Here is a 115,343-nt window from a genome sequence, read left to right on the forward strand (position 1 = left end):
TAGAAGTGTCCGCAGTAACGGGGTAGAACCCGAAGCCTACTAATCATCGATGTGGCTGCATAACCAGTAGCGCAAGCGGATCGGTTTTCCGGCGCTGTTAGCCCAGTAAACGGGGGCACAGTAAACGGGGCCAGCTCTTTCCCCGTGCGTCAACACAACGTCTAAACGCCTTCTGAAGTCTCAGACTTGAGGTCGTGCCTTCGGCCAACATCGGCTCTCCCCGACACCAGAAAGACCCCTCTCTGTGGTAGAGTCTCCCCTACATTCCCCAACCCGGACCCCAACATGCAGCTCTATGTGCTCGTCGCCTGTGATGGCCTTGATGAAAAGCAGGAAAAGGCCCTGAAACGCCATCTGCCGGATCTGCGCGCCGCTCTCCAGGCCTATGTGGACGATAACGCCGCCAACGGGGTCGCGCTGATTGATGAGTGCGACAGCGACGAGTGCGAGGACTGGCGGCTGGGCATTTGCCAGCCGGTGAAGAAGACCGTGCATCTCACCTTTCCGGTGAACCTGTTCAACGACCTTGCCCGGCAGTACGGCATTGATTGCGAGATCGGCTCCATCGAGGAGGGCGAGTACGACCCGGTGAGTTTCTTTGGCAAGCGCGAAGGGCAGGGGGATGCCTTTCTGATCGGGGCGTATCTGGGGTTGTAGCCTGACACGATTGCCGGCTGATTTTCTGGTTACTTGAGCTTGCCGATCAGTATGAGCCAGGTGCAGTCATGCATGTCTTTGGCGATACGCCTTTCAATACGCGGCACCGTGCCGGTGCTGATGCTCTCATTGTGGGTGCGACAGCCATTGTCGATTTTCTCGCCCTGGCGAAGTTCGTAGTACAAGGGCTCATAGTCTTCCGGGCTTTTGTCATGACGAACGCTGACGGTCGGGCGCGTCAGATAGTCGCCAAAAGCCGCCAGATACGGGCTCTTTCGCAGGACCGTATCGGCAGTGGCCGTGCCGATGAGCAGGGTCGAGACAATAATCCAGCGCCACTTTCCCATCATGTTTCCTCCATGGCCTACTAGCTCGAGAGTAGCAGGATCATGGCGGTTATGGGGCAGCCCCCCCCACGACCAAGCCCCGGAAAGCCGGGGCCATGGTCGTGGGGGCGACCTTTCAGGCTACGCTTTCTTGTGTGGTGGGTGTGTATTGTGCGGCATCGGTGGTGTATTCCGCGTGGCCGTATTCCACCAGCAGTTCCTTGATTCTTCTCACCAGTATTCTGTCTGCCACCTTGTTGGCCACCGGGATGTCCTGCAGGGTGCGGTAGGCGATGAGGCGGGGCATGACGAACAGGTTGCCGACGGTGAACAGGGCGTAGTCGAGCAGGTGAGGTTCGACGCCCATTTCCCGGGCTTTTGATTTGTCCTTGCGGCCCAGGAAGGCTTCGGTGAAGAACACCTTGGAAAAGCTGCGCTCCACGCGGTTGTGCAGCTGGCTGAGCAGTTTACGGTCTTTGGGGCGGTAGACGGACATGGTGGCGCGGGTGAGTTCGCCGCAGGTGTCGTGGTCGTAGCCCTCGCGCAGGGTGCCGGAGTAGGTGAGCATGGTGTCGATGATGTCCGGTGCTTCGGCGGGCAGCAGCTCTTCGGGCAGGCCCAACAGGAAGCACTGGTAGCGGGACAGCTCGACGATGGCGCGTTCGTTGCGGGTGAAGTGCTTGCGGCCCTTGCGCATGGCCTTGAAGGCGGTCAGGTAGGCGGGCATGGTGCCGGCGGGCATCTGGTCCACCTGGGGGATGGGGATGCCGTAGACGGCCGGGTCCCAGGGGCCGCCCTTGTCGGGGGTGCAGCGCTTGATGATGTTAAAGCGCACCATGGAATGCATCAGGCGCACCATGGCGGCGGCCTTGAAGCCGGGGCCGAAGCGCTCCAGAGCACCGGGCAGGGTGGCGGTGGTGAAGAAGCTGGCGGTTTCGTTGATGCGCTGGTTCACCGAGTCGTTGGCCAGGGTGCCGGTGATGGCCATGGGCAGGCCGGAGTACTTGTTCATGAAGGTGGCCACAAAGGCGCCGCGAATCACGTAGGGCGCCAGGTTGACCATCTGGTTACGACTCAGGCGGGCGCCTTCGCGCACCAGTGCCATGTCCACCCAGTCGGGGGTGGTTTCCATGGCGAGGATGAAATCGGTGAGCTCTTGGGGGGCATCGGCGACGGCGTGCAGGCCTTCGTCGCAGGCCTGCTTGAGCATGCTGATCAGGCCGCGAAAGCCGTACCGGGGCATCAGGGCCGCATAGGCGTCAGCCACGGTGTCGCCCAGCAGGGTGTAGGCGCGGGCCCGCTCGACCTTCTCACTATCCTTGAGAATACCGGCGCGGTATTTGCTGGCGAATTTTTTCGGCAGGGTGCTGCGCACGGCGATGTCGTCGGTGAACCGTTCCGGGGTCACGTCGAAGTCGATATCGCCGTAGAGCGAGGGAATCAGGGTTTTCTGTGCGCGGACTTTTTCCCAGAGTGCGTCCAGGGACTGTGGCATCGGTAACCTCGGCAGAAACTGTCTTTCGTTGGCCTATACATTGCGTATACGCGCCGGTTGAGACAATTAACGGAAGTTATCTTTGTGTATAGGTAGGCCGGTTTTGGCCCGCAATGACAGGCAGGCAAAACCGCGCCGGGCCGTGGCCCGGCGGCGGGGTCAGGCGTTTTGCGCCATGGCGTCCTTGTAGAGCGATTGCCGGGGCTGGGCGAAGACCCGGCGCAGCATGGGCTCGAAGTGCTCCAGCGGCAGGATCTCGCCGTCCGGGTCGAAGGCCGGCGAGTCATACTTGCTGACGAACTCCAGGGTCTGCCGGTAGTGCGGGTGGGCCTGGAAGTTGTCGCGCATGTGCCGGTCCATGCCCAGATAGTGGAAGAAGTAGTAGCCCTGGAAGATGGCGTGGTGCTTGACCATCCAGTGGTTGGCTTCGCTGACGAAGGGCTCCAGCAGCACGGCGGCCACGTCCGCGTGGTTGAAGGTGCCCAGGGTGTCGCCGATGTCATGGAGCAGGGCGCAGACCACGTATTCCTCGTCCTTGCCGTCCCGGTGGGCGAGGGTGGCGGTTTGCAGGCAGTGCTGGAAGCGGTCGATGCGGAAGCCGCCGAAGTCGCCCTGCAGCAGTTTCAGGTGATCCATGATGCGGTCGGGCAGGCCCTGGCTGAACTGCCCGAAGCTGTCGGCGATGATTTTCCAGTCTTCGCCGCTGCCGTCTTTCATGTGCGTGAAGGTGGCGCGCGGCGCCGTGTTGTCACTCATGGCTGGCCCCTTAGTCCGCGTAGCCGGGGTTGTGGCGGTCGAGCTTGCGCAGCAGGCCGGGCCAGGCCAGGTTGCCGCCCATGCCTTTGGTGACCTGGGCCGCCTGTTGCTTGATGGTGCTGACGATGCCCTCCGGGATGGGGGTGAGCGGCCGGTTGCCGGACAGCGCCTGCAGCTGGATTTCACAGGCCCGTTGCAGGATGAACATGCTCAGGAAAGTGTCGGCGATGGTGCTGCCCACGGTGAGCAGGCCATGGTTGCGCAGGATCATGAAGTTGGCCTCGCCCAGGTCCGCTTGCAGGCGGGCTTTTTCGTCCTCGCGCAGGGCCACGCCTTCGTAGTCGTGGTAGGCCAGGCTGGCGAGCGGAAACAGGCTCTGCTGGGACAACGGCAGCAGGCCTTCCTGCTGGGCAGAGACTGCCACGCCGGCGGTGGTGTGGGTGTGCATCACGCAGACGGCATCTTCGCGCACGGCGTGGATGGCGCTGTGGATGGTGAAGCCGGCCGGGTTGATGTCGAAGTCACTGTCGTCGAGCTTGTTGCCGTGCTGATCCACGCGCACCAGGCTGGAGGCGGTGATTTCCTCGAACATCATGCCGTAGGGGTTGATCAGAAAGTGATGCTCGTCGCCGGGGATACGGGCGGATAGATGGGTAAAGATCAGGTCGTCCCAGCCGTACAGGGCAATCAGCCGGTAGGCGGCGGCCAGGTCCACCCGCAGTTGCCATTCCTGCTCACTGACCTGGCCCTGCCTGGAGGCCGGGTTCTGTTGTGTCATGCTGTTCATGTGTAGCGCTCCCGAATTGTTTTTGGTTAACAGGCTGCTGAAACCCCTTGTGTACTCAGCGTGGCCTGAAGCGTGCCGCTGTTGTGTCTTGCCCCGAGGGTCAGGGTGGCTCCCTTTCCTGGAGGCAAGGCGCAGCAGATGTGCGCTTCCGGCCGCGCGCCCCGGGCCAGCCAGAAAGACTGAGCACGCATGGGGTTTCAGCAGCCTGTTAGGGCAGTTTAGGCAGGGAATCCGCGCAAAGACTGTCAACTGGTTTACACTCTGTGCATGGTCGATATTTCTGCGGTACTCAAGGACTGCCCCCTGTTCGCGGGCTTCCCGGCGGCGGCCCTGCGCGAGGCGGGCCAGCATGCCCGGGTGCGCCGTTTTGCCCGCGGCGAGGTGATTTACGAGGACGGCGCCATGCAGTCGAGCCTGTGCGTGATCGCCGAGGGGACGGTGCGTATCAGCTCGGTGAATGCGGAGGGCCGCGAGGCCACGCTGATCCTGTTTGATCAGGGCACCTGGTTCGGTGATGCGGTGTTTTCCCCCAATACGCCTCGGGTCTATGGCGCCACCGCTCACACGGCGGCGGTGCTGGTGGAGCTGGAGGGTGAGGCGTTTCGCCAGCTGATGGCCCGTTACCCGCAGAGTTACCCGGTGATTCTGGATCTGCTCAGCCAGCGGCTGTGGTCGGCCATTTCCCTGCTGGAGGAGGATGCCCTGCGCGGCCTGGCATCGCGGGTGGGGCGGCGCCTGTTGTTTCTGGCCCAGATGCAGCGCAGCCGCAGCGGCGGTGAGCAGCCGGTGCGGGTGCTGCTGACCCGCGAGCACCTGGCCAACATGATGGGCGTGACCCGCCAGGGCATTCACAAGGTGCTGAAAAATTACCAGGAAGCCGGATTGATTTCGCTCGGGTACGGGGAGATCGTGATTCCCCATCCGCAGGCCCTGGAGGCCCACCTGGATACGCTGGTGTAGGGTATTAATAAGTACCCTCTATTTGCATATAAAAATAATTATTTCATTGCCCGCCTTTATTTTAAAAGAAAATAACGAAGTGACCCGGTTCCGCTTCGCCCGCCGTCTGTTTCACATCACGGGTAAATAATCGTTTTTGCTATGGAATCGCGCTCTGGCGATTTTATAGGATTCAAGCGCATTTTAAGGAACAGTCGTAAATTGCATATTCCATATGGCCCAGTGGCTGACATTCAGCGTTAGTCCCTGGGGCCAGGAAAGGCGGTTTTTTTCCTTAAAACCCATCAATGAAACAACAAATCGTTACTCCTCGGCGCTTTGGCGCCACTCATCATGGAGTAATTGCGGTGTTTGGGATGAACCCGCTCAATGTTTTAAGGGAAAAGCGGGCAAATTCTATGAGTTTTTTCTATCAGATCATTTTACTGGGGACCTGTTTGACACTGGGGGCCTGCGGCGGTGGTGGTGGCAGTGGCGCGGTGAGCGAGGAAACCCCCGCCACCCCGGCGGCGCCATCCAGCTCGACCGCCTCGTCCGGAAACAGCACGGCGGGAGACAAGGCGCCGGGTAGCAGTGCCACCGGTGAGGTCGATAACAAGACGCCCAAGGATATCCGCCGCTTTGACGGGGCGCTGGGCCAGAGTGTGTTGCAGTACACCGTGGGCAGTAACATGAAGACGGTTTACAGCGACGAGCTGCTCACCCACCCGCAGATGAAGGCCTTCTACTTTGCCGACCAGGACATGGTTTTCACCGTTACCCGCGACGGCAAGGAAAAGCAGCGCTCGGAGCTGCGCCAGTACCCGGAATGGTCGGTGGCCGACCGGCACCGTCTGGATGCCACCGTCACACTCACGGGCACGGCGCTGAATGAGTACACCTGGATGCAGTTGCATCGCAAGGCCAGCACCTCGGTGAAACCACCCCTGAGGCTGACCTGGGCCAAGAACCAGGTGATTGACGGGGTGAGCTACCCGGATTATCTGGTGGCGGTGTTCTATCACCCGGACAGCGGTTATCACAAGGTACCGTTGATGCCGCGCCAGGACGGGCCCATGACGGTGAGTCTGGAAGCCTATAACTACCAGGTGTTCATCAGCCTGAACGGCTCACTGGTGCATGTGGAGAATGTGTCGGACTGGGCGGGGCATAACTGCTACTTCAAGCTGGGGGTCTATGCGTCCGGCAGTGAGGCCGCGTATGGGCAGGCGACGGTGCGCTATCAGGAGGCGGCGTTCAGTCATTCGCCGGGACTGTAAGGGCGCACCCCCTCCGGCTCCCCCTCATTGAGGGGGAGGGTATTGAGCGCCTTGCCATCTTCCTGCCCTGCGAGGGGCGTCGGAGAGGGCAGCTTCCGATCCTCTCCCTCAACGAGGGGAGCCAGGGGAGGCTGAGCTTTCAATCCTCCCCCTCAACGAGGGGGAAGCCAGAGGGAGTGAGTTTCCGATCCTCCCCCTCAACGAGGAAGGAGCCAGAGAGGGTGAGCTTCCGATCCTCCCCCTCAACGAGGGGGAGCCAGAGGGGGTGAGTTTCCGGTCCTCCCCCTCAATGAGGGGGAGTTAGAGGGGGTAAGCTGTTAACGCACTTCCATGCCCGGCTCGGCACCACTGTCCGGGCTCAGCACGTAGATGTCCTCACCGCCGGGGCCGGCGGCCAGCACCATGCCTTCGGAGACACCGAACTTCATCTTGCGCGGCGCCAGGTTGGCCACCAGTACCACCAGCTTGCCTTCCAGGTCCTCGGGCTTGTACTTGGCCTTGATGCCGGCAAACACGTTGCGCTCGCCCAGTTCGCCCACATCCAGGGTCAGTTGCAGCAGTTTGTCGGCACCGTCCACGTGGGCTGCCCTGGCCACGCGGGCCACGCGCAGTTTGACCTTGAGGAAGTCATCAATGCTGATGGTGTCATCCTTGGCCGGGCCGTCGTTGCCGCTCGGTTTGGCTGCCGGCTTGCTGTCGCTCTGGGGCGCCGCCGCCGGGGTGCTTTCCTTCGAGGCGCTCAGCATGGATTCGATCTGCGCCATGTCGATGCGGTTGAGCAGCGGTTTGAACTTGGCGATCTCGTGGTTGAGCAGCAGTTGTTCGCTGTCGTTCCAGGTCAGCGGCTCGATCTGCAGGAAGGCCTCGGCGCGCTCGGCCAGGGCCGGCAGTACCGGTTTCAGGTAGATCACCAGCAGGCGGAAGACGTTGATGGCGGTGGTGCAGATCTGCAGCACTTCCTGCTCGCGGCCTTCTTCCTTGGCCAGGCTCCAGGGCGCCTTTTCGGCGATGTAGCCGTTGGCATGGTCGGCCAGCGCCATGATGTCGCGCATGGCCTTGCCGAATTCGCGCTTTTCGTAGCTTTGCGCGATACGCGGGCCGGCTTCCTGCACTTCGCGCACCAGTAGCGGGTTATCCAGCTCTTCACTGAGAGTGCCGCCAAACTTCTTGACGAAGTTGCCGGTGCGGCTGGCGATGTTGACCAGCTTGCCGACCAGGTCGGCGTTGACGCGCTGGGCGAAGTCTTCCAGGTTCAGGTCGAAGTCGTCCACGCGGCTGGAGAGCTTGGCGGCGAAGTAGTAACGCAGGTACTCCGGGCTCAGGTGGTCCAGGTAGGTGCGGGCCTTGATGAAGGTGCCGCGGGATTTGGACATCTTGGCACCGTTGACGGTGACAAAACCGTGGCTGTAGATGGCGGTGGGCTTGCGCAGCCCGGCGCCTTCCAGCATGGCCGGCCAGAACAGGCCGTGGAAGTTGATGATGTCCTTGCCGATGAAGTGGTACAGCTCGGCGCTGGAGTCCTTGGCCCAGTAGTCGTCGAAGCTCAGGTCTTCGCGCTCGCAGTAGTTCTGGAAGCTGGCCATGTAGCCGATGGGCGCATCCAGCCAGACGTAGAAGTACTTGCCCGGGTAGCCGGGGATCTCGAAGCCGAAGTAGGGGGCCTCGCGGGAGATGTCCCAGGGCTGCAGGTCTTCGATCCATTCCTGCAGCTTGTTGGCCACCTGTTCCTGCAGGGCGCCGGAGCGGGTCCATTCGCGCAGCATGGGCTCGAAGCGCGGCAGGTCGAAGAACAGCTGGGTGGTTTCCTTTTCTACCGGGGTGGCACCGCTGACCGAGGAGTAGGGGTCGATCAGCTCCGCCGGGGTATAGGTGGCGCCGCACACTTCACAGTTGTCGCCGTACTGGTCCTCGGACTTGCACTTGGGGCAGGTGCCCTTGACGAAGCGGTCGGCCAGGAACATGCCCTTCTGCGGGTCGTACAGCTGGGTAATGGTCTTTTCGATGATGTAGCCGGCGTCCTTGTTGCGCTGGAACACCATCTCCGACAGCGCGCGGTTTTCCGGGCTGTGGGTGCTGTAGTAGTTGTCAAAGCGGATCTGGAAGTCGGCGAAGTCGCGCTCGTGATCGGCCTTGACCTGGGCAATCTGCTGCTCCGGAGTCACACCGTTCTCTTCCGCCTTGAGCATGATGGCGGTGCCGTGGGCATCGTCGGCGCAGACATAGATGCACTGCTCGCCGCGCAGTTTCTGGAAGCGCACCCAGATATCGGTCTGGATGTATTCCAGCAGGTGGCCCAGGTGAATGGGGCCATTGGCGTAGGGCAGGGCACTGGTGACCAGGATTTTACGGGCGGTGTCACTCATGGAATCGGGTACATCAACAGCGAAAAAGGGCTGCCTATGATACGGGTCGCCGGCGCTTTTTTCACCCGTTGAGCCCGGGTTTGTGCGTTTCGGCGGTTGGCCGGGTACAGCGCGTCTACGGTTATGCTAGGGTTGGCCGGCAATGACGGGGAATAACGATAAATGACACTGAGTCGGCGCCTTCTTTATCTGCTTTATTTTGCAGCCACCAGCTGTGCGCTGCTGGCCACGCTTGCCCTCTATTACGTCAACGACAACCTGGTCGATTCTCTGGCCGAACGCAACGCCGGGCGTGAGCTCGACAAGGTGGAGGCGGCCTTTCTCGATCAGTTGTCCATTTTGCGGGTACGCGCGGCGGACTGGTCCAATCGGCAGCAGGCCCTGCCCCTGAGCCAGGATGGCATTGGCCAGCTGGATTTGCTGGCCGAGATCCGCGATGACCGGGTCAATATCCGCCGTGGCGATGTCAGCGCGGACAACCCGGCGCTGGTCGCGCTGGCCTCGCACTTCGTGGAAGGCTACTGCCTGCCAACCTGGGGCGTGGTGCGGGTGGGCAAACGGTCGCTGCTGTTCAGCACGGCGGTGGAGCAGGGCTGTCATGCCTATCTGGTGGGGGTGTGGATCAATACCCAGTGGCTCAACTACCTGTCTTCGCGGGTGGGCCATGCCCTCTATCTGCAACCGCTCGAGCAGGGCCAGTCCACCGAGCGCGGCCTTTACCGGCAGGATGATGGCCAGTGGCGGGGGCGCTTCCCGCTGCCGGATTATCTGGGCGGCTCGCCCATGGAAATGCTGGTGGACCTGCCCAGCGATGGCAGCAATGCGGTGCTCCATGCGGTGCTGACCATGGCGGTGATCATGCTGCTGTTGTCCTGGGGGGCGGTGCTGTTCATCAACCGGCGTATCAAGTCGATCCTGTTCGGCCGGGTGCAGTACCTGCACCATGCGGTGCGCTCCATTGCCCGGGGGGGCGAGCTGAATCAGCGGGTGCCGGTGGAGGGCCGCGACGAAATTTCGCTGCTGGCGGAGGATTTCAACACCATGGTCGACAACATCGACCATACCCAGAACCAGCTGGCCAGTGCTCGCCGTCAGGCGGAAGTGGCCAGCCAGGCGAAAAGCCAGTTCCTGGCCAATATCAGCCACGAGATCCGCACGCCCATGACCGCCATCCTCGGCTATACCGAGCTGCTGCGTGATGGCGCCCTGTCGTCGCTGGAACAGGCGCGCTACCTCAATATCATCCAGAACAATGGCGATGCGCTGCTGGCACTGATCAATGACGTGCTTGACCTGTCCCGTATCGAGGCCGGCCAGCTGAGCCTGGAACAGCGGGTGTTCACCATCGCCGAGCTGATGGACGAAGTGGTGGCCAGCCACCGTTTGCTGGCCCGCGAGAAACAGGTGGCCCTGTCGCTGACACTGGATGACTCGGTGCCGGTTTCGGTGTCCGGGGATGTGTTCCGGCTGCGGCAGATATTGATGAACCTGATCGGCAACGCGGTCAAATTCACCGAGCAGGGCAGTGTGGAGGTGCAGGTGGGCTGGCAGTCGTCCGCCTCGCAACTGGAGGTGCGGGTGGCGGATACCGGCATCGGCATGAATGAGCGGCAGCTGTCACGGATATTCCAGCCGTTCTCGCAGGTGGATGCCACCCACAGCCGGCGCTACACCGGCACCGGGCTGGGGCTGAGCATCGCCCGGCAGCTGGCCCGTTCCCAGGGCGGCGACATTACCGTGACCAGCCAGGAAGAGGTGGGCAGTTGCTTTGTATTGACCTTGCCGCTGGCGCGGGCCTGCCAGGTGGAGCTGGCGCCGGAGCCGGAGACGGCGGTTGCCCATGAGAAGGGCCCGCGGTTACAAGGGCGAGTCTTGCTGGTGGAGGACAATACCGTCAACCGCCTGTTTGTGCGCAAGGTGCTGGAGCAGGCGGGCATGACGGTGATCGAGGCCGCGGATGGGCGCGATGCCTGCGAGCAACATGGCCGTCACCGGGCGCTGGATCTGGTGGTGCTGGATATGCAGATGCCGGTGATGGATGGCTACCAGACGGTGCAGGCGCTGCGTGACCGGGGCTTTGACGGGCCGGTACTGGCGCTAACCGCCAATGTGCTGGCCGAGGATCGCCAGCGTTGCCTGGAGGCCGGCTGTGACGAGTTTCTCGGCAAGCCGGTGCGGGTGCGCGATCTGCTGGATATCTGCGCGCGCTTGCTGGTTCAGCCCAGGGCTGCGTCCGCGGATTTCTGACCCCGTAGCAGGGCGTCCTGCACCTGCTTCTGGGTGACCGGCTTGGCCAGGTAATCATCCATGCCCGCATCGCGGGCCTTCTGCACATAGTCGCCGGTGGCATGGGCGGACAGGCCGATGATCCAGCAATGGCGGCCGGTTTCCGCTTCCAGTTCGCGTATCGCCCGGGTGGCGTCGTAGCCATCCAGTTGCGGCATCTCGCAGTCCATGAAGATCATGTCCCAGTAGCCCGGTGAACCGCGGAATTTCTCCAGGGCCTGCTGGCCGTTGTCCACCAGGGTGGCATGCACGCCCAGGGATTTGAGAATGCTGTCGACCACCAGCTGGTTGACCGCATTGTCCTCCGCCACGATCACGTTCAGCCGTTGCAGGGCATCGCTGCCCGCCGGGCGCTCTGTCGGGGCCGGGCTTGGTTCCTGACTTTCGTGTTCCTGCAAATGGGTGTGCAGGCTGCGGCGCAGGGCGCGGGTGGACACCGGGGTTTCCACCAGCAACATGTTGTCGGGCAGTTCGTCGCTGAGGGGCTGCCCGGTGGGGTGCAGCAGGCCCATGGCCGGATTGCCGAAACGCTCGCGCAGGGCATTGAGCGTGGCCGTGTCCGCCAGGTGGTGCTGTTCGCAGAGAATGATGTCCACGCGGCCGGGCGGGTGTTGCAGGGCGCTCTCCACGTTGCGGTATTCTAGCGTGTTGACCTGCCAGCGGCTGAGAATCTGCGACAGGCTCAGGCTCAGGGCCGGGCTTTCGGTGAGCAGCATGACGGTGTTGCCGGCCAGCAGCTGGCGCTGGCTGGGCGCTTCGGCTTTCACCGGCAGGGACACCCAGAAGGTGGCACCGCGGCCCAGGGAGCTGGACACGCCGATGCTGCCACCGAGCAATTCCACCAGACGCTTGCTGATCACCAGCCCCAGGCCGGCGCCCTTGTGCTTGTTGCGGACGCTGACATCGGTGAAGGCCTGGAACAGGTTGTTCTGCTGGGTTTCATCCAGGCCGATGCCGGTATCCACCACTTCCAGTTGCAGCACCGCATAGCCCTGCGGATTGGGCGGCTGCTTGAGGCTGATATGCAGGGCAACCTGACCCTTATCGGTGAACTTGAAGGCGTTACTGAGCAGGTTGGTGAGAATCTGTTTGAAACGAATCGGGTCGGTGGTGATGCGCTCGGGCACCCGGCTGTCGATATAGGTGTAGAGCGGCAGGTTCTTGTCCGCCGATGGTACTGCGAACAGGCGCACGCAATCATCGATCACGCTTTCCATGTCCACGTTCTGATAATCGAGCTCCAGCTTGCCGGATTCGATCTTGGAGTAATCGAGGATATCGTTGATCACCGCCAGCAGGGACTGGGTGGACTGGTAGATGGTGCCTACGTACTGCGCCTGTTGCGGATTCATTTCGGTGCGGCGCAGCAGGTCGGTCATGCCCATGATGCCGTTCATGGGCGTGCGGATTTCGTGGCTCATGGTGGCCAGGAATTCACTCTTGGCGTGGTTGCGCGCGCCGGCCTTGAAAGCTTCCATCTCGGCAATGGCACGGTCACGCACGGAATCCGCATGGGCTTCCTTGAGGCGATTGATACGCCGTGCCAGAGCCAGTGACAGCAGCACCACTTCCAGGAACACACCGGTCTGTACCAGATTCTCGGTGAGGGCATTGCGCGGCAGCACGCCGTACTTGTTCAGCGCCATGGTGGCGGCGCCGACGATGAAGCAGGCCCAGGCCAGGGTGAAGATGCGGGCGTCCTGATCGCCATCACGAAAACGAATCAGCCCCACCGCAAAGATGCTGAAATCCATCACCAGAACGGCCATCACCGAAACCGGAATCAATGCTGCGCGGCTGACGAAGGGGGCAAGCAGCAACAGGATGGTGCCGGTGGCCACCAGGATTTTCAGCCAGCCGGCCAGTCTTGGCGCCTTTTCCGGCAGGTTGAGAAAATGCAGGGTGAACAGGGAGGGCAGTAACACGATCAGTGGCAGCAGATAATGCAGAATGTACTGGCTGATCAGGGCGCTTTCCGGCCACAGGTAACGCTGGGCGAAGCCATGCAGTACAGCCATGAACAGGGTGACCACCGCCGACCAGCTGACATAGAGCAGGTAGACTTTTTCGCGGATGGAAAAGAACAGCGACAGGTTGTAGAGAATCATCACCAGCATGCCGCCAAAGAAAATCCCCTGGGTCAGGGTGCGGTTCTGCATGCTGTTGGCGAAGGCGTCGTGGGTCATCAGCGTCAGCGGCAACTGAATGCTGCTGGCGGATACCACCTTGATGAAAACCTGGCTGTCCTGGCCGGCCGGAAGATGTAGCGGGAAGGAGGGTACCGGTGTGTTGTTGGGGCGCACGTCGAAGGGGCGATCCATACCGCCCTGGTAATGTTCGATCAGGTTGCCGCCGGCATCCAGTTGGTAGACATCCAGCTCACCGAGCATGGCATAATCGACCACCAGCTCCCAACGTTCCTGCATGGCATTGAGGTTGCGCACCGTGAAACGGAACCAGCATTCGTTGCTGGTAAAGCCGAAATTCGGCAGCTCGCCTTCGCTATATCGCCATTGCTGTTTTTGCTGGCCGAGCACGGACTGGATGTCCACGGGTTGATCCGCCGGCGAACAGAAATAATAAAGCCCCTGATAGGGATGCAGGGACTGCACGGTGTCCTTGATGAGCACAGTGTCGTTGGCAGCGGCAAACACACTGCCGGGAACGAATGACAGCAAGCTGACAATAAAAACCAGCAAGCCGGCGCGGGCATTCTTGAACAAGATCGTCACAGTCCTTGGCAGGTAGGGAAGGATACCTTTTTATCCGATGCTAGCAGTGCCGGGCGGGTGGCTCAATGGAAGGAGTGGAAGATGACCGAGGGGGTGAAGGCGTTCCATGTGGGGCCTTTGGTGGGGGAGAGTTCCGACGGCCATGCACGGATTTTTGCCGCGCTGCCGGAAAACACCCTGAAAGTGGGTGAAAAAAAGCTCTGGGGCCGGGTGCGCTGGCGCCGCGATGGCGAGAGCCAGTGGCAGGGGCCGCTGCGGTTTCGGCTCAATGGTAATTTTGATGGTTCCGGGGTGGTGGTGCTGAATGGGCTTCAGGGCGCCAGCCGTTACCAGTTTCAGGCCGGCTGGGTCGATAGCGAAGAGCCGGCCCTGGCGCTGGACTGGCAGAATATTCCGCTGGGCTATCTGCAGACCGATGATGATCAGGCTGCCGCCTCATCGTTTGTGTTCGGCTCCTGCTGTTACCGGTTTGTCGGCCTGGATGGTCATATCGAGGATGATCGTGGCGACAAGATTTTCAGCGAAATTCGCCAGCGCGCCAGCGAAAAGCCCATCGATTTCGTGCTGTTCGGGGGGGATCAGGTGTATGCCGATTCCACCTATCGGCTGGGCGCGGCGTCCTCGCTGAAACAGTTTCACGCCCTCTATCGGGAGAGCTTTTCCCAGCCTCGCATGGCGCAGCTGCTGCGCGAATATAATCACTACATGATTCTCGACGACCATGAAATCGAGAATAACTGGCCGGCCCGGGCGGATGCGCACCTGTGGACCAGCAAGTACCCGGCGGCCATCAAGGCCTACCAGATTTACCAGGCCTCCCATTCGCCGGCGGCGCCGCTCAATCAGGCCGGCACCTATCTGGATCGTGACCCGGACCGTTTCTGGTATACCTTCCGCCGCGGGCCGGCGGATTTCTTCGTGCTGGATGCGCGCACCGAGCGGGTACTGAGCCGCTGGCCCTGGCAGCGCCGCATGGTCAGTGATGACCAGGAAGCGGCCTTCGTGGAATGGCTCAACACCGATACCGACCGCATCAAGGTGCTGGTCTCCACGGTGGTGATGTTCCCTGAACAGCGTCAGCCGTTCCGTGGCAAGGACGCCTGGGAAGGCTTCCGTCACCAGCGCCAGCGTTTTCTCAGGGCCATGGCCAACAGTGAGGCGGACAAGCTGGTGGTGCTCAGTGGTGATGTGCATGCCTCGCTCTACGCCCAGCTGAAACTCAACAATGGCAAGCGTATCCATAGCTGGACCTGTTCCGGGCTGTTCTGGCCCACGGCACTGATGGCGTTTCGCTGGTACCGGCCCATGCTCAAACTGCCGGGCCTGCTGCGCGGTGGCTGGGGGCAGCCGCTGGGCAGGGTCACCGTGCCCGGCGAGGTCTACAGTCGCGATGCCTTTTCCCGCGTGACCCTGGACGAGCAGGGCGCCCACTTCGAGCTGTTCGATCGCCGGGGTGAGCCGCTGCCGGACAGTAGCCAGCGCATCCAGTGGTAATAACCTCGTGTTTTTGTCGGCAAAGGCTTACATGAGTTGTCGGCATTGGCAGACTTTGCAAAGGCCGCGTCGGGGGTAAAGTAGCCCCTGCAAGGACGCGAAAGAACACGGATGTTCCTCTTCGGCCTGGTACAGCCCGCCCGCTTGCCCAAGCGGGCGTTTCTTTTTGCCTTTTGCTTCCCCCTGTCTGAATCCGGATAATGGCGCGCCCAGCAACGGAGCCCGCCATGACTGACGATCTGGATATTCTCAAAGCCAAGCTCAACCAGGAAACCGCCAAGGCCGACTGGCGCGAACTGCAGCCGTTCTTTGCCCGTGGCCAGACGGTGGCGGTGGACCCGTCCCTGGATCTGATCGAGGTGGCGGTGAGCTTTTCCCGGGACGATGCCAGCCAGATTGGTCAGTGGAAGGACGCCGGCCTGGTCGACAAGGTATCTGATGCCCAGGCCGCGCAATGGTTCGACAACACCCAGGCTCTGTGGACCCTGGTGGTGATGCCCTGGGTGCTGGTGCAGCCCTGCCCGTAGCCGGCTCTCGACGACCGATCACACCAAGCGGACCTCCCCCTGTCACATGACCGGCGCAGACTTTCCCGGACAACAGTGGCGTCTTCCACAGTACCCGGTATACAGTGTGTAAAGAGGCGTCTTCAGGGAGCCCGAGGGGCCTCGGCCCTGACGCAAGCGCGGGTTGCCGGCGGCCGCCTGCCGGGCTCCATGGCACAGGGATCCGGAGGTGTTCATGCAAGAGGACAGTGCAAAACGTCAGGCATTGTTGCAGGCCCAGCTTGAAAGCCTGATTGCCGCCCACGTCGACGTGGAAGTTCAGCCCCAGTTTCGCAGTTTTCTCGGTTACTACTTTGAAATGGCCAGCCTGGCCGCACTGACCGCCCGCAACCCCGACCAGTTATTCCACCTTGCCTGGCAGCACTGGCAGCTGGCCGCCAGCCGTCAGCCGGATGAGGCGCTGGTGGCCATTTTCCCGCCGGTGGGGCCGGGCCAGATGGCCAGCCTCTATACCGTGACCGATGACATGCCGTTTCTGATGGATTCGGTCTCCATGATGGTCCGTGATGCGGGCACGGCCATCGACTGGAGTATTCACCCGGTGATTCAGATGCGCCGGGACGACAACGGCAACATTCTTCAGGTACTGGGAGTGGGCGACGGGCTGACACCGGCGGAGTCCCTGATCCATGTGCAGTTCGAGCCACTGGCCGACGAGGAGGACTACGCCGCGCTGGAGCAGCAGCTGCGCCTGACGCTGGCGGATCTGCGCGTCGTGGTGGCGGATTTCCCGGCCATGAAGGAGCGGGTGCAGACCGTGCTGGACAACCTGGCGGTGCCGTTTCCCCAGCGTGACCCGGAGGAGCAGGAAGAAGCCTGCGCGTTTCTGCACTGGCTGCTCGATGAGCATTTCACCTTTCTGGGCTATGCCCGCTCCGTGGCCCATACCGAGAAGGACGGCATCAGCCTGGAGCTGCTCGATGACCAGGGGTTGGGGCTGGCCCGGGCGGGCAGCCGCTATGCCAATGCCGATGAATTCATCGCTCCCCATGACGAGATGGCCAAGTACATCGCCTCCGGCCGGCTGGCGGTGGTGACCAAGGCCAACATGCGCTCGCCCATCCATCATCCCAATTACATGGATGTGGTGTCCATCAAGCGGCTGGCGGCGGATGGCAGTGTGGAAGGCACGGATCGTTTCATCGGCCTGTTCTCGCTGGACGCCTACATCAACCGGCCCCGCGATATCCCGCTGATTCGCCGCAAGGTGGAAGAGGTGCTGACTCGCTCGCGGTTGCCGGAGCGCTCCCACTCCGGCAAACACCTGCGCGACATCATCTACCAGCTGCCCCGCGATGAGCTGTTCCAGGGCAGTGAGGACGAACTGTTCCAGACCTGCATGGGCATCCGCGCCCTGCGTGACCGTCATCGCTTGCGCCTGTTCATGCGCCGTGACCGTTACGGGCGTTTCTACTCCTGCATGGTGTACCTGACCCGGGAGCGTTTTTCCCGGGAATTGCGTGACCGGGTCACCGAAGAGCTGTTGTCGATCTGCAACGGGTTGTCGGTGGAGCGTACGGTGGATTTCCTGCGCGAGGGGCTGGCGCGCATTCACTGTATCATCCGGATTCCCCGCGGCACCCGGCTGGCAATGAGCGACGAACAGGTGGAGCAGCGCCTGATCGCCGCCACCCATTCCTGGAGTGACCAGCTGCGTGAGCTGTTGCGCGAAGACGGTGATGAGGGCATGGAACTGGCCCGGCGTTTTGCCGAGGCTTTTCCGCCGGGTTACACCACCACCTGCGACCCCATGGACGCCGCTGCGGATCTGCATTACCTGACGCAGCTGTCAGCCCGGCAGCCGCTGCTGCCCAGACTCAGTGTGGAGAACGAGGGCGGCGCGGTATGTCCCACCCAGTTGCGCCTGTACAGCTGGCACAAACCGGTGGGGTTGTCCGATGTGTTGCCGGCCCTGGAAAATTTCGGTCTGCGTGTCATCCGTCAGGAACCCACCCGTATTACGCCCCGCGATGGCGAGCCCCTTTGGATTCAGCAGTTCGATGTGCAGGTTCACGGCGACTGCGCCCTGGGGCCGGCCCAGCAGAAAGCCTATTTCGAGGAAGCCTTTCTGCAATGCTGGCAGGGCCAGACGGAAAATGATGGCCTCAACCGGCTGGTGCTGCTGGCCGGGCTCGATGCCCGGCAGGTGGTGTGCCTGCGTCTGATCACCAAATACCTGACCCAGACCGGCCTGCCGTACTCCCAGCCTTACATGGAACAGCTGCTGGCCGACCATGCCCGTTTCGCCACCCTGCTGGTGAAACTGTTCGAGGCCCGCTTTGATCCCCAGCGCAGCCCGGAACGCCGGGAAACCGAAGGGCTGGCCCAGGCCCAGGCGCTGGATGAAGCGCTGGACAAGGTCGCCTCGCTGGATGCGGACCGGGTGCTGCGTGCCTACCTGGGCGTGGTGCGCGCCGGCTTGCGTACCAACTACTATCAGTGCGACAGCCAGGGCCACAGCAAGGCCTACGTGAGCCTCAAACTGGACCCGCACAAGGTGCCGGACCTGCCGGAACCGCGCCCCATGTTCGAGACCTTTATCTACTCGCCGCAGATGGAAGGGATCCACCTGCGCGGCGGGCCGGTGGCCCGGGGCGGGCTGCGCTGGTCGGATCGCCGCGAGGATTTCCGCACCGAAGTGCTGGGGCTGGTCAAGGCACAAATGGTCAAGAACGCCATCATCGTGCCGGTGGGTGCCAAGGGCGGCTTCGTGGTCAAGGGCGGCGACCCCGGCGATCGCCAGGCCTGGCAGCAGCGCGGCGTGGCCTGCTACAAGACCTTTATCCGCGGGCTGCTGGACATTACCGATAACCGTGAAGGTGACCAGGTGATTGCCCCGGCCCAGGTGGTGCGTTACGACAAGGACGACCCTTATCTGGTGGTGGCGGCGGACAAGGGCACCGCCACCTTTTCCGATATCGCCAATGGCCTGGCCGAGGAGTACGGCTTCTGGCTGGGTGATGCCTTCGCCTCCGGCGGCAGTGCCGGCTATGACCACAAGCAGATGGGCATCACCGCCCGTGGCGCCTGGGAGAGCGTCAAACGCCACTTCCGCGAAGAGGGCAAGGACACCCAGAGCACGCCCTTTACCGTGGTGGGCATCGGCGACATGGGCGGCGATGTATTCGGCAACGGCATGTTGCTCTCTGACCAGATTCAGCTGGTGGCGGCCTTCAACCACCTGCACATCGTTATCGATCCGACCCCGGACCCGGCCCGTACCTTCGCTGAGCGCCAGCGCCTGTTCGAGACGCCGGGCACCAGCTGGGAGGACTTTGATCGCGACTGTCTTTCCGAGGGCGGTGGTATCTGGCCGCGCTCCGCCAAAAGCATCACCCTCAGTGAACCGGCCATGCAGGCGCTGGGGCTGACGCAGAGCACCTATACGCCGGCGGAGCTGATCACGGCCATTCTCAAGGCGCCGGTGGAGCTGCTCTGGAACGGCGGCATTGGCACCTATGTGAAGGCCAGCCACGAAAGCCATGCCCAGGTGGGTGACCGGGCCAACGATGCCATCCGCATCAATGGCCGTGACCTGCGCTGCAAGGTAGTGGGCGAGGGCGGCAACCTGGGGCTGACCCAGCTGGGCCGCATCGAATATGCCCTCAACGGCGGGCGTATCAATACCGATGCCATCGACAATTCCGGCGGTGTGCACAGCTCCGACCGGGAAGTGAATATCAAGATTCCGCTCAATCAGATGGTGCGTGAGGCGGGCCTGACCCGGGAAACCCGTGACCCCATGCTGGTGCGCATGACCGAGGATGTGGCCCGCTCGGTGCTGCGGGACAACTACGTGCAGAGCCTGGCGCTGAGCCTGCTGGAAAACGACGCCATGGGGCGGCTGGACGAGCATGCCAACCAGATGCGGTTGCTGGAGCGCAACGGCTTCCTGTCGCGCACGGTGGAATTTCTGCCCGATGACGAGGCCCTCAACGAACGCCGCAACCGGGGCAAGGGGCTGACCCGCCCGGAGCTGGCGGTGCTGTTGTCCTACAGCAAGAACGCCCTGAGCGATGCGCTGCTGGCCAGCAAGGTGCCGGATGACGGTTTTTTTGACCGGGATGTACTGGCCTATTTCCCCACGGAAATGCAGCAGGAATATCGCGATGCGTTATTGAAGCATCGCCTGCGCCGGGAACTGATTGCCACGGTGCTGGCCAATGCGGTGGTCAATCGCATGGGCTTCTGTTTTGCCCACCGCTATGCCGATGAACACGGGCTGGCCCTGCACGAGCCAGTGAAAGCCTACGCCATGGCCCATGCCATTTTTGACGGTGATGCCTTCTGGGCACCGCTGGACGCCCTGGACAACCACATCGACAGCCGGGTGCAGTTGCGCCTGTATGGCCGGGTGATCGGGCTGATGAAACATATCACCAGCTGGCTGATCAATTACCGCTGGGCTCAACGGCCGGTGAAGGAGGCCGTGGGCCGTTACCGCGATGCCATTGCCGAACTGTCCAACTCGTTGCCACGGCTGCTGCCGGGCAGCTACCTGGAGGACTGGCAGGACGCGGTGGCCGGCATGGAAGAGGACGGTGTGCCCACCGAGGTGGCTCGCCAGCTGGCCAACACCATGGTGCTGGGCAGTGCGCCGGATATTATCGAGCTGGCCTCCAGTGCCCAGGTCAGTGTGGAAGAGGCCGCCCAGGCCTATTTCCTGGTGGGGGATTCGCTGCACATTCTCTGGCTGCTATCGAGCATCATCGGGCTCACGGTGCAGAGCCGCTGGCAGGCGCTGGCGCGTTCCAGCCTGCGCGAGGACACCTACAAGCTGCATCGCCAGGTCACCGCCAAGGTGCTGGAACAGCCCGGTGACGGAGCCCAGGCGCGTTTTCAGCACTGGCAGGAGCAGGCGCCCACCCAGGTGCGTTTCGGCATTATGCGCCTGCAGGCCTTGCAGTCAGACAGCGTGCACGACTTCATGTCGCTGGCGGTGGGGGTACGGGAGTTGCGCAAGCTGCGCAGCCTTTGATTCAACCGATATACCCGCATTGCTGATCGGTGTGGAAAGCGGTTGCATGACGCTTTGGGGCTACCCATAATGCTGTCCATATGGACAGTGTTGTGGGGAGTGTTATGAGTGCACGTACTGCCAATCGGGGCTCGGTCAGTCGCATGCCCGGCCGTTTTGCCGTGAGTCACAGCGAGCTGGATGCGCCGGATGCGGCCCGGCCCACCCGCTATCACCGGGAACGGGCGAAAAGCATCATCATGCGTAACAGCAGCCCGGACCTGCCCTTTACCCAGAGCATCAACCCCTACCGCGGCTGTGAGCATGGCTGCATCTATTGTTACGCGCGACCCAACCATGCCTACGTGGACCTGTCTCCGGGCCAGGATTTCGAAAGCGAGATCTTCTGCAAGGACAACGCCCCGGAGGTGTTGCGCGACAGCCTGCGCAAGCGCGGCTACCGCTGCCAGCCCATTGTGCTGGGCACCGTGACCGACCCGTACCAGCCTATCGAGCGGGAAAAGCGCCTCACCCGCCAATTAATCCAGGTGCTGGTGGATTGCCAGCATCCCTTCAGTCTGATTACCAAGAGCAGCCTGGTGGAGCGGGATCTGGACCTGCTGGCGCCCATGGCCCGGGCCGGGCGGGCCAGTGTGGCGATATCCGTGACCACCCTGGATAACCGCCTCAAGGGGCAGCTGGAGCCACGGGCCAGCGGCGGTCGGGAACGCCTGCGGGTGATCCGTGAACTGAGCCGCGCCGGGGTGCCGGTCAGCGTGCTGGTGGCCCCGGTGATTCCCTTCATCAATGACCACGAGCTGGAGGATATTGTCGAGCAGGTGGCCCAGGCCGGTGCCAGCTCCGTGGGTTATGTGTTGTTGCGTCTGCCCCATGAAGTGGGGCCGTTATGGCAGCAATGGCTGGCGCAACATTACCCGGACCGGGCCGACAAGGTCATGGGCATCATGCGCGAGCTGCATGGCGGGGCCGTCTATGACAGCCGCTGGCATGTGCGTCAAACCGGGCAGGGCGCCTGGGCGGCTCTGCTGCGCCAGCGTTTCGAGAAGGCGCGCCGGGATGCCGGCCTGGATGTACCACGGCGGGAGGCACTGGATTGCAGCGGCTTTCGACCTCCCGGTGCCCACGGGCAGCTGGCATTGTGGTGAATTGCCATTAAGTGACCGGTGGTTATTTACAGGGCGTATGGCTGCCTCTATATTAGTGACCACTGGTTACTTAAAAGAGGAATACCCATGCAGGCTGTAATGGTGACCGGCGCCAGCGCCGGTATCGGTGAGGAGTTTGCCCGTCAACTGGCCGCCGAGGGCCATAACCTGGTGCTGGTAGCGCGCCGTCTGGAGAAAATGCAGGCGCTGGCGGCTACGCTGAGTCAGACCCACGGGGTCCAGGTGCACTGCCTGGAGGCGGATCTGGCCGACTCCGGTTCCGCGGCCCAGCTGGTTGAGCGTGTGCAGAGCGCCGGCATCCGCATCAGCGGCCTGGTCAATAATGCCGGTTTCGGCGACCGGGGGCATGTGGGTGCACTGAGCCTGGAGCGGCAGTTGAACATGGTGCAGCTTAACGTCACCACCCTGATGGAACTGACCTGGCGTCTGTTGCCCCAGCTGCGTGAGGCCTCGGAGGCCTTCATCATCAATGTGGCCTCCACGGCGGCCTTCCAGGCGGGGCCGAACATGGCGGTCTACTATGCCAGCAAGGCGTTTGTGCTGTCGTTTTCCGAAGCGTTGCACGAGGAAGAGAAGGGCAATGGCGTGGCTGTCAGTGCGCTGTGCCCCGGAGCCACGGCTTCCGAGTTTGCCAGCGAGGCGAACATGACCCATACCCTGTTGTTCAAGGCCGGCACCATGACGCCGCAGGCGGTGGTCCGCAAGGCGTTGGCATCGCGCAAGCGGGCCATCGTGATTCCCGGCCTGAAAAATCGGATTCTGGTCTGGCTTGGCAAAATCTCCCCCCGTATCATCACGCGACGATTGGCAGGATTGTTACAAGCGTGAATTCCCGATGTTTTCAGCGCGCCCGCTCGCCGGAGCAAAAGGCCCAGCGGCGCGCCCAGATTCTTGAGGCCGCGGCGACCTTTTTTTCCGGGCATCGCTTCGAGGCCATCAGCCTGGCAGACATTGCCCGCCAGGCCGGGGTGACCAAGGCGGCGCTCTATCGTTATTTCGATTCCAAGGAATCGTTGTTTCTGGCTCTGTACCTGACGGAACTGGACCAGGTCTGTGAGGCGGACGTGGATGACCGGTTGTCCCTGGCGGATGCCCTGACAGAGCTGCTGTTGGCGCACCCGCTGTTCTGCCGGCTGACTTCCATTCTCTACAGCGTACTGGAGCATGGCCTGGACCGGCAGCAGGCCCGTCAGTTCAAGGTCGATTTGCTGGCCCGCTTTTCCACATTGGCGCAGCGTTTGCAGCAGACGTTTTCGCTGACGCCGGCGCAATCCGTACAGTACCTGCTGCAATTGCAGCAGGCCCTGGTGGGTTGCTGGTCCATGAGTCATCCGCCGCAAGCGGTGCGCGAAGCCATCAGTGAGGCTCCGCTGAGCGTGTTTCAGGTGGATTTTGCCGATGCCATGCGTGCTCATCTGGTGGCGCTGGAACAGGCGTTGAAAGCATGAGTGACCTGTTATGGAATCATGCGGATCGCCCTGTCGCGATTCTGCTGCTGGCCCATGGCGCCGGTGCCCCCATGGACAGTGATTTCATGGTGGCCATGGCCGAGGCACTGGCGGCGCGTGGTATCAGCGTGGCCCGCTTCGAGTTTCCCTACATGCAGCGCTGTCGGCAGGAAAGCCGTCGTATACCGCCGGACCGGGCGCCCAAATTGCTGGCGGCCTTTGCCGGGCAGCTGGCGGCGCTGGCCGATGCTGGCTTGCCGGTGTGGATTGGTGGCAAATCCATGGGCGGTCGCATGGCCACCATGCTGGCGGCGCAGCAGCCGGTGGCCGGGGTGGTGGCGCTGGGCTATCCGTTTCACCCGCCGGGCAAACCGGAGAAAACCCGCATCGAGCATTTGCCGCAAATCGGTTCGCCTTTGCTCATATGCCAGGGGGATCGGGACCCGTTCGGTAAACCGGAGGAGGTCGCCAGTTACAGGCTGCCGGCGTCGGTGCAGGTGCACTGGCTGGCCGATGGTGACCACGATTTCAAACCGCGAAAGCGCAGCGGCACGACCCAGCAGCAGCTGATCGACGCCGCCGCCAGCCGGGTTGCGGATCTGATCCGGCATTGCTGATGCGCTGACAACCTTCTGGCAGCAGTCCCTGGTACCGGGTTATCGGCAGCAGAGACTGTGCCTCTTCATTCGCCGCAGGCTCAGCCTTTAGCGGGCTTCTCACTGATCCACAGGTTGATGGTGCCTTCCACCACCACGGTGCCGTCATCGCGCATGGCCTTGACGGTGACCGGCAGATCGCCGGGTTTCCAGTCTTCCGGACGAGCTTCAGCCACGGCGGTGATGTCGCTGGTGGCCTTGGCGGTGTAGTTCACACTCATCCCCTTGGGAATCCAGCGCAGGTGCTTGGGCACGGAGGACTCCGCCATGGCTCCCATGGCACATTCAAGTGCATTGCAGATGGCAATCACATGAACGGTCTGGATGTGGTTTTCCACGCCCTTGCGCTTTTTGAACTTCACTTCGCAGTAGTTGGGGCGCAACTCGGTAATCACCGGGCTGATGGTGCCGAAGTAGGGGGCCTTTCGGCTGAACACCAGGGAAAACAGCTTGCGACCGGCGGGCAGCTTCAGCGTCTTGTTGTAGAGGTTGAGCAAATAATTGTCACTCACGGGGAGGCTCCTGTGTCATTTTGCGCTATTGTCCACGGTTAACGGATTCTGGCAATTGGCCGTACTGGGTCAGGGGACTGCGGTACTGCTAAAATGCCGTATCAATGCACGGTGGCAAAGGGAGAGACCCGTGAAGGTGTTGGATACCTGGAAGCGTAGCAGCTGGAAGACAAAAACCCTTGTCGTTATCGCGCTGCTGTACCTGATTTACGCTCTGGTGATGTGGCTGGTGGTGCCTGGTATCGTCCGTGATCAGGCCCGGGAGGCGCTGGCCGACCTGACCGGCCGGCAGGTCACCATCAAGGAAGTGAAAATCAATCCGTTGACCCTGTCGGCCACCGTCAACGGCTTTTCCGTGGCCGATGACCAGACCCAGGTGTTGCTGTGCTTCAACCAGCTCTACGTCAATTTCGAACTGTCGTCGCTGTTCCGCTGGAGCTGGCATTTCAAGGAAGTGCTGCTGGACGGCCTGACAGTGCGTGCCCAGCGCAATCCGGACAATGTCTTCAGCTTTGACGATGTGATTGAACACGTGCAGACGCAGCTGGCCGAGGCCGACCCGCCGGCGCCGCAAGAGGAAGAGGCCGACAAGGAGGCACCACTGCCCGCCATTTCCATTGCTCGCCTGGCCCTGACCGGGGGCGATCTGCGTTATACCGAAGCTACCAGTGAGCCCAGTCAGCAGCTGGTACTGCCGGTGGATTTCACGGTGCAGAATTTTGCCACCCGCTCGGAAGAAAACAGCAGCAACCACTATGTGATCAGGATCGAAGGGCCGGATGGTGGCAGTCTGGACTGGGATGGCCGCTTTGATCTGGACCCGCTGGTGGCCGACGGTACCCTCAAGGTCAACAAGGTGGACCTGGTCAAGTTTGCCAGCCTGCTGAAAAACCAGGTGCGCTTCGAGGTGCCTTCCGGCTTGCTGGATGTGGGGCTGGATTACCATTTCGAGAGTGAACCGGAGCCGGTGATCCGGGTCAGTAACGGCCTGATCGATGTCACCCGCCTGGTGCTGAAAAAGCCGGCAGCCGATGAGGACAGCCTGAACCTGCCCGAAACCCGTATCGAGGGGGTCAGCATCGATAGCGGTAGCCGCCATATCGAGATCCCCCGCATCGAGATAACCAACCCCAAAGTGGCGGCGGTACTCGACAAACAGGGGGTGGATCTGGCCACCCTGTTCCTGCCACCGGATGAAGAGAAAGCCGAACAGGTGGCCGAGAAGGTCAAGGAAAAGGCCAAAAAGGCGGCGGAGAATATCCAGAAGGCCGAGACCATCTGGAAGGTGAAACTGGACCACATTGCCATCAATGGCAGCCAGCTGGCCTTCACCGACCAGACCCTGTCGCCGGCGCGAACCCTGATGCTCACCGACGGCCATTTCGCCCTGGAAAACCTGGTGGTGGGGGACGAGAAAGCCCGTTTCCGCTGGCAAGGCAAGGGCACGTTGCTGGGTAGCGGGGAGCTTGCCCACTCCGGCGAAGGCCAGCTATCACCGCTGGATATCGACATGAAAGCGACGCTGGCCGGCTTGCCATTGACCCCGTTGTCGCCCTGGCTGGAAAAGCAGGCGCCCCTGTCCCTGGACAGTGGCACTTTGGCCATGGACGTGGAGAGTAGGGTGAGTGGCGACAACCCGGTGGCCACGCTCAAGGGCAAGGCGTCTGTGCAGAATGTCTCGCTGCAGGAGAGCGGCCAGCCCTGGGTGAAGGTCAAGGCGCTGGATGTGCAGGGGCTGAGCGCGGATACCGGTCAGCAGACCCTGAATATCGAGCAGCTGGCCCTGAATGGCCTGGATGTGCTCAACAAGGTCAACAAGCAGGGCCAGGATGCGGCCTCGCGTATTGCTACCGCCATGCCCGCGGAGGCACCCGCCGCCAAGAAGGACAGCGGCAAGCCCTGGCAGGTGGCGGTCAACCAGGTGAAGATCGGTGACAGTACCCTGCGTTACCAGGACGAATCGCTGGTGCCGCAATTCAAGATCGGCCTTTACAAGCTAAATGGCTCCGTCAAGGGCCTCAATACCCGCCCGGGTCACAAGGCACAGTTGACGCTGGATGCCCAGGTGGATCGTTACGCGCCTTTCAAGGCTTCCGGCACCATCGCCCCGGATCCGCTCTACGTGGACATGGACGTGTCGCTGCACAACTACGAAATGACCGGCTTGACCTCCTACACCGGTATGTTCCTGGGCTATGGCGTGGAAAAAGGCCAGCTGGGTGTCAGCAGCAAGGTGGATATTGACCATGGCCAACTGAAAAGTGGCTCGGATATCGCCGCCAACCAGTTTTATCTGGGTGACAAGGTGGAAAGCGACGAGGCGGTCAAGGCGCCGGTGAAACTGGGCCTGGCGGTGCTGCGTAATCGGCACGGCGATATCAATCTGCCGTTGAAAGTCTCCGGGGATCTCAATGATCCGAGCTTCAGTGTCAGCGGGCTGATTCTGAAAGTGATCGGCAATGTGCTGGTCAAGGCCGCGACCTCGCCGTTCTCGGTACTGGCCGGCCTGGCCGGTGGCGAGAACCTGGAAAACATTGCCTTCCCGCTGGGTCGCAAGGATGTGGATGATGACGCCGGTAACTCCCTGCAGGCGCTGGCCAAGGTGCTGGGGGAACGCCCCAGCCTGACCGTGGGGCTGGCGGGCAGCACCAACGCCCAGGATCGGCAGGCTCTGGCCGAGCAGGCCATCGCCACCGATCTGGCCGGCACCGACTGGCCGGGGATCGAGGCGGCGGCGCAGGACCCGCAATGGCAGCGCCCGCTCATTCGTCGCTATGAGCGCGAGAGCGGCCGGGACGCTGAAACCCTGGTCAAGACGCTGCCCGAGGCTGAAAGCCAGCGCCAGCAGCGACTGGCTCAGGCGGCCTGGGACAGCATGGTGAAAAGCGAAGCGGCGGCCATTTCCACGGATGCCCTGCGCCAACTCGCCCGGGACCGGGCGGACAATGCCAAGGTCTACCTGGTGCAGCAGCTGGGCGTGGATCAGGGCCGGCTTTATATCAATCGCGCGCAAGTGGATGGCAAGGTTGCCGGGCTGACGCTGGGGCTGGAAAAAGAATAATGACCGTGGTCTGGTCGTCCTCCCGGGACGGTGTCGATTATGAAGTCCGTCGGGCGGGGCAGACCCTGAGTCTGTATGCCAACGGTGTGCAGCATTCGGAGTTTCATCCGCAACGGCTGCTTACCGGTAGCGTCTGGGATCTGCTGTGGTTGCCGGCGCTATTGCACGAGCCCGAGCGTTACCGACGGGTGCTGGTGCTGGGGCTTGGTGGTGGATCGTTGATTCCGCCGCTGCGTCGCCTGCTGGACCCCGAGACACTGGTGGCGGTGGAGATGGACGGCTGTCATCTGGAGGTGGCCCGGGATGTGTTCGGCATTGCCGAGCGCTTCGCGGTGCAGACCCACCAGGGCGATGCGGTGTCCTGGTTACGTGACTACCAGGGCCCGCCCTTTGATCTGATCATTGAAGACCTGTTTGCCGCCTCCAACCGGCAGGTCAGCCGGGCGGTGCCGGCGGAGCTGGACTGGCTGGCGGTTCTCAGCGCCAACCTGTCGGCGCAAGGCATGCTGGTAATGAACTTTGGCGACTGGCCGGAGTACCGGGACAGCGCTCTGGTGGGGCAATATGCCATGGCCGGTTATGCCAGCCGTTTCCGCCTGTCATGCAGTGATTGCCACAATGCGGTGATCGCCTTCAGCCGTGAGCCGGCGCGCAGCATTCATCTGCGCCGCCGGCTGGCGTCCCTGCCGGCCCTGTCAGGCCGGCGCGAGAAAGCCCGGCTGGATTATCACATTCGCCAGTTGGACTGATGCCTTTCCCATCGGGTATCAATCCAGCATACCCAGCGAGTAGGGTGTGGCGCTTTCCTTGCGCGTGAGCAGCTGGCCGGTGCGTGACTGGTTGTCATGCAGCCCCACAAACAGGGCCCGGTAGGTCAATACCGCCTGCACGTAATCGCGGGTTTCCCGGAACGGAATCGCCTCGATCCAGACATCGGCGGGTACCGCTTCCGGCTCTTCGGCCAGCCAGCTGTTCACCCGGCTGGGCCCGGCATTGTAGGCGGCCAGGGCCAGTACCCGGTTACCCTTGAAGTCCTTGAGCAGGCTGGCCAGGTATTCGCTGCCCAGGGTGATGTTGGTGTCCGGGTCAAACAGGGCCTTGCGGTTGACGCTGCCCTGGTTGGCCTCGCGGGCAACCTTGCGAGCGGTGGCGGGCATCAGTTGCATCAGGCCCAGGGCCCCCACCGGGGAATGGGCATGGGGGTAGAAGGCACTTTCACGCCGGGCCACGGCCATGGCCAGCCAGGGGTCCAGGTCGTTACGACTGGCGGCCTGCTGGAAACGTTGCTGATAGGCCGGCGGGAAGCGCCAGGCCAGGGTGTCCCAGGCGCGGGCGCGGATGGAGGCCTGTACCGCCAGGTCGTACCAGTGATGCTTGAGCGCCAGCGCCGCCAGTTGATTGACCTGTTCGGTGCTGCTGTTTTGCATCAGCCACTGCCATTCCTGGTGGGCGAGCTGGGGCTCGCCCAGGTCCCGCAGCAGGCGAATGCGCACGATGGCGGCATTTTCCTTGTAGGGGGCGGTTTCCGGGCTATCGTTACTGAAGCGGTAGGGTTCCCCCAGCCGGTCTGCGGCCATGAAGGCAAAGAAGTTGCGTTGTCGGGCGGCTTGCCGGTAGGCCTCACGGGCCTGGTCTTCCTGGTGGGTTTCTTCCAGCGCCCGGGCACGCCAGTAGAGCCAGCGGGCATCGGCCTGTTCGCTGTCGGACAGCCGGTTTATCCAGGTCAGGGCATCGGCCCAGTCCTGTTCGATGATGCCACGCCGGGCACGCTGTTCCAGCAGGGCCGGGTCATCATGGCCTTGCAGCCAGTGGTCGAGCCAGTCCCGGTTTTCCTCGATGCCGCGGATGGTGGAATACCAGGCGATACGGTGGCTGGTTTTTTCGCGCAGGCTGTCGCGGGTCAGGCCGGCCTGGCGGCTGTGCGCTTCGAACCATTGTCGGGCCGCTACGGTATCCACATAGGCCCACCGGTGCAGACCGGCGGCCAGCAGGGCCTGCTTGCGCCTGGCCGGCAGGGAGGCAGGCAGGTCATCCACCCGGGTGGGGTCCTTGTAGAGCGTCAGCAGCCAGTCACTGGCCTGCGCCAGCTGGCTGTCGTCGTCATCCAGCATCTTGTTCAGATAACGCTGCAGGCCACTGCTGCCGGCATAGAATGCCAGTTTCTGGCGCTTCCAGATGGCGTCGTCATCAATGACGCCGGCTTCGCGTGCCGCATCGAACAGGGGGTCGCAGCTGGCCGGGCGTGAATGGCCGGTGAGCCACAATTTGCGTGCGGCATGCAGTGCCTCATCGCGCTGGCTCTGCAGTTTGGCCCGGTAGTAGTAGCAGCGAAGCTCCACTGCCCGCGGTGGTGTATCGGTGAGGGCCAGCAGCTTGTCCCACTTCTCGGCGCGGGCATAGGCCACCATGGCCAGCTGGCGAACATCCGTGGGCAGGGGGGAATCCGGGTAGCGCGCCGCATAGGCAGTCACCTTGCCCGGCGCCAGATCGGGCAGGGCAGCGCGCAGGCGGTGGAAATCCAGATAGGCCTGTAGCGGGTTGTTGTCACCCAGGCGCGCTTCTTCACTGGCCAGGGTGTCCCAGTCATCATTGCGCGCCGCTTCCAGAGCCTTGCTCATGTCGGCGCCATTGAATGCCATCGCATCTAGCGGGGCAAGCATCATGCAGCTGATTAGCAGAACTGCGGAACGGACCATCCATGCCTCCACAACATCGTCTGTAATCGCATTATCTTATCGGGAGTTTTGCCATTTCGGGGTGGTGATTATGTAAAAACTTCGCGCTATCTTGCCGTGAACAGGGTCTGGCAGTTCCGTTATACTCCGCCGCATCAATGTCCTGACAGGCCCCCGATCGCGGAGAGAATAGATGGAAAATACCACCCGCCTGCTTGAGCGCCAGGCACCGACCCTGGCGGACCGTTCGGTGCTGGTGGTGGATGCCAACGATCCGGCGCTGTCGGCTCTGCCGGCAAAAACGCTGCACCTGCACGCCGATGACTTTACCGTGGGGGCCCAGCAGTGGGCGCCGGTTCCCACCATTCCCGAACAGACCGATCTGCTGGTGCTGCCCCTGCCCAAGTCCATCGACCGTTTGCGCTTTGTGCTCAACTGGCTGGCCGGTGAGCTGCAGGCGCCCTGTGAAATCTGGTTGCTGGGGCCGGCCAAGGGCGGTATCCGCGGAGCGCTCAAACATCTGCAGGCCCATGTGGATGAGGCGGTGCTGCTGGACAGTGCGCGTCACTGCAAGCTTTACAGCGGCCTGTTGCAGCCAGGGCCGCGCCAGTTACTGGAAAGCTGGGGCCAGCTGATTCGCCGGGGCGAACTGGAGGTGGTCAGCTATCCGGGGGTATTCAGTCATGGTCGCCTGGATGAAGGCTCCGAGCTGTTGCTCGATGCCATGGACGGGCAGCTGCCGACGCCGGGGCGGGTGCTGGACGTGGGCTGCGGTGCCGGCATTATCAGCGTCACCCTGGCCCGTCTCGGCTGGCAGGTTCAGGGCGTGGATGTCAGTGCCTCCGCGGTGGCGGCCAGTTGCGAAAGTCTGTCGCGCAATGCCTTGCAGGGGCGGGTGCGTGGTGGCGATCTGTTCTCTGCCCTGGAAGGGCGGGTGGACATGATTGTCACCAACCCGCCATTCCACGATGGCCGGCAGCGCACCACGGAAATCAGCCGCCGGCTGATTCGCGAAGCGCCGGGGCACCTGGCTGCCGACGGTGTGTTGTGGCTGGTGGCCAACCGTGAACTGCCTTACATGCAGTGGCTGGAGGAGGCCTTCTCGCGGGTGGAGATTGTCCGCGAGACCAATCGCTTCCGGGTTTACCGGGCCCGCTAGTTCCTAGAGACGCCCGGTGTCGCGCATCCAGTGGATGCAGTTTTCCAACATGGTCGTCAGTGCAATACGGTTGTCGAAGCCCAGTTCGGCCACTGCCTTGCTGTCATCGGCGTGGACCCGGCTGGTGACCAGCGCCACTTTTTCCGGTGTCAGTGACGGCTCCTTGCCGGTGAACAAACTGGCGATGGGGTAAAGCTGCCCGGCCAGTTTCAGTACCGTCGCCGGCAGCGGCCCGTGCGGTGCCTTCTTGCCCAACAGGCGAGCGATGGTGCCGGCCAGTTCCATGAAGCTCGCTTCCACCCCGGCCAGGATATAGCGTTCCCCGCAACTGCCCCGCTCATAGGCGCGCAGATGGGCCTGGGCCACCGCTTCCACGGCACAGAAACTGCCGCCGCCGGGTGGCACGCCGGGCAGCTTGCCCTGGTTGATCATGCTGATCATCTGTGACCAGTTGTGGGTGTCGCCGGGGCCGATAATGCCGCAGGGATTGACGATCACCGCATCCAGGCCGTGGCGAACGCCGTCGAGCACTTCCAGCTCTGCCTGGTACTTGGTGCGGTTATAGGAAATCCAGTCACTGGCTGCGTTCGATGGGGTCTGCTCGTTGATGGGGGTGTCCTGAATTCCCCAGGCGGAAATAGAGGACGTCTGGATAAAACGGCCGGCTTTGCGATGCAGGGCGGCGGTGACCATGGCGCGGGTGCCCAGCACATTGTCGCGGTATTGCTGGCGATCGCCCCGGCGCCACAGGCTGGTATTGCCGGCCACATGGAAGACCGCGTCCGGCTGGTCCGGCATCACCAGTTCCAGCTCGGTGGCGTTATCCATGGGCGCCTGTACCACGGTGATGCCTTTTTCCTGCAGGGCGCGGGCGTCACTTTGCGGGCGCACCAGGGCAACAATCTCCCAGCCGGCCTGTTGTAGCTGGTCAACGAGATGGCCGCCAAGAAATCCTCGCGCACCACTGATAAAGGCAACGGGCATGTGCCGACTCCTGCAAAGGTGTGTGCTGTAGCTTTACCCCTTGCGCTGCAAACAGGCAAGCATTGCCGACACAAGGGGGAGGCGGCTGACGGGGAAAGAACGGTTTTGCTCGCGGGGCTGGCGCCGCTTTGGCATTTTGATTATATTGCCGTTCCACCTGCGCGGGTGTAGTTCAATGGTAGAACGGCAGCTTCCCAAGCTGCATACGTGAGTTCGATTCTCATCACCCGCTCCAGTTTCAAAAGGCTGCCTTCCGGCGGCCTTTTTTGTGCCCGCCGACGTTCAGCTCACCTCCGGGATCTGTTGCCAGTCCGTGGTATAGGAGGGGGACAGGCGAAGGCGTTTCATTTCCCAGGCCTTGCGATCCGCCTGCATGCCCTGGCCGGCCAGCCAGACCTTGCCCTTGCCGCTATGGTTGATGCGATCCATCACGTCCATCAGGGCGTCGCTGCCGGGGCGGTCGCCAAACAGGTCGGTCTGTTGCTGGTGGCGGTGGCACAGATCGGTCAGGACCACGCCGGCCTTGGCATAGCGGTAACCGGGTTGCCAGAGTTGGTCGAGCAGCCGGTGGGCCATATCCAGCAGTTGTCGGGTATCCCGGGTGGGCTGGGCAAAGGCGCCGCTGGCTGCGTTGCCGTAGTAGTTCGGGTCCTTGGCGCCGGTGCGGATGTAGACGGTCATCTGCCTGGCCAGGTTGTCATCCTGGCGCAGCCTTTCCGATGCCCGCCAGGTATGGGAGGCCACGGCGTGGCCGATCACCCGCCGTTCGGTGACCCGGTTGCCAAAGGAGCGGCTGGCGACGATATGTTTGCGTGGTCCGGGCAGCAGATCCAGCGGCAGACAGGGCTCGCCGTTCAGTTCCCGCACCAGCCTCTCGATCACCACCGAAAACCGTTTGCGCAGGGTGGCCGGGTGGCTGCGGGCCAGATCCAGGGCGGTATGAATGCCCAGCTGTTCCAGGTGGCCGACCATGCGCCGGCCAATGCCCCAGATGGTGCCCACCGGTAATAGCGACATCAGCCGTTGCTGGCGGGCCGGGTCGGTGAGAATCACCGTGCCCTGCGTGGCCGGCCAGGTCTTGGCGGCGTGGTTGGCCAGTTTGGCCAGGGTTTTGGTGGGGGCTATGCCGACGCAGACCGGCAAGCCCTGGTGCCGGTCGATGGTGCGTCGTATGCGGCGGGCCAGCGAGGGCAGGGTGGTGGCCGGCAGACCGTGCAAACCGAGAAAGGCCTCATCAATGGAGTAGGCTTCCACCTCCGGCACCAGCTGTTCCAGGGTCGCCATTACCCGGGCGGACATGTCCCCGTACAGCGCGTAGTTGGAAGAGAACATGACCAGGCCGGCCTGTTTTTCCAGGTGGCGCACCTGGAAGGCGGGCACGCCCATGGGGATGCCCATTGCCTTGGCCAGCGGTGATCGGGCCACCACACAACCGTCGTTATTGGACAGCACCACCACCGGCCGGTCACGCAGATCCGGGCGAAACAGCATCTCGCAACTGGTGTAGAAATTATTGCAGTCAACCAGGGCAAACATGTCAGGACAGCCGGGTCGGGTGTACCACGAAGGTGACCACACCGAAGATGTCCGGCGGGTTATCTTCCTCGATGGCGATGGGCGGGTAGGCCGGGTTGCCCGGTTGCAGGCAGGGGCTGGGGTGCAGGCACAGCCGTTTGACGGTGAAGTCTCCCTGCAGGCTGGCGATGATGATATCGCCGTGACGGGCTTCCAGAGCCCGGTCCACGACCAGGATATCGCCACTGACAATGCCGTGTTCGACCATGGAATCGCCTTTGGCGCGCACAAAATAGGTGGCCTGGGGGTGTTTGATACAGAGGCCGTTCAGGTCCAGACGCTGCTCCACATGATCCTGGGCCGGAGACGGAAAGCCGGCGGCGACCGGCTGGCTGAAGAGGGGAAGGCACAAGGGCGCCCTGCGGGACGCCCGGCCGAGCCATTGCACAGACATGATGGGCTCCACAAAATGCTGATCATATGAACAGTATTATCGTCGGCCGTGAAGTCCGGATCAAGAGGGCCATAAAAAAGGCGCCCGAAGGCGCCTTTTGGTGACACGAAAGCCGTGCGGCGAAATTACATGTTCGGGTAATTCGGGCCGCCGGTACCTTCCGGGGTCACCCAGTTGATGTTCTGGGTGGGGTCCTTGATGTCACAGGTCTTGCAGTGGACGCAGTTCTGGGCGTTGATCTGGAAACGCTTGTCGCCCGTGTTCTCGTCTTCCACCACTTCGTACACGCCCGCCGGACAGTAACGCTGGGCCGGCTCGTTCCACTTGGGCAGATTCACTTCCAGCGGTACGCTCGGATCCTTCAGCGTCAGGTGACAGGGCTGATCTTCTTCGTGGTTAGTGTTGGACAGGAACACGCTGTCCAGCTTGGCGAAGGTGATCTTGCCGTCCGGTTTCGGGTAGTCGATCCTCTTGGACTGGTCCGCCGGCTTCAGGGTGGCGTGATCCGGGGTGGTGTCACGCATGGTGAAGGGCAGTTTGCCGTTGAACAGGTTGATGTCCACGAAGGCAAAGGCGGAACCGATGAAGTTGCCGAACTTGTGCTGGGCCGGACCGAAGTTGCGCTGGGCATGCAGTTCTTGGTAAACCCAGCTCTTCTCGAAGGCCGCCTTGTATTCGGTCAGTTCATCGCTACCGCGACCGCCTTTCAGCGCTTCGGCCAGAATCTCGGCAGCGATCATGCCGGACTTCATGGCGGTGTGGGTGCCCTTGATCTTGGCAAAGTTCAGCGTACCGGCGTTACAGCCCACCAGCAGACCGCCGGGGAAGGTCATCTTCGGCAGGGACTGGATGCCGCCCTTGGAGATGGCACGGGCGCCGTAGGAAACGCGCTTGCCGCCTTCCAGGTGCTTCTTGATCTCCGGGTTGGTTTTCCAGCGCTGCATTTCGTCAAACGGCGATACATGCGGGTTGGAGTAGGCCAGGTCGGTGATCAGGCCCAGGGCCACCTGGTTGTTCTCGATGTGGTACAGGAAAGCACCACCCGGAGAGCCGGATTCGGTCAGCGGCCAGCCGGCGGTGTGCACCACCAGGCCTTCCTGGTGTTTGGCCGGGTCGATGTCCCACAGCTCCTTGATGCCGATACCGTAGTGCTGGGGATCGGTGCCTTCGCGCAGGTTGAATTTTTCCTGCAGCTGCTTGCCCAGGTGACCGCGGCAGCCCTCGGAGAAGATGGTGTACTTGGCATGCAGTTCCATGCCCGGATCGTAGCTGGGCTTGTGCTCGCCGTCGGCGGCCACGCCCATCTCGCCGGTGGCGATACCCTTAACGGAACCATCTTCGTTGTAGAGGATTTCACTGGCTGCGAAACCGGGGAAGATCTCGATGCCCAGGCCTTCGGCCTGTTCGGCCAGCCAGCGGCACAGGTTACCCAGGGAGATAATGTAGTTGCCTTCGTTGTGCATGGTCTTGGGCACAAACAGGTTCGGCACTTTCTGGGCCTTGTCCGGGCCGGTGAGGTAGTAGATTTCGTCACCGGTGACCTTGGTGTTGACCGGTGCACCCAGCTCTTCCCAGTTGGGGAACAGCTCGTTCAGCGCGCGCGGCTCCAGGACCGCACCGGAGAGGATATGGGCGCCGACTTCGGAGCCTTTCTCTACCACGACCACACTGATTTCCTGACCGGTTTCCTGGGCGATCTGGCCCAGACGGCAGGCAGTTGCCAGACCGGAAGGACCGGCGCCGACGATGACTACGTCGACTTCCATAGATTCGCGTTCCACAGCCTGTCTCCTCGCTATCGGTTGCGTTTCGGCCCGGGATTTACCTGAAAGGGCCAGCCTTGGGGTGGCGCGGAGTATATATAGATAGACGGTTACGCACCACTGCCCGGGTTGACCGGCACGCCGGGAGCATTGTCACCGGTGCCGTGACGGCCATTCAAACAAGTGTTTGGATTATCTCTTGCTAGCTGCTTGATTTACAAGGAAATGACCGACCACAGAGTCACGAAAAGTGGACAGCGGAAAAATCTATTTGCAGAAAAATCATCCGCTTACGTTTACAGAGCCACTGCCGGGCTATTGACCTGTTATGGTCGAGCGTTCAAGATAGCGGCTCTTTCGCGGGGGTGGACCCGGCAACGGCGCCATGCCGCCTCCTTCTACAAGTCACCCAATGGAACATTCCGAGGATCCTATGAAGGTTCTTGTACCCATCAAGCGGGTCATTGACTACAACGTCAAGGTTCGCGTGAAGGCGGACAACTCTGGTGTTGATCTCGCCAATGTGAAAATGGCCATGAACCCCTTCTGTGAAATCGCTGTAGAAGAAGCGGTACGCCTTAAAGAGAAGGGTGTGGTGTCCGAGATCGTTGCTGTCACCATCGGTCCGAAGGCTGCTCAGGAGCAGCTGCGTACTGCCATGGCACTGGGCGCTGATCGCTCCATCCTGGTGGAAACCGACGAAGAGGTTCAGCCTCTGGGTATTTCCAAGGCCCTGAAAGCCATTGTCGATGAAGAAAAGCCCGACCTGGTTATCCTGGGCAAACAGGCCATCGACGGCGACAACAACCAGACCGGCCAGATGCTGGCGGCGCTGACCGGCATGCCGCAGGGCACCTTCGCCTCTGAAGTCGACGTGGCTGACGGCAAGGTAAAAGTGACCCGTGAAATCGACGGCGGTCTGCAGACTGTTGAGCTGACCCTGCCGGCGGTAGTCACCACCGACCTGCGTCTGAACGAGCCGCGCTACGCGTCTCTGCCGAACATCATGAAAGCCAAGAAGAAGCCGCTGGACACCAAGACCCCGGCGGATCTGGGCGTTGACCTGACCCCGCGTGTGACCACCGAAAAAGTGGAAGCCCCGGCCGAGCGTCAGGCTGGCATCATCGTTGGCTCCGTTGACGAGCTGGTCGAGAAACTGAAGAACGAAGCGAAGGTGATCTGATGAGTGTATTAGTTTACGCCGAACACGATAACGCCGCGCTCAACAAGGTCACCCTGAGCGTAGTTGCTGCTGCCAAGGCTATCGGCGGCGACATCACCGTTCTGGTTGCCGGCAAGGGCTGCGGCGCCGTTGCCGAGGAAGCCGCCAAGGTTGATGGCGTTTCCAAGGTACTGTGCGCTGACAACGACGCCTACGAGCACCAGCTGGCCGAAAACATCGGTGACCTGGTTGCCGAAGTGGCTGGTGACTACAGCCACATCCTGGCCGCTGCCACCACCACCGGCAAGAACTTCGCCCCGCGCGTTGCGGCTCTGCTGGACGTGGCCCAGATCTCCGAGATCTCCGACGTGGTCGACGCGGACACCTTCAAGCGTCCGATCTACGCCGGCAACGCCATCGCCACCGTGAAAAGCAGCGATGCCAAGAAAGTGATCACCGTGCGTGGTACCTCCTTTGACGCCGTGGCGGCCGAAGGCGGCTCCGCCTCCGTCGAGAACATCGACGTGGCCAAGGACGCCGGCATCTCTTCCTTCGTGGGTGAAGAGCTGGCCAAGTCCGACCGTCCCGAACTGACCTCTGCCGAGATCGTGATCTCCGGTGGTCGTGGCATGGGTAACGGCGAAAACTTCGAAATCCTCTACAAGCTGGCTGACAAGCTGGGCGCTGGCGTGGGTGCATCCCGTGCCGCCGTTGATGCAGGCTTCGTACCCAACGACATGCAGGTCGGTCAGACCGGTAAAATCGTTGCCCCGAACCTGTACGTTGCTGTGGGCATCTCCGGTGCCATTCAGCATCTGGCCGGTATGAAGGATTCCAAGGTCATCGTTGCCATCAACAAGGACGAAGAAGCCCCGATCTTCCAGGTGGCTGACTACGGCCTGGTGGCTGACCTGTTCGAAGCCGTACCGGAGCTGGACAGCAAGCTGTAAGGCTCGCTTCCCGCACCAACAAAAAACCCGGCCTGGCGCCGGGTTTTTTGTTTTTGGCAGACCGTCAACGGTTGAGACAGACAAGAGCATGGCCATGGATATCTTCAACGGTAAAACCGCACTGATCACCGGTGCCTCCAGTGGCATTGGCGAGGAAATGGCACGGCAGCTGGCCGGGGCGGGCAGCAATCTTGTGCTGGTGGCGCGGCGCACCGGGCGGTTGGAAACGCTGGCCGGGCAATTGCAGGGTGTGCAGGTGGCGGTGATTACCATGGACCTGTCGGAACCGGCCGCACCACAGGCACTGATGGAGGCCGTGGTTCAGCGGGGGCTGCAGGTGGATATCCTGGTCAATAATGCCGGCTTTGGTTATCAAAAACCGCTGCTGGGCATGACGCTCGAGGATCAGCTCGGCATGGTGGATGTGAATGACCGTGCCCTGCTGGCACTGACGCGGCTGTTCGCTGAACCCATGGCACAGAGAGGTCAGGGCTGGGTGCTTAATGTCGGCTCTGTGTCAGCCTGGTTTCCGATCCCGGGCATGGCCGTGTATGCGGCCAGCAAGGCTTTTGTGCAGACGCTGGGCCGGGCGTTGCATGAAGAGCTCAAACCCGCCGGCATCATTGTGACCACGCTCAGCCCCGGCGGCACACGTACCGAGTTTTCCCGCAAGGCCCGTGGCCAGATGGACCCGACCCTGGAAAAAGCCATGATGCCGGTTGCCCCGGTAGCCCGTGCCGGGCTTGTGGGCCTGGCCAGGGGCCGCGCCGTGGTGGTGCCGGGTGTGCTGTACCAGGTAATGACGGCCGTGACGCGCCTGTTGCCGGGCAGCTGGGTGGTGCGCCTGGCCGGTCGGGTGATGGGGCGCCATCACTGAAGCTGCCCGGCCACCCGTTCGGCCAGGGCCAGGGCGGCGGTGAGCCCCGGTGATTCGATGCCCAGCAGATTGACCATGCCCGTTAGCCCATGGCTTGAGGCATCCTGAATCAGGAAGTCCCGAAAGGGCTGCTCATCCACAACGAGCTTGGGGCGGATGCCGGCGTAGGCCGGTGTCAGCCGTTGGCCTTCCAGTGCCGGCCAGTAGCGCTGTATGGCTTCGACAAAAAGTGCCTGGCGCTGTGGATTGACCCGATAGTCCCAGTGCTCGCCGTCCAGCCATTCCACATCCGGGCCGAAGCGGGCCTGGCCGGCCAGATCCACGGTCAGGTGAATGCCCAACCCGTCGGCCTCCGGTAGCGGGTAGACCAGCCTTTGGGTGGGGCTGCGCCCCTGCAGGGCAAAGTAGCTGCCCCGGGCCAGCTGTTGCCGGGGTAGGCGCTCCGGGGGAAAGCCGATACAGCGTTGCAATAGCGGTACAGCACCCAGGCCGGCGGCGTTGATCAGTTGCCGGCTTTCCATTTCGAAGGTCCCTTCGTCGCTTTCCACGTGCAGTAAAAACCGCCCGCGGTGGGCTTCCAGCTGTATCACGCGGTGATGGCAGGCCAGTATGGCGCCGTGTGACTGGGCATCGCTGGCCAGTTGCTGGAGAAGGGCATGGCTGTCGACGATACCGGTCTCTTCACTGAGCAGGGCAGACCGGGCCTGCAACCAGGGCTCATGCCGTGTCAGCCAGGCCGCCCCCTTGAGGTGCAGGCCCTGAGCGCCACTACGGCGGGCATTGTCATGCAGGGCCTGCAACTGGTGCTGCTGTCCGGCGCCGGCCACCACCAGTTTGCCGCAGCGGCGGTGGGGCAGGTGGTGCCGGTGGCAATATTCATAGAGCAGCGCCTTGCCGCGCAGACACAGGGCGGCCTTGAGCGAATCCGGCGGGTAATAGAGGCCGGCATGGATCACTTCGCTGTTGCGCGACGACAGGTGCTCGCCGGGACGGGCTTCCTGTTCGAGCACCGCCACGGAGCGGGACGGGGCCAGTTGCCGCGCCAGCGCCAGGCCGGTCACGCCGGCGCCAATGATCAGCGTATCAATGTCATGCATGGGAGTTCCGGCAGGGCAGGCAGAACGGTCTGTCATGCAGTGTGCGCAGACTGACGGTGCAGAGCAACAGGCCGGGCCGCTGCCCCGTTTTGGGGGCTTGGTTTGGTGCAGGTTGTGGCGCGTGCCCTGTTTTGGCGCCGGCGCCGTGAAAACCAGGCTTCGGGCGTGTTCTGGATGCGCATTTTCTGGCATGGGACTTGCTGATTTGTGGGTGAAAGGGGCGCGAAGCCGCTTCACAACAAGGAAAGCGCCATGCGGTCATTACGTATGCCGGCGGTGTCCGGTTTCGATGAGATGATTGGCCCGGCCAGCGAGGTGCGGTCCCACTATGCGGGCTATCACGACTGGCTGTTGCGACAGGACAGCCGTGACCTGCAACGCAAACGCAAGGAAGCGGAGCTGCAGTTTCACCGGGTCGGGATTACCTTCAATGTCTACGGCGAGGACAGCGGTACCGAACGGCTGATTCCCTTCGATACCTTGCCGCGCATGATTCCCGCCCGGGAATGGGCATTGCTGGAGCGCGGTGCCATCCAGCGGGTACAGGCGCTGAACCTGTTTCTGCACGATATCTACCACGACCAGAAAATCATCCGTGACGGGCGTATTCCCGCCGAACAGGTCTTCGGCAATGCCCAGTATCAGCCCTGCATGCAGGATGTGGACCTGCCCAACCAGGTCTATTCGCAAATCAGCGGAGTGGACCTGATTCGCGACGGGGAGGGCACCTGGTATGTGCTGGAGGACAATCTGCGTACCCCGTCCGGGGTGAGCTACATGATCGAAAACCGGCGCATGATGATGCGTCTGTTCCCCGAGCTGTTCGCCCAGCAGACCGTGGCGCCGGTGGAGCATTACCCGAGTCTGTTGCTGGAGACGCTGCAGCACAGTGCCGTGCATAGCCACCCCACCGTGGTGCTGCTGACCCCGGGGCGTTTCAACAGTGCCTATTTCGAACATGCCTTCCTGGCCCAGCAAATGGGCATTGAACTGGTGGAGGGAGCGGACCTGTTCGTCAAGGAGGGCTTCGTTTACATGCGCACCACCGCCGGCCCCCAGCGCGTGGATGTGATTTACCGGCGCATTGATGATGCCTTCCTCGATCCGCTGGCGTTCCGTTCCGATTCCATGCTCGGTGTGCCCGGGTTGTTGTCGGTCTATCGCGAAGGGAAGGTGGTACTGGCCAATGCGGTGGGCACCGGGGTCGCAGATGACAAGTCCATCTACCCCTATGTGCCGGAGATGATCCGCTTTTATCTGGATGAAGAGCCGATCCTGGCCAATGTGCCCACCTGGCAATGCCGCCGTGACAACGAACTCAAGCATGTGCTGGCCAGGCTGCCTGAACTGGTGGTCAAGGAAGTCCACGGCGCGGGTGGCTACGGCATGCTGGTGGGGCCGGCAGCCAGCGAACAGGAAATCGAACAGTTTCGCCAGCGGCTACTGGCTGCCCCGGACAACTACATCGCCCAGCCGACCCTGTCGCTGTCCACCTGCCCGATTTTCGTGGACGAGGGGATTGCCCCCCGGCATATCGATCTGCGGCCCTTCGTCCTCAGCGGTTACGACACCCGGGTGGTGCCCGGCGGCCTGACGCGGGTGGCCATGAAGGCCGGTTCGCTGGTGGTCAATTCCTCCCAGGGCGGCGGAACCAAGGACACCTGGGTGCTGGAGGATGATCCATGCTGAGTCGCACCGCATCAGACCTTTACTGGCTGTCCCGCTATTTCGAGCGTGCCGAGAACGCCGCACGCATGCTGGATGTGGTCTGGAACCTGTCGCTGATTCGCTACGCGGTGGATACCCAGGCGGAAATTGCCGCGCCGCTGGCCATTACCGGTACCGCCGAGCAGTATGGTGCCCGTTACGGCAAGGTGACCATCCACAATGTGTTGCATTTCTTCACCCTGGATGCGGACAACCCGGCCAGTATTTATTCCTGCCTGCGACTGGCCCGTACCAGTGCCCATGCGGTACGCGGCAAGATCACTGCGGAAATGTGGGAAAGCGTCAACAGCACCTGGCTGGAACTGCGCGAGATTCGACAGACCGGTCTGCAGGTCTATGGCGAGACCCTGTTTTTCGAATGGGTAAAGAACCGCTCGCACCTTTTCCGGGGGGCCACCTACGGCACCCTGATGCGCAGTGATACTTTCCGTTTTCTGCGCCTGGGCACCTTCATTGAGCGGGCTGACAATACCGCCCGGATTCTGGATGTGAAGCATCGTGACGGGGAGGCGGATTCCAATACCACGGTGGATTACTACCGTTGGCATGCCTTGCTGCGATCCGTCGGTGCCTATGAGGCCTACCGGGAAATGTACAGTGAAACCATCAATGGTGAACGGGTGGCCGAGCTGCTGATCCTGCGCCCGGAGGTCCCTCGTTCCTTGCTGTCGTGTCTGCAGGAGCTGTGCGGCCTGTTGCCGGATATCGAAGGGCAGGCGGGGCTGGAGGCCAAGCGCCTGGCCGCCGTACAACTGGCGCGACTGCAATACGGCGACCTGGCGCATATTGTTGATATCGGGTTGCACGACTATCTCACCGACTTTCTGCGTCGCATCAACGAGCTGGCCAATACCATTCAAAGCGAATACCTGGAGCTGGTATGAAACTGTCAATCCGCCACAGCACCGAGTACCGATATTCCGAGCTGGTGCAGCACAGTACCCAGTACCTGCGCCTGACGCCGCGGCCGTCGCCGCGCCAGCAGATCCTGAGCTGGGAGATGGATCTGCCCGAGCAGGCGGAACGGGCTTCGGACGGCTACAACAATATTCTCCATGTACTGACCCTGGACCGGCCGCACCAGGAAATTCGTCTGGCGGTCAAAGGGCAGGTGGAGATCACCGACGAGGACAGCGAGGATGCGGACCAGCGCCTGTCGCCGCTGGTATTCAGCCGCTTTACCGCCCTGACCCAGCCGGATGAGGCGCTGCTGGAACTGGCCGGGCGCCAGCCGCAACTGGCCATGCCGGCGCGGCTGGAACGACTCAGCGAAACCATTCTCGAGGAGATGCCGTTCAGCCCCGGTGCCACCGATGTGGCCAGCAGCGCCGCCCAGGCCTACCGGGGCGGCAAGGGCGTCTGCCAGGACCATACCCATGTGTTTCTGGCCTGCTGCCGGGCACTGGGCATGCCGGCGCGCTATGTGAGTGGCTATCTCTACAGTCAGGATTCCGAGCATGTAGCCAGCCATGCCTGGGCGGAAGTGTGGCGCGATGACAGCTGGCATACCTATGATGTGACCAATCAGACCTGTCGGCCCCGCCATCACCTGAAGCTGGCGGTGGGGCTGGATTATATGGACGCCTGTCCGGTGCGTGGCGTACGCTTCGGCGGCGGGGTGGAGTCCCTGCAGGCGGTGGCCCGGGTGCGCCAGTCGGGTTCGCCGGATTCCCAGTGATGGCGTGGAGCATGCAAGCATGACCTATTGCGTGGCCATGGCCCTGAAAGACGGGCTGGTGTTTGCCGCCGATTCACGCACCAATGCCGGGGTGGATCAGATTGCCACCTACCGCAAGCTGCACAAGTTCACGGTGGATGGTGAGCGGGTGATCATCCTGCTGTCTGCGGGCAACCTGGCGACCACGCAGAGTGTCATCAGCCTGCTGAAAATGCGCCTGGGCAGTGATCAGCCCAACCTGTTCGGGGTGCAGTCCCTTTACGAGGCCGCCACGGTGGTGGGCAACACCAGCCGGGAGGTGGTACGCCGTGATTCCGGGCAGAGCCAGGGCAAGGTGGATTTCGGCTGCAGTTTCATTGTTGGCGGGCAGGTCCATGGCGAGCCGCCGCGACTGTTCCTGGTTTACCCGGAGGGCAACTTCATCGAATGCACCCCGGATACCCCTTACTTCCAGATCGGTGAAACCAAGTATGGCAAGCCGATACTGGATCGGGTGATTGATTATGATCTGCCCCTGGAACAGGCCGCCAAATGTGCCCTGATCAGCCTGGATTCCACCATTCGTTCCAACCTGTCCGTGGGCCTGCCCCTGGATGTGTTGCTCTATGACCGGAACAGTTTCTGTACCGCTCGCCAGTTCGATATTACCGAAGACAATGTCTATTTTCGGGCGCTGGGCGAGGCCTGGTCAGTGGGGCTGCGCCAGGCGTTTTCCGAGTTGCCGGAAATGGACTGGTAAAGGTGGGGGATGCCACAAAAAAGGGCGTGCAATGCACGCCCTTTTTACTGCGTCAACGATCCTCGTCCACATTGTCGTAGAGTAGGTAGCGGGCATCCTCGTAAATGCCCTGGGCCAGCGGCGCCAGGGTTTCAACCACATCCGGGTGCTCGGCACGATGATCGGTTTCCGGGGCCGGGTCACTGAGATCATGCAAGGTGGCGTGGCTGCCATCATCATGCATGCGCATCAGATAATCCTTGCTGACCATGCCGTAAATCGGCTTGGGGCCTTCCTGAATGATCACATAGACGGCGCGCTCGCCTTCCGGGGCGGGGGACTGAAAGTCGCGGCCCAGGGTGGTGTTGCGGTATTCCATACCCATCATGCCGGCCAGGGTGGGGAATACATCCAGCAGGCTTACCGCCTGTTCGACCCGGCGGGGCTTCAGGTAGCGCGGTGAATAGATGATGTGCGGCACATGGTTGCTTTCCAGGCCCAGCTTTTCCATGGACGGCGGCATGTGCGGGATGGTGGTGATGCGATTGTTGTGATCGCCGAAAAACACAAAGATGGTGTTATCGAAGTAATGACTCTGGCGTGCCATCTTCATGTATTCGCCCACGTTGTAGTCGAGCAGACGCACCGCGTTGTACTGGGCCGCATTACGAAAGCCATTGGCGGCCAGTTTGTCGGCGGGCAGATCACGCACCTGGAAGTCACCGTTTTGTTCGGGAATGGTGAAGGGGCGATGGTTGCCGGCGGTCTGGATATAGGCAAAGAACGGCTGGCCGGCGGGTACCTGGTCGAGAATGGCATTGGACTCGCGGAACAGGTTGAGATCAGAAATGCCCCAGACATCCACGTTCGGAGATTTCCAGTCGCCTTCCTGGTAGAGCTCCAGGCCATCGATGCTCTGCTTGATCAGCCCGTCCAGATTGGCCCAGCCGGCGTTGCCACCGACAAAGTAGAACTTGCGGTAGCCTTTGAATTCGTTGACCAGCATGCGCTGGTGGCTGGTCAGCGGGTTGCGGCTGGCGCTTTCGCGCGGGGTCACGTCGGGAATCCCGGTGAAGAATGCCCAGATGGTCTTGGCGGTGCCGGTCACCGGTACATAGAAGTGCTCGAAGAACCAGCCCTTGTCAGCCAGGGCATCCAGATTGGGAGTCGGGTTGTAGGGCGTGCCATAGGCGCCGACCCGGCTGGCGCCCAGGGATTCCAGCATCACCACTACGATATTGGGCGGGCGGTCATAGCTGAGACGGTGCGGTTGCACCGATACCAGACGATCGAAATTCAGGTCATGGCGATCCGCTTCGGCCATGTCCAGATAGGCGGCCACGCGTGGATAGAAACGTTTGACCTTGTCCATGTCATAGGGGTCGGTGGGAATCACGCTGGTATCGTAGAGGTAGAGCACCGGATTGAGCCCCAGAGCGCCCACCACCTTGTTGCCGGAGACAAAGGCTTCGCTCCAGCGCAGTGGTACCGGATTCTCGAAATTGATATCGCTGGCCCGGCCCAGCAGGCCGAAGAACAGACCGACGAATACCACCACGCCGCCAACAGTGGCCTGCCAGCCGTTGATATGGGTGCCCTGGCGGTCCAACAGGGTCTTCTCCAGGCGCAGCGCCAGATAGAAGATAACCGCACTGGTCAGCAGCCAGCCCAGGGTAATCCAGACCACCGGATAGCTTTCCCACACCATCTCGGTGGAGATGGCGGTGTCTTCCAGAAAGCGCAGGGCGGTGATATTGAGACGGTCGCCCAGATAGACGTAATGGCCGAAATCAAAGATATAGGTGAGCAGCAGCAGGGCGATCACCAGGGCCAGGTAAACCCGGCCGATACCACGAATCAGCGGGCTGCGGACCAGGTTGAAACGGGGGAACCAGGCCAGCGCGGCCAGCGGTAATACCAGCAGCAAGGCCAGGCGCAAATCAAACCGAATCCCCACCCCCAGGGCATGCCAGATGGCATCTGCCGGGGCATCAGCGGTGGAGGAAAGCGGCGAGAAGCCGAAATAAAATACCGCCCGCAGTGCCAGCATCACGGCAAACAGCAGGGCTGCAATGGCGAGCAGGTAATGAAGGCGGCGTGATTTGCACCACGTCATGGTGATTCTCCGTATTGCCAGGGTTGAGCGAATGGCCGCCTATCCTACCGAGTGAGGGCGCCGAGCGCATGAACAAATCGAGGTTTGCTATGCTTTGGCGATGGAATCGGTCTTTGCCAGTCCGGACGGTAAGGCACCGGGTCGCAAAAAGGCGTTTTCGGCCATTGCTATCGTCCGGTGAGGGTCCAGCAATGATCGGCTCCCTTTCCGCCAGCCCGTGCTTGCCCGTGTTTGTGTAGAGTGACTGTAGAGTGACGACACGGCACTCGCGCCAATACGCTCTGAGGAAAAATGAACACCGGCGCGGTTGTGTATATATCGTCAAACAGGCTCTATGATTTACGCCGTAAAAAACGACGGAGCTTTGCGCATGCAGTTTGATCAAATTCTGGCCACCGTGGATGGCAAGGGCCACGGGGAATTTCCCGAAGGCTGGGGGCAGGGCCGCGCCCTGTTTGGCGGCCTGGTCGGCGCCGTCATGTATGACCACCTGTGCAAGAGTGTGGCGCCGGCACACCCGCTGCGCAGTTTTTCCCTGTCTTTCGTGGCGCCGGCCACACCCGGACCGGTGTCGCTGGAGAGCCGGGTGCTGCGTGAGGGCAAGTCCGTCATGCAGGCACAGGTGACGGCCAGCCAGCAGGGCCAGGTGGTGGCGGTCATGCTGCTTAGCCTGGGAGCGGCACGGGATTCCGCCATCCGGGTGGCGCCGGAACCGGCGCCGTCCATCAAGCCGGCCGACCAGTGCACGCCCATGCCTTACATTGCCGGCGTGATTCCCGAGTTCATAGCCCATTTTGACATGCGCTGGGCCAGTGGAGGCCTGCCATTCAGTGGCATGGACAGGCCGGATTTCAGTGGCTATATGGGCTTCCGGGAGCCCCCGGCGGTGATGTCCACGGCGGCGCTGATTGCCCTGGTGGACACCTGGCCGCCGGCGGTACTGCCGCTGCTGAAAAAACCGGCGCCGGCCAGTTCCCTGACCTGGACCATGGAGCTGGTGGATGACCCGGCCAGCCGCCCGGCGGACCAGCTCTGGCAGTACCAGGTGGTGACCGAGCACTGCGCCGAGGGCTATGGACAGAGCCGGGCCACGGTCCATGATGCGGATGGCAGGCTGGTGGCCCTGAGCCGTCAGACTGTTACGGTGTTCGCATGATTCGCCCGTTGCCGGCGCTGACGCCGCAGTCCCTGGGCAGTCAGATTCCCCGGCGCGGGCACGGGGTGCTGGTGTGGCTGGCGCGACTGATTCTGCGGTTGATTGGCTGGCGTATTGTCGGCGAGCTGCCGGATGTGCCCCGCGCGGTGCTGGTGGTGGCACCGCATACGTCCAATTTTGATGGGCTGGTGGGTATCAGTGCCATTCAGGCCTTGTCCCTGGATGTCCGTTTCATGGCCAAGGATACCCTGTTCACGGGCCGGGCCGGGCAGCTGTTGCGCTGGCTGGGAGGGATTCCGGTGGATCGCAGTCGGGCCGACCGGATCGTCGAGCAGACCTCGGCGGCCATGGCCAGCAAGCCGTTCTGGCTGGGGCTGGCGCCGGAAGGCACCCGCGACCGGGCGCAGCGCTGGAAAACCGGTTTTTACCGGATCGCCGAAGGACTGCAACTGCCCATGGTGGTGATCGGTTTCTGTTACCGGCGCAAGCAGATTCGGGTGGTGGACAGCTTTGTTCCCAGTGGCGACATGGACGCGGACCTGGCGCGCATCATTGATAAGCTGGCGGATATCGAGCCCCGTCGGCCGGAGCGTCTTTCCGCGCCGTTACGCTACCGGCGTTTATCTGATCGGTAGGGCGCAAGGGGCGGCTAGGCCTGGGCCGGTGTTGCCGCCGCATCCAGAAATTGCTGGCGCCGTTGTGCGGCAACCAGGGCATAGGCCAGGGGGCGATGCAGCCGGCTGATAAAGCGTTGCTGTTCTTCACTAAAGGGGTGCTGGGCGGCCAGTTCGATGATGCCCAGGGGCTGACCGGCATGGTGGATCGGCCAGAATAGCAGGGCAGCACAGGGGTAGCGCCCCTGACCGGTTTCCATGTCCAGGTAGCCGGGCGGCAGGTTGTTCTGTGTACTGATGGCGTCCGATTGCAGGGCGCCGCCGAGCAGACCTTCATTTAGCGGGATGCGCTGGCGTTGTTCGGCGGCCTCGGCGTTCAGCCCCCAGCCCGCCAGCCTTGCCAGACAATCGCCTTGTACTTCGTAGGCGGCGGCCACGCGGGCCTCGGTGTGATGCACCAGGTAGCCCAGTACCCGTTCCAGCAAGGTGGCGCTGTTCAGGTTGCCGGCGATCTCTTCCATGAAGCGGTTGATGTGTTGCTGGTAGGCGTGCTCCTGCTCAACCTGTTCTTTCCAGGCGGCCATGTGTTTGGATTCCTGCTCCAGCAGCAGGGTATTGGCAAAGTTGCGTCGCGCACTGGCATCCAGCATGTAGCCGTTCACGCCACAGATGCACAGTGGCACCAGAAAGCACAGCAGCAGATCCAGAAAGGCGATGGGGATATCGCGTGCCAGCGCCATGACCAGTGCCAGTACCAGCGCCAGGCCACACCAGAGCAGGGTCCGGGACGGCGGCAGGCGCAGGATCGAGAAAGCGATGATGAGGATATAAATACTTTCGAAGGAGGCCACGGTGCCGGCGAAGGTGCCGTCCAGGTAAATGGCGCCGAGCAGGGTGCCGGCCAGGGCAATCATCACCGCCACGCCAATGGCCGTGGTGACATGACGACTGAGCAGCGGAATACGCCCTGAACACCACAGCAACGCCAGTGCCAGCGCCACCGGATACACCCCGTAGCTGCGCCAGCGCACCATGTCTTCGGTCTGTACGATCAGCATGACCGGCAGGATGACCAGCAGGTAGATACCCAGCAGCAGGTAGACGGAACGGTGGATCAGGCTGGCCGCGCGGTTTTCTGCGTGGACCTTGTAGGCCTCTTCCAGACGGCCTTTCAGACGGACCAGCAGGGTATCGCTGCGCTCGCGAAGCAGTGCCTCTTCCTGAGGTGTCAGGTCAACGGGCCGTTGTTCCTTCATGGCAAATATGGATCCCCCGGATCGTCGAAGGGTGTTGATTACGTTGGCGTGTCAGCGCAGTATTTTTATGTTCATTGCCAGTGACTTGGCACAACAATATGGATAACCAACAGGACGCATAATGACTGATAACGCCCAGTTCGAACAAGCCCAGAAAGATGTGAACACCCTGGACCGCAAGCCCGGTAACGATGACCTGCTGTTCCTCTACGCGCACTTCAAGCAGGGCAGCACCGGTGATGTAAGTGGCAAGCGCCCGGGCATGCTGGATATGGTCGGCCGTGCCAAATACGATGCCTGGGCCAAGCTCAAGGGCATGTCCCAGGACGATGCCAAACAGAAATATATCGACAAGGTTGCTGCGCTGCTGAAAAGCCACAAGGGCTGATGATGCCCGGGCCGCCATGGTGGCCTCTGACCTCTGCTCAGCTGCTTGACTGAAGCAGCTGAGCCTTGCCCAGCTGGGCCTCCCCGGCCAGATTCCGGTAGAACGTCTTGAGTGTGGGTAACTGCTTCTGCAGTGCGGTTCGCACCTGTTGTCGCGCCTGGCGAATTTGTTGATCGACACGCTTTTCCTGTGCGTCGAGCGCCGCTTCCCGTTTCTGCAATTCCGGTGGCACTTCCGTGCTGCCCAGGGTGTTAAGTCGATGGTTGAGACGCTCCAGTCGCCCCTCGGCGTCGGCCAGGCGGGCCTGCAGGTCCTGGGCATCCGGCGCATTCTGAAGAATGCGTTTCAGGTCGGCGACCTCCTGCTCGGTGGCGGCCTTTTCCCGATTGGCGGCGGTGCGGAACGCGGCATTGGACAGATCCCGGGCAGAGGCATGCTGCAGGGCATTGTGCAGGGCCTTGCCCTGTTCGCGCAGGCATTTCTTTTCCGAATGGGCCACCATTAACTGGCGGGTCGCATCCAGCACCTGGCTGTGTGGGTCACGTACCAGGGCCAGTACCAGCTGATCGGTGACGGTGGTGCTGTTGCCGGCCACCGTGTTGGTCAGGGTGCGAAACAGCTGGTCCGGGTCCTGTTGCAGTTGTTCCAGGGCCTGCATGTTTTCTTCGGCCTTGCTCAGGGCCAGGTTGTAGACCGGCAGGGCCAGTTCCGGCGCACCCTGTTTGCGCCAGTCGTCCCCGGCCAGCACCAGCCCGGAAACGGCCCGCGGATTGCCCGGAAAGCGGGCGGCAATGCGCAGGAACCACCCCCGAGCCCGTTCCATGTCGCCATCACGGCGGTAACTGTCGGCCAGTAGCAGTGCCGCATCCACCGCCGCCGGGCTGTTCTGTTCTATCTGACTGAGCTGCTGGCGGGCAAACTGGGTGTCACCGTCGCGCAGGGCCAGGGCGGCTAGGCGCAGGCGGGCATAGTTGGACAGAATCGGCGCGTTGGGGCTGCGGGTTTGCTGCACATAGTCCAGCAGTAGCGGGGCGTTGTCTCGCCGTGCCGGCTCGATGAAGGATTGCAGCACACGCTGATCATCGGCGGGCAGGGTGGGTTTCCAGTCTGCGGTGCGGGTCTGACAGCTGTCTCCGGCATGGGCGGTGAGTGACAGGCTGCAGACGGCCAGCAGGGTCAGTAATCGGTGTTGGTATCCCATAGCAGGCACAGGCGTGTTATTAGAATTGTTAGTGGCGAACAATGTTGCGCCAAGAATTGCCTAATGACAGGAACTGTATCACAGCTGAAACGGCTCGGCGGTTAGCTATCGGTATGAATAACGCCTTCACCGACCGGTGGTAGAGCGCCGGCCCTTCAGCAGGCGGCGCAGCGCCCGCCAGCGGTTGACCAGCAGCGAGCAGAAAATCAGGGCACAGCCGGCGGTTTGCCATCCACTCATGGTTTCGCCGAACCAGAGCGCGGCGAACAGGGCGGTCCACATGGGTTCAAGCACCATGATCACCACACCGTGGCTGTGCAGCGACAGGCTCTGGGCATGGGTCTGGATCAGAAAGCGCAGGGCCGTGCCGACAATGGCACTGAGGGCCACCCAGACGATCAGGGATGGCAGGGCGCTTTGCAGGGCCGCCATGGGCCAGGGCTCCAGCAACACCGACAGCAGCCCGGTAAAAAGCCCGACCACACCCAGCACGATCGTGGTCAGCACCAGCGCCGGCACGGCCTCTTGCTGAGTCCACTGGCCCTGGTATCTGACCGGGCCCCGGTTGGCCGCCCGGGTGTTGAGGTTGAAGTAGAGGGCAAAAATAACCGCGGCGGCCACGAAGAACAGCTGGCCGGGCTCGGTGCGAAAGCCGCCGTTCAGGGAGAGCAGGGCCAGGCCGCCGGCGGCAATCGGCAGGGCGACCCAGGTGCTGGCCGGAACGGCTTCGGCGAATACCAGACGGGCGATCACCGGTACCAGCACCACCCCCAGGCTGGTGATAAAGGCGCCTTCGCCCAGGTGGCTGCCCACCGCCAGACCCATGACCCAGCAGCTCATGGCAATGGCAAACACCAGCCCCACTCGCACACAGCGCCACAGTTGCTGCCGGTGTAGATGCCGCAGTTGCCGGTGGGCCACCAGTGCCAGCAACATCGAGGCCAGTGAAAAACGCAAGGCCATGAACAGCAGTGGCGGCATCAGTAGTACCGCTTCTTTGGAAAACATCCAGCTGATGCCGGCCAGCAGGGTGACCAGCACCAGCCACAGATCCGCTTTGTTGGCCTGGGTGAATGGCATAGGCAGTGACATTGTCAAAAGGTGTGCGATGGTAGCACGGTGGCGTGGGGACCGGTTATCCGCGCCGTCATGATGCCACTGGCAGGGAGAGGACATGTTGCAGGCTTTTCGGGAATGGCGCGAGCGTCGCAGGGTGGAACGGATGGGCTATACCCGCCAGGAGTGGGAAGCCGCCATCGGCCACTGGCCGGTGGCCGCCCGTTACCAGGGTGCAGAACGGCAGGCGCTGTTCGAGATGACCCGGCGCTTTCTGGTACGCAAGAGCGTGGCGCCCGCCGAGGGGGCCACGCTCACCGATGCCATGTGCCTGACGATTGCCACCATGGCCTGCGTGCCGATTCTTCACCTGGGGCTGGACTGGTATGACGGCTGGTACACGGTGATTGTCTATGACGATGCCTTTGTGCCGAATCGCGCTTACATGGACGAGGCCGGTGTGGTCCATGAGCGAGGGCCGGCATTGCTGGGTGAAGCCTGGCACCAGGGGCCGGTGATCCTGTCCTGGCAGGCGGTGCGCAGTGCCGGCGGCGCCAGCAATGTGGTCATCCATGAAATGGCCCACAAGCTGGACATGCGGCACCAGGGCGCCAATGGTGCACCGCCCCTGCATGCGGGCATGAGTGCGGCTCGCTGGCACGACACCTTTAGCCGCTGCTGGGAGGCGTTACAGGAGGATTATCGTCATCATCGGCATATGCCGGTGGATGCCTATGCGCTGACCGGGCCGGGGGAGTTTTTTGCGGTCTGCAGCGAGGCCTTTTTCGAGGCGCCGGCAGCCTTGTATCGGGACTGGCCCGATCTTTACCGGTTGCTGGCACAGTTTTACCGGCAGGGAGAACAGCCATGAAATACATTTTTCAGGTGCGGGTGAAACCCGGCTTCAGTGTCGAGGAGTATGCCCGGGGCTGGCTGGAGGCCAGTGAAATCATTCAGCAGACAGCGGGTGCACGGGGCACCTATCTGCATCGAAAGATCGGCCACCCGGATACGGTGCTGGCGATTGCCCACTGGGATAGCAAGGCGCACCGGGATGCCAAGGATGACAGCCGCAGTGCCCGGGTAAAGGCGATTCTGGCAAAGCATGCCAACGTCTGTGAGGTCACCGTGGTGGGGGAGTTCGAGGAGCCGGAATGGCAGGTGGTGCCGGAGCCGGGCGGGCAGTAGCTGGCCGCTGAAAAGCAACAGCCAGCACCGCCAACCTTTTATCAGGGCGCCGGGCCGGCGCAGGCCTGGTAGACATTCAGGCTGCTGAAGATGCCCACCGCCGAGGCCATATCCAGCTGCACGCTGTCGAAGTCCCGGTCACTGTCCACGTAGAGGAATTGCTGGGAGCTATTCGCCCAGCCCAGCAATTGAAGGCTGATAAGGCTGCCACTCTGGCTCGAGGCCACCTCGTGACCATCCTTGAGCAGCACCACATTGAACTGGTTGAGCAGGCTGGCGCTGAGCAGCCGCTTGCCGGTGCTGACCACGAAGCCGGCCCGGTTGTGGCCGCTGTAGTCCGTGCCGGTGTCGGTATGCAGACGGGCGCCACCAAACAGTCCCAGCGTGACGTACATCTGCGCAGCGGTCTGCTGCTGACCATCGGTGGCCCGTTCGGGGGCAAACACGCCGCAGCCGAAACAGACCAGACCGAAGCGGCTGCCGGTACTTGACGCCTGGGGGGCCTGCAACGGGCTGAGGCCGGCGCCAAAGGTGTCGGTGCAGGTGAACTGGGTATCACAGGCATCCCCCTGGCCGTCCTGGTCGGTATCGGCCTGGTCGGCATTGGCGGTGGCCGGGCAGTTGTCGGTGCTGTCATCGACGCCGTCGCCGTCGGCGTCGGTGAGGGTATCACAGGCATCGCCCAGGCCGTCGCCGTCGGTGTCCAGCTGATCCGGGTTGTACTGGTTCGGGCAGTTGTCGGTGCTGTCGGTGAGGCCGTCGCCGTCGGAGTCAGTGAGGCTGTCGCAGGCGTCGCCCAGGCCGTCCCCATCGGTATCCAGCTGGTCGGCATTGGCGGTGGCCGGGCAGTTATCCGCGCCATTGGCCACGCCGTCGCCATCGCGGTCACCGTCACAGGCATCGCCCTGGCCATCGCCGTCGGCGTCCGACTGGTCGGCATTGGCGGTCAGCGGGCAGTTGTCACTGCTGTTATCCAGACCGTCGTTGTCGTTGTCGCTGTCGCAGGCGTCGCCCTGGCCATCGCTGTCGCTATCGAGCTGGTCACTGTTGCCGATCAGCGGGCAGTTATCACTGTCGTCGTTGATGCCATCGTCATCACTGTCGCTGTCGCAGGCATTGCCCAGGCCGTCATTGTCAGTGTCGAGCTGGTCCGGGTTGGCGATTAGCGGGCAGTTGTCACTGCCGTCGTTGTGCCCATCGTCATCGTCGTCGCTATCGCAGGCGTTGCCCTGGCCATCGTTGTCAGTGTCGAGCTGGTTGGCGTTGGCCACGGTGGGGCAGTTGTCGCTGTCATTATCAATGCCGTCACCATCGGTATCGGTGAGCGGGTCGCAGGCATCGCCGATGCCATCGCCGTCGCTGTCGAGCTGGTCGGCATTGCCGGTGGCCGGGCAGTTGTCGCTGCCATCGCTGATGCCGTCGCCATCGGTGTCCGTGTCGCAGGCATCACCAATACCGTCACCGTCGGTATCGTCCTGCAGCGGGTTGCCGGTGGCCGGGCAGTTATCGCTGTCGTTGTCGATACCGTCACCGTCGCTGTCGTCGTCACAGGCATCACCGCTGCCGTCGCTGTCACTGTCGAGCTGGTTGGCGTTGGCCGTGGCGGGGCAGTTGTCATTGTCGTTGTCGATGCCGTCACCATCACTGTCGTCGTCACAGGCATCGCCGCTGCCATCCTGGTCCTGATCGCTCTGGTCAGGATTGGCGGCCAGGGGGCAATTGTCACTGCCATTGTCGATGCCGTCGCCGTCACTGTCGCTGTCGCAGGCATCGCCGATGCTGTCATGATCGGTATCGAGCTGGTCGGCATTGGCCTGATCCGGGCAATTGTCGGTGCCGTTGTCCTGACCATCGCCATCCCGGTCGTCGTCACAGGCGTCGCCCTGGCCGTCCTGGTCGCTGTCGCTCTGGTCAGCGTTGGCCAGGGCCGGGCAGTTGTCGGTGCTGTCCGACTGGCCGTCGCCGTCACTGTCGGTGTTGCTGTCACAGGCATCGCCGCTGCCATCGCCATCGGTATCCATCTGGTCCGGGTTGGCGGTCAGCGGGCAATTGTCATTGCTGTCGCTCTGGCCGTCGCCATCATCATCACTGTCACAGGCGTCGCCGCTGCCATCCGCGTCGGTATCGGTCTGGCTGGCATTGGCCACCAGCGGACAGTTGTCATTGTCGTCGATGACGCCATCGTTATCGGTGTCGCTGTCGCAGGCATCGCCGGTGCCGTCACCGTCGGTGTCGGTCTGGATGGGGTTGGCGGTCAGCGGGCAGTTATCACTGCCATTGCCGATGCCGTCGCCATCCCGATCATCATCGCAGGCATCGCCATTGCCGTCGTTGTCGCTGTCCAGCTGGTCACTGTTGGCGATGGTCGGGCAATTGTCGGTGCTGTCATCGATGCCATCCTTGTCGCTGTCGGTGTTGCTGTCACAGGCATTGCCACTACCGTCCTGGTCGCTGTCCGTCTGGTCCGGGTTGGCGGTCAACGGGCAGTTGTCGATTTGGTCGGGGACGCCGTCACCATCGCGATCGCTGTCACAGCTGTCACCGAGGCCGTCACCGTCGAGATCGTTCTGGTCCGGATTGGCGACGGCCGGACAGTTGTCCGAGCCATTGGGCAGGCCATCATCGTCGATGTCGTCGTCACAGGCATTGCCCTGGCCGTCGCCATCGGTGTCCAGCTGGCTGCTGTTGGCAATGCTGGGGCAGTTGTCACTGGTGTCGTTGATACCATCGCCGTCCTGGTCACCGTTGTTGAGGGTGCCAGTGGGGCGGGCCGTCGTGCCATCATCGCCGCCGTCGGCATTGCAGCCGGCCAGCAGTGTGGTGGCGAGAAGCGCGCTTAACACTAGCGCGGCGGGTTGCAGTTTCATTGTTGCGCTCCTTGCTCGATGACACGGAATTCCACACGGCGGTTCATGGCCCGGCCGGCCTGGGTCTCGTTGCTGGCGACCGGTTGCAGCTCACCAAAGCCTTCGGCGGTCAGTCGGTCGCCATCCACGCCGTGGCTGACCAGATAGCTACGCACCGCCTGGGCCCGTTGCCGTGACAGGGTCAGGTTGTAGGTGGCGGCACCGGTACTGTCGGTGTGGCCGGCCACTTCCACGTTGAAGTCGGTCTGTGCCTGGAGCGCGTTGACCAGTTGATCCAGCGGCCCCCTGGAAGTGGGGCTGATGGTGCTGGAGCCGGGCTCGAAGTTGATGTTGTTGAAGGTGATGGTCTGGTTGGCAATCATGCAGCCGCTGGCGTCCACCTTGGCGCCGGAAAGGGTGGCGGGGCAGCGGTCACGCTCGTCGGCAATGCCATCGCCGTCGCTGTCCACAAAGGGTTTTTCCACCACCTTTTCCACTTCGCGGGTCTGGTAGACCACTTTTTCCACTTCCCGGATGCGGGTGTAGCCCAGCGGGATTTCCACGCCCAGGGAGTAGCGCCAGTCGCCAAAGCTGCCGGCATCGCCGGCGCCGCTGGCGTCGTCATAGAGATAGCGTGCTTCGGCGCGCAGTTTCAGTCCGTTATCAAATACCGGGCCGGTGACCGCGCCCAGGCCGGCATTGGCGTGGAAGGCAAAACCGTCGTCCTCGTCAGGCAGCACGTCGCTGTAGATGGCTCCCAGGCCGGCAGCCAGGTAGGGCGTGAAGTGCCGGCGGTCGCCGAATGCATAGGCCAGCCCGGTGGTCAGGGCGCCCTGGTAATAGTCGGTGCCATTGCGGATGCCGGATTCCAGGTTGTAGCCGGCGAACTCGGTTTCCCACCAGACATGGTCGCTGAGCTGACGGCCATACTGCATGGCCATGCCGATGCCGTGCCGGGTAATGTTGCGGTCCTTGTCGAGCACCAGGTAGGAAAGCTGCGGGCTAAGGTACTGCCGCGGGCTGGCCTCCTCGTGGCTGATCTGGCTGTCGGCATGGGCACCGCTGGTGGCCAGCAGCACGGTGGCGGCCAGGCCGGCAAGGAACCGGTGGTGACGGTGTGCGAGACATGAAGCGGTACGGCGTTTCCCCATCAGGCGTGAAGCTGCCATTTATAACGTCCTTGTGATTTTTTTTAGCGGGGCATTATGCGAATCGGGTCACAAATTATGCATTGTCAAAAAGTGCATATTTTTTGTTGAAAGTGGCCATTTTCAGACCACGGTCACGCCTTGTCTGTAGGACATTGTCGCGGCTAGGTAAAAGCGCTGAGAGGCTGGCAGGGTCGGGTAATGACAAAGGAGCAGGGCACAAAAAAGCCCGCACGGGGCGTAATGCTGTTCACTTAAGCGGTGCAAATCTGGCTCAACCCTTTCAGGCAGGTCCCCTCTCCCCTTGCGGGAGAGGGACAGGGAGAGGGTGCGGGCAAATTTCAATGACTTACCATTGATCTGGCTGTCACGTCCCCCTCTCCCCAACCCCTCTCCCGCAAGGGGAGAGGGGCTTAAAAGCTTAAGTGAACAGCATTACGCACGGGGCGGGCTTTCGGGTAGAACCGTGGCGGAAAATCAGCTGTCTTCCGGCAGCGTGATATTCAGTTCCAGAATGTCACAGCCGGATTCCCGGTCCACTTGCACGTTGACGGCATCCTGGCCCACGGGCACATATTTGCGCACCACCATGAGCAGTTCCTCCTGCAGTTGCGGCAGGTAGTCGGGGCCGCCACGGCTCGATCGTTCCCGGGCCACGATAATCTGCAGGCGTTCCTTGGCCACAGAGGCTGATGTCTGCTTCTTGGGAAGCAGGTAACTGAAGATGCTCATCCTTAGCCTCCGAACAGACGGCCGAACAGACCTTTCTTGTTAAGGGTGACAAAACGGTGGGGCAGCTCATCGCCGAGGAAACGGGCCACGGCGTCCGCATAGGCCTGACCGGCGTCGGACTGGGTATCCAGTACCACCGGCGAACCGGCATTACTGGCATTGAGTACCGCCTGGGATTCGGGAATCACCCCCAGCAGCTCAATGGCGAGGATTTCCTGCACGTCCTGCACCGAGAGCATTTCACCTTTTTCTACCCGTTCCGGGGAATAGCGGGTCAGTAGCAGACGCGAGGGAATGTCGCCGTCGCCCTGTTCCGCATGGCGGGTCTTGCTGGCCAGAATGCCGATGATGCGATCCGAATCACGCACGCTGGAGACTTCCGGGTTGGTCACCACCACCGCTTCGTCGGCGAAGTAGGCGGCCATCAGGGCACCTTTTTCAATGCCGGCCGGGCTGTCACAGATGATGTAATCCATCTGCATGTCATCGCGCAGGGCGTTGAGCACTTTCTCCACGCCATCCTGGGTGAGAGCGTCCTTGTCGCGGGTCTGGGAGGCCGGCAGGATGAACAGGTTGTCCACCCGTTTGTCCTTGATCAGCGCCTGCTTGATGTTGGCGTCGCCGTTGATGACGTTTACCAGGTCATAGACCACGCGGCGCTCACAGCCCATGATCAGGTCCAGGTTACGCAGGCCCACATCAAAATCGATCACGGTGGTTTTGAACCCCCGCAGGGCCAGGCCGGTGGCCAGCGCCGCGCTGGTGGTGGTTTTGCCGACGCCACCCTTGCCGGATGTCACGACCACGATCTTAGTCACGCTTGTCTCCTTTAGGTCTTCCTGGTGCACTATTTCAGCGCGTTGAACTGCATGGCTTCACCTTCCAGGGAAAGGTGAACAGCCTGATTACGGTGCTCTTCGGGCAGGTCTTCGGCGACCCGGTAATGGCCGGCGATGGAGACCAGCTCCGCATTGAGCTGCTGGCAGAAAATGCGCGCATTACCATTGCCGCGAATACCGGCCAGGGCGCGGCCGCGCAGATTGCTGTAGACGTGGATATTGCCTTCGGCCAGCAATTCTGCCCCGGGGCTCACCGGGGCCAGAACGATCATGTCTCCACGGCTGTAGACCTGCTGGCCGGAACGTACCGGCTGCTCCACCACCAGCGTTTCAATGGTGGATTCACTGCTGTTGTCGTCCTCGGCCTTGCGGGGTTCTTCCCGCCGCGCTACTTCCCGGCCGCCCAGCAGGCTGATCGAGCCGAGCCCCAGCATGGCGGCGGTTTCCGCATCCAGTTTTTCGTTGCGGGCCAGGGCCACCAGGTTTACATCCAGCCCGCGCAGGGTATCCACCGCGGTCAGCAGGCTGACCTGATCGGCATCCACGTGGTTGGCCACATCGATGACCACCGGTGCATCGCGCAACCACTGGGCGGCGTCGACCATTTTCTGGCTGACTTGCTGGTGCAGGGTGCCGGGGTCCAGATCGTTGAGTTGCAGGACCGTCATCATCAACATGCGGCCCTTGAATTCCAGGATGGTGTTTTCTTCCACGACTGCTGTCATTACTGACCTGTTATCCAGTGGGCCGGCATGGGAATGGCGGGGCAGGCCCGGAGAATCGGAAATTGCGCCAAGCCTAGACGAAAGCGGTGAGGCGTAAAAGCGCCAAAAGGGTGATTGAATTGTTAAATCTCGGTGGCAGGGGGATGACAACAATGTCTCGGCGGGAAATTGCTCGATAAATCAGCAAAAAACCGGCGTAAAGCCGGTGCTGTAAGTTTTTGTGTTTTTGTGGACTGGTTCGGCCCGCAAAGATGGCCGGCCACCCGCGTGGGTGGCCGGCTGGGGGCCGTACCGGGCTCTACATGGAGGGCCGTTCGGCGTGCACCTTGACCTTCTTGAGGTTCTTGTCGAAGGCGTCGGTGAGCAGGCAGTCATAACGCATGGCGTCGTAGTCGTTGACCGCGTCCACCTGATCCCTGGCGATAACGCCTTTCTCGGCGGCGTCCTGCAGTTTTTCCAGCACTGTGCTGCCTTGCAGCTGACCCTTGCCGTCCGCTTTCAGGAAGGCCATATAGGCCGGCTCCACTTCCAGCAATTTGCTGTAGGTGACTTCCACGCGGCCGATGGCATCTTCCGGATCCCGGGAGATGTAGGCCGGCTCGGCCAGGGCGTCACGCACGGAGCTGGGCTCCATGATTTGCGTGCCCAGCATGCGGATCATATCGTCATCCGGTGCCTGGGCCATGCAGGGGCGACCAAACGGGAAAAACAGCGCCTTGAAGACATGGGCAATGCCGAAGAAACCGAAGTTGCGGGTGAACGCATCCAGGGAATCGTGGGCCTTGCTGAAGGCGCGACGCAACGCATAGGTGGCGTGGGCGTCGTTGGCCTCGTCCCGGGGCAGGGTGGCGTGATACTTGAGAATGGCACAGGCAATCAGCAGCTGGCTGTGCATGTCACCCAGGCGCGCGGACAGCAGCTCGCGACGCTTGAGGTCGCCACCCAGCAGGCCCAGGGCCACATCGGCGGTGCTTGCCAGCACGGCGCTGTAACGGTTGATCAGGCGATACCAGGGGGCGCTGAAGGCATCCGCATTGCCCGGTGCCTGTGAGAACAGCCCACCGGCCAGGCCCTGGACGATGGCCCGGGACATGTTGCCGGCGGTATGCCCGGCGTGGCTGAAGAACAGTTTGTCGAAATCCTGCAGTCCCTTTTCCTTGTCGTCCGCCTGGATGGCCTGCAGCTCCTCGTAGAGGTAGGGGTGGCAGCGCATGGCCCCCTGACCGAAGATCATCAGCGAACGGGTAAGGATGTTGGCCCCTTCCACGGTAATGGCGATGGGGGTGGACTGGTAGGGCAGTGCCAGGAAGTTGCGGGGACCCAGCTGAATGCCGCGCCCACCGGCGATATCCATGCCGTGGTTAATCAGGTCACGCATCATTTCGGTGGCATGGTATTTGGCCATGGCGGTCACCACGGAGGGCGCACCGTCTTCCAGCGAGCGGGTCACCAGATGGCGGTAGGCTTCCAGGGTGTAGGCAATACCGGCGATTTCCGCTGACGCTTCCTGAACGCCTTCGAACTCACCGACGGCGGTCTTGAACTGGCGACGGATGCGGCCGAAGGCGCCGGTCATGCGGTAGCCGATTTCGCCGCTGGCGGTGGCCAGGGCGGGCAGGGAGATACCACGGCCGGCGCCCAGGCATTCAATCAGCATGCGCCAGCCCTTGCCGGCCATTTCCGGGCCGCCAATGATGGCATCCAGCGGCACGAAGACGTCCTTGCCATTGATGGGGCCATTCATGAAGGGGGAGCCGGGGTAGTGGCGACGGCCGATTTCCACGCCCTTGGTGCTGGCGGGAATCAGCGCACAGGTAATGCCCAGCTCGTCTTCATCACCAAGCAGGTGGTCCGGGTCATAAAGCTTGAAGGCCAGGCCCACCACGGTGGCCACCGGTGCCAGGGTGATCCAGCGTTTGGCGAAGTTCAGGCGCATGCCCAGCACTTCCTTGCCGTCGATCTTGCCCTTGCAGATCACACCGGTATCGGGAATGGCGCCGGCGTCGGAGCCAGCTTCCGGGCCGGTGAGACCGAAGCAGGGGATTTCGTCACCCTTGGCCAGGCCCGGCAACCAGCGATCCTTCTGTTCCTGGGTGCCGTATTCGGCGAGCAATTCACCGGGACCGAGCGAGTTGGGCACCATGGCGGTAACCGCAGCGGTCAGCGAACGGGTGGCGATTTTGCTCATGATGCGGCTCTGGGCATAGGGGGAGAACGCCTTGCCGCCGTATTCCCTGGGGATGATCAGGCTGAAGAAGCCCTTGTGTTTGAGGAAATCCCAGACTTCCTCGGGCAGGTCACGCAGTTCATGGAAGATCTGCCATTCGTCGAGCATCTGGCACAGTTCCACCACCTCATTGTCCAGGAACGACTGCTCCTCGTCGGTGAGGGTGGAAAACTGCAGTTTGGAAAAATTCTGCCAGTCCGGCTTGCCGGAAAACAGATCTGCCTCGAACCAGGTGGTCCCCGCCTCGATGGCTTCGCGTTCGGTATCGCCAATGGCTGGCATGACCTTGGCCAGCGCGTTGTAGACCGGACGGGAAATGAATTTCTGTCGCAGATCCACATGGTTGAGCACCACCAGTACCCCTGCTACCAGGATCAGCAGGATGGGGTTGAACAACCAGGAGGCGAGGAAGCCGCACAACAGCCAGACAATGGCGAAGACGGCACTACCCACACCGCGGGACAATCCCTGATAGAAAATGGTCAGCAGTGTGGCAACTAACAACACAATAGCCAGAAGGCTAAGCATGATGAACTCCTTTGCCGGATAAAAATCCCTGAGGACAGGTTTAACATAGCCTAGCGAGCGACCATCGAGATCATGTGAAAGAGGGCCGCTGCCCCAAACCAGTCTTTACACAGTCTCCCCGGCTCGAGTGTAAGCCGTCAACTCGACATTTTGGATCATCCATGGCGTACAATTGGCGCCTCATTCGCAGTTTCAGGAGTTACGGCGGTGCAGCAGAACAGCTTCATCATTGATGTCACCGAACAGAATATCCAGCAGGTGCTGGAACAGTCCCGCCAGATCCCGGTGATCGTGGATTTCTGGGCCAGCTGGTGTCAGCCCTGCCAGCAGATGGCGCCCCTGCTGGAAAAGCTGGTCAATGAATACCAGGGCAAGGTGGTGCTGGCCCGGGTCAATGCCGATGAGCAGCAGATGATTGCCAGCCAGTTCGGGGTGCGCAGCCTGCCATCACTGAAACTGGTCTATCAGGGGCAGCTGGTCAGTGAGCTGGACGGTGCCCAGACCGAAGGGGCCCTGCGCCAGTGGTTGGCGCCGGTGGTTGACCCGGAAGCGGCCCAGCAGCAACAGGATGAAAGCTTTCTCGAGCAGGTGCGTATGGCCATGGAGGCCGGGCACGGTGAGCAGGCCGAGCAGGCGCTGCGCCAGATGCTGCAGGAAAGCCCGGACAAGCATGCATTTCGGGCCCTGCTGGTGGAATACCTGCTGGGCGAAGGGCGCCGTGACGAGGCCATGTCCTGCCTGGCGGAAGTGACCGAGGATGTGGAGGTACTGCGCCCGTTCCGTGCCCGGTTTGCCTTGCTGGAGAAACTGGCCGGTGACAGTGAGCCGCTTGCCGAACTGAGCCGGCGTCTGGCGCAGGACGCCACGCCGGATGACCTTTATGCCTATGGTTTGCAGGCCGCCGCCGCCGGGCAGTTCCAAGCCGGGCTGGAGGCCCTGCTACAGCTGTTGCGTGATCACGGCAGCTACCGTGACGGGGTGGCGCGCAGTGCCCTGCTGGAGGTTTTTGAATGCCTGCCAAAGGGGGACCCGCTGGCCAGCGAATACCGCCGCAAGATGTTCAACTATCTCTACTGATTCCTGCCGGGCATGGCCTGAAAGCGCTGCGGTGGTGCGCCGCAGCGCTTTTTTTGTGTCCGCGGATCATGGCTGCGTCATTATGGCGTTCGAGAATGCATTTATATGGTGCATCTTGCGCCATTTATGCATTGTTATTGTGCATAAATGGCCAGAGTTACAGCTAACCCACTGATTTAAAAAAGCGAAATCATTGGCCTGATTCTTGTATGCACCGTGGCGGTGCGTTTTGGTGGCATGCTTGCTGCTGGTGCACAGGACCAGGAACCTCCCCGAAGGAGAGATCGAATGAAGATGCTGACCGCGGTGATCAAGCCGTTCAAGGTCGATGATGTACGCGATGCGCTGGCCCAGGTGGGCATTCAGGGCATGACCGTTACCGAAGTGAAGGGCTTCGGCCGCCAGAAAGGCCATACCGAGCTGTACCGTGGCGCCGAGTATGTGGTGGATTTCGTGCCCAAGGTAAAGCTGGAGCTGGCCGTTCGCGAAGAACTGCTGGACCAGGCCATCGAGGCCATTCTCAAGTCTGCGGCCACCGGGAAGATTGGAGACGGCAAGATCTTTGTCTCCGACCTGGAGCAGGCCATTCGAATCCGTACCGGTGAAACCGGTTCCGAAGCCCTCTGAGGAACCCATAATGAAAAAGTGGATTATTGCCTTGTCTTTGCTGCCGTCGCTGGCCATGGCCGACGGCCTGGATACCGGCGACAGCGCCTGGATCATGACCGCCACCGCGCTGGTACTGTTCATGACGCTGCCGGGTCTGAGCCTGTTTTATGGTGGCCTGGTGCGTTCCAAGAACGTGCTGTCGGTGCTGATGCAGTGTTTTGCCATTACCTGCGTGGTGTCATTGCTGTGGCTGGTGTGCGGCTACTCGCTGGCCTTTTCCGATGGTGGCAGCGTCAATGCCTGGATCGGTGGTCTGGATAATGCCTTCTTCGCCAACATCACCCGCGACACCCTGGAAGGCACCTTGCCCAAGAGCCTGCATGGCCTGTTCCAGATGACGTTCGCCATCATTACTCCGGCACTGATCATCGGGGCTTTCGCCGAGCGCATGCGTTTCGGCCCCATGCTGGCGTTTTCTGCTCTCTGGCTTCTGGGCGTTTATGTGCCGGTCTGCCACTGGGTCTGGGGCGGTGGCTGGCTGGCCCAGCTGGGCATGTACGATTTCGCCGGCGGTACTGTGGTGCATATCACCGCCGGGGTGGCCGCGCTGGTGGCGGCCATCGTGCTGGGTAACCGCAAGGGCTTCCCGCATCAGGGAATGATGCCGCACAACCTGACCATGACGGTGACCGGTGCCGGCATGCTTTGGGTCGGCTGGTTCGGTTTCAACGGCGGCTCGGCGCTGGCCTCCAATGGCGATGCGGCCATGGCCATGCTGGTGACCCACCTGTCCGCGGCGGCCGGTTCGCTGACCTGGATGGTGATGGAGTGGAAGAAGTTCGGTAAGCCCTCGGCGCTGGGTATTGCCACCGGCATGGTAGCGGGGCTGGGCACCATTACGCCGGCCTCCGGCTTTGTCAGCCCGGCGGCGGCTGTGGTGATCGGTATTGCCGCCGGTGTCATCTGTTTCTACATGGTACTGTTCGTCAAGCACAAGCTGCAGATTGACGACTCCCTGGATGTGTTTCCGGTGCACGGCGTGGGCGGCATCCTGGGCACGCTGCTGGTGGGTGTCTTTGCCTCCGGCCAGCTGGGCAGCGCCTTCTCCGGTGTGGGCTTTGGCAAGCCGGAATACACCATGCTGGATCAGGTCGGTGTCCAGGCCCTGGGCGCGCTGGCGACCTTTGTCTACACCGCCGTGGTGACCTGGGTTCTGCTCAAGGTGATCGCCCTGTTCGCGCCGCTGCGCGTGGGCTCCGATGAAGAAACGGAAGGTCTGGATATCGTGCTCCACGAAGAGCGCGGTTACGACCTCTGATTGAGGGTGAACAGGCTTTGAGATAAGGGCTCCTCCGGAGCCCTTACTTCTTTTCCCCCGCTGCGTTTATGCTCTCCTTATTCTTTGACCCGGGGAGTGCACATGGAACTGGATGCCTACGGCTGGCCACGCAAGGGGCCTCTGGATGTTCGGCGCCTGCCGACGCGCACTTCTCATCGTCACCTTCCTCATCTCGATACCATCCTGGAACGCCTGGCTGAATACCATCGGCGACTGTTTGCCGGTGGCCGTTACAGTGTGCTGCTGGTGGTGCAGGGGCTGGACGCGGCTGGCAAGGACAGCCTGATTCGCACGCTGGCCCAGGGCCTTGATCCGGCGGCCTTTAGGGCCAACTCCTTCCGTCGTCCGCTGGGAGAGGAGTTGCAGCACGACTTTCTCTGGCGTCTGTGGCGGCATCTGCCAGCCCGCGGGCAGGTGGTGGCCTTCAATCGCAGTTATTACGAGGCGGTACTGTCAGAGCGACTGTGGCCGTCACCCGAGTGCCCCCGCGAGCCGGACTGGGCACAGCGATATCAGGCAATCAATGCCTTTGAGCAGCACCTGCATAACGAGGGCACCCGTATCATCAAGATATGGCTGAATACGTCGGCCGAGGAGCAGCGCCTGCGTTTGCTCAAGCGGCTGCGCCAGCCCCGTAAACGCTGGAAATTCGAGCCCGCGGATGTGCAGAGCTGGCTGGCCCGGGACAGTTACCTGATGATGCTCAACGAGGCGATGACCGCCACGCATACCGTGCAGGCGCCCTGGCATATCGTCGCCAATGACGACAAGAAAGTAGCTCGCCGCCAGGTCGGCCACCTGCTGGCCGACATTCTGGAGGCGCTGGCGCCGTCCTATCCGCAGGAAAACACCGCCTGCATCGAACAATATATCGAGCAGCTGGAGAAGGGCGGTGACTGAGACCGTATCGCTGGGCATGGCAATTACCGGGCTGGGGTTGTTCCTTTATGCCATGCAGCAGCTGGAAACCGCGCTGGAACATCTGATCAGCGGGCCGGTGGCCCGGTGGATGCGCTCCGCCACCCGCACGCCGCTGCGCTGTGTGGGGGTAGGGTGTCTGGTTACTGCCCTGATGCAGAGCAGTTCGCTGGTGGGACTGATCGTACTGGCGCTGGTGTCCTCGCGCATGCTCGACCTGCGCCAGGCCATGGCCATCATGCTGGGCGCCAATCTGGGCACCACGGCCACCGGCTGGCTGGTAACACTGCTGGGCTTCAAGTTGTCACTGGGCAGTGCCGGCTTGCCGCTGGCCGGCGTTGGCGCCTTGTTGTCGGTGCTGCTGCCGGCCGGGCGCTGGCGTTCACAGGGTGTGTTGCTGTTCGCCCTGGGGTTGTTGCTGTTCGGGCTGGATACCATGAAAACGGCCACCGAGGGGCTGGCCCAGGCGGTGGATGTCACGGCGCTGCAAGGGCATTCACCACTGGTCTATCTGCTGGTCGGGGTGGTGGTGACGGCGGTGATCCAGTCATCGTCGGCGACCATGCTGATTGCCCTGACCGCGCTGAACAGTCAGATGATCAGCCTCCATGATGGTCTGGCCCTGGTGATCGGCGCGGACCTGGGAACCACCAGCACCTTGTTGCTGGGTGCCATCAAGGGGCCGCGTATCAAGCGGCAAGTGGCCCTGTTCCATGTCATCTATAACCTGGCCACGGCCATTTTGGCCTTTTTGCTGATCATGCCACTGTGGCCACGGGTGGCAAGCTGGAGTGGCATCGAAGACCCCTTGATCCTGCTGGTCGGTTTTCATTCCACCTTCAATGCCCTGGGTATCGTGGTGTTTGTGCCGTTGCTGGGGCGAATGGCCGCCTTTATTGAGGCACGCCTGCCAGCGGCAAATCGTCCCATGTTGCTGGAAGCGGTTCGCCCGGAAACCCTGGATGCGGCCCTGGAACTACTGACCAGCGCCTGCGAGAAGCTGGTGAACAATGTCCGCCAGCTGGCTCAGGGCTTTGCCAGCAGGGGTAACGCGGAGCCTTTCCTGCAGAGCTACCGGGACATTCGCGATGAGGAAATTCGCCTGGCACTGGCCTTCCAGAAGCTGGAGCAGCTGCCCATGAGTTCGCTGCAGGCCAAACGAATCCAGCGTTTGCGCCTGCAAATCAGCGAGTCGGTCTATGCGGCCAAGGCCCTGAAGGATGTGGCGGAGGATTTTGCCCGCTTGCAGCACAGCCGTTCGGCGCGGCTTGCTCCGGTGGCGGCGCGTCTGCGCGAGAGTGTGCTGGCGGTGTTTTCCGAAGGGGGCGAGGTGCCCGATGAGGCGTCACACCATCGGGCCATGACGGCCCTGCATGAACTGGCCTATCGGCATTTACAGGCCGCCAGCGATGACGGCATCAGCCTGCTGAATCTGGCCCGGGAGGTGGATGAGTGCGGCCGCCACTGGCTGCGAGCGACCCGGGTTTCGCCGCCCTGAGCTTTTGTCCCGCCGGAACCGGTGGTGGCTATTGTCACCCCTGCGGCCTTTCTATAAGGTACAGGAAAGTTTCGAACGCCCGTTTGAATAGGGGGCTGCGGTGCAATCCCCGGGTGACGAGGCGCACTACAACCAAGGAGATAACAATGAGCCTGGAATTTCTGTCTGACGAGTGGTTTGCAAAGGTGAAGGAAATCCGTGACGGCGCCGGTGAGGTGGAAACCCCGGCCGCGCTGGCGGACCTGGTGATCAACATCACTGTCAGCGGTGACGCGGGTGACAAGGAACTGGCCCTGGTGGGTGGCATGATCGAGGAAGGTCACCACGGCGATGCGGCGACCACCATGATTCTGCCGGCGGATCTGGCCAAGCGTATCTTCATCGAAGGCGACCAGTCCGCCGGGATGCAGGGCTTCATGAGCGGCCAGATTCGTATCGAAGGTGACATGAGCAAACTGATGGCATTGCAGACGGCACAACCGTCCGCGGATCAGGTTGCCCTGATGAAGCAGATCCAGGACGTGACTGCCTGATAACGGCTTTCCCGCCTTGTGACAATGCCCGCCCCGTGCGGGCATTGTTGTATCAGGGCTGGGGTAAGTGGTTCAGATTGTCCAGCGGTTGATCCAGGGTGACGGTCTGGTGAGGGTAGCTGGCCAGCCAGCCCCGGGCGCTGCGACCGCCGTTGTCCAGGTAGTGGCCAAGGGTCTGACGGTAATCGTCCGATGCGCAGCAACTCAGGCACAACGGTTGCAGTCGTTGCGGGTCCCGAGCCACGCAGGGCTGACCCGGGCGCAGGGGGGCCAGCAGCGACGCAATCAGCGAAGCGGGCGGTGCCAGCAGGTCGCAGGGCAGGCAGACGCAGGGCCCGTGGGCAATGGCCAGGGCCGCTTCCAGCCCGGCCAGTGGTCCCTGAAAGTCGTCGCGCAGATCGCTGACCACTTGATCGGCCCACTGGGCGTAGCTTGGCTGGTTGCGGTTGGCGCTGATGATCACGCGCACCGGCGGTGGTGTCAGGGCGGTGATCAGTGTCAGTACCAGTGGGTGGTCGCCCACGGTCACCAGCCCCTTGTCCGCGCCCCCCATGCGGGTGCCCCGGCCACCGGCCAGCACAATCAGGGTATAGTCTTGCATATTGGCTCTCTCTGGCCGCTGTGCGTTGGGTTCAGCGGGCGGATCGGCTATGCTCTGCGCGGCACTGATAAACGCACTGTGTGGTAGCGTTGAGTATGCGGTGCATCCTCGGCCCTGGGAATAGATGTGACTGACGCCCGTAATTATCTTACCGACCTGTCTCGCTTCACGCCGTTGTTGCCTGGTTACCAACCCCGCGAGCCACAGCTGGACATGGCCGAGGCGGTGGAAAAGGTCATCGACGAGGGCGGCACACTCATGGTCGAGGCGGAAACCGGTACCGGCAAGACGCTGGCCTATCTGGTGCCGGCGTTATTGTCAGAGGGGCCGACGCTGGTATCCACCGGCACCAAGAGCCTGCAGGATCAGTTGTTCTTCAAGGATTTGCCGCTGGTACTCAAGGCCCTGAAACTGCCGCGCAAGGTGGCACTGCTGAAAGGGCGTGCCAACTATCTGTGCCCCTACCGCCTGGCGTTACACCAGGAAGATGCCCGTTTCCTCACCCGTGAAACCGTCAGTCAGATGCAGGTCGTGGCCCATTGGGCCAGTCGCACCCGCACCGGGGATATCGCCGAGCTGCAACAGATTCCCGAAGACGCCCCGGTATGGCCCTGGGTCACCAGTACCGCCGACAACTGCCTGGGCACCGATTGTCCCAGCTACCAGGATTGCCCGCTGATGAAGGCGCGCAAGGAAGCCCAGGAGGCTGATCTGGTGGTGGTCAACCATCACCTGTTTTTCGCCGATGCGGCCCTGCGCGGTAATGCCTCGGCCTCCGAGCTGCTGCCCACCGCCAATACGGTCATTTTTGACGAGGCTCACCAGCTGCCGGAAATCGCGGCGGTGTTCTTTGCCGATACCATCAGCACCCGGCAGATTCAGGAACTGGGACGCGACAGCCTTTCCGAGGCCGGGCAAACCGCCGCCGATCTGGTGCGGCTCAATCAGATCATCGCGTCGCTGGAAAAAGGCTGCCTGGACCTGCGCCTGAGCCTGGGGGAGGGCGAACGCCGTGAGCCCTGGTCGGAGGTGGTGGACAAGGATACGGTTCAGCAAGCCGGCGAAGATCTGCTCAACGCCCTGCGTGAACTGGAAATGTTTCTGGGCCCCCAGGCCAAGGCCAGCCGAGGCATGGAAGCCTGTGCCCGACGCGCCAGTGATCAGGTGGACTGCCTGGCTGCCTACCTGAAAGGCGAGCAACCTAATCGGGTCTACTGGTTCGAAACGTTCAAGCGGACCGTGGTGCTGCACAGCACGCCGTTGTCGGTGGCCGCTCAGTTGCGTGCCCAGCGCGAGCGACATCCGTGCAGTTGGGTACTGACCTCCGCCACCCTGTCCGTGGGCGGGCGTTTCGAGCATATCCAGAAGCGTCTGGGGCTGGACCATGCCCGTACCCTGAGGCTGGAAAGCCCGTTCGACTTCAAGCGCCAGGCCGTATTCTATGCCCCGGAGGGGCTGCCGGCCCCCAATGATCCGTCCTACACTGCGGCCCTGACCGAGGCCATGATCCCGGTAATCAATGCCGCCGGCGGGCGCACTTTTTTCCTGTTCACCAGCCACCGGGCGCTACGCGAGGCCGCCGCCATTCTGCGTTCGCGCATTGATTTTCCGTTGCTGGTGCAGGGCGAGGCCGGCCGCCGCGAGTTGCTGGACGGTTTTCGCGAAAAGGGCAATGCGGTACTGCTGGGCACCAGCAGTTTCTGGGAGGGCATTGATGTGCGCGGCGAGGCGCTCAGCTGTGTGATCATCGACAAGCTGCCGTTCGGGTCGCCGGGCGACCCGGTGGCTGCTGCCCGCATTGAGCACATCAACCGCAACGGCGGCAATGCGTTTCGCGATTACCAGTTGCCCCAGGCGGTACTGGCTCTGCGCCAGGGCGCCGGGCGTCTGATTCGCGACCCCCGGGATACCGGCCTGCTGGTGGTGGCCGATCCCCGCCTGCTCACACGCAGTTACGGAAAATTGTTCGTCAATAGCCTGCCAAACATGACGCGCACCCGTAAACTGGAGGTGGTGAACCGTTTCTTTGACTACCTGGCCCGGCAAGCGGGCGAGGTGACAACGCCGTTGGAAACATGACACGAATTCTTGCACTGGAAACCGCGGGAGAAACCTGCTCCGTGGCCCTGATGGGCCCGGACGGGGACATTATCGAGCAGTTCGAGTCGGCGCCGCGCCGTCAGACCGAGCGGGTGCTGCCCATGGTCGAACAGGTTCTGGCCGAGGGCGGCGTGCGCCTGCCGGAGCTGGATGCCATTGCCTTCGGCCATGGCCCCGGTGCCTTTACCGGGGTTCGTGTGGCGGCGGCGGTGACTCAGGGGTTGGCATTCTCGGCGGATCTGCCGGTGGTGGGTATTTCCACCCTGGCCGCCTGCGCACTGACCGCCGCTGACCAGTTTGACCATGGCGATATCCTGGCAGCGTTTGATGCCCGCATGGGCGAACTCTATCTGGGCGCCTACCGTCGTATTGAAGATAGCTTACAGACGGTGGTGGCCGACGGACTGTTCGACCCCCATGGCCTGCCGGACCTGCCCGCTGGCGAATGGCTGGTGGCCGGTTCCGGGGCGGTTTATGACGAGGCACTGAAAGAAAAATACGGGGCCCTGCGACTGGAAGGCAAGGTGCACCCGCGTGCCTCTGCCATTGCCAGGCTGGCCAGGGCAAAAGTGGTACGCGGTGAGGTGGTCCGTGCCGAGCAGGCCCAGCCGGTATATTTGCGTGATCAGGTGATTCAGGGAGCTGTCAGATGATTAACTGGGATTTGCCCAATGTGCATGTGTTGTCGGTGACGGTGCCGGCGGAAGCCATCGATGTGATGGGGCATGTCAACAACACCGAGTATCTGCGCTTCATGGAGCAAATCGCCTGGGACCATACCCGGGTGCTGGGGCTGGGCTGGGATATCTACCAGCATCTCAACCGGGGCATGGTGGCCCGGCATACGGAAGTGGACTACCTGGCGCCGGCCTTTGAAGGCGAGACGCTGCAGATCGGCACCTGGATCGTCGATAACGATAACCGCATCAGTATTACCCGCCGCTATCAGATTGTTCGTGAGAGCGATGGTCTGACCCTGTTGCGTGGCCGCACCCGCTGGGTGTGTGTGGCCCTGGATTCCGGCAAACCCCGCCGTATGCCACCGGAGTTTCTGCAGGGCTACAAGGTCACCGCCCAGGAATAGGAATCGACATGGATGTTTTTCAGGCCCTGGTGTTGGCACTGATACAGGGGCTGACCGAGTTCCTGCCCATCTCCAGTTCCGCCCATCTGATTCTGCCATCGCGCCTGCTGGGCTGGCCGGATCAGGGGCTGGCGTTTGATGTGGCGGTGCATTTGGGCACCCTGATGGCGGTGGTGTTTTACTACCGTCGTGATCTGAACGACATGCTCGTCGGCTCCGGCCGGGCATTGCAGCAGCGGCGCATGAATCCACCGTTGCGATTGGCCCTGTGGGTGGCACTGGCTACCGTGCCGGCGGTGCTGGCGGGCCTGCTGGGTGATCGCTGGATCGAGGACAACCTGCGCTCGGTGCTGGTCATTGCCACTACCACCCTGGTGTTTGGCGCGCTGTTGTGGATGGCTGACGCCTGGGGGCGCCAGCAACGTGGCCTGGAGCAGCTTGGCTGGCGGTCAGTGCTATTGATCGGCCTGGCCCAGGCACTGGCGCTAATCCCCGGGACTTCGCGTAGTGGTATTACCATGACTGCGGCCCTGGCGCTGGGGTTACGGCGCACGGAAGCGGCCCGCTTTTCCTTTCTGCTGTCGGTGCCGGTGATTCTGGGTGCGGCCTTGCTGAAAAGCCGTGATCTGCTGGCGCAGCCCCAGCCGGTGGACTGGACCCTGATGGCCCTGGGCGTGGTTGTCAGTGCCGTCACCGCCTACCTGACCATCGTCTTTTTTATCCGCCTGCTGGAGCGGGTGGGGATGCTGCCTTTCGTTATCTATCGTTTGCTGCTGGGTGCCGGTTTGCTGCTATGGCTGAGTTGATTGGCCTGTTGCCGGGGTGTCCGGCGTCACTGCCGGGGGTGGCGGTCAGTGATGATGCCGAGGCACGGTCACGCCAGCTGGCGCTGGTGCTGGGGATGCATGAGGGGCGCCTGAGTTTGTGGCGCCCCGGTGGCCAGGAAACGCCGCTGGCGGTGGAATTCAATGAGGGCAAACAGGGCTATCGTCTGAGCCATGAGCGGGTGCGTCACGAACGGCTGATCAAGGCCCTGGGCAAACCCCGTGAGGCGCAGACCACGGTGCTGGACGCCACCGCGGGCCTGGGCCGCGACGCGGCCCTGATGGCCATGGCGGGGTTTCAAGTGCTGCTGTGCGAACGCTCACCGGTTGTTCATGCGTTACTGGCCGATGGTCTGGCCCGGGCCCCCTCACTGGCCGAGCGGATGCTCCTGCTGCCCTGTGAGGACGCCCTGGCGCAGCCCACCGAGCCGCTGCATGCGGTTTACCTGGACCCCATGTTCCCCGCCCGGGAAAAAAGCGCGGCGGTGAAAAAGGACCTGCAATGGCTGCAATGGCTGTGTCCCTACCCGCAGGCGGATGAGGAACGCCGACTGATGGATTGGGCGCTGTCGCTGCCGGCCCGGCGCGTTATCGTCAAGCGCCCTGCACGGGCGCCGCTGCTGGCGGGCCGAACGCCGGGCTTCAGCCAGAAGGGCAAGGCGGTACGTTTCGATGTCTATCCGCGCGGCTAGTGCTTGAGACGGTTATCTCAACCGGACGAATAATATTGGCGGCGCCCCTGACGTTCTCCATGGCCTGATTCCCCGAAATCGTTGTATTGATAACAGCATCACTGTTTCAAGGAGAACGACGATGAAGTGGTGTATTTGGGGGATGCTCTGGGTTTGCCTGCCCGGGGGCGCCATGGCGGACGCCTACGTGAAACTCGGTTATGCCTATTCGGATTTGCGGGGCCTGCTCGTACTAGGAGGATGGCTTCTGCTGAATTCATTTTTTCATCCAGTAACGTCAGCCGGTGTGTCGTGTAGTTATTCTACATAAACAGCGGTTGGCGCTGCTGGATGGGAAAAGGGATCAGCCCTTCGGGTTGAGCCCCAAAAGCCGCCACTCGTTGTTATTCGTCGCTCATTTGGCGCAACCAAACTTCACTTCTCATGCCTAGATTGGCAGCTTTTGGGGCTCAACAGCAGCTATCCTCGTAGTACGAGCAAGCCCCTGCCAGGATCTGTCCATCAAGCATCTGGGCTATCCGAAGATTTCACTGAACAATTATGATCCCGGCGCCGCCGATGGCGTGTCGCTGGCCGCAGGGTATTTTGTCACACCTAATTTTCGCGCCGAGTTGTCGCTGGATTATGGCCTGGCGAGCGAGGATACCGATCGCATCAGTTATACCCGGGGTTCCACCGTGCAGGGTACGGTCAGTGCCAGTGCCTACAGTCGCACCCTGATGGTCAACGGCTATTTCCACTTCCGCGATACGCGCGGGGCCGGCCAGCTCGACCCCTATGTGGGCGCCGGCCTGGGGCTGGGCGTCAATCACTTTGAGGATGTCAGCACGCAGATCCCTACCACCAGCGCCACCGTCGATGATAGTGACGACATCGACTGGGCGTTCCGGGTGGGCGGCGGGGTGATGGTGTGGCTGGCGCGGCGTTGCAGCGCGGATCTGTCCATTTTCTATCTGGACCCGGGGTCCGTGACCACCGCCGACAGGGCCTACAAAGAAGGTGTCACTGTTCCCTTTGCCGAAGGGCTGGAACTGAATCTGGCCAGCTTTACCTATTCCCTGGCCATGCTTTACCGCTTCTGAGCCCCCGCCGGGTGACGGGGGCGGAGGCATCAGGCCGCCGGTTCCTCGCTGGGATTGAAGGCTTCCGGGTTGCTGACCCGGGTGACCCGCTGGATGGCATCACTGATATCCGGGCTGAGAATACGTCGGGCTTCGTCATCCAGAGCCTGCAGTTTCTCATCAAAGGTCAGGGCGCCCTGATCATCGGTCATCACCAGACCCGTGCTGTAGAGCTGGGCAATAAAATGCTTGAGTACCACCTTGTCGAAGAATTCCGGTGAGTTGAATTCGTACAGCAACGACAGACGCTGGGCCGTCTGATGCGCCAGTTCACCCAGCTGGTCGCTATTGAGCTTGCCACTGCCGTATTGCACCAGCAGGCGGATGGTCAGGTAATAACGTTCCAGGGATGGCATGACGGTCTGGCCCAGGTGCGACAGCAGGTCGGACTCATGGGTGTGCACCGGGGCACCATGCAGGCAGTTGTCATTGCGACTGATCAGCTGTTGTTGCTCCAGTACCACCAGAATGCGATCCACCGCCGCGGCCAGCTCCTCGCCATCCTGCCAGTGCAGGAAATACTCATTGCGCAGGAAGGGGTAGAGCAGCTGTATCATGCGCTGCAGCACATCGATGTTGATGCTGCGGGCATTCATGAACAGTGAGCAGATCAGGCCGGGCAGGATGAACAGGTGCAGGCTGTTGTTGCGCACGTAGGCCATCTGCAGGGCGGTTTTTTCATCGGTGGTGACCACATCGCCGAGCGGGTGCTTGATGCGCTCCAGGAATTCGTTTTCCAGCCCGTAATCAATGATGGCATCGGCGTCGGTATTGGCGATGGCCGCGGTATCACTGTAGGGCGCCTGCTTGAGCAGCTCGATGTAGAGTTGCAGTTGCTGACGCAGTTGCTGCAGATCCATGGTGTGCTTGGAAGAAGCCAGCACGGCCAGACTCATCAGGTTGACCGGGTTGGCCACCGCCGCCGCATTGATGGACTCCACCACTTCCTGGCCGAGCTCATTGATCATGTGCTTGAACCAGGGCGGTGTGTCACTGGGGGCCACTTCACAGCTGCGCCAGTCCCGGTTGTGCTGATCCAGGTAATCACTCAGTTTGATCGGTTTGCCGAAGTTCACATGTACCTGGCCGAAGTGACTGCGCAGAATGCTCAGGGACTTCATCAGGCCGCCCACGGATTCCTTCTGCTTTTTCTTGCCATGCAGCTCACCGATATAGGAGCCGGCCTCGATCACCTTCTCGTAACCGATATACACCGGCACAAAGGCCACCGGCTTGCGGGCATCGCGCAGATAGCTGCGCACGGTCATGGCCAGCATGCCGGTACGGGGCTTGAGCATGCGGCCGCTGCGGCTGCGGCCACCTTCGACGAAATATTCGATGGAGAAACCGCGGGCGGTAATGGTGTGCAGGTATTCGCTGAACACCGCGGCATAAAGCGGGTTGTCACGGAAACTGCGGCGCATGAAGAAAGCGCCGCCCCGGCGCAGGATGGTGCCCACCACCGGCAGGTTCAGGTTGATGCCGGCGGCAATGTGCGGTGGCACCAGATTGTTGCGGTACATGACGAACGACAGCAGCAGATAGTCGATGTGACTGCGGTGGCAGGGCACATAGATGATCTCGTGGTCACCGGCGACCTCGGTGAGGTTGTCCATGTTGTAAAGACGAATACCGCCATACAGACGGTTCCATACCCAGTTGAGTATCAGCTCCAGGAAGCGGATCACGGTATGGGAGTAATCGGCGGCGATTTCCAGGGCATAGCGGCGGGCCTGGGCTTCCAGTTTTTCTTCCTTTTCACCGGTGCGCGTCATTTCCTCGCGGATCACGGCACGCACGGTGGAAGAGTCCACCACGCTGCTGGACAGGGTGCGGCGGTGGGACAGGTCCGGACCGATGGCCGCTTCCTGCTGACGGCGAAAATGCACACGCAGAATGCGGGACGCCTTGCGTACCACCTGCTGTTGTTTCTGACGCTCGCAACGGTCCACCAGTGCCCGCAGGGACATGGGCTTGCTGAACTGTACGTACAGCTGGCGACCCTGGGTGAGAATAATGAAGAATTTCTTGATGAAACCCGCCGGTGACCAGTTGTCCGAGAAGATGATGCGCCACAGGGAGCTTTCCTTCTCCGGGCGGCGGCCCCAGAACACGGACACCGGCACCAGCTGGACATCCGCCTGCGGGTCGTCCTGCAGGGCCTTGACCAGTTTTTCCAGCCGGGCGGGGGACAGGGCGGTGCGCTGGCGGCCATTACTGAACTGGCGGCGATAAAGGTGGAAGTAACTGCGACTGAGGTGGGTCTTGCCCACATTCATGCCGGCCAGCGCCGGGGCCAGGCCAAGTCGCCGGGCGGATTGGTCCGCCACCGCCGCATCCGCGGCGGAGCGATCACGCAGCACATAGATGACCGGAATATCCGGATTGAGCTGCAGCTCCTTGGGGTCCGTGGGGAGTGCGTTGGCACGGGTGCACAGCCGCAAAAAGACGCGGACAACAAAAAACGCAAGGCGGTCAAGGCCAAACCAGAAATTCATAGGGTCGCAAGGGTAGTCAGTGTGCAGCAAGTGTATCTAAAGCCGGATAATGGGGACACCAGCGGATATTTCAATTTGTTTCAAAATGGTGGCCTGTCGCCCCGGCGCGGGGGGAACGGGGCGGTAAAAATCCCGGCCCGGCCGCTTCGGATTTGCTGTTACACTGGGGATTGATGAATTTTGACTTGCTGAACAGGGGAGAGGCCCGTGTCGACACATCAGGCGGGAATTTTTGATCGTAGTTACCAGCATCATCTGTTTTTTGAATATTGTCTGGGCAGTAACTCGGACCTGGCGGCCGTTCGCGGGGCCCTGGCGGCCCTGGTCGATATCAGTGATGACAATATGCCGGTACTGCTGGCGTTTGGGCCGGGCCTGTGGCGCGAGCTGGGTGGCAAATTCGATTTCCCCGGTTTTTCCCTGGATGGGCACATTCCGTCCACCCAGTCGGATCTGTTTGTCTGGGTGCAGGCCCGTGATCGGGCCGACCTGTTTGACCGTGGCATGGCGGTGCGTAACCTGATCGGCGACAGCCTGGCCAGTCAGCTCGAACTTACCGGCTTTGTCTACCACGACATGCGTGACTTGACCGGTTTTGTGGATGGTATCGGCAACCCCACCGGCGACAGGGCGTTGCAGGCGGCGATGATTCCCGAGCCGCATCCGGGGGCCGGTGGCAGCTGGGTGCTGGGCCAGAAGTGGAACCATGACCTGGCATCATTCAACAAACTGCCGGTGGCGGAACAGGAGAACGTGATCGGCCGTACCAAGGCCGATGCGGTGGAGTTCGATGACGAGCGCATGCCCGCCAATGCCCACGTGGGTCGGGTAGACGTTGACCGTGACGGCGTTGCCCAGAAGATCTGGCGCCGATCGGTACCCTATGGCACTACCACCGAGCATGGGCTGTATTTCCTGGCGTTCAGCTGCGAGCTGGATCGCTTCGATTATCTGATGCGACGCATGTACGGTATTGCCGACGATGCGGTGGTGGACCGCCTGCTTGATTACACCCGCCCGGCCATGAGCTCCTGGTGGTATGCCCCCAGTCAGGAATGGTTGGCGTCCCTGGCCCGCTGAAAACGCACGCTGGCCTGGTTAGCAGGCTCCTTATGCCTGGATCGGCGGGTGTTGGGGGGTAAACAGGCCCCAATAGCAAAACAGCGCGGTGATGACCGCGCTGTTTTGCGTTGTGCCTGTGAGTTGGCTCTCTGCTCAGTCGCCGGTTTTCCACTTGCTGAACATCTTGCCCAGCAAAAAGGGCGTCAGCTTCAGTGAGGCAGATAGCCACTGACCAGCGCCGGCCGGAAAGGCAAAGCGCAGGGCGTTGAGCAGTCCCTTGTAGGTGGCCTGGTCAAACGGATACCACCACAGGTTGCGTTTGGCCGGCAGCAGATCCCAGTTGACCATCTTCGCCTGGCTCATTTCCTCCAGCCCTTCGAAGCCGTGGGTGCGGCCGATACCGGACTCCTTCCAGCCGCCCCAGGGGGCTTCGGACAGGCCGTGGCTGTAGAGATGGTCATTGATGGTGGTGACGCCGGATTCCAGTCGGGCGGCCAGGGCGCGGCCGCGTTTGCGGTCGCGGGTCCATACCGAGGAGGTCAGCGCCAGGTTGGAATCATTGGCCCGCTGCAGCGCCTCTTCCTCGTTGGCGACCTTCTGTACGGCGATGATCGGGCCGAAGGTTTCGTCGCACATGGTCAGCATGTCGTTGTTGACATTGGTGAGCAGGGTGGCGGGGAAGAAGAAGCCGTTATCCACATCGCCCACCGGGCGCGACTGGGCCTCGATCCGTGCCCCCTTGGCCAGGGCATCTTCCAGGTGTTGCTGCACGGTGCGCAGCTGGCCGGCGGTGGTCAAGCTACCGATATCCACATCAAAGCCCTTGCAGCCGACGCCGTGGCGTAGCTGGCGCGTTTTCTTGGCAAGCATGTCCACGAAGGCGTCGTACACGGCCTCGACCACATAGACCCGCTCCACACCGCCGCAGCTCTGCCCGGCATTCTGATAACCGGCCCAGGCGGCGCCGTTGGTGGCCCGTTCCAGGTCGGCATCGTCCAGCACGATCATCGGGTCGTTGCCGCCCAGCTCCAGGGATACCGGCGTGAGAGTGTCTGCCGCCTGGGCCATCAGGGTCTTGCCGGCGGGCACGCTACCGGTAAAGAACAGCTTGTCGATGCCGTTTTCGAAGAAGCCGGTGGCCACCTTGCTGCCGGAGCCGACAATATGCTGGAACAGCCCTTCGGGCAGTTCGCCGGCGGCGATGATCTGTTCGATGGCGCGACCCACGGACGGGGTGGCCGCGGCGACTTTGAGCAAAATGGCGTTGCCGGCCATCAGGCCCATGACGATCTCACCGAAGGGAATGGACAGCGGATAGTTCCAGGGGCTGATAATGCCCACCACGCCCAGCGGCACGCGCATCATCTGGGTGCGCTTGTTGAAGAAAAGCAGGCTGCCGGTGGGGCGCATGCGCGGTTTGAGGGCCTTTTCCGCGTTCTTGCTGTACCACTGGCAGGCCAGGGCACAGGGCAGCACTTCGGTGGCCAGCGCATCGGTGAGGGTCTTGCCGTTGCTCTCGCTCACCGTGCGAGCCAGATCCTCGGCCCGGTCAACGATATAGCTGCGCATCATGCGAATATGGCGGGCGCGTTCCTTGAAGGATTTGGCCGCCCAGACAGCTTGTGCCTGCCGGGCCTTTGCCATGCGCTCGCCCAGCGTGGCCAGGTCGGTTTCGTTCAGCTCGGCCACCGCGGTACCGGTGGCCGGGTTGGTATCAAGCACCACCTTGGGGGTGTGGGTTTGTTGTGCGGTCATGATGTCTCTCTTCATCATTCCGGGCAGGGCGGCCTGCCCGTGGTCAATCCATCGGGGTCTGAAAACAGGGCTCATACAAGCTGTAGACACACAGTCTATCCGTTGTTGATGGCGGCGTCTGTGCCTGCAATGCGACCGGCCAGTCGCTGGAAGGTGAATACCAGCCGCTCCAGCGCGCCGTCAATCAGGTCCCGGCGGTGAACGGCGTCCGGCTGACTGTACGCCAGCTGATCAAGCAGGGTCGCGCAGGCGCGGGCGAAGTCCGGGTCGGTTTCGCCGCGGGCACAGGCACGAAACGCCCGAGCCAGGCTTTGCTGCCAGTGCTGGCCGGCCTGCACCAGCGCCGCGTCCGCGTAACTTTCCAGGCGCCCCTGCAGCCAGCGTGACACCTGGCCCAGGTTGAGGGCGGTGAGGCCCAGGTCGGTATAGTGACGCTGTTCCTGCGGCAGCACCTTGTCGCATTCGGCCAGCCGTCGCAGCCGGTCGGCCATGCGGCCGTTAAACCACTGTTCGCTATGGTGATAGGCCGGGTTGGCCAATCGCGCCAGGTCATCGGCGATACTGGCCAGCAGGCGACGACGCATCAGCCCGGCGCTGGGCGGCGTGATCAGGCGGAACATCAAATAGGCGAGAATGATGCCCAGGGTGACCGCCAGGCCACTGCTGAGAGTCTGGTCCATGGCAAAGGCCATGTTGTTGCCGGGCCGCACCAGAATGATGAAGGGCGTGCAGAAGCCCAGCCCGTAGGCCATGGTGGCCCGGTCGCTGATGGCCAGCAGGCCGAGAAATAGCGGCGCGCCCATCAGCATCACCAGCAGAGGGAAATCGCCGCTGCTGGCCGCCAGCAGTGGCAGGGTGAAGAACAGCCCGGTGGGCAGGGCAATCAGGGCACCGATCACCGCTTTCTGCAGCACCAGCTCCGGTGCTGGCAGGCGGGCAAAAAGGATGGTGAAGATGACCGGCATCACCATTAGCAAAATGGCCGAGGAAGAGGCGGTGCCGATCCACAGCCCGGCGGCGACCAGAAAGACCAGCGCGCTGCGCAGCGCCACGGCCAGGGCCAGCAGCGGATCACGATAGGGTTGCAGGCGGTTGGCGCGCAGCAGGGTCTGATCATGTCGGGCCAGGGCCCGGTTGGCTTCCAGGGCCACAATCAGATCGGCGATCAGGTTCTGGCTAACCTGGAAGAAACGTTTCTGCAGGGGCGGGGCATCGTCGCTCTGGGCGTCTTCCGCCTGGCGCAGCTGTTGACGCAGGCGCTGGCCCAGCTGCACACCTTCCTCGCCGGAACCGGCTTCGCGCAGTTGGCGAAAGCCGTCACGCATCTGCTCATGGAGCTGCTCGAGGGCCGGTGTCATCAGATCCTGGTGGTTGCGCTTGAGGCGGGCAAAGACCCGGATACGCGCCACCAGGGCGAGAATTTTCTGGCACACCACACTGGCGGCCCGGGCCTGCCCCTGACCCAGCTGGCCCTCGTAGCTCACCGCGCTGCTGTCATCGTTGAGGGCGAAGACGCTCTGCAACAACGTATCGGCCCGGGCGTGGCGCTGGTGGTGGCTGCCCGCGGGGTCCAGCTCCAGTTCCAGATAGGCCAGCGTCTGGTTGAGGGCGTCACGGGAATGGCCGATCAGCAGGTCTCCCACATGGGCCGGCCACAGCAGGTGACTGACCAGGGTGGCACAGACTGCCCCCAGGCCCAGTTCGCTGATGCGGGCGCTGGCCAGGGAGAACACCTGGGCGCTGGTCAGTGAGTCGCCGATGGCCAGCGACAGCACCACGATCAGGGTGGCAGTGACGCCGGCCATGGCGAAGCCGTAAATGAAGTTGGCCTGGCGAACCCAGGCGGAGGCGCCGGCGTTGAAGGCCAGCCACAGGGCCAGGGCGGCGATGGCCAGGCCAGGATAGGGCATCAGATTGGCGAGGATGACAATGCCCACGGCGCCGCCGATCAGGGTGCCGACGATCTGGCAGAGCCCCTTTTCCAGCACCAGCCCGGTTTCCGGGCGCACCTGCAGGAAGACCGCCGAGATCAGCGCCCAGTAGGGACGCTCCAGCTGCATGAGCATGGCCAGATAGAGCGCCAGGGTCATGGCGATGATGCCTTTGAGGGCAAATAGCACGCTGCTGCGTGGCGGTGTCAGGAACACCGCCAGGCGTGGATCAAGCGCCGTCATCATCGTGCGGGGCCGTCTCGAGACGGATGGTGGCGGTCATGCCGGCGGCCAGAATGACGTGGTCGGGCAGGGTGTCCAGGGTAATGTCCACGGGGATGCGCTGGGCCAGACGTACCCAGTTGAACGACGGCTGCACCTGGGGCAGGAGCTGGTTGTCGGTGCGGGTGTTGGCATTGGCAATGGCGGTGCCGATGCTGCTGACATGGCCGCTGAGCTCATGGCCACCATTCATTAGAATGACCCTGGCTTTCTGGCCGATGTGGATGCCATCCAGCTTGGTTTCCTCGAAATAGCCGGTGGCGTAGTAGCTGTTTTCCCTGACCAGTGACATCACCGGTGTGCCCCGGGTGACGTAATTCCCGGCGCGCAGGTTGAGATTGACGATGCTGCCGGCGGCCGGCGCATGTATCTGTGTGCGCGCCAGATTCAGTTCGTCACTGTCCAGCTGGGCACTGGCGATGGCCACATTGGCCTCGGCCAGCTGCGCCTGGATCTGGGCGGTATCCAGGTCTTCCTGGCTGATGGCGTGATTGGCGCGCAGCTGTTTGCGACGCTGGTACTGGTGCTGGCTGAGGCGGCTGGCCACCTGCTGGTGCTGTAGCTCGGCCCGGGACTTGGTCACCTGGGCGCGGTAGTGGCTGTCATCAATGGTCAGCAGCAGCTGGCCTTTCTCTACCCGCTGATGATCGCTGACATCAAGCTGGCGCACCCAGCCGGAAACATCCGGGGACAGGGTAATGACCTCGGCGCGGATGCGCCCGTCACGGGTCCAGGGGGCATAGAGGTAATAATGCCAGACCCAGGTGCCGGCCAGTATGGCGACGATAACGATGACAACGGTGAGCAGAATTCGCAGTGACAGTCGCATGGTCCCTTGCCGTCAGAGGTGGTCGGTCAGCCCAGTAGCCGCAGGGCCAGGGCGCTGTAACAGACAAAGAGTGCCACGTAGAACCAGGCATCTTTCCAGAGCCATTGCTGGCCGTTAAGGCGATGGATGGCAAGACGGGTCAGGCCGGTGAGCACCAGGCCCACCAGGGCAAATGCCAGCAGCGGGCTGAACAGCAGGCCGCCCAGTGTCATTTCACGAAGCCACATGGCCCCTCGCCATCAACGATCCTTGATGACCCATGGTAGCGGTCTGCGGGGCAGGGGGCACCCGCTGTTTGGGGATTTTTCAGCTGGCGGCCAGCAAATTATCCAGCAGCTGGCGGTAGATACGGGTGAGGGTATCCAGCTCACTGATCGAGGTGTGCTCGTCAACCTTGTGGATGGTGGCATTCACCGGCCCCAATTCCACCACCTGGGCGCCGGTGGGCGCGATGAAACGCCCGTCGGAGGTCCCGCCGGCGGTGGACAGCTCGGTGTCCTGGCCGGTGACGGTGGCGATGGCCGCCACGGCGGCATCCACCAGCGCGCCGCGGTCGGTGAGAAACGGCTGGCCGGACAGGGTCCACTGCAACTCGTAGTCCAGGCCGTGCCGGTCGAGAATCGCTTCGGTGCGCTCACGCAGCATGGCTTCGGTGAGTTCGGTGGAGAAGCGGAAATTGAAGATCACCTCGCAGCTGCCCGGAATCACGTTGGTGGCCCCGGTGCCGGCGTTGATGTTGGAGATCTGAAAACTGGTGGCCGGGAAAAAGGCGTTGCCCTGGTCCCATTCGGTGGCGGCCAGTTCCGCCAGCGCCGGAGCGGCGTCGTGGACCGGGTTGCGGGCCAGGTGCGGGTAGGCCACATGGCCCTGAATGCCCTTGACCACCAGGCGGGCGCCCAGCGAGCCGCGGCGCCCATTCTTGATCACATCCCCCACGGTATCGGTGGACGAGGGCTCGCCCACCAGACAGTAGTCGATCTGTTCGTTACGGGCCTGCAGGTGCTCGACCACCTTGACGGTACCGTTCACGGACGGGCCTTCCTCGTCGGCGGTGATCAGCAGCGCCAGGCTACCGTCATGGTCCGGGTGTTCGGCCACGAACTCCTCCATGGCCACCAGCATCGCCGCGATGGAGCCCTTCATATCCGCTGTGCCACGCCCGTACAGCAAGTCGCCATCCTGGGTGGGAGTAAACGGATCATGTTTCCAGGCGCCCTTGTCGCCGGTGGGCACCACATCGGTGTGCCCGGCAAACACGAACAGGGGGCCGCTGTTGCCACGGCGAGCCCACAGGTTACGCACCTCCTCGAACCACAGGGTTTCGCACTGGAAGCCCAGGGCCTGCAGCTTTTCGATCATCCAGTCCTGGCAGCCCTGGTCATCCGGCGTGACGGAGGGGCGGCGGATCAGTTCCTTGGTGTAGTCGAGAGTGCGGGACATGGGGCTTCCAAGTATCGATGGCTAAGGTCGTCCCTGTGGGAGCGTGCTTGCACGCGAAGCCGGTGCTATTGGCGTGCAAGCACACTCCCACAGATGGCAGTCTGGGCGTGGTGCTTTAGTTGTGCGAGTGCAGCTCTTCGTTGAGAGCGATGGCGCTCTTGTTGGTCAGACACTGCACGGCGCCGTTGGTGGTATTGCGACGGAACAGCAGGTCGGATTTGCCGGCCAGATCGCGGGCCTTGACGGTGTCGACGATCTCGCCCTTGTCGTCCAGCAGCTGCACCTTGGAGCCGGCGGTAATGTAGAGCCCGGCCTCGATGGTGCAACGGTCGCCCAGCGGGATGCCGGTGCCGGCGTTGGCGCCCAGCAGGCAGCCTTCGCCCAGGGAGATGATGATGTTGCCGCCGCCGGACAGGGTGCCCATGGTGGAGGCGCCGCCGCCGATGTCGGAGCCCTTGCCGACGAAGACGCCGGCGGAGATGCGGCCTTCAATCATGCCCGGGCCTTCGGTGCCGGCGTTAAAGTTGATGAAGCCCTCATGCATGATGGTGGTGCCTTCGCCCACGTAGGCGCCCAGGCGCACCCGTGAAGTATCCGCAATACGCACGCCCCTGGGCACCACGTAGTCGGTCATCTTGGGGAACTTGTCGACGCTGTTCACTTCCAGCACGGTGCCGTTGAGGCGGGCCAGCAGCTGGCGCTCGGGCAGCTCTTCCAGGTCCACCGCGCCTTCATTGGTCCAGGCCACGTTGGGCAGTAGCGGGAACATGCCGGACAGGTTAACGCCGTGGGGTTTGACCAGACGATGGGAAATCAGGTGCAGCTTGAGGTAGGCCTCGGGGGTGGAAGCCGGCTCTGCATCGGTTTCCAGCACGGTGCAGACCACCGGGCGATCACTTTCCTGAAAGGCCACGGCATAGCTGGCTTCATGTTCGAAGCCGGCGTCACGCCATTCGCGGGCAATATGTTGAACCTGGCGGTGGGTCAGCTCGATGGCCGCATTGCCCCCCTGGTAGCCCAGCTCTTCGCGGATTACCTCCAGCAGTTTGCTGTCCGGGTTCAGGGCCGGGTCCGGGTAAAACACTTCCAGCCATTGATCGTTACGGTTCTTGGTGCCACAGCCCAGGGCCAGTGCGAAAATGCTCATGGGGGTCCTCTCAACCTTTCAGTAATTGCTGCCACGCGTCGGCCTTGAAGCCGGCGGTGAGAATGCTGTCGTTCTGCAGGATCGGGCGCTTGATGATGGACGGGTTGTCCTGGGCCACCTGCATGGCCTTGTCGGCATCCATGCTGTCACGCAGGGCCTCGTCTAGTTTACGCCAGGTGGTGCCACGACGGTTAATCACGGTTTCCCAGCCCAGGGTGTCGATCCACTGGCGCAGGGCCTGTGTGTTCACGCCTTCCTTCTTGTAATCATGGAAGTGGTAGGCAATGCCGTTATCGTCCAGCCACTTCATGGCCTTTTTCATGGTATCGCAATTCTTGATACCGAAGACGGTCAGTTCCATGTTGGTTTCCCTCTAACGCTCCTACAGGGTATCCAGCAGTGCCTTGATGCGCGTTGCCCCTTCAATACATTCCTCCAGCGGTGCCACCAGTGCCATGCGCACGCGGTTGCTGCCGGGGTTTTTGCCGTTCACGGTGCGCGACAGGTAACGGCCGGGCAGCACGGTGACATTCTGTTCCGCCTGCAGTCGCTTGGCGAAGGCCTCATCGCTGATGGGGGTTTTCGGCCACAGGTAAAAGCCTGCTGACGGGGCGGATACCTTAAGGGGGCCACCGAGAATGTCCAGTACGGCGTCGAACTTTTCCCGGTAAAGGGCGCGGTTGTGTGCCACATGGGCTTCATCCTGCCAGGCAGCGATGCTGGCCAGCTGGTGGTGAATGGGCATGGCGCAACCGTGGTAGGTGCGATAGCGCAGGAAGCCGGCGAGGATTTCCCGGTCACCGGCCACAAAACCGGAACGCAGTCCCGGCAGGTTGGAGCGCTTGGACAGGGAGTGGAAGACCACGCAACGGCGGTAGTCATCGCGGCCCAGGGCCGCACAGGCTTGCAGCAAGCCGGCGGGGGGCTTGTCGCGGTAGATTTCCGAGTAGCACTCGTCGGAGGCGATCACGAAGTCGTACTTGTCCGCCAGCTGGATCAGTGCCTTGAGTTGCGACAGTGACAGGGTGGCACCGGTGGGGTTGCCCGGCGTGCAGATAAACAGCAGCTGGGTGCGAATCCAGGTGTCCTCGCTGACCGCATCGAAATCCGGCTGCAGACCGGTGGCATCCGTGCAGGGCAGATAGACCGGCTCACCGCCGGCCAGCAGGGTGGCGCCCTCGTAGATCTGGTAGAAGGGGTTGGGCATCAGCACCAGCGGCTGACGCTGGCGGTCGATCACCGCCTGGGTAAAGGCAAACAGGGCCTCGCGGGTGCCGTTCACCGGCAGAACCTGGCCGGCGGGGTCAACGCTGTTGAGGTGGAAGCGCTGCTTCAGCCAGTCGGCAATGGCCTGGCTCAGTTCCGGGATGCCGGCGGTGGTCGGGTATCTGGCCAGCAGGGCGCTGTTGTCACGCAATACCTGTTGCACAAAATCCGGTGACGGGTGCTTGGGCTCGCCGATGGACAAGGCGATGGGCGACTTGTCCGAGGCGGGCAGACCGGTAAACAGGGTTTTGAGCTTTTCAAACGGATAGGGATGTAACCGTTCCAGATCGGGATTCATAAAGGGGCTCTTAACGTTTACGACTGACCGTTCTTGTCGTCGAGTTCTTGTATCAGGGTTTGCTGCAGCTGCTGGCACAGGGCCGGGTCGGAGACCGGTTCACCGTTCAGGTCGGTGATGAAGAACACGTCCTCCGCTTTTTCGCCCAGGGTGGCAATGCGGGCATTCTGCACCAGCAGTTCGAAGCGCATGAAAATGCGCCCAATGTGCGCCAGCAGGCCGGGGCGGTCCAGGGTCTGGATATCCACGGCGGTGCGGTCGTTGGTCAGATCATTGCTGATGACCACCCGGGTGGGCACGTCGAAATGCTTGTTGCGCCGCGGCATGCGTCGGCTCACGGTGGTGGCAAAGCGCTCCGGATGCTTGAGCGTTTCGGTGAGCGTCTTGCGGATCTGTTCAATGCGCGCCAGGTCTTCACCGATGGGGGTGCCATGTTCATCGAGCACGATATAGGTATCCAGGCTGAAGCCATCGGCACTGGTGATGATGCGCGCGTCCATGATGGTCAGGCCCAGGCTGTCCAGGGCGTTCACCGTGGCGCTGAACAGGTTGCGGGTGTCCGGGGTGTAGATGAAGATCTGTGAGCCGCCGGCCAACACGCTCTGGCTGGATTCGCGAATCAGTACCAGCGGGTCGTCCGGGGTGTCACGTTGCAGCAGGGCTTCGGTGTGCCAGGCAATATCCCGGGGGGCTTCGCGCAGAAAATATTCGTCGCCGATATTGGCCCACAGGGTTTCGATGGCCCCGGCATCGCAGTCCCGGTCCACCAGCATTTTCATGGCCTCGTCCCGGGTCTCGTCGATCCAGTCCTGCTTTTCCACCGGGTTGTTGAGGCCGCGGCGCAGGGCGCGCTTGGTCTCGGTGTAGAGCTGGCGCAACAGGGAGGCTCGCCAGGAATTCCACAGGGTGGGGTTGGTGGCATTGATGTCGGCCACGGTCAGCACGTAGAGATAATCTAGGTGCACCAGGTCACCGACCTTGCGGGCAAACTCGTAGACCACCTCCGGGTCGGAGATGTCCTTGCGCTGGGCGGTGACGCTCATGGTCAGGTGATTGCGCACCAGCCAGGCCACCAGCTTGCCATCCCAGGGAGTCAGCCCATGGCGTTGGCAAAAGGCAATGGCGTCGTCGGCGCCCAGCTCCGAGTGGTCGCCGCCACGGCCCTTGGCGATGTCGTGATAGAGGCCGGCCACATACAGCAGCTCCGGCTTGGGCAGGCGGTAGAATACGTCCACCGCCAGCGGGAATTCCTCGCGCATGTCTTCGTAGCGCAGCCGGCGCATGTTCTTGATCACCAGCAGGGTGTGGGCGTCCACGGTGTAAATGTGGAACAGGTCGTACTGCATCATGCCGATGATGCCGCCGAATTCCGGCAGGTACTTGCCGAGGATGCCGTAGCGCTTCATGCGGCGCAGTAGCGAGAACAGCGAATGGGGGCTGCGCAGCAGCTGCATGAACAGGGCGTTGTTGGCCGGGTCGGCCCGGAAGGCATCGTTGATCAGACGCCGGTGGAAAATCAGCGATCGCACGGTGGCGGCGCGGATGCCTTTCAGGTCCGGGTTCTGGGCCATCAGCAGGAAGGTTTCCAGCAGGGCGGATGGCGTTTCCTTGAACACGTCCGGGTGGCTGATTTCCAGGTAGTCGTTGCGCACCTGGAAACGGCGGTTTAGCGGGCGTACCTGTTCCGGCTCGTTGGCGCGCAGGATGACCTCGTCGAACAGCTGCAGCAGCATTTCGTTGAGTACCGACAGGGCCAGAGCCACGCGGTAAAAGCCCTTCATGAAGTGCTCCACCGCCAGATTGGCGTCGGAGTCCTCATGGCCCAGGCGGGTGGCCAGCTGGCGCTGGTGGTCAAATAGCAGGCGGTTCTCGTTGCGTTCGGTGAGCACATGCAGCTGCCAGCGGATTTCCCAGAGGGTATCCAGGCATTTGCGCAGCACGCCGTATTCCTCGCGGGTAAGAAAACCCACGTCAACCAGGGCTTCCAGGCTGTCGGCGTTGAAATGCCGCTTGGCCACCCAGGCGATCATCTGCACATCGCGAAGGCCGCCGGGGGCATTCTTGATGTCCGGTTCCAGGTTGTACTCGGTGTCATTGAAGCGGCGGTGGCGGTCGGTCTGTTCTTCCCATTTGGCGGCGAAAAAGGCCGCCGAATCCCACATGTGCTCGGGGCCGGTGCGGTCTTCCAGTTGTTCGCGCAGGCGGTCGCTGCCGGCCAGGGTGCGTGCCTCCATGATATTGGTGGCCACGGTGATGTCAGCGCGGGCCAGCTCCACGCATTCGTCCAGGGTGCGCACCGCATGGCCGATTTCCAGGCCGATGTCCCACAGGAAAGTGACGAAACGCTCCAGACCGTCGCGAACCGGCTGGGACGGGTCATCGGCCAGCAGCACCAGCAGGTCCACGTCAGAGCAGGGGTGCAGCTCGGCGCGGCCGTAACCGCCCACCGCCACCAGCGCCACGCCCTCGCGCCCGGCCAGCCCGAACAGGGACCAGGCGGCGATCAGTACCCGGTCGACCAGTTCGGCGCGGGCACGGACCAGCACCTGGATGTCGGTGGTTTCAAAGGCCTGGTTAAGTCGCGCCTGTTCCTGTTCGAGAAACTGGCGGGCATATTGACCGGGCTGGGCGCTTTTCTGCAGCGCCTCCTGCAGTTGTTCCTGACTGAGCGAAGGTTGCACTTAGTAAAGGTCCGTTTCTTCGCTGCGGGCGGTGAGGACTTCGTAGCCATCCGCGGTGACGGCAATGGTGTGCTCCCACTGGGCGGATAACTTGCGATCCTTGGTGACCACGGTCCAGCCGTCCGGCAGCAGTTTGTTGGCGGCTTTGCCGGCGTTGATCATGGGTTCGATGGTGAACACCATGCCTTCCTGCAATTCAAGTCCCGTGCCAGCTTTGCCGTAGTGCAGCACCTGGGGCTCTTCATGGAAGACCTCGCCGATGCCGTGACCACAGTATTCGCGCACTACGGAGAAGCGCTCACTTTCAGCCAGTTTCTGGATGCGCTGGCCGATATCGCCCAGTCGCACACCCGGTTTGACCATGCGGATACCCTCGAGCATGCATTCACGGGTGGTTTCCACCAGGCGTTTGGCCAGTACCGACGGTTCGCCCACGAAGTACATCTTGGAGGTGTCGCCGTGCCAGCCATCCTTGATGACGGTGACATCGATATTAATGATGTCGCCTTTCTTGAGCACCTTGCGGTCAGAGGGAATGCCGTGACAGACCACGTGGTTCACCGAGGTGCACACGGATTTGGGGAACCCCCGGTAGCCCAGGCAGGCAGGAATGGCCTGCTGTCGGTCGACGATGTGGTCGTGGCAGATGCGGTCCAGCTCTTCGGTGGTGACCCCGGGCTGCACGTATTCACCGATCATCTCCAGCACTTCGGCGGCCAGTCGGCCGGCTTCGCGCATTTTTTCGATCTGTTCCGGGGTTTTAATGATGACAGTCATTAGAATTCAGGAAACTCCAGCGATTTCATGGGCTTGGGCGATGGGGAAGGGCGCCGTGACAGCGCCGGAAAGCGCCTTTCTCGTTGCCTGGGGCCGGCGCTTGTGGTATAAAGCGCGCGCTTTCCTGCTCCTCGCCGGTGCTGCATTGTACCTGCGGGTGGTCAGGGAAGGAAATCACACATGCCCCGTCACATAGCCCCGGGTGCCTTGTATTCCTGTTTCAAGGGATGCTCATAAGGTTGGGTTTATGCGGGGGCGTGGAGGCCTAACCCAAAGTTGGAGAAAACCAATGTCTAGCGTAAACATGCGCGATATGCTGAAGGCCGGTGTGCACTTCGGCCACCAGACCCGTTACTGGAACCCGAAGATGAATACCTACATCTTCGGTGCACGTAACAAGATCCACATCATTAACTTGGAAAAGACCCTGCCGCTGTTCAACGACGCCATGGCGTTCCTGAACAAACTGGCAGCCAGCAACAACAAGATTCTGTTCGTGGGCACCAAGCGCGCCGCCCAGAAGGCCGTGCGTGAAGAAGCTCAGCGTGCCGGTATGCCCTACGTGGATCACCGCTGGCTGGGTGGCATGCTCACCAACTGGAAAACCATCCGTCAGTCCATCAAGCGTTATCGTGACCTGGAAGCCCAGGCCCAGGACGGTACCTTTGACAAGCTGACCAAGAAAGAAGCGCTGATGCGCAAGCGCGAGATGGACAAGCTCGAGCGTTCCATCGGTGGTATCAAGGACATGGGCGGTCTGCCCGATGCCCTGTTCGTGATCGACGTGGATCACGAAGACATCGCCCTGCAGGAAGCCCGCAAACTGGGTATTCCGGTAGTAGCCGTGGTGGATACCAACTCCGACCCGGATGGCGTGGACTACGTGATCCCGGGTAACGACGATGCGATCCGCGCTATCCAGCTGTATGTGAAAGCTGCAGCTGACACCATTCTGGAAGGCAAGCAGTACGCCCAGAACCAGACCGGTGGCGAAAGCGAATTTGTTGAAGTTGACGGCGGCGCCGCAGAAGAAGGCGAGAAAGCCGAAGGCTGATCTGTCGGGGGCGGGCTCACAGGCCCGCCCGATTTACCGAAACAACCAAGTTTAAGAGGATAATCATGGCTGCTGTAACTGCTGCAATGGTTAAGGAACTTCGCGAGCGTACCGGTCTTGGCATGATGGAGTGCAAGAAGGCGCTGGTGGAAGCCGATGGTGACATCGAGAAAGCCATCGAAGACATGCGCAAGTCCGGTCAGGCCAAGGCGGCCAAGAAGGCCGGCCGTACCGCCGCCGAAGGTGTCGCGGTGATTGCTGCCAACGACGACAACACCGTTGCCGTGATGGTGGAGATCAACTCCGAAACCGATTTCGTTGCCCGTGACGAGAACTTCCTGGGCTTCGCCGACAAGGTGGCCAAGGCTGCCCTGGATGCTGCTGAAACCGATGCGGCCAAGATCGCCGAGCTGAAGCTGGAAGACGGTTCCACCGTGGAAGAAGCGCGCCAGGCGCTGATCCAGAAAATCGGTGAGAACATCCAGATCCGTCGCGCCGCCAAGCTGGAAGCCGAAGGCGCCATCGGTGCCTACGTTCACGGTGGCAAGATCGGTGTGCTGGTGTCCCTGAAAGGCGGTGACGCCGAGCTGGGCAAAGACGTTGCCATGCACGTGGCCGCGGTGGCCCCGATGGTGGTCAGCGGTGACCAGGTGCCGGCAGAGGTGCTGGAAAAAGAGAAAGAAATCATCCGTGCCCAGCCTGACATGGAAGGCAAGCCGGCGGAAATCGTTGAGAAAATGCTCGGCGGCCGTATCAACAAGTTCCTGAAAGAAGTGAGCCTGTTGGACCAGCCGTTCGTGAAAGATCCCAACACGTCCGTGGGTGCTCTGGTGAAAGGTGCCGGTGCGGAAATCGTTGCCTTTGAGCGCCTGGTCGTGGGCGAGGGCATCGAGAAGGAAGAAGTCGACTTTGCTGCCGAGGTAATGGCTCAGGCCAAGGGCTAAGGCGTAGTCAAGTCTGGCGTAGGAGCCTTGCGGCTCTGAAGAAACGCCTTGTTGGCCCGACCAGCAAGGCGTTTTTTTCGGCCCGAAAACGGTGACAGGGGTAAAATCACTTGCAACCGTCGTGCGGGCCGTTACTGTGCTAGTGCACCGGTCAGGGGCAGTGGCCAAAGAGTGGAATCCATGTCGGCGGCAGCCGGCAGTATGACAAAATTGGCGGGTATTCATGAGTGGCGGAGATCAGGAAATGCCGACGAACAAGGAGCGCTCGCCGCGCTACAACCGTATTCTGCTCAAACTGAGCGGTGAGGCGCTGGCGGGAGACGAGGGGTTCGGGATTGACCCCAAGGTGCTGGATGCGATTTCCCTGGAAATCGGTCAGCTGGTGGGCATTGGTGTGCAGGTGGGCCTGGTCGTTGGCGGTGGCAACCTGTTCCGTGGCGCGGCCCTGCAAAGCGCCGGGCTGGACCGGGTCGCCGGTGATCACATGGGTATGCTGGCCACGGTCATGAATGGTCTGGCGCTGCGGGATGCGCTGGAACGCTCCAATATCCGCACCCGGCTGATGTCCGCCATTCCCATGAGCGGGGTGGTGGAGCATTACGACCACCGTAATGCCAACCGTCACCTGAAAAACGGTGAGGTGGTGATTTTCTGTGCCGGTACCGGCAATCCTTTCTTTACCACCGATTCGGCGGCCTGTCTGCGAGGCATCGAGATCAATGCGGATGTGGTTTTGAAAGCCACCAAGGTGGATGGGGTTTATAATGATGACCCGGTGAAGAATCCGGCGGCGGTGAAGTACGATGTGCTCACCTATGACGAAGTGCTGGACAAGAAGCTGGGCGTGATGGACCTGACGGCCATCTGCCTGTGCCGCGACCATGCCATGCCGCTGCGTGTATTTGATATGAACAAGAAGGGTGCATTGCTCAACCTGATGCTGGGTGGCAACGAGGGCACTCTGGTAGAAGCTGCAAAATAACAGGGTAGGACACAAGGTGATTAACGAGATTCGTGATGATGCGCAAAGCCGCATGAAGAAGAGCCTGGAAGCACTGGATACGGCCATGAAGCGGGTGCGTACCGGGCGGGCCCATCCCAGTCTGCTGGACGGGATCACTGTGGACTACTACGGCGCCGAAACGCCGCTCAAGCAGCTGGGCAACATCTCCGTGGAAGAGGGCCGTACGCTGACCATTTCGCCGTTCGACAAGACCCTGATTCCGCAGATCGAAAAAGCCATCATGACCTCCGATCTGGGGCTCAACCCGTCGACCTCCGGTGATCTGATCCGGCTGCCGCTGCCGCCGCTCACCGAAGAGACCCGTCGCGAATTCGTCAAGATGGTTCGCGCCGAGGTGGAGCAGGCCCGTGTAGCCATTCGAAACATCCGTCGTGATGCCAATTCCGACATCAAGGAACTGCTCAAGGAAAAGGAAATCACCGAGGACGATCAGCGCCGGGGTGAAGAGCAGATCCAGCAGCTCACTGACAAGATGGTCGGTGAGGCGGACCGCATGCTCAAAGAGAAGGAAGAGGAGCTGATGACCGTTTGATAACGGTCGTTCCTGCGCTCCTGAAACACTGTATTCCGGGCTGAGATGTCAGCCCGTTTTTGTTTTTTGCAGCCGTGCCTGCTGAGGCGGAAACATTATGGCCAGTCAGTCCCCCCGCTCCAATGCGCCCGATCTGGACAGTCACCAGGGCAAGCTCCCGCGCCATGTGGCCATCATCATGGATGGCAACAACCGCTGGGCGCGAACTCGCGGGCTGCCCGGCGAGGAAGGGCATCGGGCCGGGGAGGGCGCGGTCCAGGCGATCATTCGCCATGCCGCCCAGCGTGGCGTGGAAGTGCTGACCCTGTTTGCCTTCAGCTCCGAGAACTGGCGCCGGCCCCCGGCGGAAGTGCAGCACCTGATGGCGCTGTTCCTCAAGGCGCTGGGGGCACGGGTGGCCGAGCTCCATGACAATGCCGTGCGCATCCGTTTCATCGGTGAGCGCAGTGCCTTTGCCCGGGAATTGCAGCAGGGCATGGCAGAGGCGGAAGCCCTGACCGCCGATAACACCCGTATGACGGTGGTGATCGCGGTCAACTATGGTGGTCAGTGGGATATCGCCCAGGCGGCCCGTGTGCTGGCCGACCGGGTCGCTGCCGGGGAACTGAGCCCGGAGCAGATTGATGATGAGCTTCTCGGGCAGCAGGTCAGCATGGCGGACCTGCCGCTGCCGGATCTGCTGATTCGCACCGGCGGTGACCAGCGCATCAGCAATTTTCTGCTATGGCAGCTGGCCTACAGCGAGCTGTACTTTTCGCCGTTACTGTGGCCGGATTTCGATGCGTCGGCCCTGGATGCGGCGCTGGATGATTATGCCGGCCGGCAGCGCCGTTTCGGCCGTTCCGGCGAGGAAGTCGCCGGCCTGCAAGGAGAACAATAATGCTCAAGCTGCGCGTGATAACCGCGCTGGTACTGCTACCGGTCGTGCTCGGTGCCATGTTTGGTCTCGACCGTCTGCCCTTTGCCATCATTGCCGGTGTCTTTTTCCTGGTGGCGGGCTGGGAATGGTCAGCCATGATGGGGCCACTGACCCTGCCGCTGAGAGCCCTGTGGACCCTGATGCTGGCGCTGGCCATGGCCGCGGCGGAAATCTACCGGCCGGCCTGGCTGCTCAATGCCATGCCGCTGTGGTGGCTACTGGCGCTGATACTGGTGGTTGGCTATCCCGGCAATGCCCGCCACTGGTACCGGGCGCCCTTGCTCGCGGTCATCGGCCTGTTGCTGCTGGTGCCTTCCTGGGCGGCCATCGTGCAGTTGCAGGACCAGGGCGCCCTGGGCCTGGGCGGGCCCTGGGCACTGCTGTTCATTCTGCTATGGGTCTGGGCGGCGGACACCGGGGCCTATTTTGCCGGTCGCGCCTTTGGCAAGCACAAGCTGGCGCCGCTGGTGAGCCCGGGCAAGACCGTGGAAGGGCTGATTGGCGGTGTATTGCTGGCCCTGCTGGTGGTGGCCGGCGTGTTTGCCGCTGGCTGGCTGGGGGCCAGCCTGCCGTCGTTGATGATCGTGGCGTTGCTGACGGTGCTGGCCTCGGCGCTGGGCGATCTGTTTGAAAGCATGGTTAAGCGCCAGCGTGGCATCAAGGACAGTGGCAGTATCCTGCCCGGCCACGGTGGCATGCTTGATCGTATCGACAGCGTGACCGCGGCTCTGCCTATTGCTCTGGCCGGCTTCAACTGGTTTTCCCTGCCCGGAGGCAGTCTGTGACACAGCAGCTCACGATCCTGGGGGCCACCGGCAGTATCGGTCAGCAGACCCTGGATGTGGTGGCTCGCCATCCTGACCATTATCGGGTACTGGCACTGACTGCCGGTAGTCAGTGGCAGGCCATGGCCCGTTTGTGTCTGTCCGTCAAACCCCGTTATGCGGCCATGGCCGATGACGCCGCTGCCGCGGCCCTCCGGAACCATCTGCGAGAGGCCGGGTCTGACGTTGAAGTGCTTGGCGGGCCTGATGCCCAGTGCCAACTGGCGGCCCACCCGGAGGCCGATACCGTGGTGGCCGCGATCGTCGGCGCGGCCGGTGTGCGGCCCACGCTGGCGGCGGTGCAGGCGGGTAAACGGGTACTGCTGGCCAACAAGGAAACCCTGGTGGTTACCGGCCAGTTGTTCATGACTGCGGTGCGTGAGCATGGTGCCACGCTGTTGCCGGTGGATTCCGAGCACAATGCCATTTTCCAGTGCCTGCCCCTGGAAGGCGTCAACGAAGGCGTCGAGCAGTTGCTGCTGACGGCCTCCGGCGGGCCTTTTCGGGAATGGTCGGCCAGTGCCCTGCAATCGGTGACGCCGGAGCAGGCCATTCGCCATCCCAACTGGGACATGGGGCCGAAGATCTCGGTGGATTCGGCCACCCTGATGAACAAGGGGCTGGAGTTTATCGAGGCCTGCTGGTTGTTTGATGTCCCGCCGGCCATGGTGGAGGTGGTGGTCCACCCCCAGAGTGTGATTCACTCCATGGTCGCCTACCGGGATGGCTCGGTGCTGGCCCAGATGGGCACTCCGGACATGCGCACGCCCATTGCCTGTGCCCTGTCCTGGCCGCAGCGGGTGGAGTCCGGCGCCCGGCGGCTGGATTTCGCCACGCTTCGGGGGCTGCACTTCGAGGCCCCGGACCTGCAGCGTTTTCCCTGCCTGGGGCTGGCGCGCCAGGCCATGGAAACCGGCGGCACGGCCACGGCGGTACTGAATGCCGCCAACGAAGAGGCGGTGGCGGCATTCCTGGCCGGCAAACTGGATTTCATGGGTATTGCCGCCGTGGTCGAGCAATCCCTGAGCAAACTGGACGCACCGGTCTGTCACGATGTGGAAGCGGTGCTGGATATAGACCGACAGGCCCGTGAGCTGGCCCGTCGACAGATCAAGGAGCGCGGATGCTGACGGTCCTGGCCTTTGTTGTCACCATCGTCATCATTGTGGCTTTCCACGAGTGGGGTCACTTTCTTGCCATGCGCGCCTTTGGCGTTCGCGTGCTCACCTTTTCCGTGGGGTTCGGCCCCAAGATTCTGCGTTTTACCGACAAGAAGGGCACCCAGTGGGTGATCAGTGCCATTCCCCTGGGCGGCTATGTGAAACCGCTGGACTGCCGGGATGACGAGACCGCCGCTGATACCCCGGGTGAATTTTCCGGCAAACCGGCATGGCAGCGGGTGATTACCTATGCTGCCGGGCCGGTTTTCAATTTCATTCTGGCGCTGCTGATTTACTGGTCGTTGATGTTCGGCTACGGCCAGAACGATCTGCTGGCCATTTCGGGGCCGGTGACGCCGGCATCGGCGGCGGCGCAGGCGGGCTTCGAGCCCGGTGACCGGATCATTGCCGCCGGAGATGCCGAGATCCAGGGCTGGAGCCCCTTTATCAGTCAGCTGATTCTGCATCTGGGTGAAAAACCGCCGCTGGACGTTACCGTGGTCACGCCTTCCGGGGCGCGCGCCGAGCGGGCACTGGATCTCAGTGCCTGGGCGGCGGATGCGGAAAAAGACCCGCTGGCGGCGCTGGGCCTGCATCAGGCCGTGGTCATTGGCGAGGTGATGGATGACAGCCCGGCCCAGCAGGCCGGTTTCCGTCGCGGTGACCAGGTGGTGAGCCTCAATGGTGAACCGGTGGACGGCTGGGGCCCCTGGCAGCAGGCCATCATGGACAATCCACGCACGGCCATGCAGGCCGGCGTGTTGCGCGATGGCGAGACGCTGACGCTCACTTTCACGCCCAAGAGCGTGGCCCACGATGGCAAGCAGTATGGCCAGCTGGGGGTGGCCCTGGGCGGCCTTTATCAGCGTGAATTCGGACCGGTGCAGGCGGTCAGTGCCGCCCTGGGCCGTTTTGGCGAACAGACTACCGTGGTCTGGGCCAGCCTGGTGAAACTGGTGACCGGCAAACTGTCACTGGACAACCTGGGCGGCCCGATCACTATCGCTCAGGTGGCGGGTGAGAGCGCCTCCGTGGGGCTGGCCAGTTTTCTGGCCTTGCTGGCCTACCTGAGCATCACCCTTGGCGTGATCAACCTGTTACCGGTGCCCATGCTGGATGGCGGCTGGATTTTCTTTGGAATCATTGAAATGATTCGCGGTCGCAGTTTGTCCGAGCGGTTTTTACTTGCCGCTCAAGGTATTGGGATGACGCTGGTTATCAGCTTCATGTTATTGGCCATATATAACGATTTGGTGCGGCAGTTTTCATGAGATTTGGGGACATCCTGCTCGGCCCCGCGCGGGGCTTACTGGTGATGCTTTGCCTGTTGGCAGCATCGATGACACACGCGGCAACCGCCAACCTGCCTTTCAAGGTTCACGATATTCGTGTGGAAGGCCTGCAACGGTTACCGGTGGAGAAAGTCTACGCGGCCCTGCCGATTCAGGCAGGGGACAGCATTGACCACGATCAGGTGGCTGACGCGGTCAAGCGCCTGTTTGCCACAGGCAACTTCGAGGACGTGCAGCTGGGGCGTGACGGCGATGATCTGGTGGTGATCGTTTCCGAGCGGCCGACCATTGCCAAGATTGATATCTCCGGCAACAAGTCCATTGACGAAGACAACCTGCGCAAGGGCCTCAAGCAGGCCGGGCTGGTGGAAGGCGAGGTCTACCAACGTTCCACCCTGCAGGCCATTGCCGGCGAACTGCAGCGTCAGTATGTGTCCCAGGGGCGCTATGGCGCCGATATCCAGACCAAATCCGTGGCGCTGCCGCGCAACCGGGTCGAGCTGAAAATCGAAATCTACGAGGGCAAGGCGGCCCGTATCCGCGATATCAATATCGTTGGCAATACGCTGTTTGATGACGACACCCTGCTCAAGGATTTCGAACTCAAGCCGTCTCATTTCTGGTCCTTCATCAAGGGCGATGACAAATATTCCCGAGAGAAACTGTCCGGTGATCTGGAGCGCCTGCGTTCCTATTATCTGGACCGTGGTTATATCAATTTCTCCATCGAATCCACCCAGGTATCGGTGACTCCGGACCGCAAGAATGTGTTCATTACCATCAATGTGGCCGAGGGCGAGCAGTACACGGTCAATGATGTGAAACTGGCCGGTGACCTGGTGGTGGATGAAAACCAGCTGCGTCCGTTACTGGTGATCAAGAAAGGGCAGGTATTCAGTCAGCAGCTGGTGACCTATACCAGTGACCTGATCAAGCGTCGCCTGGGCAACGAAGGGTATACCTTTGCGGAAGTCCACGGCGTCGAGCAGGATACCGGCAGCGACAATAACACCGTGGATGTGACCTTCTATGTGGACCCGGGCAACAAGGTCTATGTCCGTCGCATCAATTTTACCGGCAACGCGAAAACCGACGACGAAGTCTTGCGCCGGGAGCTGCGCCAGTTCGAACAGGCACCGGCCAACACCTCCCTGATTGATCTGTCCCGCCAGCGTCTGCAGCGCCTGGGATACTTCAGCACCGTGGATGCGGACACTCCCAGGGTGCCCAATTCCGATGATCTGGTAGACGTGGACTACAAGGTGGAAGAGCAGCCTTCCGGGTCCATTGGCGCCAATGTTGGCTATTCCGACTCCTCCGGTTTCATCTTTGGTGCCAATGTTACCCAGAACAACTGGCGCGGCACCGGTAACCGGGTATCGTTCGCCCTGAGTCGCTCCGACGTGCGTGATTCCTACAGCTTCTCGCACTACAACCCGTACTACACCCTGGATGGTGTCAGTCGCGGTTTCAGCCTGTTCTATTCCAAGATCGACTTTGATCAGACCTCGGTGGCGTCCTACGCGGCGGACCGTCTGGGCGGCTCGGTGACCTTCGGCTATCCCATTTCCGAATACTCACGCCTGAGTTTCGGCGCCACCTATGAAAAGACCGATATCACCACCGGTGATTATGTGGCCTACGATATCTACCAGTTCCTCGACGAATACGGCGACAAGTTCAACGAGTACAAGGGCAATATCTCCCTGCAGACCAGCACCCTGAACCGGGGCGTATTGCCGGATCGCGGCTGGTCCAGCACCTTGGGCCTGGAGGTCGCGGTGCCGGGCTCCGATTACGGGTTCTACAAGCTGAACTGGTCAGGGCAGAAATACTTCCCGCTGACCCGTCGCTGGACCGTCCGTACCCGCGGTGAGGTGGGCTACGGTGACGGCTATGGCCAGGACAAGTCTTTGCCGTTCTTCGAGAATTACTACTCCGGTGGCATCGGCTCCGTGCGTGGCTATGAATCGCGCTCGCTGGGCCCGCGGTCGCCGGGTATGATCTACGTGGATAATGGCACCGTGGATCCCAGCCCGGACCCGGTGGGCGGTAACCTGCTCACCGAGGCCAGCCTGGAACTGATTTTCCCCACACCCTTTGCGCCTGACTCGCGAAGCGTGAGAACCTTCCTGTTCGCTGACGCCGGCAACGTCTTCCAGACCGAGTTCAACGATGCCGCGGATAACGTTTCATGGAATGAAATGCGCACGTCCGTGGGTGTGGGGTTGACCTGGCTGACGGCCATCGGCCCGCTCAGCTTTGACCTTGCCAAGCCGCTGAACGACCAGCCTGGCGACGATACTGAAGTCTTCCAGTTTTCTCTGGGACAGGTTTTCTAGGAGTTTAATAATGAAAAAATTGTTGATTGCACTGACCGTTTTTCTGCCCGCTCTGGCACTGGCTGACAGCAACGTGGGCGTGATTGATCCGCTGGCTGCCCTGCAGGGGTCCGAGCATGTTCAGGAGCGTCTGTCCGCTCTGGATTCCGAAATGAAGAGTGATCAGGCTGACCTGCAAAAGCTGAGCGCCGAGGTGCAAAGCCTGCAGCAGAAGCTGGAAAAGGATGGCATGACAATGTCTTCCGACAAGGTGGATGAGCTGCGTACCCAGGGCCAGCAGAAAGTGATCGAACTGAAGAGCCTGCAGCGCAAGCTGCAGAAGAAATCCTCCGAAGGCCAGCGTGCCATCCTTGAGGAGATGCAGCCGAAACTGCAAAAAGCGGTGGAAAAGATCGCCAAGGACAAGAAGCTGGATCTGGTGGTAAACGCCCAGGCAGTGATCTACGCCGAAGACGGCATGGACATCACCGACGCGGTGAGCAAACAGCTGAACAAGATGAAGTAATGCTGACTCTCGGTGAACTTGCCCAAAAGCTGGACGCCACCCTGGTGGGTGACGCCAGCACGCCGGTGGACGGACTGGGGACCATCCAGTCCGCCACTGGCAGTCAGTTAACCTTTCTGGCCAATCCCCGTTACCGCAGCTTCCTGGAGAACACTGGGGCGGCGGCGGTGTTGCTGCCCGAGTCGCAGCAGGACTACTGTCCGGTGGCCGCGCTGGTGGTAAAAGATCCGTATCTGGCGTTCGCCCGGGCCAGCGCCTTTTTCGAGGTGGCCCCCCAGCCCGCGGCCGGGATTCATCCGGCCGCCACGGTGGATCCGTCTGCCCGGGTCGCTGACAGTGCCTGTATCGGCCCCAACGCGGTCGTGGAAGCGGGCGCCCGGGTAGGTGAGGGCGCGGTGGTCATGGCCAATACGGTGGTCGGCGCCGGCAGTGTGATCGGTGACGCATGCCGTCTCTGGCCAAATGTTACAATTTACCATGGAGTGACACTGGGTCCGCGCACTATCATACACGCCAATTGCGTAATCGGTGCGGACGGGTTCGGCTTTGCCTTCAATGGCGCGGGCTGGACCAAGGTGCACCAGGTTGGCGGCGTGCGGATCGGTGCCGATGTGGAGATTGGTGCCAGCACCACGGTGGATCGGGGTGCCATTGAGGACACCGTGATCGGTAATGGTGTCATTCTGGATAACCAGATTCAGGTTGCCCACAATGTGGTCATCGGTGATCACACGGCGGTGGCCGGCAAGGCCGGCATTGCCGGGTCTGCCAAAATCGGGGCCTATTGCCTGATTGGTGGTGCCGCCGGTATCGCCGGTCATATCGAAATCTGTGACAAGGTCCAGGTGCTGGCCATGTCACTGGTTTCCAGCTCCATCAATGAGCCGGGCACTTACGGCTCCGCTCTGCCGGTGGACAAACAGTCCCGTTATCGCCGGAATGTGGCCCGATTCCGCAATCTTGACGATTTGGCTCGTCGCGTCAGCAAGCTGGAACGTTCGAGCGATTAACGCCGCCTGTGCGGCACTTGCCTGTGGAATACATGATGATGGATATCCAAGAGGTCAGGGAATACCTGCCCCATCGTTACCCTTTTTTGCTGGTTGACCGGGTACTCGACGTACAAGCCGGTGAATCCATTGAAGCCATCAAGAATGTGACGATCAACGAACCCTTCTTCAACGGCCATTTCCCCCATGACCCGATCATGCCCGGGGTGCTGATTGTGGAAGCCATGGCGCAGGCCGCCGGTATCCTCGGTTTTGTTACCGAAAACAAGAAGCCGGGCGATGGTTACATGTACTTGCTGGTCGGTACCGACAGGGCGCGTTTCAAGCGTCAGGTGGTGCCCGGCGATCAACTGCATCTGCATGCCCGTTTCCTGACGGTCAAGCGCAATATCCTGAAGTTCTCCTGTGAGGCCAAGGTGGACGGCAAGCTGGTTGCCAGCGCTGAAATGCTGGTTGCCGAGCAGCGGGTCTGAGCAGGGCTGACGCCGCCGCAACAGGCGTATACTCTATCCAGTCACACAATAACTTAAGCGACGATTTGATGATTCATCCGACCGCCCTTATTGATCCGGCCGCGGAGCTTGCAGAGGACGTGCAGGTCGGCCCGTATTCCGTGATCGGTGCCGATGTGAAAATTGGTGCCGGCACCGTTATTGCCTCCCATGTGGTGATTCAGGGACCGACCACCATTGGCAAGAACAACCGTATTTTCCAGTTCTCTTCCGTAGGGGAGGAGTGCCAGGACAAGAAGTTCAAGGGGGAACCCACCCGCCTGGAAATCGGCGATGACAATGTCATTCGCGAAGGCGTGACCATCCACCGCGGTACCGTTCAGGACCAGTCCCTGACCCGTATCGGCAGCCGTAACCTGCTGATGGCCTACGTGCATGTGGCCCACGACTGCATGGTGGGCAATGACTGCATCTTCGCCAATAACGCCTCGTTGGCCGGCCACGCCCATGTGGGCGACGGTGTCATTCTGGGTGGCATGACCGGGGTTCACCAGTTCTGTCGTATTGGCTCCTATGCCATGACCTCCGGTTGTTCGTTGGTGCTCAAGGACATCCCGGCCTACGTGATGGTGTCCGGCAACCCGGCCACGGCTCGCAGCATGAACTTTGAGGGCATGCGTCGCCGCGGCTGGTCGGCGGACACCATCAGCGCCCTGCGCCAGGCCTACAAGACGGTCTACCGTCGCGGCCTGACTCTGGAACAGGCCATTGCCGAGCTGGAAAGCCAGCCCCAGGGGCCGGAACTGCAATTGCTGATCGATTCGCTGCGGGCTTCCACCCGCGGGATTACCCGCTGACATGGCTGACCGGGGCCCGCTGATCGCGCTGATTGCCGGGGAAGCGTCCGGCGATATCCTGGGGGCGGGCCTGATCCGCGCCCTGCAACAGCGCTACCCGCAGGCCCGCTTCATCGGCGTCGGCGGGCCTGAAATGATGGCCGCCGGCCAGGTCAGCCTGTTCCCAATGGAAAAGCTGTCGGTGATGGGTATCACCGAGGTGCTCGCGCACTTGCCGGAGTTGCTGCGCCTGCGCCGGCAGCTGATCGCCCACCTGCTGGCGGAAAAACCGGATGTGGTGATCGGCATCGATTCACCGGATTTCAATCTGCCCATTGCCAAACGCCTGCATGCTCGCGGGCTCAAGACAGTTCACTATGTGAGCCCGTCGGTCTGGGCCTGGCGCCAGGGTCGCATCAAGGGGATCAAGCGCAGTATCGACCTGATGCTCACCTTGCTGCCGTTCGAAGCGCGCTTTTATGAAGAGCATGAGGTGCCGGTAACGTTCGTCGGTCACCCGCTGGCCGACACCATCGCCCTGCAAACCGATGTGGCGGGCGCCCGTGCCGAACTGGGCCTGGATGCAAAGCAGCGACTGCTGGCGGTGTTGCCTGGTAGTCGGGGCGGGGAAGTGGACCAGCTGATGCCGGTGTTTCTCAAGGCCATGGACCAGCTGGAGCGCCTGGACCCGGCTCTGCACTTTGTTATTCCGGCGGCCAACGCCGCCCGGCGGGACCAGATTCAGGGCTACCTGGACCGGTTGCCCGGCCTGCCGGTAACGCTGGTGGACGGCAACAGTCGCACGGTGATGGCCGCGGCCAATGTGGTGCTGATGGCATCCGGCACCGCCACCCTGGAAGGTCTGCTGCTGGGCAAACCCATGGTGGTGGGCTATCGGGTCGGCAAGATCACCCACGCCATAGTCAGCCGTTTGCTCAAGAGCGAGTTTGTTTCCCTGCCCAATCTGCTGTGCCGGGAAGCGCTGGTGCCGGAGTTGATCCAGGGTGATCTCACCGTCAAGCAGGTGGTCAGTGCGGTGCGTCACTGGTTCGACCAGCCGGACCAGGCGGATAAGCTCAAGGCACGATTCCTGGCGGTCCATGAACAGCTGCGCGGCGGGGCCAGTGACAAGGCCGCCCAGGCGGTGGCCGCGCTGCTGGAGGCCTGATGTCCGACCCGTTCGCCGAATACGGACTGGCCGATCCTTTCATTCCCTCGCGCTTTACATGGTGCCACGGCATGCGTGTGGCCGGTGTCGATGAGGTGGGCCGTGGTCCGCTGGTGGGGGCGGTAGTCACCGCCGCCGTGGTGCTGGATCCCGCACGCCCGATAGCCGGTCTTGCCGACTCGAAAAAATTAACCGAAAAGAAGCGCTTGCAGCTGGAAGCTGAGATAAAGTCTCAAGCTCTGGGCTGGGCCCTCGGGCGGGCAGAACCGGCGGAAATCGACCAGATCAATATTCTCCATGCCACCATGCTGGCCATGCAGCGGGCGGTGGCGGCACTGCCTCTTGACGTGGATGCCGTGCTGGTGGACGGTAACCGAATTCCTGATTTTCCCTGTGCCGCGGAAGCGGTGGTCAAGGGTGATGGGCGGGTGCCGGCCATCTCCGCCGCCTCGATTCTGGCCAAGGTGGCCCGCGACCGGGAAATGCAGCAGCTCCACGAGCGTTACCCCCAGTATGGTTTTGACCGCCACAAGGGCTATCCCACCGCTGTTCATCTGGCTGCCCTGGAACAGCACGGTGCCCTGAGCGAACATCGGCGCTCCTTCGGTCCGGTGGCCCATGCGATTAGGCAAGGAAACTTATTTTGAGCGAACCGCGTTTTGTCCATCTTCGTCTGCACACGGATTATTCCCTGGTCGATGGGGTCGTGCGCGTCAAGGAACTGATCAAAAGCTGTGCCGCCCAGCAAATGCCGGCAGTGGCGGTCACCGATGATTCCAACCTGTTTGCCCTGATCAAGTTCTACAAGGCGGCCATGGGCGCCGGTATCAAGCCGATCATGGGCGCCGATCTGTGGGTGCAGTCTCACCACCTGGAGGAGCCCACACCTCTATCTTTTCTGGTACAGAACGAAGTCGGCTACCAGAATCTGACGTTGCTGATCAGCCGGGCCTGGCAAACCAACCAGGATCGGGGCAGGGCGCTGGTGAAGGCCGAGTGGCTGGCCGAGCTCAACGAAGGGCTGATTGTGTTGTCCGCCGCCAGTCATGGCGAAGTCGGCCAGTTACTGCTGGCCGAAAAGGCCCGGGAAGCCCGGGAGCTGGCTGCGCATCTGGCTGCGATTTATCCGGACCGTTTCTACCTGGAGGTGCAGCGCACCTCGCGGCCGGGCGACGAAGACTGCCTGCATGCCACCGTGGCCCTGGCCGGCGAGCTGGGGCTGCCGGTGGTGGCGACCAACGATGTGCGCTTTATCCGGCGCGAGGATTTCGAGGCCCACGAGGCCCGGGTCTGTATCCATGACGGCAATACCCTGGAAGACCCGCGCCGGCCGAAAAAGTATTCCGAAGAGCAGTACCTGAAATCCGCCGACCAGATGGTGGAGCTGTTTGCCGACCTGCCCGAGGCCCTGCAGAACACGGTGGAAATTGCCCGCCGCTGCACCCTGGATATTCGTCTGGGCGAGAACTTCCTGCCGGATTTCCCGATCCCCGAGGGCATGACCATCGAGCAGTACTTCGAGCATGTCTCCCGGCAGGGCCTGGAAGACCGCCTCAAGGCATTGCTGGATGACAGTGACCCGGCCTATGCGGAAAAGCGCAAGCCCTATGACGACCGACTCAAGTTCGAGTTGGACATCATCAACCAGATGGGCTTCCCCGGGTACTTCCTGATCGTTGCCGACTTCATCCAGTGGGGCAAGGACAACGAGGTGCCGGTGGGGCCGGGCCGGGGCTCCGGTGCGGGCTCGCTGGTGGCCTACGCGTTGAAGATTACTGACCTGGATCCAATCGGTTATGACCTTCTCTTCGAGCGGTTTCTTAACCCGGAGCGGGTCTCCATGCCCGACTTTGACGTGGACTTCTGCATGGAGAAGCGCGACCGGGTGATCAATTACGTGGCCGACAAATACGGCCGTGATGCGGTGAGTCAGATCATCACCTTCGGCACCATGGCCGCCAAGGCGGTAGTGCGTGATGTGGCGCGGGTGCAAGGCAAACCTTATGGCCTGGCGGACCGGCTCTCCAAGATGATTCCCGGCACCCCGGGCATGACCCTGGAAAAGGCCCTGGAGCAGGAAGAGACCCTGCGTGAGTTTCTCAGCAGCGACGAAAATTCCGACCGGGAGTCGGCCAACGAGATCTGGGAGATGGCCCGCAAGCTGGAAGGCCTGACCCGTAACGTGGGCAAGCATGCCGGTGGCGTGGTGATCGCGCCGGGCAAGCTCACGGATTTTGCGCCGCTCTACTGTGAAGAAGACGGCACCAACCTGGTTACCCAGTACGACAAGGACGATGTGGAAGCGGCCGGCCTGGTGAAGTTCGACTTCCTGGGCCTGAAGACCCTGACCATCATCGACTGGGCGGTGAAAGCCGCCAATGTGAAGCGTCAGCGCGAGGGGCAGGACGAGCTGGTCATCGACCATATTCCACTGGATGACAGTGGCAGTTTCGATCTGCTCAAGCGCGGTGACACCACCGCCGTGTTCCAGCTGGAAAGCCAGGGCATGAAGGAGCTGATCAAGAAGCTCAAGCCCGACGTCTTCGAAGACATCATCGCCCTGGTGGCCCTGTACCGCCCGGGGCCGCTGGAATCGGGCATGGTCGACAATTTCGTCAACCGTAAGCACGGTCGCGAACCGCTGGCCTACCCGGACCCGCAATACCAGCACGAATGGCTTGAGCCGATTCTCAAGCCGTCCTACGGGGTGATTCTGTACCAGGAGCAGGTGATGCAGATCGCCCAGGTACTGGCCGGCTATACCCTGGGCGGTGCGGACATGCTGCGCCGGGCCATGGGCAAGAAGAAGCCCGAGGAAATGGCCAAGCAGCGGGCCATCTTCGAGGAAGGGGCCAAGGGGCAGGGCGTGGACCCGGACCTGGCCATGAAGATCTTCGATCTGGTGGAGAAGTTCGCCGGCTACGGCTTCAACAAGTCGCACTCCGCCGCCTATGCGCTGGTTGCCTACCAGACCGCCTGGCTCAAGGTGCACTACCCGGCGGAGTTCATGGCCGCCACCATTTCTGCGGATATGCAGAACACCGACAAGGTGGTGACCTTCATTGATGAGTGCAAGACCATGGGTCTGCAGGTGTTGCCACCGGATGTGAATTCCTGTGGCTACCGCTTCACGGTGAACCCGCAGGGCGACATCGTTTACGGGCTGGGTGCCATCAAGGGCCTGGGCGAAGGGCCCATTGATGCCATTGTCTCTGCCCGGGATGACGGCAAGGGCGACTTCAAGGACCTGTTCGATTTTTGTCGACGCATTGACCTGAAAAAGATCAACCGTCGTTCCCTGGAGGCCATGGTCCGTGCCGGGGTACTGGACAAATTGGGCCCCAACGGCGATTTCCATGACCGTGCCACCTTGCTGGCCACCTTGCCGGATGCCATTGCCGCCGCCGATCAGGATGCCCGCAACGAGGCCGCCGGCATGATGGACATGTTCGGTGCCGTGGACGAAAGCCCGGCCACTGCGGTGGCCTGGAAACCGGCGCGTCACTGGAACGACGATACCCGGCTGAACGGCGAGCGCGACACGCTGGGCCTGTTCCTCACCGGTCACCCGATCGACCAGTACGAAACCGAGGTCATGCAGTTCGTGTCCGCCCGGCTCAACGCCCTGCAGCCAACCGGCAAGGGGGAGGCCGCCACGGTGGCCGGGCTGGTGGTGGCCCTGCGTATCACCCGCAGCAAACGTAGTGGTGAGCGCATGGCCTTCGTGACCCTGGATGACAAGACCGGCCGGGTGGAAGTGTCGGTCTTTGGCAAGACCTTTGCTCAGTATGGCGACATCGTGCAGAAAGATACCCTGCTGATCTTCAAGGGCGGTGTGCGCAGTGATGATTATACCGGTGGCTTCAATCTGGTGGCCGATGAGGTGATGGACATGCGCCAGGCGCGGGAAACCTATGCCCGCCGCCTCAGGGTCGCCGTGCCGGCCCAGGATGCCTTGGCCGATTCCCTGCAGAAGGCGCTGGGGCCTTACCAGGGCGGGAACACGCCGGTACTGCTGGATGTGGCCCATCAGGCCGCAGATGCCACCCTCTGGCTAGGTGACAGCTGGAAGGTCAGTCCCCATGATTCACTGGTGGAAGAGCTGCGTACCCGTTTCGGTGACCAGTGCGTGCGAGTGGAATACTGAAACAGTTTGCAACCGAGTTCCTGCCGCCGTGTCTCGACGTTGTCATCGGCTTGCGGCTACACTTGGGCCGATTCGGACAAGGGGTAAAACATGAATCCAAACTTCCTCGAATTTGAACAACCCATCGCGGACCTGGAAGCCAAAATCGAGGAATTGCGTCTGGTCGGCAGTGGCAGCGAAGTGAACATCTCCGAGGAGGTGAGCAAGCTGCAGGAAAAGAGCATCAGTCTGACGGAGACCATTTTCTCCAGCCTGACGCCGTGGCAGATCTCGCAACTTTCCCGTCATCCCAAGCGCCCCTACATGCTGGATTACGTCAAACGCATTTTCGGCGATTTTGACGAACTGCACGGTGATCGTGCCTTTGCCGATGATCCGGCCATCGTCGGGGGTATTACCCGACTGGATGACCAGCCGGTAATGGTTATCGGTCACCAGAAGGGCCGGGAGGTCAAGGAAAAGGTGCGCCGCAATTTCGGCATGCCCAAGCCGGAGGGCTACCGCAAGGCCCTGCGCCTGATGGAAATGGCCGAGCGGTTCCGTATGCCGGTGCTGACCTTTATCGACACCCCGGGGGCCTTTCCCGGTATTGATGCCGAGGAGCGTGGCCAGTCCGAAGCGATTGCCCGCAACCTGCGGGTCATGTCACAGCTGAACACGCCCATCATTGCCACCGTGATTGGCGAGGGCGGCTCGGGCGGGGCGCTGGCCATTGGTGTCTGCGACCATCTGCAGATGCTGGAATTTTCCACCTACTCGGTGATTTCCCCGGAAGGTTGCGCCTCGATTCTCTGGCGCAGCGCCGACAAGGCACCGGAGGCCGCCGAGGCCATGGGCCTGACCGCCGGGCGTCTGCACGAACTGGGCATAGTCGACCAGGTCATCAAGGAGCCCCTGGGCGGTGCCCATCGAGACTATGACCAGACGGCCAGGGCCATTCGCAAGGCGCTCAGTAAACAGCTGGCGACCCTGGGCGAAATGGATACCGACGCGCTGTTGAGTCGCCGTTACCAGCGTCTGATGAGCTACGGCAACGTCACCAGCGATCCCGCTGACGAGTAATGATCCCCGACGCCCGCACGCTGGCTGGCCAGGCCCCGGACGGGCCCCTGCTGCTGGCCTTTAGCGGCGGGCTGGATTCCACCGTTCTGTTGCATCTGTTGACCCGCGCCGGCCTGGGGCCGCGCCTGCGGGTGGTGCATATCAACCATCGTCTGCAGGCCGACAGTGATCACTGGGCGGCGTGCTGTCGCGAACGTGTCACGGCCCTGGGCCTGGCCTTTGAAATGGTGACCGTGGCGGTGGATACCGGCAAGGGGATGGAGGCCGGTGCCCGCGAGGCCCGTTACCGGGCCCTGGAGAGTCTGGCCGACGGGGCCACCGTTGTCACCGCCCACCACCGGGATGATCAGGCGGAAACGTTGCTGCTGCACCTGCTGCGAGGCACCGGTGTTGCAGGCCTGGGCGCCATGCGTCCCCTTCATCGGCGGGGCACGCTGCAAATATGGCGGCCGTTGTTGGCGTCCCGCCGGGACGAGCTGCTGGCCCTGGCCGAGCGTCGGCAGCTGCAATGGATTGAGGACCCCAGCAACCGGGACCTGGCGCCGCGCCGCAACTTCCTGCGTCATCGGGTGCTGCCGCTGTTGGCCGAGCGCTGGCCGGCGGTGGTGGAGACCCTGGCGCGCAATGCCCGCCACCTTGAGGAAGCCGGCTGGCTGCTCGATGAGCGTGCCGAAGAGGATGCCGAGGCGGTGGCTCGCGGCGAGACACTCAAGGTGGCGCCATTGCTGGCGCTATCCGGTCCGCGCCGGCGCAACCTGTTGCGCTGGTGGTTGCGGCGCGAGGCAAGCCAGGCCCCTTCGGCGGCGGTGCTGGCGCAGATCGAGGATCTGCTGGCCGCGCCGGCGGATCGTCAGGCCCGGGTGGAGTGGGGCGGTTGGCAGCTGCGCCGTTTTCAGGGCCAGCTGTATCGTCTGCGCCTGTCGGCACTGGCACCGTTGCGCGGCGAGCAGGCCTGGCAATCTGAGCAGGGCGCCTGCCAGCTAGGCGCCTGGCAACTGCGGCCCGGTACCGGGGCGGTGCCGGTGCCGGTGCCGCCGGGACGCTTGATACTGAGACCCTTCCGGGGCGGCGAGCGGTTGCGGCGCAATGGCATGCACCAGCAGGTCTCCGAGCTGTGGCGCGCCGCCGGCGTGCCACCCTGGCAGCGTCGCCAGTGGCCTCTACTGTACCGGGATGAGGAGCTGGTCTGCGTGCCCGGGGTGGGGCTGGCCGATAGTGTCGCCCCGCAGGACTGCCAGCTTTGGCATTTATCGCCGATTGAGGCGATTGCCGATTGAGGCAGCAGGGGGGTTCTGTTAATATTTCCTCCCGTCCTGATGTAGCGCAATTTCCTGAAATTTCAGGAATAACGGTCATTCTTTGCGCAGCTGGCCAACCCGATCCAAGAACACCCTTGCCCGTTTTCACGAGCAAGGTGTTTTTTTTATTGGGCCACGCTGACAAACTTGATCGGCGCTATTAACCCACTAGCTATCTGGTGTGTGCATGTCTCGTTTCATCTTTGTCACCGGCGGTGTGGTGTCGTCCCTGGGTAAGGGGATTACCTCCGCGTCTTTGGCCACGCTGCTCGAAGCCCGTGGCCTGAACGTCACCCTGATCAAAATGGATCCCTACATCAACGTGGATCCGGGCACCATGAGCCCCTACCAGCACGGTGAGGTATTCGTGACCGAGGACGGCGCGGAAACCGACCTGGACCTGGGCCACTACGAGCGTTTTATTCGCACTCGCCTGAGCCGCCGCAACAGCTTCACCACCGGTCGCGTCTACCAGGACGTGCTCGACAAGGAACGCCGCGGTGAGTATCTGGGTGCCACCGTGCAGGTGATTCCGCACATTACCGACGAAATCAAGCTGAAGATCCGTGAAGGCGCCGGCGATGCCGACGTGGCGATCGTGGAAATCGGCGGTACCGCCGGTGACATCGAGTCCCTGCCGTTCCTGGAGGCGGCCCGGCAGATGCGCGTGGAGCTGGGTTCCAGCCGTTCGCTGCTGGTGCACCTGACGCTGGTGCCCTATATCGCCACCGCCGGCGAGATCAAGACCAAGCCCACCCAGCATTCCGTGAAGGAGCTGCGCTCCATCGGCCTGCAGCCGGACGTGCTGGTGTGCCGGGCGGATGACCCGATTCCCCAGGGCGCCCGGGAAAAGATTGCCCTGTTTACCAATGTGGAAGCCCGGGCGGTGATTTCTGCGCCGGACTGCAAAACCATCTACCAGGTGCCCCGTGTGATGCACGAGCAGGGCCTGGATGCCATCGTGGTGGAGAAATTCGGCCTGGATCTGCCGGAGCCGGACTTGGGTGAGTGGGACCGGGTGGTGGAAGCTCAGCTCAACCCGGAAGAGGAAGTGACCATCGGCATGGTGGGCAAATACATCGAGCTGGTGGATGCCTACAAGTCTCTCAACGAGGCGCTGATTCATGCCGGTATCAGTAACCGGGCCAAGGTCAGAATTCTCTATCTGGATGCTGAAGAAATTGAACGCGACGGCACCGACGTGCTGGCGCAGCTGGATGCCATTCTGGTGCCCGGTGGCTTCGGGGATCGCGGCACCGAGGGTAAGATTGCGGCAATCCGCTATGCCCGGGAAAACAAGGTGCCCTACCTGGGCATCTGCCTGGGCATGCAGCTGGCGGTGATCGAGTATGCCCGCGACGTGGCCGGCATCAGCCAGGCGCATTCCTCCGAACTCAAGCCCGATACCCCGGACCCGGTGGTGGGCCTGATCACCGAGTGGACCGCCGAAGACGGCCACAAGGAGCAACGTTCGGCGCAGTCCGACCTGGGTGGTACCATGCGTCTGGGCGGGCAGGAATGCCAGTTGGTGGCCGGTAGCCTGGCGGCTGATTGCTATGGCAGCACCAGCATTTTCGAGCGCCACCGCCACCGTTATGAAGTGAACAACAATTACCTGCCGCAGCTGGAAGCGGCGGGGCTGAAAATTACCGGCCGGTCCCATGACGGCGAGTTGGTGGAAGTGATAGAGGTGGGTGACCATCCCTGGTTCCTGGCCTGCCAGTTCCACCCGGAGTTCACCTCCACGCCCCGTGATGGCCATGGCCTGTTCAAGGGCTATGTGGAAGCCGCCCTGGCTCACAAGCACAGCACTAAGGAGTAGTGATCCGTGAGTAACCAGAAGACCATTCGCCTTAACGGCCTGGAGTTCGCCAACGACAAGCCCATGGCATTGTTCGGTGGCATGAATGTGCTGGAATCGCGCGATATGGCCATGCAGGTGGCCGAAGCCTATGCCGAGGTGACCGGCAAACTGAATATCCCCTGGGTATTCAAGGCCAGCTTTGACAAGGCCAACCGTTCCTCGCTGAATTCCTACCGTGGCCCGGGCATGGACGAGGGGCTGAAGATCTTCGAGGAAGTGAAAAAGACCTTCAATTGCCCGGTCATCACCGACGTGCACGAGCCCTATCAGGCGGCACCGGTGGCCGAAGTGTGCGACATCATCCAGCTGCCGGCCTTCCTGGCCCGGCAGACCGATCTGGTGGTGGCCATGGCCAAGACCGGGGCCATCATCAACATCAAGAAACCCCAGTTTCTGGCGCCCCACGAGATGGGCCACATCCTGCACAAGTGCGAGGATGCCGGTAACGACCAGTTGATCCTCTGTGAGCGCGGCTCCTCCTTCGGCTACAACAACCTGGTAGTGGACATGCTCGGCTTCGGCATCATGAAGCAGTTCCAGTACCCGATTTTCTTTGATGTGACCCACGCCCTGCAGAAGCCGGGTGGGCGTGCCGACAGCGCGGATGGTCGACGTGCCCAGGTGGCCGAGCTGGGCCGTGCCGGTATCAGCCAGGGCATTGCCGGGCTGTTCCTGGAGGCGCACCCCGACCCGGATAATGCCAAATGCGATGGCCCCTGCGCCCTGCGACTGGATCGCCTGGAGCCATTCCTGGCGCAGATGCAAACCCTGGATAATACCGTCAAGGCACTGCCTGACTTTGATAACCATTGATTGAGCGGCTGCCGGCGCGCAGCCTGAACGGAATCAACACCCAGTTAAAGAGAGATTGACTGTCATGTCCAAGATCGTTGACATCAAAGCCCGCGAGATCCTCGATTCCCGTGGCAACCCCACCATCGAAGCCGATGTGATTCTGGAATCCGGTGCCAGCGGCAGTGCCTGTGCACCCAGCGGTGCCTCCACCGGCTCCCGCGAGGCGCTGGAGCTGCGTGATGGCGACAAGGCCCGTTACCTGGGCAAGGGCGTGACCAAGGCTGTGGGCAACGTGAATTCCACCATCCGTGAGCTGCTGGTGGGCATGGAAGCGTCCAATCAGAAGGGCATTGACCAGGCCATGCTGGATGCCGACGGTACCGAGAACAAGGCCAACCTGGGCGCCAACGCCATCCTGGCCGTGTCGCTGGCCACCGCCAAGGCCGCCGCGGCGGATCAGGGCAAGCCGCTCTACGAGTACATCTCCGACCTGCAGGATGATGACAACGAATACTCCCTGCCGGTACCGATGATGAACATCATCAACGGTGGCGAGCACGCTGATAACAACGTGGATATCCAGGAATTCATGATTCAGCCGGTGGGCGCCCCCACCGTGGCGGAAGCCATTCGCTATGGCGCGGAAATCTTCCACGCCCTGAAAGGGGTGCTCAAGAAGCGCGGCCTGAATACCGCTGTCGGTGATGAAGGTGGCTTCGCTCCGGACCTGCCCAGCAACGAGGCGGCCCTGGAAGCGATCATGGAAGCCATCGAGATCGCCGGTTACAAGGCCGGAGAGGACATCACTCTGGCGCTGGACTGCGCTTCCAGTGAATTCTACAAGGACGGCAAGTACGTGCTCGCCGGCGAAGGTCGCACCATGAGCAGCGAGGAATTTGCCGACTACCTGGCCGAGCTGTGCGACCGTTACCCGATTATTTCCATCGAGGATGGCATGGACGAGTCCGACTGGGACGGCTGGAAGGTGCTCACCGAGAAACTGGGTGACAAGGTGCAGCTGGTCGGCGACGACCTGTTCGTGACCAACACCAAGATCCTCAAGCAGGGCATTGATCAGGGCGTGGCCAACTCCATCCTGATCAAGTTCAACCAGATCGGCTCCCTGACCGAAACCCTGGATGCCATCAAGATGGCCAAGGATGCCGGTTATACCGCGGTGATTTCCCACCGCAGTGGTGAAACCGCCGACAGCACCATCGCCGACCTGGCTGTGGCCACCGCCGCCGGCCAGATCAAGACCGGCTCCCTGTGCCGTTCCGACCGGGTGGCCAAGTACAACCGTCTGATCCGCATCGAGCAGGAACTGGGCCGTGCCGCTTATCACGGTCGCAAAGAGTTCAAGTTCCTCGGCTGATCATGATCGCCGCGGGGCCTGACACAGTCACAAGCCGGATGCACCGGGAGGCGGTCTCATGAAGCTGTCCCCCGGGCGTCAGGTGGTGCTGGCCCT

General features: G+C 62.0%; 96 protein-coding genes and 1 tRNA gene (1 of these 97 running past the window's edge). 62 read left to right on the top strand and 35 right to left on the bottom strand.

Annotated elements, in window-relative coordinates; genetic code table 11:
• The first annotated feature begins 285 nt into the window (after window positions 1-285).
• Window positions 286-657, top strand: coding sequence for a hypothetical protein (locus A11A3_RS05055; protein WP_008928192.1), 372 nt, complete (start codon window positions 286-288; stop codon window positions 655-657).
• 29 nt (window positions 658-686) lie between these two features.
• Here A11A3_RS05055 and A11A3_RS05060 read toward each other — a convergent pair whose 3' ends face one another.
• The 4 genes from A11A3_RS05060 to A11A3_RS05075 all read right to left on the bottom strand — a co-directional run bounded on the left by A11A3_RS05060 (window position 687) and on the right by A11A3_RS05075 (window position 4,021).
• Entirely contained in the window at window positions 687-1,007 is a 321-nt protein-coding gene (locus A11A3_RS05060) for a hypothetical protein (protein ID WP_040296743.1), read from the bottom strand.
• Between the two features lie 112 nt (window positions 1,008-1,119).
• A complete protein-coding gene (locus A11A3_RS05065; RefSeq protein ID WP_008928194.1) occupies window positions 1,120-2,478 on the bottom strand; it encodes an oxygenase MpaB family protein in 1,359 nt (452 codons plus the stop codon).
• A 159-nt stretch (window positions 2,479-2,637) separates the two neighbouring features.
• Entirely contained in the window at window positions 2,638-3,234 is a 597-nt protein-coding gene (locus A11A3_RS05070) for an HD domain-containing protein (protein WP_008928195.1), read from the bottom strand.
• Between the two features lie 10 nt (window positions 3,235-3,244).
• Window positions 3,245-4,021 carry a class II aldolase/adducin family protein gene (locus tag A11A3_RS05075; RefSeq protein WP_008928196.1) on the bottom strand — a complete coding sequence of 259 codons (777 nt, stop codon included), beginning with the start codon at window positions 4,019-4,021 and terminating at the stop codon, window positions 3,245-3,247.
• A 267-nt stretch (window positions 4,022-4,288) separates the two neighbouring features.
• Here A11A3_RS05075 and A11A3_RS05080 point away from each other — a divergent pair, with 267 nt between their 5' ends.
• Together A11A3_RS05080 and A11A3_RS05085 are read left to right on the top strand one after the other, a co-directional pair.
• A complete protein-coding gene (locus tag A11A3_RS05080; RefSeq protein ID WP_008928197.1) occupies window positions 4,289-4,981 on the top strand; it encodes a Crp/Fnr family transcriptional regulator in 693 nt (230 codons plus the stop codon).
• A 398-nt stretch (window positions 4,982-5,379) separates the two neighbouring features.
• A complete protein-coding gene (locus A11A3_RS05085) occupies window positions 5,380-6,240 on the top strand; it encodes a polysaccharide lyase family 7 protein (RefSeq protein ID WP_008928198.1) in 861 nt (286 codons plus the stop codon).
• A 317-nt stretch (window positions 6,241-6,557) separates the two neighbouring features.
• On the opposite strand, the gene metG is transcribed toward A11A3_RS05085, so the two are convergent.
• Window positions 6,558-8,603, bottom strand: coding sequence for a methionine--tRNA ligase (gene metG / locus A11A3_RS05090; protein WP_008928199.1), 2,046 nt, complete (start codon window positions 8,601-8,603; stop codon window positions 6,558-6,560).
• Window positions 8,604-8,765: 162 nt separating this feature from the next.
• On the opposite strand from metG, the gene A11A3_RS05095 reads away from it, so the two are divergent.
• On the top strand, window positions 8,766-10,850 hold the full coding sequence (locus A11A3_RS05095) for a hybrid sensor histidine kinase/response regulator (RefSeq protein ID WP_008928200.1): 2,085 nt from the start codon (window positions 8,766-8,768) through the stop codon (window positions 10,848-10,850).
• Here A11A3_RS05095 and A11A3_RS05100 read toward each other — a convergent pair.
• Window positions 10,820-13,612: a hybrid sensor histidine kinase/response regulator gene (locus tag A11A3_RS05100; protein ID WP_008928201.1), complete on the bottom strand. Its 2,793-nt coding sequence runs from the start codon at window positions 13,610-13,612 to the stop codon at window positions 10,820-10,822. The genes A11A3_RS05095 and A11A3_RS05100 overlap by 31 nt on opposite strands.
• Before the next feature lie 90 nt (window positions 13,613-13,702).
• Between A11A3_RS05100 and A11A3_RS05105 the strand changes: the two genes are divergently transcribed.
• The 7 genes from A11A3_RS05105 (at window position 13,703) to A11A3_RS05135 (ending at window position 23,890) form a co-directional block, all read left to right on the top strand.
• Window positions 13,703-15,115, top strand: a complete 1,413-nt coding sequence (locus tag A11A3_RS05105; protein ID WP_008928202.1) for an alkaline phosphatase D family protein — start codon at window positions 13,703-13,705, stop codon at window positions 15,113-15,115.
• 227 nt (window positions 15,116-15,342) lie between these two features.
• A complete protein-coding gene (locus tag A11A3_RS05110; protein ID WP_008928203.1) occupies window positions 15,343-15,642 on the top strand; it encodes a DUF2288 domain-containing protein in 300 nt (99 codons plus the stop codon).
• Window positions 15,643-15,856: 214 nt separating this feature from the next.
• Entirely contained in the window at window positions 15,857-20,659 is a 4,803-nt protein-coding gene (locus A11A3_RS05115; protein ID WP_008928204.1) for an NAD-glutamate dehydrogenase, read from the top strand.
• Window positions 20,660-20,763: 104 nt separating this feature from the next.
• Complete coding sequence (locus tag A11A3_RS05120; RefSeq protein ID WP_008928205.1) at window positions 20,764-21,804, top strand: PA0069 family radical SAM protein; 1,041 nt, start codon at window positions 20,764-20,766, stop codon at window positions 21,802-21,804.
• Window positions 21,805-21,891: 87 nt separating this feature from the next.
• Window positions 21,892-22,653: an SDR family NAD(P)-dependent oxidoreductase gene (locus A11A3_RS05125; RefSeq protein WP_008928206.1), complete on the top strand. Its 762-nt coding sequence runs from the start codon at window positions 21,892-21,894 to the stop codon at window positions 22,651-22,653.
• Window positions 22,650-23,273: a TetR/AcrR family transcriptional regulator gene (locus A11A3_RS05130; RefSeq protein WP_008928207.1), complete on the top strand. Its 624-nt coding sequence runs from the start codon at window positions 22,650-22,652 to the stop codon at window positions 23,271-23,273. The genes A11A3_RS05125 and A11A3_RS05130 overlap by 4 nt, the downstream gene beginning before the upstream one ends.
• Window positions 23,270-23,890, top strand: coding sequence for an alpha/beta family hydrolase (locus tag A11A3_RS05135; protein ID WP_008928208.1), 621 nt, complete (start codon window positions 23,270-23,272; stop codon window positions 23,888-23,890). The genes A11A3_RS05130 and A11A3_RS05135 overlap by 4 nt, the downstream gene beginning before the upstream one ends.
• 80 nt (window positions 23,891-23,970) lie before the next feature.
• Here A11A3_RS05135 and A11A3_RS05140 read toward each other — a convergent pair whose 3' ends face one another.
• Window positions 23,971-24,441: a hotdog fold domain-containing protein gene (locus A11A3_RS05140; protein WP_008928209.1), complete on the bottom strand. Its 471-nt coding sequence runs from the start codon at window positions 24,439-24,441 to the stop codon at window positions 23,971-23,973.
• A 130-nt stretch (window positions 24,442-24,571) separates the two neighbouring features.
• Here A11A3_RS05140 and A11A3_RS05145 point away from each other — a divergent pair, with 130 nt between their 5' ends.
• Both A11A3_RS05145 and A11A3_RS05150 read left to right on the top strand, forming a co-directional pair.
• A complete protein-coding gene (locus tag A11A3_RS05145; RefSeq protein ID WP_008928210.1) occupies window positions 24,572-27,502 on the top strand; it encodes a DUF748 domain-containing protein in 2,931 nt (976 codons plus the stop codon).
• Window positions 27,502-28,251: an O-methyltransferase gene (locus A11A3_RS05150; RefSeq protein ID WP_008928211.1), complete on the top strand. Its 750-nt coding sequence runs from the start codon at window positions 27,502-27,504 to the stop codon at window positions 28,249-28,251. Before A11A3_RS05145 ends, A11A3_RS05150 begins: the two co-directional genes overlap by 1 nt.
• Before the next feature lie 18 nt (window positions 28,252-28,269).
• On the opposite strand, the gene A11A3_RS05155 is transcribed toward A11A3_RS05150, so the two are convergent.
• Complete coding sequence (locus A11A3_RS05155) at window positions 28,270-30,198, bottom strand: transglycosylase SLT domain-containing protein (RefSeq protein ID WP_008928212.1); 1,929 nt, start codon at window positions 30,196-30,198, stop codon at window positions 28,270-28,272.
• 172 nt (window positions 30,199-30,370) lie between these two features.
• Between A11A3_RS05155 and A11A3_RS05160 the strand changes: the two genes are divergently transcribed.
• Entirely contained in the window at window positions 30,371-31,336 is a 966-nt protein-coding gene (locus tag A11A3_RS05160) for a methyltransferase (protein WP_008928213.1), read from the top strand.
• Between the two features lie 3 nt (window positions 31,337-31,339).
• On the opposite strand, the gene A11A3_RS05165 is transcribed toward A11A3_RS05160, so the two are convergent.
• On the bottom strand, window positions 31,340-32,320 hold the full coding sequence (locus A11A3_RS05165; protein ID WP_008928214.1) for an NAD-dependent epimerase/dehydratase family protein: 981 nt from the start codon (window positions 32,318-32,320) through the stop codon (window positions 31,340-31,342).
• Between the two features lie 161 nt (window positions 32,321-32,481).
• On the opposite strand from A11A3_RS05165, the gene A11A3_RS05170 reads away from it, so the two are divergent.
• A tRNA-Gly gene (locus A11A3_RS05170) sits at window positions 32,482-32,555 on the top strand.
• A 47-nt stretch (window positions 32,556-32,602) separates the two neighbouring features.
• Here A11A3_RS05170 and umuC read toward each other — a convergent pair.
• The 3 genes from umuC to A11A3_RS05185 form a co-directional block, all read right to left on the bottom strand.
• Window positions 32,603-33,856, bottom strand: a complete 1,254-nt coding sequence (gene umuC / locus A11A3_RS05175; RefSeq protein WP_008928215.1) for a translesion error-prone DNA polymerase V subunit UmuC — start codon at window positions 33,854-33,856, stop codon at window positions 32,603-32,605.
• Window position 33,857: 1 nt separating this feature from the next.
• On the bottom strand, window positions 33,858-34,289 hold the full coding sequence (gene umuD / locus A11A3_RS05180) for a translesion error-prone DNA polymerase V autoproteolytic subunit (RefSeq protein ID WP_040296744.1): 432 nt from the start codon (window positions 34,287-34,289) through the stop codon (window positions 33,858-33,860).
• 125 nt (window positions 34,290-34,414) lie between these two features.
• Window positions 34,415-36,070 (bottom strand): electron transfer flavoprotein-ubiquinone oxidoreductase, encoded by a 1,656-nt coding sequence (locus A11A3_RS05185; RefSeq protein ID WP_008928217.1) that lies wholly within the window; start codon window positions 36,068-36,070, stop codon window positions 34,415-34,417.
• A gap of 415 nt (window positions 36,071-36,485) precedes the next feature.
• Here A11A3_RS05185 and A11A3_RS05190 point away from each other — a divergent pair, with 415 nt between their 5' ends.
• The 3 genes from A11A3_RS05190 to A11A3_RS05200 all read left to right on the top strand — a co-directional run bounded on the left by A11A3_RS05190 (window position 36,486) and on the right by A11A3_RS05200 (window position 39,041).
• Window positions 36,486-37,235 (top strand): electron transfer flavoprotein subunit beta/FixA family protein, encoded by a 750-nt coding sequence (locus A11A3_RS05190; protein WP_008928218.1) that lies wholly within the window; start codon window positions 36,486-36,488, stop codon window positions 37,233-37,235.
• Window positions 37,235-38,164, top strand: a complete 930-nt coding sequence (locus A11A3_RS05195) for an electron transfer flavoprotein subunit alpha/FixB family protein (protein WP_008928219.1) — start codon at window positions 37,235-37,237, stop codon at window positions 38,162-38,164. Before A11A3_RS05190 ends, A11A3_RS05195 begins: the two co-directional genes overlap by 1 nt.
• 94 nt (window positions 38,165-38,258) lie before the next feature.
• Window positions 38,259-39,041: an SDR family NAD(P)-dependent oxidoreductase gene (locus A11A3_RS05200; protein ID WP_008928220.1), complete on the top strand. Its 783-nt coding sequence runs from the start codon at window positions 38,259-38,261 to the stop codon at window positions 39,039-39,041.
• Here A11A3_RS05200 and A11A3_RS05205 read toward each other — a convergent pair.
• Window positions 39,035-40,138 carry an NAD(P)/FAD-dependent oxidoreductase gene (locus A11A3_RS05205; protein ID WP_008928221.1) on the bottom strand — a complete coding sequence of 368 codons (1,104 nt, stop codon included), beginning with the start codon at window positions 40,136-40,138 and terminating at the stop codon, window positions 39,035-39,037. The genes A11A3_RS05200 and A11A3_RS05205 overlap by 7 nt on opposite strands.
• 252 nt (window positions 40,139-40,390) lie before the next feature.
• On the opposite strand from A11A3_RS05205, the gene A11A3_RS05210 reads away from it, so the two are divergent.
• From A11A3_RS05210 to A11A3_RS05225, 4 genes are read left to right on the top strand one after another with little or no spacing between them, the layout of a single operon-like run.
• Window positions 40,391-41,827: a circularly permuted type 2 ATP-grasp protein gene (locus A11A3_RS05210; RefSeq protein ID WP_008928222.1), complete on the top strand. Its 1,437-nt coding sequence runs from the start codon at window positions 40,391-40,393 to the stop codon at window positions 41,825-41,827.
• Window positions 41,821-42,750, top strand: a complete 930-nt coding sequence (locus A11A3_RS05215) for an alpha-E domain-containing protein (protein WP_008928223.1) — start codon at window positions 41,821-41,823, stop codon at window positions 42,748-42,750. The genes A11A3_RS05210 and A11A3_RS05215 overlap by 7 nt, the downstream gene beginning before the upstream one ends.
• Window positions 42,747-43,544, top strand: a complete 798-nt coding sequence (locus tag A11A3_RS05220; RefSeq protein WP_008928224.1) for a transglutaminase family protein — start codon at window positions 42,747-42,749, stop codon at window positions 43,542-43,544. Before A11A3_RS05215 ends, A11A3_RS05220 begins: the two co-directional genes overlap by 4 nt.
• 19 nt (window positions 43,545-43,563) lie before the next feature.
• Window positions 43,564-44,283, top strand: a complete 720-nt coding sequence (locus A11A3_RS05225) for a proteasome-type protease (RefSeq protein WP_008928225.1) — start codon at window positions 43,564-43,566, stop codon at window positions 44,281-44,283.
• Window positions 44,284-44,335: 52 nt separating this feature from the next.
• Here A11A3_RS05225 and A11A3_RS05230 read toward each other — a convergent pair whose 3' ends face one another.
• Window positions 44,336-46,378, bottom strand: a complete 2,043-nt coding sequence (locus A11A3_RS05230) for an LTA synthase family protein (RefSeq protein ID WP_008928226.1) — start codon at window positions 46,376-46,378, stop codon at window positions 44,336-44,338.
• Window positions 46,379-46,748: 370 nt separating this feature from the next.
• Between A11A3_RS05230 and A11A3_RS05235 the strand changes: the two genes are divergently transcribed.
• Both A11A3_RS05235 and A11A3_RS05240 read left to right on the top strand, forming a co-directional pair.
• Window positions 46,749-47,534 carry a thioesterase family protein gene (locus A11A3_RS05235; protein ID WP_008928227.1) on the top strand — a complete coding sequence of 262 codons (786 nt, stop codon included), beginning with the start codon at window positions 46,749-46,751 and terminating at the stop codon, window positions 47,532-47,534.
• Window positions 47,531-48,169, top strand: coding sequence for a 1-acyl-sn-glycerol-3-phosphate acyltransferase (locus A11A3_RS05240; RefSeq protein WP_008928228.1), 639 nt, complete (start codon window positions 47,531-47,533; stop codon window positions 48,167-48,169). The genes A11A3_RS05235 and A11A3_RS05240 overlap by 4 nt, the downstream gene beginning before the upstream one ends.
• A 14-nt stretch (window positions 48,170-48,183) precedes the next feature.
• Here A11A3_RS05240 and A11A3_RS05245 read toward each other — a convergent pair whose 3' ends face one another.
• Entirely contained in the window at window positions 48,184-49,404 is a 1,221-nt protein-coding gene (locus tag A11A3_RS05245) for a GAF domain-containing protein (RefSeq protein ID WP_008928229.1), read from the bottom strand.
• Between the two features lie 121 nt (window positions 49,405-49,525).
• Here A11A3_RS05245 and A11A3_RS05250 point away from each other — a divergent pair, with 121 nt between their 5' ends.
• Window positions 49,526-49,792, top strand: a complete 267-nt coding sequence (locus A11A3_RS05250) for an acyl-CoA-binding protein (protein ID WP_008928230.1) — start codon at window positions 49,526-49,528, stop codon at window positions 49,790-49,792.
• Window positions 49,793-49,829: 37 nt separating this feature from the next.
• On the opposite strand, the gene A11A3_RS05255 is transcribed toward A11A3_RS05250, so the two are convergent.
• Together A11A3_RS05255 and A11A3_RS05260 are read right to left on the bottom strand one after the other, a co-directional pair.
• Window positions 49,830-50,993, bottom strand: coding sequence for a tetratricopeptide repeat protein (locus A11A3_RS05255; RefSeq protein WP_008928231.1), 1,164 nt, complete (start codon window positions 50,991-50,993; stop codon window positions 49,830-49,832).
• A gap of 126 nt (window positions 50,994-51,119) precedes the next feature.
• On the bottom strand, window positions 51,120-52,073 hold the full coding sequence (locus A11A3_RS05260; protein WP_008928232.1) for a DMT family transporter: 954 nt from the start codon (window positions 52,071-52,073) through the stop codon (window positions 51,120-51,122).
• A 94-nt stretch (window positions 52,074-52,167) separates the two neighbouring features.
• On the opposite strand from A11A3_RS05260, the gene A11A3_RS05265 reads away from it, so the two are divergent.
• Window positions 52,168-52,920, top strand: coding sequence for a M90 family metallopeptidase (locus tag A11A3_RS05265; RefSeq protein WP_008928233.1), 753 nt, complete (start codon window positions 52,168-52,170; stop codon window positions 52,918-52,920).
• Window positions 52,917-53,237 carry an antibiotic biosynthesis monooxygenase family protein gene (locus A11A3_RS05270; protein WP_008928234.1) on the top strand — a complete coding sequence of 107 codons (321 nt, stop codon included), beginning with the start codon at window positions 52,917-52,919 and terminating at the stop codon, window positions 53,235-53,237. The genes A11A3_RS05265 and A11A3_RS05270 overlap by 4 nt, the downstream gene beginning before the upstream one ends.
• A 41-nt stretch (window positions 53,238-53,278) precedes the next feature.
• On the opposite strand, the gene A11A3_RS18020 is transcribed toward A11A3_RS05270, so the two are convergent.
• The 6 genes from A11A3_RS18020 to A11A3_RS05300 form a co-directional block, all read right to left on the bottom strand.
• Window positions 53,279-56,104 carry a thrombospondin type 3 repeat-containing protein gene (locus A11A3_RS18020; RefSeq protein WP_008928235.1) on the bottom strand — a complete coding sequence of 942 codons (2,826 nt, stop codon included), beginning with the start codon at window positions 56,102-56,104 and terminating at the stop codon, window positions 53,279-53,281.
• On the bottom strand, window positions 56,101-57,252 hold the full coding sequence (locus tag A11A3_RS05280; protein ID WP_008928236.1) for an OmpA family protein: 1,152 nt from the start codon (window positions 57,250-57,252) through the stop codon (window positions 56,101-56,103). Before A11A3_RS05280 ends, A11A3_RS18020 begins: the two co-directional genes overlap by 4 nt.
• Before the next feature lie 456 nt (window positions 57,253-57,708).
• Window positions 57,709-57,963 (bottom strand): cell division topological specificity factor MinE, encoded by a 255-nt coding sequence (gene minE, locus A11A3_RS05285; protein ID WP_008928237.1) that lies wholly within the window; start codon window positions 57,961-57,963, stop codon window positions 57,709-57,711.
• Window positions 57,964-57,965: 2 nt separating this feature from the next.
• Window positions 57,966-58,781 carry a septum site-determining protein MinD gene (gene minD / locus A11A3_RS05290; RefSeq protein WP_008928238.1) on the bottom strand — a complete coding sequence of 272 codons (816 nt, stop codon included), beginning with the start codon at window positions 58,779-58,781 and terminating at the stop codon, window positions 57,966-57,968.
• Between the two features lie 29 nt (window positions 58,782-58,810).
• On the bottom strand, window positions 58,811-59,527 hold the full coding sequence (gene minC, locus A11A3_RS05295) for a septum site-determining protein MinC (protein WP_008928239.1): 717 nt from the start codon (window positions 59,525-59,527) through the stop codon (window positions 58,811-58,813).
• Between the two features lie 298 nt (window positions 59,528-59,825).
• A complete protein-coding gene (locus A11A3_RS05300; RefSeq protein ID WP_008928240.1) occupies window positions 59,826-62,282 on the bottom strand; it encodes an acyl-CoA dehydrogenase in 2,457 nt (818 codons plus the stop codon).
• Window positions 62,283-62,489: 207 nt separating this feature from the next.
• Between A11A3_RS05300 and A11A3_RS05305 the strand changes: the two genes are divergently transcribed.
• The 6 genes from A11A3_RS05305 (at window position 62,490) to A11A3_RS05330 (ending at window position 68,256) form a co-directional block, all read left to right on the top strand.
• Entirely contained in the window at window positions 62,490-63,359 is an 870-nt protein-coding gene (locus A11A3_RS05305; RefSeq protein ID WP_008928241.1) for a tetratricopeptide repeat protein, read from the top strand.
• A gap of 288 nt (window positions 63,360-63,647) precedes the next feature.
• The gene (locus A11A3_RS05310) at window positions 63,648-63,986 is read left to right on the top strand and encodes a P-II family nitrogen regulator (RefSeq protein ID WP_008928242.1); all 339 of its coding nucleotides are present in this window, start codon (window positions 63,648-63,650) and stop codon (window positions 63,984-63,986) included.
• A 10-nt stretch (window positions 63,987-63,996) separates the two neighbouring features.
• A complete protein-coding gene (locus A11A3_RS05315; protein ID WP_008928243.1) occupies window positions 63,997-65,286 on the top strand; it encodes an ammonium transporter in 1,290 nt (429 codons plus the stop codon).
• Window positions 65,287-65,388: 102 nt separating this feature from the next.
• Window positions 65,389-66,207, top strand: coding sequence for a polyphosphate kinase 2 family protein (locus A11A3_RS05320; RefSeq protein WP_008928244.1), 819 nt, complete (start codon window positions 65,389-65,391; stop codon window positions 66,205-66,207).
• Entirely contained in the window at window positions 66,200-67,723 is a 1,524-nt protein-coding gene (locus tag A11A3_RS05325; protein WP_008928245.1) for a Na/Pi cotransporter family protein, read from the top strand. The genes A11A3_RS05320 and A11A3_RS05325 overlap by 8 nt, the downstream gene beginning before the upstream one ends.
• A gap of 146 nt (window positions 67,724-67,869) precedes the next feature.
• Window positions 67,870-68,256, top strand: a complete 387-nt coding sequence (locus tag A11A3_RS05330) for an SCP2 sterol-binding domain-containing protein (protein ID WP_008928246.1) — start codon at window positions 67,870-67,872, stop codon at window positions 68,254-68,256.
• Window positions 68,257-68,308: 52 nt separating this feature from the next.
• On the opposite strand, the gene A11A3_RS05335 is transcribed toward A11A3_RS05330, so the two are convergent.
• Window positions 68,309-68,857, bottom strand: coding sequence for an NTP transferase domain-containing protein (locus tag A11A3_RS05335; protein WP_008928247.1), 549 nt, complete (start codon window positions 68,855-68,857; stop codon window positions 68,309-68,311).
• 126 nt (window positions 68,858-68,983) lie between these two features.
• Here A11A3_RS05335 and yoaA point away from each other — a divergent pair, with 126 nt between their 5' ends.
• The 6 genes from yoaA to A11A3_RS05365 all read left to right on the top strand — a co-directional run bounded on the left by yoaA (window position 68,984) and on the right by A11A3_RS05365 (window position 74,639).
• Window positions 68,984-70,936 carry a DNA repair helicase YoaA gene (gene yoaA / locus A11A3_RS05340; RefSeq protein ID WP_008928248.1) on the top strand — a complete coding sequence of 651 codons (1,953 nt, stop codon included), beginning with the start codon at window positions 68,984-68,986 and terminating at the stop codon, window positions 70,934-70,936.
• Complete coding sequence (tsaB, locus tag A11A3_RS05345) at window positions 70,933-71,610, top strand: tRNA (adenosine(37)-N6)-threonylcarbamoyltransferase complex dimerization subunit type 1 TsaB (protein ID WP_008928249.1); 678 nt, start codon at window positions 70,933-70,935, stop codon at window positions 71,608-71,610. Before yoaA ends, tsaB begins: the two co-directional genes overlap by 4 nt.
• Window positions 71,607-72,041 carry an acyl-CoA thioesterase gene (locus tag A11A3_RS05350; RefSeq protein ID WP_008928250.1) on the top strand — a complete coding sequence of 145 codons (435 nt, stop codon included), beginning with the start codon at window positions 71,607-71,609 and terminating at the stop codon, window positions 72,039-72,041. Before tsaB ends, A11A3_RS05350 begins: the two co-directional genes overlap by 4 nt.
• Window positions 72,042-72,049: 8 nt before the next feature.
• Window positions 72,050-72,847 carry an undecaprenyl-diphosphate phosphatase gene (locus A11A3_RS05355; protein WP_008928251.1) on the top strand — a complete coding sequence of 266 codons (798 nt, stop codon included), beginning with the start codon at window positions 72,050-72,052 and terminating at the stop codon, window positions 72,845-72,847.
• Window positions 72,835-73,557 carry a class I SAM-dependent methyltransferase gene (locus A11A3_RS05360; protein ID WP_008928252.1) on the top strand — a complete coding sequence of 241 codons (723 nt, stop codon included), beginning with the start codon at window positions 72,835-72,837 and terminating at the stop codon, window positions 73,555-73,557. Before A11A3_RS05355 ends, A11A3_RS05360 begins: the two co-directional genes overlap by 13 nt.
• A 530-nt stretch (window positions 73,558-74,087) precedes the next feature.
• Complete coding sequence (locus A11A3_RS05365; RefSeq protein ID WP_370695892.1) at window positions 74,088-74,639, top strand: outer membrane protein; 552 nt, start codon at window positions 74,088-74,090, stop codon at window positions 74,637-74,639.
• A 29-nt stretch (window positions 74,640-74,668) separates the two neighbouring features.
• Here A11A3_RS05365 and plsB read toward each other — a convergent pair whose 3' ends face one another.
• Complete coding sequence (gene plsB / locus A11A3_RS05370) at window positions 74,669-77,176, bottom strand: glycerol-3-phosphate 1-O-acyltransferase PlsB (RefSeq protein ID WP_008928254.1); 2,508 nt, start codon at window positions 77,174-77,176, stop codon at window positions 74,669-74,671.
• Window positions 77,177-77,383: 207 nt separating this feature from the next.
• On the opposite strand from plsB, the gene A11A3_RS05375 reads away from it, so the two are divergent.
• A complete protein-coding gene (locus A11A3_RS05375; RefSeq protein ID WP_008928255.1) occupies window positions 77,384-78,256 on the top strand; it encodes a Dyp-type peroxidase in 873 nt (290 codons plus the stop codon).
• A gap of 135 nt (window positions 78,257-78,391) precedes the next feature.
• Here A11A3_RS05375 and A11A3_RS05380 read toward each other — a convergent pair whose 3' ends face one another.
• From A11A3_RS05380 to map, 10 genes are all read right to left on the bottom strand, one after another.
• Window positions 78,392-79,993 (bottom strand): aldehyde dehydrogenase family protein, encoded by a 1,602-nt coding sequence (locus A11A3_RS05380; RefSeq protein ID WP_008928256.1) that lies wholly within the window; start codon window positions 79,991-79,993, stop codon window positions 78,392-78,394.
• Between the two features lie 95 nt (window positions 79,994-80,088).
• On the bottom strand, window positions 80,089-82,170 hold the full coding sequence (locus tag A11A3_RS05385; protein WP_008928257.1) for an FUSC family protein: 2,082 nt from the start codon (window positions 82,168-82,170) through the stop codon (window positions 80,089-80,091).
• A complete protein-coding gene (locus A11A3_RS05390; RefSeq protein WP_008928258.1) occupies window positions 82,154-83,035 on the bottom strand; it encodes an efflux RND transporter periplasmic adaptor subunit in 882 nt (293 codons plus the stop codon). The genes A11A3_RS05385 and A11A3_RS05390 overlap by 17 nt, the downstream gene beginning before the upstream one ends.
• 26 nt (window positions 83,036-83,061) lie before the next feature.
• A complete protein-coding gene (locus A11A3_RS05395; protein ID WP_008928259.1) occupies window positions 83,062-83,262 on the bottom strand; it encodes a DUF1656 domain-containing protein in 201 nt (66 codons plus the stop codon).
• 79 nt (window positions 83,263-83,341) lie between these two features.
• Window positions 83,342-84,475: a succinyl-diaminopimelate desuccinylase gene (gene dapE / locus A11A3_RS05400; RefSeq protein WP_008928260.1), complete on the bottom strand. Its 1,134-nt coding sequence runs from the start codon at window positions 84,473-84,475 to the stop codon at window positions 83,342-83,344.
• 115 nt (window positions 84,476-84,590) lie between these two features.
• Window positions 84,591-85,616, bottom strand: coding sequence for a 2,3,4,5-tetrahydropyridine-2,6-dicarboxylate N-succinyltransferase (dapD, locus tag A11A3_RS05405; RefSeq protein ID WP_202802670.1), 1,026 nt, complete (start codon window positions 85,614-85,616; stop codon window positions 84,591-84,593).
• Window positions 85,617-85,632: 16 nt separating this feature from the next.
• Complete coding sequence (locus A11A3_RS05410; protein ID WP_008928262.1) at window positions 85,633-85,983, bottom strand: ArsC family reductase; 351 nt, start codon at window positions 85,981-85,983, stop codon at window positions 85,633-85,635.
• A gap of 21 nt (window positions 85,984-86,004) precedes the next feature.
• The gene (gene dapC, locus A11A3_RS05415; RefSeq protein WP_008928263.1) at window positions 86,005-87,186 is read right to left on the bottom strand and encodes a succinyldiaminopimelate transaminase; all 1,182 of its coding nucleotides are present in this window, start codon (window positions 87,184-87,186) and stop codon (window positions 86,005-86,007) included.
• A 17-nt stretch (window positions 87,187-87,203) separates the two neighbouring features.
• The gene (locus A11A3_RS05420) at window positions 87,204-89,867 is read right to left on the bottom strand and encodes a [protein-PII] uridylyltransferase (protein WP_008928264.1); all 2,664 of its coding nucleotides are present in this window, start codon (window positions 89,865-89,867) and stop codon (window positions 87,204-87,206) included.
• Window positions 89,868-90,644 carry a type I methionyl aminopeptidase gene (map, locus tag A11A3_RS05425; protein ID WP_008928265.1) on the bottom strand — a complete coding sequence of 259 codons (777 nt, stop codon included), beginning with the start codon at window positions 90,642-90,644 and terminating at the stop codon, window positions 89,868-89,870.
• Between the two features lie 289 nt (window positions 90,645-90,933).
• On the opposite strand from map, the gene rpsB reads away from it, so the two are divergent.
• From rpsB to A11A3_RS05535, 22 genes are all read left to right on the top strand, one after another.
• Window positions 90,934-91,698, top strand: a complete 765-nt coding sequence (rpsB, locus tag A11A3_RS05430; protein WP_008928266.1) for a 30S ribosomal protein S2 — start codon at window positions 90,934-90,936, stop codon at window positions 91,696-91,698.
• A gap of 65 nt (window positions 91,699-91,763) precedes the next feature.
• On the top strand, window positions 91,764-92,642 hold the full coding sequence (gene tsf / locus A11A3_RS05435; protein ID WP_040296746.1) for a translation elongation factor Ts: 879 nt from the start codon (window positions 91,764-91,766) through the stop codon (window positions 92,640-92,642).
• A 244-nt stretch (window positions 92,643-92,886) separates the two neighbouring features.
• A complete protein-coding gene (pyrH, locus tag A11A3_RS05440; RefSeq protein WP_008928268.1) occupies window positions 92,887-93,624 on the top strand; it encodes a UMP kinase in 738 nt (245 codons plus the stop codon).
• Between the two features lie 16 nt (window positions 93,625-93,640).
• Entirely contained in the window at window positions 93,641-94,198 is a 558-nt protein-coding gene (gene frr / locus A11A3_RS05445; protein WP_008928269.1) for a ribosome recycling factor, read from the top strand.
• A 97-nt stretch (window positions 94,199-94,295) separates the two neighbouring features.
• Window positions 94,296-95,078 (top strand): polyprenyl diphosphate synthase, encoded by a 783-nt coding sequence (gene uppS, locus A11A3_RS05450; protein ID WP_008928270.1) that lies wholly within the window; start codon window positions 94,296-94,298, stop codon window positions 95,076-95,078.
• Window positions 95,078-95,902 carry a phosphatidate cytidylyltransferase gene (locus A11A3_RS05455; protein WP_008928271.1) on the top strand — a complete coding sequence of 275 codons (825 nt, stop codon included), beginning with the start codon at window positions 95,078-95,080 and terminating at the stop codon, window positions 95,900-95,902. The genes uppS and A11A3_RS05455 overlap by 1 nt, the downstream gene beginning before the upstream one ends.
• Entirely contained in the window at window positions 95,899-97,071 is a 1,173-nt protein-coding gene (gene ispC, locus A11A3_RS05460; RefSeq protein ID WP_008928272.1) for a 1-deoxy-D-xylulose-5-phosphate reductoisomerase, read from the top strand. Before A11A3_RS05455 ends, ispC begins: the two co-directional genes overlap by 4 nt.
• Window positions 97,065-98,372 (top strand): RIP metalloprotease RseP, encoded by a 1,308-nt coding sequence (rseP, locus tag A11A3_RS05465; RefSeq protein ID WP_008928273.1) that lies wholly within the window; start codon window positions 97,065-97,067, stop codon window positions 98,370-98,372. Before ispC ends, rseP begins: the two co-directional genes overlap by 7 nt.
• 44 nt (window positions 98,373-98,416) lie before the next feature.
• A complete protein-coding gene (gene bamA / locus A11A3_RS05470; RefSeq protein WP_040296760.1) occupies window positions 98,417-100,735 on the top strand; it encodes an outer membrane protein assembly factor BamA in 2,319 nt (772 codons plus the stop codon).
• Between the two features lie 10 nt (window positions 100,736-100,745).
• A complete protein-coding gene (locus tag A11A3_RS05475) occupies window positions 100,746-101,240 on the top strand; it encodes an OmpH/Skp family outer membrane protein (protein ID WP_008928275.1) in 495 nt (164 codons plus the stop codon).
• The gene (lpxD, locus tag A11A3_RS05480; RefSeq protein WP_008928276.1) at window positions 101,240-102,250 is read left to right on the top strand and encodes a UDP-3-O-(3-hydroxymyristoyl)glucosamine N-acyltransferase; all 1,011 of its coding nucleotides are present in this window, start codon (window positions 101,240-101,242) and stop codon (window positions 102,248-102,250) included. The genes A11A3_RS05475 and lpxD overlap by 1 nt, the downstream gene beginning before the upstream one ends.
• 32 nt (window positions 102,251-102,282) lie before the next feature.
• A complete protein-coding gene (gene fabZ, locus A11A3_RS05485) occupies window positions 102,283-102,723 on the top strand; it encodes a 3-hydroxyacyl-ACP dehydratase FabZ (protein ID WP_193353569.1) in 441 nt (146 codons plus the stop codon).
• 68 nt (window positions 102,724-102,791) lie between these two features.
• On the top strand, window positions 102,792-103,559 hold the full coding sequence (gene lpxA, locus A11A3_RS05490) for an acyl-ACP--UDP-N-acetylglucosamine O-acyltransferase (protein WP_008928278.1): 768 nt from the start codon (window positions 102,792-102,794) through the stop codon (window positions 103,557-103,559).
• A gap of 1 nt (window position 103,560) precedes the next feature.
• Window positions 103,561-104,706, top strand: coding sequence for a lipid-A-disaccharide synthase (lpxB, locus tag A11A3_RS05495; protein WP_008928279.1), 1,146 nt, complete (start codon window positions 103,561-103,563; stop codon window positions 104,704-104,706).
• A complete protein-coding gene (gene rnhB, locus A11A3_RS05500) occupies window positions 104,706-105,353 on the top strand; it encodes a ribonuclease HII (RefSeq protein WP_008928280.1) in 648 nt (215 codons plus the stop codon). Before lpxB ends, rnhB begins: the two co-directional genes overlap by 1 nt.
• Entirely contained in the window at window positions 105,350-108,853 is a 3,504-nt protein-coding gene (gene dnaE / locus A11A3_RS05505; protein ID WP_008928281.1) for a DNA polymerase III subunit alpha, read from the top strand. The genes rnhB and dnaE overlap by 4 nt, the downstream gene beginning before the upstream one ends.
• Window positions 108,854-108,943: 90 nt before the next feature.
• Entirely contained in the window at window positions 108,944-109,915 is a 972-nt protein-coding gene (locus A11A3_RS05510; RefSeq protein ID WP_008928282.1) for an acetyl-CoA carboxylase carboxyltransferase subunit alpha, read from the top strand.
• Entirely contained in the window at window positions 109,915-111,192 is a 1,278-nt protein-coding gene (tilS, locus tag A11A3_RS05515; protein WP_008928283.1) for a tRNA lysidine(34) synthetase TilS, read from the top strand. Before A11A3_RS05510 ends, tilS begins: the two co-directional genes overlap by 1 nt.
• 208 nt (window positions 111,193-111,400) lie before the next feature.
• Window positions 111,401-113,035: a CTP synthase gene (gene pyrG / locus A11A3_RS05520; protein WP_008928284.1), complete on the top strand. Its 1,635-nt coding sequence runs from the start codon at window positions 111,401-111,403 to the stop codon at window positions 113,033-113,035.
• A gap of 6 nt (window positions 113,036-113,041) precedes the next feature.
• The gene (gene kdsA, locus A11A3_RS05525; protein WP_008928285.1) at window positions 113,042-113,890 is read left to right on the top strand and encodes a 3-deoxy-8-phosphooctulonate synthase; all 849 of its coding nucleotides are present in this window, start codon (window positions 113,042-113,044) and stop codon (window positions 113,888-113,890) included.
• 64 nt (window positions 113,891-113,954) lie between these two features.
• A complete protein-coding gene (eno, locus tag A11A3_RS05530; RefSeq protein ID WP_008928286.1) occupies window positions 113,955-115,247 on the top strand; it encodes a phosphopyruvate hydratase in 1,293 nt (430 codons plus the stop codon).
• Between the two features lie 58 nt (window positions 115,248-115,305).
• Window positions 115,306-115,343, top strand: the beginning of a protein-coding gene (locus A11A3_RS05535) for an FtsB family cell division protein (RefSeq protein WP_008928287.1). It continues 262 nt past the right edge of the window; only the first 38 of its 300 coding nucleotides appear in the window; it begins with the start codon at window positions 115,306-115,308; its stop codon lies beyond the right edge, outside the window.

It is taken from the genome of Alcanivorax hongdengensis A-11-3, assembly GCF_000300995.1.
Taxonomy (GTDB): domain Bacteria; phylum Pseudomonadota; class Gammaproteobacteria; order Pseudomonadales; family Alcanivoracaceae; genus Alcanivorax; species Alcanivorax hongdengensis.

Excerpts from the sequence above, each read along its gene's own strand:
- pyrG (WP_008928284.1), top strand. The coding sequence starts at position 111,401 with ATGTCTCGTTTCATCTTTGTCACCGGCGGTGTGGTGTCGTCCCTGGGT.
- A11A3_RS05075 (WP_008928196.1), bottom strand. The coding sequence starts at position 4,021 with ATGAACAGCATGACACAACAGAACCCGGCCTCCAGGCAGGGCCAGGTC.
- bamA (WP_040296760.1), top strand. The coding sequence starts at position 98,417 with ATGCTTTGCCTGTTGGCAGCATCGATGACACACGCGGCAACCGCCAAC.
- A11A3_RS05060 (WP_040296743.1), bottom strand. The coding sequence starts at position 1,007 with ATGATGGGAAAGTGGCGCTGGATTATTGTCTCGACCCTGCTCATCGGC.
- A11A3_RS05200 (WP_008928220.1), top strand. The coding sequence starts at position 38,259 with ATGGATATCTTCAACGGTAAAACCGCACTGATCACCGGTGCCTCCAGT.
- A11A3_RS05255 (WP_008928231.1), bottom strand. The coding sequence starts at position 50,993 with ATGGGATACCAACACCGATTACTGACCCTGCTGGCCGTCTGCAGCCTG.
- A11A3_RS05335 (WP_008928247.1), bottom strand. The coding sequence starts at position 68,857 with ATGCAAGACTATACCCTGATTGTGCTGGCCGGTGGCCGGGGCACCCGC.
- A11A3_RS05215 (WP_008928223.1), top strand. The coding sequence starts at position 41,821 with ATGCTGAGTCGCACCGCATCAGACCTTTACTGGCTGTCCCGCTATTTC.
- tsf (WP_040296746.1), top strand. The coding sequence starts at position 91,764 with ATGGCTGCTGTAACTGCTGCAATGGTTAAGGAACTTCGCGAGCGTACC.
- A11A3_RS05115 (WP_008928204.1), top strand. The coding sequence starts at position 15,857 with ATGCAAGAGGACAGTGCAAAACGTCAGGCATTGTTGCAGGCCCAGCTT.
- A11A3_RS05395 (WP_008928259.1), bottom strand. The coding sequence starts at position 83,262 with ATGTGGCTTCGTGAAATGACACTGGGCGGCCTGCTGTTCAGCCCGCTG.
- A11A3_RS05160 (WP_008928213.1), top strand. The coding sequence starts at position 30,371 with ATGGAAAATACCACCCGCCTGCTTGAGCGCCAGGCACCGACCCTGGCG.
- A11A3_RS05390 (WP_008928258.1), bottom strand. The coding sequence starts at position 83,035 with ATGCGACTGTCACTGCGAATTCTGCTCACCGTTGTCATCGTTATCGTC.
- A11A3_RS05150 (WP_008928211.1), top strand. The coding sequence starts at position 27,502 with ATGACCGTGGTCTGGTCGTCCTCCCGGGACGGTGTCGATTATGAAGTC.
- A11A3_RS05300 (WP_008928240.1), bottom strand. The coding sequence starts at position 62,282 with ATGCTTAGCCTTCTGGCTATTGTGTTGTTAGTTGCCACACTGCTGACC.
- dapE (WP_008928260.1), bottom strand. The coding sequence starts at position 84,475 with ATGTCCCGCACTCTCGACTACACCAAGGAACTGATCCGCCGCCCCTCC.
- A11A3_RS18020 (WP_008928235.1), bottom strand. The coding sequence starts at position 56,104 with ATGAAACTGCAACCCGCCGCGCTAGTGTTAAGCGCGCTTCTCGCCACC.
- A11A3_RS05265 (WP_008928233.1), top strand. The coding sequence starts at position 52,168 with ATGTTGCAGGCTTTTCGGGAATGGCGCGAGCGTCGCAGGGTGGAACGG.
- rpsB (WP_008928266.1), top strand. The coding sequence starts at position 90,934 with ATGTCTAGCGTAAACATGCGCGATATGCTGAAGGCCGGTGTGCACTTC.
- minC (WP_008928239.1), bottom strand. The coding sequence starts at position 59,527 with ATGACAGCAGTCGTGGAAGAAAACACCATCCTGGAATTCAAGGGCCGC.
- A11A3_RS05235 (WP_008928227.1), top strand. The coding sequence starts at position 46,749 with ATGCAGTTTGATCAAATTCTGGCCACCGTGGATGGCAAGGGCCACGGG.
- rnhB (WP_008928280.1), top strand. The coding sequence starts at position 104,706 with ATGTCCGACCCGTTCGCCGAATACGGACTGGCCGATCCTTTCATTCCC.
- lpxB (WP_008928279.1), top strand. The coding sequence starts at position 103,561 with ATGGCTGACCGGGGCCCGCTGATCGCGCTGATTGCCGGGGAAGCGTCC.
- A11A3_RS05165 (WP_008928214.1), bottom strand. The coding sequence starts at position 32,320 with ATGCCCGTTGCCTTTATCAGTGGTGCGCGAGGATTTCTTGGCGGCCAT.
- tilS (WP_008928283.1), top strand. The coding sequence starts at position 109,915 with ATGATCCCCGACGCCCGCACGCTGGCTGGCCAGGCCCCGGACGGGCCC.
- A11A3_RS05155 (WP_008928212.1), bottom strand. The coding sequence starts at position 30,198 with ATGGTCCGTTCCGCAGTTCTGCTAATCAGCTGCATGATGCTTGCCCCG.
- A11A3_RS05070 (WP_008928195.1), bottom strand. The coding sequence starts at position 3,234 with ATGAGTGACAACACGGCGCCGCGCGCCACCTTCACGCACATGAAAGAC.
- lpxA (WP_008928278.1), top strand. The coding sequence starts at position 102,792 with ATGATTCATCCGACCGCCCTTATTGATCCGGCCGCGGAGCTTGCAGAG.
- A11A3_RS05135 (WP_008928208.1), top strand. The coding sequence starts at position 23,270 with ATGAGTGACCTGTTATGGAATCATGCGGATCGCCCTGTCGCGATTCTG.
- A11A3_RS05380 (WP_008928256.1), bottom strand. The coding sequence starts at position 79,993 with ATGACCGCACAACAAACCCACACCCCCAAGGTGGTGCTTGATACCAAC.
- pyrH (WP_008928268.1), top strand. The coding sequence starts at position 92,887 with ATGCCGACGAACAAGGAGCGCTCGCCGCGCTACAACCGTATTCTGCTC.
- umuC (WP_008928215.1), bottom strand. The coding sequence starts at position 33,856 with ATGTTTGCCCTGGTTGACTGCAATAATTTCTACACCAGTTGCGAGATG.
- A11A3_RS05210 (WP_008928222.1), top strand. The coding sequence starts at position 40,391 with ATGCGGTCATTACGTATGCCGGCGGTGTCCGGTTTCGATGAGATGATT.
- A11A3_RS05095 (WP_008928200.1), top strand. The coding sequence starts at position 8,766 with ATGACACTGAGTCGGCGCCTTCTTTATCTGCTTTATTTTGCAGCCACC.
- A11A3_RS05350 (WP_008928250.1), top strand. The coding sequence starts at position 71,607 with ATGATTAACTGGGATTTGCCCAATGTGCATGTGTTGTCGGTGACGGTG.
- A11A3_RS05355 (WP_008928251.1), top strand. The coding sequence starts at position 72,050 with ATGGATGTTTTTCAGGCCCTGGTGTTGGCACTGATACAGGGGCTGACC.
- A11A3_RS05125 (WP_008928206.1), top strand. The coding sequence starts at position 21,892 with ATGCAGGCTGTAATGGTGACCGGCGCCAGCGCCGGTATCGGTGAGGAG.
- A11A3_RS05260 (WP_008928232.1), bottom strand. The coding sequence starts at position 52,073 with ATGCCATTCACCCAGGCCAACAAAGCGGATCTGTGGCTGGTGCTGGTC.
- A11A3_RS05510 (WP_008928282.1), top strand. The coding sequence starts at position 108,944 with ATGAATCCAAACTTCCTCGAATTTGAACAACCCATCGCGGACCTGGAA.
- eno (WP_008928286.1), top strand. The coding sequence starts at position 113,955 with ATGTCCAAGATCGTTGACATCAAAGCCCGCGAGATCCTCGATTCCCGT.
- A11A3_RS05085 (WP_008928198.1), top strand. The coding sequence starts at position 5,380 with ATGAGTTTTTTCTATCAGATCATTTTACTGGGGACCTGTTTGACACTG.
- A11A3_RS05280 (WP_008928236.1), bottom strand. The coding sequence starts at position 57,252 with ATGGCAGCTTCACGCCTGATGGGGAAACGCCGTACCGCTTCATGTCTC.
- rseP (WP_008928273.1), top strand. The coding sequence starts at position 97,065 with ATGCTGACGGTCCTGGCCTTTGTTGTCACCATCGTCATCATTGTGGCT.
- A11A3_RS05240 (WP_008928228.1), top strand. The coding sequence starts at position 47,531 with ATGATTCGCCCGTTGCCGGCGCTGACGCCGCAGTCCCTGGGCAGTCAG.
- lpxD (WP_008928276.1), top strand. The coding sequence starts at position 101,240 with ATGCTGACTCTCGGTGAACTTGCCCAAAAGCTGGACGCCACCCTGGTG.
- metG (WP_008928199.1), bottom strand. The coding sequence starts at position 8,603 with ATGAGTGACACCGCCCGTAAAATCCTGGTCACCAGTGCCCTGCCCTAC.
- A11A3_RS05270 (WP_008928234.1), top strand. The coding sequence starts at position 52,917 with ATGAAATACATTTTTCAGGTGCGGGTGAAACCCGGCTTCAGTGTCGAG.
- dapC (WP_008928263.1), bottom strand. The coding sequence starts at position 87,186 with ATGAATCCCGATCTGGAACGGTTACATCCCTATCCGTTTGAAAAGCTC.
- A11A3_RS05190 (WP_008928218.1), top strand. The coding sequence starts at position 36,486 with ATGAAGGTTCTTGTACCCATCAAGCGGGTCATTGACTACAACGTCAAG.
- A11A3_RS05195 (WP_008928219.1), top strand. The coding sequence starts at position 37,235 with ATGAGTGTATTAGTTTACGCCGAACACGATAACGCCGCGCTCAACAAG.
- A11A3_RS05455 (WP_008928271.1), top strand. The coding sequence starts at position 95,078 with ATGCTCAAGCTGCGCGTGATAACCGCGCTGGTACTGCTACCGGTCGTG.
- A11A3_RS05310 (WP_008928242.1), top strand. The coding sequence starts at position 63,648 with ATGAAGATGCTGACCGCGGTGATCAAGCCGTTCAAGGTCGATGATGTA.
- A11A3_RS05475 (WP_008928275.1), top strand. The coding sequence starts at position 100,746 with ATGAAAAAATTGTTGATTGCACTGACCGTTTTTCTGCCCGCTCTGGCA.
- A11A3_RS05055 (WP_008928192.1), top strand. The coding sequence starts at position 286 with ATGCAGCTCTATGTGCTCGTCGCCTGTGATGGCCTTGATGAAAAGCAG.
- uppS (WP_008928270.1), top strand. The coding sequence starts at position 94,296 with ATGGCCAGTCAGTCCCCCCGCTCCAATGCGCCCGATCTGGACAGTCAC.
- A11A3_RS05360 (WP_008928252.1), top strand. The coding sequence starts at position 72,835 with ATGGCTGAGTTGATTGGCCTGTTGCCGGGGTGTCCGGCGTCACTGCCG.
- A11A3_RS05245 (WP_008928229.1), bottom strand. The coding sequence starts at position 49,404 with ATGAAGGAACAACGGCCCGTTGACCTGACACCTCAGGAAGAGGCACTG.
- A11A3_RS05315 (WP_008928243.1), top strand. The coding sequence starts at position 63,997 with ATGAAAAAGTGGATTATTGCCTTGTCTTTGCTGCCGTCGCTGGCCATG.
- A11A3_RS05250 (WP_008928230.1), top strand. The coding sequence starts at position 49,526 with ATGACTGATAACGCCCAGTTCGAACAAGCCCAGAAAGATGTGAACACC.
- A11A3_RS05120 (WP_008928205.1), top strand. The coding sequence starts at position 20,764 with ATGAGTGCACGTACTGCCAATCGGGGCTCGGTCAGTCGCATGCCCGGC.
- A11A3_RS05110 (WP_008928203.1), top strand. The coding sequence starts at position 15,343 with ATGACTGACGATCTGGATATTCTCAAAGCCAAGCTCAACCAGGAAACC.
- A11A3_RS05225 (WP_008928225.1), top strand. The coding sequence starts at position 43,564 with ATGACCTATTGCGTGGCCATGGCCCTGAAAGACGGGCTGGTGTTTGCC.
- fabZ (WP_193353569.1), top strand. The coding sequence starts at position 102,283 with ATGATGATGGATATCCAAGAGGTCAGGGAATACCTGCCCCATCGTTAC.
- umuD (WP_040296744.1), bottom strand. The coding sequence starts at position 34,289 with ATGTCTGTGCAATGGCTCGGCCGGGCGTCCCGCAGGGCGCCCTTGTGC.
- tsaB (WP_008928249.1), top strand. The coding sequence starts at position 70,933 with ATGACACGAATTCTTGCACTGGAAACCGCGGGAGAAACCTGCTCCGTG.
- A11A3_RS05080 (WP_008928197.1), top strand. The coding sequence starts at position 4,289 with ATGGTCGATATTTCTGCGGTACTCAAGGACTGCCCCCTGTTCGCGGGC.
- map (WP_008928265.1), bottom strand. The coding sequence starts at position 90,644 with ATGACTGTCATCATTAAAACCCCGGAACAGATCGAAAAAATGCGCGAA.
- plsB (WP_008928254.1), bottom strand. The coding sequence starts at position 77,176 with ATGAATTTCTGGTTTGGCCTTGACCGCCTTGCGTTTTTTGTTGTCCGC.
- A11A3_RS05065 (WP_008928194.1), bottom strand. The coding sequence starts at position 2,478 with ATGCCACAGTCCCTGGACGCACTCTGGGAAAAAGTCCGCGCACAGAAA.
- minE (WP_008928237.1), bottom strand. The coding sequence starts at position 57,963 with ATGAGCATCTTCAGTTACCTGCTTCCCAAGAAGCAGACATCAGCCTCT.
- A11A3_RS05205 (WP_008928221.1), bottom strand. The coding sequence starts at position 40,138 with ATGCATGACATTGATACGCTGATCATTGGCGCCGGCGTGACCGGCCTG.
- A11A3_RS05385 (WP_008928257.1), bottom strand. The coding sequence starts at position 82,170 with ATGATGACGGCGCTTGATCCACGCCTGGCGGTGTTCCTGACACCGCCA.
- A11A3_RS05330 (WP_008928246.1), top strand. The coding sequence starts at position 67,870 with ATGAGCCTGGAATTTCTGTCTGACGAGTGGTTTGCAAAGGTGAAGGAA.
- A11A3_RS05410 (WP_008928262.1), bottom strand. The coding sequence starts at position 85,983 with ATGGAACTGACCGTCTTCGGTATCAAGAATTGCGATACCATGAAAAAG.
- A11A3_RS05320 (WP_008928244.1), top strand. The coding sequence starts at position 65,389 with ATGGAACTGGATGCCTACGGCTGGCCACGCAAGGGGCCTCTGGATGTT.
- A11A3_RS05105 (WP_008928202.1), top strand. The coding sequence starts at position 13,703 with ATGACCGAGGGGGTGAAGGCGTTCCATGTGGGGCCTTTGGTGGGGGAG.
- A11A3_RS05220 (WP_008928224.1), top strand. The coding sequence starts at position 42,747 with ATGAAACTGTCAATCCGCCACAGCACCGAGTACCGATATTCCGAGCTG.
- A11A3_RS05230 (WP_008928226.1), bottom strand. The coding sequence starts at position 46,378 with ATGACGTGGTGCAAATCACGCCGCCTTCATTACCTGCTCGCCATTGCA.